This is a genomic window from Streptomyces sp. NPDC048211, assembly GCF_043202315.1.
GTDB lineage: Bacteria > Actinomycetota > Actinomycetes > Streptomycetales > Streptomycetaceae > Streptomyces.
In genome coordinates this window covers 958,209-1,073,551 of record NZ_JBIDAD010000002.1, presented here as the reverse complement: position 1 = coordinate 1,073,551, position 115,343 = coordinate 958,209, and the positions used below count along the sequence as shown (strand labels likewise).

Sequence of the window (115,343 nt, the reverse complement as noted above, 5' to 3'; positions counted from 1 at the left end):
AAGTCGGGGACGCTGGGGCCGGGGGTGTCCTCGTGAATGGGGCACAGGATCGGCGAGACGACCAGCAACGGGGTATCCGGATGCCCCTCCCGAAGGGTGTCGAGGAAGCCGTGCACCGCCGGGCCGAAGGCGCGCACCCGCATCACGTCGGCATTGACGAGGTTGATCCCGATCTTGACGCTGATCAGGTCCGCGGGGATGTCGCGCATCGCGCGGGCCGTGAACGGGTCGAGCAGGGCGCTGCCGCCCAGGCCCATGTTGATGAGCTCCACGCCGCCCAGGGAGGCGGCGCGTGCGGGCCAGGTGGACGTCGGGCCCGCCGCCTCGGAGCCGTGGCTGATCGAACTGCCGTGGTGCAGCCACACCTTGCGACCGCTCGCCGGTGCGGGCTCGACCGGGGCGTCGGTACGCAGGGCGACGAGCTCGGTGGTCTCGTTGTACGGCAGCCAGATCTCGATGTTCTTGACCCCCTCGGGCAGCCCGCCGAATCGCACGGTGCCCACCGGGCCCGGCCGGGTCTCCGCCGACCCCGTGGTCATGTCGACCATGAGGACGTTGCCGCCGTTCGCACGGTCCTGCCCTGCCGGGCGGCCGTCGACGAGCAGGTCGTAGACCCCGTCCGGACGCGGCGGTGCGCCGCGGTAGGCCGTCTTGGTGCGCAGGGCGTCCACCTCGACAACGGTCGCGCGCGTACGGAACACCAGCCGTACGCCTGAGGGCTGGGCCTCCGCCATCGCGAGCTGGCCGTCGGCACACTGGGCGCGGGCCCACGCGGGCAGCCGGTGCGGGCGCAGCCCCTGCTCCGTGCGCTCCAGGTCGAGCGCGCCGCGCAGAAGGTCCGCGGTGATCGGCGTGGTGATCCAACGGGACTCGGTGTGCATGTCTCTACCTGCTACTCGTCATGGCTGAAGTGTTCGGTCTGCCGGGGACGGCGGTCTCAGCCGGGCCGGCACGGGGAAACGCGGTCAGGGTGCGGGCCAGTTCCGCAGCAGCGCGTCCAGGGCGTCGACGACGCGTGTCCAGGACTCCTGCGAGTCGGGGGCACTGTGGCTGAAGCCCCCCTGCATCTCCAGGCTGACGTAGCCGTGGAAGACGCTGCCGAGCAGCCGGACCGCGTGTGTCTGGTCCGGTTCCGTCAGGTCGTAGCCGCGCAGGATCGCCCGTGTCATCCGGGCGTGCCGGCCACCCGCGCTGGCGGCGGCCGCCTCCGGATCGAGCCTGAACTGGGCTGCGGTGTAGCGGCCCGGGTGCTCCCGGGCGTAGTCGCGGTACACATCCGCGAACGCGCTCAGGGCGTCCTTCCCGGCCCGGCCCGCCAGTGCGCTCGCCCCACGGTCGGCGAGCTCCTCCAGGGCGAGCAGGGCGATTCCGGTCTTGAGGTCGTGCGAGTTCTTCAGGTGCGAGTAGAGGCTGGCGACCTTGACGTCGAACCGCCGGGCGAGGGCCGACACGGTCACCTGCTCGAAGCCGACCTCGTCGGCCAGCTCCGCCCCCGCCCGGACCAGCCGCTCCGCGCTCAGCCCCGCACGCACCATTGCCTTCTCCTTGTTCGCCTATATCCATCATGCATTTACCTAATAGTTTTAGGCAAATGCGTGAGAGGCGCAGGCGTGGTCGCGAGCACCGCCGGGACGTCGCCGGGGCACCGCCATGCTCGCTCCCCGCCCCGGCTACTCTCGACAACTCACGTACTCCACAAGGCCGGTGACGATCGAGCGGCCGGCCGGACCGTCAGAGCGGAGACCTTTCATGTCCACGGAGACCGGCCCGGCCGTCGATGCCGAGCCGCGCGGCCACAGGATCGTCCCGGGCCCGAAGGGGCTGCCCTTCCTCGGCAACCTTCCGCAGTTCGGGAAGAACCCCCTCGCCTTCTTCGAGCGGCTGCGCGCCCACGGCGACATGGTCCAGTGGCGGTTCGGCCCCCACTCCTGCGTGTTCGTGGCTGATCCCGAGTGCATAGGCGAGCTGCTCACCGAGACGGAGCGCACCTTCGACCAGCCGGCGCTCGGCATCGCCTTCCGCACCGTGATGGGCAACGGCACCGTGGTGGCGCGCGGCACGGACTGGCGGCGCAAGCGGTCGCTCGTGCAGCCGTCCGTGCGGCCCAAGCAGGTGCGGTCGTACGCCGCGACCATGGCGAGCAGCACGGTGGAGCTCGCCGACACCTGGTCGGGCGGCGAACGCATCGACATCAAGAGGGAGATGGCGGCACTGACGCAGAAGATCGCCGTCCGCACGATCTTCGGCGTCGACACCCCCGCCGACGCCGAGGCGATGGGCCGCGCGATGGACGTGGCACAGGCGGAGATCGGCAAGGAGTTCGCGGGGATCGGCGCACTGCTGCCGGACTGGGTGCCGACCCCGGGGCGGGCCAGGATCAAGAAGGCCGCCGCGGTCATCGACGCCGAGGTGGGCCGGGTCGTCGCGCGACACCGCGACGGCGGGGACGAGCGCCCGGACCTGCTCAGCCGGCTGCTCACCGCCGTCGACGAGACGGGGGCGAAGCTCGACGACCGGGAGATCCGCGACGAGACGGTCACGCTCTACATCGGCGGCCACGAGACGACGAGTTCGACGCTGGTGTGGGCCTGGTACCTCCTGTCCCGCAACCCCGGCGCCCGGGCGGCGCTGGCCGAGGAACTGGACCGGGTGCTCGGTGAGCGCGAACCGGGGTTCGACGACTACGCCGAGCTCACCTACGCCCAGGCGGTGGTCAAGGAGACACTGCGGCTGTACCCGACGATCTGGCTGGTCACCGGTGTCGCGAAGGAAGGGGCCCGGATCGGCGGTCTGGCGATTCCGGAGGGCACCAGGGTGTGGAGCAGCCAGTGGGCCACGCAGCGGGACGAGCGGTGGTTCCCCGAGCCGGAGGAGTTCCGTCCGGAGCGCTGGGACGCGGAGACGGGCGACGAGATCGCGGAGTACGCCTGGTTCCCCTTCGGCGGCGGCCCCCGGGTCTGCCTGGGCACCCGGTTCGCGATGGTCGAGGCGGTGCTGATTCTGGCGGTGCTCGCGCGGCGCTTCGAACTGGACGTCGATCCGGGCACGGTCAACCCGGTGCCGACGCTGACGCTGCAGCCGGACCGCGAGGTGATGGCCACGGTCCGGGCCCGGTAGCCCCGCCCCCGGGCCCTGTCGCCCCGCCCGCCCACACCTACGGACGGACGGGGCGACGGACCGGCGGGACGACGGACCCGCGAGGCGGCGGGACGACGGACCCGCGAGGCGGCAGCATCCCGGCCACCGCATCCTGCGACCGCGCCCCGGCGACAGATACTGAACCGATATGTCCGTTCTATCGCCACGAACCGGGCATTCCGTTCAGAATGTCCCTGTCGGCCGTACCGGCCACCGGGGCCCTCGGGCCACGACCGCAGGCTGTCGATCCAAGGGGAGAAACATCATGCGTCCGAGCACCACTCTCACCGCCGCACTCACCGCGGCGGCCGCCGTGGCCCTGACGGCCACCGGCGCGGCGGCCACGGCCGGCGCGGCCACCAGCGGGGCGTCGGCCCGCCCGGCCCACTGCCAGGAGAAGGCCCTGCGGATCTCCGCCTCGCCCGGCGGGCAGCACAACGTCGCGCGCATCGCCGTCACCAACCGGGGCGGCCGCACCTGTGTCGTGGACCGTATCCCGACGATCACGTTCCGGGGCCTCGACGGCTCGGCGCAGCCCGTCCCGCCCGCCGCCGGCGGGTCCTACGTCCTCTCACCGGGCGAGCGCGGTTACGCCGCCGTGCGCATGGCGGCGCGCGGCACCACCCAGGGGCATGTGGTCCGCAGCCTGTCCGTGGCGGCGGACCCCGCGCACTACGGCGTCACCTTCCGCGCGGCCACCGTGGGCATGGACCGGGGCATCCGCGTCTGGGAGCCGGTGACCACGCTGTGGCACACCTCGCGGGGCGCGGCGGACCGCGCCCTGGCACGTGGGACGCACTGAGCCCGCGCCCTGGACCGTGCGGCGCACCGAGCCGCTCCGGAACATACGCGGGGCGGGGAGCCCGGCCGTGACCGCCGCTCCCCGCCCCGCCCCTCAGGCGCCATGCAGCGTCACCGAGCCCGTTCCCTCCGCCCTGGCCCCCGTCGTCTCCGCGACCACGCGGTACGGACGGTCCGTGCCCTCGGAGGTGACGGTGAGGCCCTCCCCGTCCCGCACCACCCGGAACGAGGCGGCGGTCGCGCCCGTCAGGTCCGGCACCGTGACGGACCTGACGTCGGGGGACGTCGTGGAAGCGCCGCCGAAGACCCGCAGCGTGAGCCCGTCCAGCCAGTCGCCGTCGGGGCGCTGGTCGTCCGCGCCCCAGGGAATCACCGCGCCGGGGCGGACCAGGATCGGCAGGCTGTCGAAGCCGTGGGTCTCGTGGCGCCAGACCGGCCCGGTGACGGTCTCGCCGGTCAGCAGGACGGTCCACGTGCCCTCGGGGACGTAGTACTCGACCCGCCCGTCCTCCGTGAAGACGGGCGCGACCAGCAGATCCGGTCCGAGCATGTACTGGCGGTCCAGCATCCGGGTCGTCGGGTCCCCGGGGAACTCCAGCAGCATGGGGCGCATCATCGGGACGCCCGTGCGGTGGGCGGTGGCGGCCGCCCCGTACAGGTACGGCATCAGCCGGTGCTTGAGCAGGGTGAACTTCCGGGCGACGTCCACCGCCTCCTCGCCGAACGCCCACGGCACCCGGTAGGACACGTTGCCGTGCAGCCGGCTGTGCGAGGACATCAGGCCGAACGCGAGCCAGCGCTTGAAGACGGCCGGGTCGGGCGTGCCCTCGAAGCCGCCGATGTCATGGCTCCAGAAACCGAAGCCGGACAGGGACAGGGAGAGTCCGCCGCGCAGCGACTCGGCCATCGCGGTGAACGAGGCGAAGCAGTCGCCGCCCCAGTGCACCGGGAACTGCTGGCCGCCGGCCGTCGCCGAGCGGGCGAAGAGCACCGCTTCGCCGTGGCCGCGCTCCTTCTCCAGGAGTTCGAAGACCGTGCGGTTGTAGATCTGCGCGTAGTAGTTGTGCATCCGCTCCGGGTCGGAGCCGTCGTGCCAGACGACGTCGGTGGGGATGCGCTCCCCGAAGTCCGTCTTGAAACAGTCGACACCCTGGCCGAGCAGGATGCGGAGCTTGCTGTTGTACCACTCGCACGCGGCGGGGTTGGTGAAGTCGACCAGGGCCATGCCGGGCTGCCAGAGGTCCCACTGCCAGACGTTGCCGTTGGGCCGGCGCACCAGGTAGCCGAGTTCGGCGCCCTCCGCGAACAGGGCGGACTTCTGGGCGATGTAGGGGTTGATCCACATGCTGATCCGCAGGCCGCGTTCCTTGAGCCGGGCCAGCATGCCCTCAGGATCGGGGAAGACCTCGGGGTCCCAGAGGAAGTCCGACCACTGGTACTCGCGCATCCAGAAGCAGTCGAAGTGGAAGACGGAGAGCGGGATGTCGCGCTCGGCCATGCCGTCGACGAAGGAGGTGACGGTCTCCTCGTCGTACGAGGTACAGAAGGACGTGGTGAGCCAGAGGCCGAACGACCAGGCCGGCGGCAGCGCGGGGCGGCCGGTGAGCGCGGTGTAGCGGGCCAGGACCTCCTTGGGTGTCGGTCCGGCGACGATGTAGTACTCCAGCGACTGGTCCTCGACGCTGAACTGCACCTGGCCGACCGACTCCGAGCCGACCTCGAACGAGACCTTGCCCGGGTGATTGACGAAGACGCCGTAGCCGCGCGAGGAGAGGTAGAACGGAATGTTCTTGTAAGCCAGTTCGCTGCTGGTGCCGCCGTCCGCCTGCCAGATGTCCACGGTCTGGCCGTTCTTGACGTACGGCGTGAAGCGCTCACCGAGGCCGTAGACGTTCTCGCCGACGTCCAGGGCGAGTTGCGCCAGCATGTGGTGGGCGCCTTCCGGCGTCGTGGCGAACGCGGTGCCCTTGGCGTCGACGCCGGTGAGGCGCCGGCCGTCGGCGTCGAGGAAGGTCAGGCCCCAGGGGCCGTCGCCGTCCAAGCGCAGGGTCAGCGGACCACTGGTCAGTTCGGTGACCGCGCCGTCCCGCCGGGTACGGGCCCCGGCGGCCGCCGCATCGAGACCGGGGAGGACGAAGTCGGGTCCGCGGTGGACCGTGCCGGCGTGGTGGGTGGTGCGCACGCCGATGATCCCCTCGGCCGGGGAGAAGCATTCGACCGTGATGAGCGGGCTGTTGAGGGTGTCGCCGCGCTCGGCGACGTGCTTGACCGACGCGTAGGCGGTGAACCGGTCGTCGCCGACGTGCAGATCGCGGATCTCGGTCGCGTAGGAGGCGCGTACGCCCTCACGCATGAGCCAGAAGCCGTCGGTGAACTTCATGCGGACTCCTTGCCGGGGGCAACTGGAGGAGGAGGAACAGGGAGAGGGGTGCGCGGAGCGGTCCGGTTCACTCGCCGTCCCCGGTGAAGGTGATCCGGGCGAGGCGTACCGTGCCGTGCAGAGTGACGCGCAGGTCTCCGGTGCCGGAGGCGTTGAGCACGGCCCGCACCGATCGGTAGTCGTAGGGGCCTTCGGTGGCGGCGACCGGGACGGTGACCGTGGCGCCGCCGACGGTGAGCAGTACGGCCCCCTCCCCCGCCGCGGACACCTCGACACCGCTTGTTCCGGACGCGAAGTCGCAGCGGCGGTAGAGGAGTTCGTTGCGCTCGGCGACGGCGGCGACCGCGTCCCCGTCCGTCTTCGCGCGGTCGACGATCTCGGTACCCAACTGCTCGTCGTAGTCGGCCGCGTCCAGACCGCGCGCCAGGACGGGCCGCGGTCCGGCCGGGTCGCCGTCGACGGTGACGACGGTGATGAGCCGGATGTCCGAGCTGGAGGCGCCTGCCTGGATCTCGTACGCGCCCGGGTCGACGGTCCAGCGGCCGTACGCCACGTCCCAGTGGCCGAGCTCGGCCACGGGGACGATGAAGTCGACGCGTTCGGCGGCGCCGGGAGTCAGGTGCAGCCGGCGATGGCCGGCCAGCTGGCGCAGCGGCCGGACGACGGACGGCGCCACCGCGCGGACATACAGCTGGGCGACCTCGTCCGCGGCGACGTCGCCGGTGTTGGTGACGGTCAGCGACACCCGCAGGAGGTCTCCGTCGCGCTCGGCGTTCAGGCCGCCGTAGGTGAACTCGCTGTACGAGAGGCCGTGGCCGAACGGGTAGAGCGGGGTGCCCTCGTAGTAGAGGTAGGTCTGGCGCGATCCGATGATGTCGTAGTCCAGCAGGCCGGGCAGCTCCGCGTCCGAGGTGTACCAGGTCTGCGGCAGCCGGCCGGCCGGGGAGACGTCGCCGGCCAGGACACGGGCGAGTGCCGTTCCGGCGGCCTGTCCGCCGTGCGCGGTCCACAGGAGTGCGGGGAGTACGGCCGCGGCGTCGGTGAGGGCGTACGGGTAGGCGGAGGTGACCGCCAGCACGGTGCGCGGGTTGGCGGCGTGGGCGGCGCGCCAGAGGCGTTCCTGCTGCGCGGGGAGGTCGAGGGTGGTGCGGTCCTCGGTCTCGCGGCCGTTGATGTGCGCGTCGTTCCCTGCGACCACGACGACGAGGTCGGCGGCGGCTGCCGCGCGGGCGACGGCGTCCTCGCCGCGCTCGGTGACCTCCAGCTCGAAGACCGTTCCGGCGGCCCGGCCGGAGCCGGAAACTTCTTCGCCGGGGGCGGCAACCTTTACGCCGTCGGCGGCGACAGAGACATACCTACCCGTTCCCACGTGCAGAAGGCGGTGCCCCCCGTCATGACCCTCCGCCGCCTCCCAGCGGAACGTCTCCTGGACGATCCAGCCACCCGGTTCGTCCGCGGAGGCGCGTACGAAGCCGTCCTCGGCGACCGAGAGGTAGCGTCCGGCAGGTTCCCGCAGGGTGATCACGCCGTTGCCCCAGTCCACGAGCGCCAGCTCCGAGGGGGTGTCGCCGCAGGTCAGCGGGGGCAGGTCGGTGCGGCCTGCGAGCAGTGCCGGGTCGAGGGCGCCTTCCGCGCCGCGCACCGGCTCCTGGCTCCGGTCCGCCGCGGGAATCCGCAGCCAGCCGTCCGCGCACTTCAGCCGGACGAGGTCCGCGCCCTCTTCGAAGACGACGTGGTCGGCGCCGAAGCGTTCCCGCAGTCCGTCGAGCGGGGTGGAGCGGTGGATGAGCGTGCCGCTGTACCAGTCGAGCTTGCAGGCGTCGGCGAGGAGGCCGACGACGGCGACGGTCTTCCCGGCGCCGGGGTCGAGCGGCAGCAGTCCGTCGTTCTTGAGCAGCACGACGGCCTGTTCGGCGGCCTCCAGGGCCAGCGCCCGGTGGCCCTCGGTGTCGAAGTCGGCGGTGTCCGCGTACGGGTCGAGCTCGGGGTCGAACTCACCGAGCGAGAAGCGGAGTTCGAGCAGTCGCCGGACAGCGGTGTCGATGTCGTGCTCGTCGAGGAGTCCGCGCTCCAGGGCGCCGCGGATGCGGCCGGTCATGATGGCGGAGTCCTGGCCGTGGTCGGTGAAGCTGTCGACACCGGCCCGCAGGGAGGCGGCCGTCGCCTCCTCGTGGGTGTCGTAGTAGTGCTCGGAGTCGACGAGGTTGGACGGCGCCCCGGCGTCGGAGCAGACCACCAGCGACCGGTCGGTCCAGGACCGCAGGTGCTGGGACAGGTGCGGCGAGACGTGGTTGGGACGCCCGTTGACCAGGTTGTACGCCGGCATCACACCGGCCACCGCGCCCGCCTGCACGGCGTCGCGGAAGGCCCTGAGGTCGTACTCGTGCAGGACCCGGGGGCGGACCGAGGAGGAGGAGGTGTCGCGGTCGGTCTCGTTGTTGTGGGCGAGCCAGTGCTTGAGGACGGGGGCGGTCCGCCAGTAGAGCGGGTGGTCGCCGCGCAGTCCCCGGGTGTACGCGACCGCGATGGCGGAGGTCAGCCCGGCGTCCTCGGAATACCCCTCCTCACCGCGTCCCCACAGCGGGTTGCGCAGCAGATTGACGGTAGGGGCCCACACGTTGAGGCCGACGCGGTCGTCCTGGGCGCGCTTGGCGCGGACCTCGTTGCCGACGGCTTCGCCGACGCGGCGCACCAGTTCGTCGTTCCAGGTGGCCCCGAGTCCCACGGCCTGCGGGAACACCGTCGCCGGGCCCATCCAGGCAACGCCGTGCAGGGCCTCCTGACCGGTCCGGAAGGCGCCGAGCCCGAGCCGGTCGACCGCCGGTGCGAACTGGTGCAGCATCGCGATCCGCTCGTCGAGCGTGAGCTGCTGAAGCAGATCGTCGACGCGCTTGGCGAAGGTCAGCTGCGGGTCGCGGAAGGGCTGCGGTTGTTCCGTCACGTGCGGGCCCCCTTGGAGAGGTGGGAGGTATTCCGGTGCCAGCGCCTCGCACGAGCATCCGAGGAGCCTCGGAAGATCTTTCGAAGCGCTTCGATGCTCCGTGGCCGACCCCGCCAGTGTCAAGGCCTCATCTCCGACCTCCCTACGCGACGACGTCCCAATGCGCCAGGAAACGGTTCGGAAACAGGTCGGAGGAATCTGGAAACGGACTCTTGTGCGGCTGGGGCCCTTCACTTAACCTCGCTGCAACATCGAAGCGCTTCGACAGAGCTTCGATGGGGCGCCCGGCGCCCGTGATCTCCCCGGGACGGCGACAGGTTCTGCCGCTCCCCTGTTGAACCGCTTCACCTGCGGCCGGTCACGCCGGCTCAGTCAGCAACGCTCCACCTCAGACACAGGAACCGAACGGCGGTCGCCCGCCACGTGTCGTCCTGGTGCGCCTCGAAGGGTTGACGCAATGACGCCGAATTCCACCCCCTCCTCCACGGCTCCGAGCCGGAGAAGCTTCCTCGCCACGGGCGCGGTCGCCGCCGTCGCCGTGGCCGGCGGGGTACCGCTGCTCGCCGCGTGCGGCGGCTCCGGTTCCGGTTCCGCGGGCAAGGAGGGGACGACAACGGGCAAGGCACTCAAGAAGGTCGTGCCGTCGTACGCCCCGCTGAACCTGGTCCAGCCCGACGTCGCGAGCGTCAACGGTTCGAGCCCCGGCTTCACCAAGCTGCCCGACCCGCTGGTCGTCTCCGTGAAGTCGGTCCCGGGCAAGGGCTCGTCGTTCCGGGTCATGACACCGCTGTGGGGCACCGTCCCGAAGAAGAACAACCCGTACTACACGGCCGTGAACAAGGCCGTCGGCGCCAAGCTCAACTTCGACCCGCAGGACGGCAACACCTACCAGGACAAGATCGGCGCGGTTCTCGCCGGCTCGGACATCCCGGACGTCATGACCATCCCCGGCTGGAACATGCAGGGGCAGATCCGCAACGCGATCAGCGCCAAGTTCGCGGACCTGACTCCCTATCTGGCGGGCGACGCCGTCAAGAAGTTCCCGAACCTCGCCAACATCCCGACGGGCGCCTGGCAGTACTCGGTCTTCGGCGGCAAGCTGCGCGGCCTGCCGATGCCGACGCCGATCATCGGCAACGCGATCTTCTACCGCAAGGACCTCATCGGCTCCGGCGCGGTGCCGGCCAGCGCGGACGACCTGCTGGCGTTCGGCAAGGAGCACACCGCTCCCAAGCAGAAGGTCTGGGCGTTCGACGACCTCTGGACCTGCATCCAGAAGATCTTCGGCCTGCTGCCCGACGCGCCGCACTACTGGCAGCTGGAGAACGGCAAGCTGGTCCACAAGATCGAGACCAAGGCGTACCGCGAGGCGCTCGCCTTCGCCCGCAAGCTCCACGACGGCGGGTACGTCCACCCGGACGCCGACGCCGGCAAGGACGCCGACTCCAAGATCCGCTTCACCAGCGGTCACGTGATGATGTACAACGACGGCACCGGCGGCTGGAAGGGCATGGTCACCGAACAGGCGGCCGCCAACCCCAAGTTCGACATGCAGGCGCTGGACTTCTTCAACCACGACGGCGGCAAGCCGGTCCTGTGGCAGGACGACCCGGCGGGCATCTTCACCTTCCTCAGCAAGAAGCTCTCCAAGGCGCAGATCGAGGAGTTCCTCGCGATCGCCGACTACGCGGCCGCGCCGTACGGCACCGAGGAGTTCATGCTCACCAACTACGGAGTGAAGGGCACCCACTACACGATCAAGGACGGCGCCCCGACCTACACCCCGCAGGGTGTCGAGGAGGCGCAGCCCTCCACCTTCCTGTTCCTCGCCTCGCCGCCCACCTCGATCGCCTACCCGGACCAGCCGCAGCTGGCCAAGGACTACGCGGCCTGGATGGCGCGCCAGGCCCCGAACGTCAAGAAGCCCCTCTTCTTCGGCATGCAGGTCGTCGAGCCGCAGCGGTACGCCTCCCTGTACACGCCCTTCGACGACCTCCAGAAGGACATCCGCCGCGGCCGCAAGAAGGTCAGCGACGTCGACGAGGCCGTGAACACCTGGAAGAAGAGCGGCGGCGACAAGCTGCGCGACTGGTACCAGGACATTCTCGACAAGAACGGCTCCGGCGTCTGACGCGTACGACGCACAACGGCCGTATGCGGGACAGCAAGAAGGCCGCCGGGCGCACGAAGCCCGGCGGCCGTGGCGGAGAGCACGACATGGGGAGCACACGGTGAAGCCACGGGCCACGGTCACGACCGACCCGGACCGCACCGCCGACGGGGCCGGAGCCTCGGCCGGCGGCAGCGGTGACGGTGACGGCAAGGACGGAAGCGGCATACGGACGGACAGGTCCCGCGCGAGCGGAACGCGCGGATCCCGTACGCCGAAGAAGGCGAAGAGGGCGAAGAACGGGGCGGCGAAACAGGCGCCGACGGGTACCGGACCGCAGGCGGGGGGCATCACCTGGCGCCAGCGGCTGCGGCGCGACCGCACCCTGGTGCTGATGACCCTGCCGGCCATCGCGCTGCTGCTGCTCTTCAACTACATCCCGCTGCTCGGGAACATCGTGGCCTTCCAGGACTACGACGTGTACGACCTGGGCATCACCGGCAGCCCCTTCGTCGGCTTCGACAACTTCACCCGGATCTTCGAGGACTACCGCTTCTGGGAAGTCCTCATCAACACGCTGGTCATCTTCGTCACCCAGCTCGTCCTGTTCTTCCCCATCCCGATCGCCATCGCGCTGCTCGTCAACACGATCATGAGCGCACGGGTGCGGGCCTGGGTCCAGGCAGTCGTCTATCTGCCGCACTTCTTCTCGTGGGTGCTCGTCGTCACCGTCTTCCAGCAGATGTTCGGCGGAGCCGGGCTGGTCGCCCAGTGGCTGCGTGAGCACGGCCATGAAGGCTTCGACCTGATGACCGACCCGGGCTTCTTCAAGTTCCTGGTCTCCGCCCAGGCGGTCTGGAAGGACGCCGGCTGGGGTGTGATCGTCTTCCTCGCCGCGCTCGCCGCCGTCAACACCGACCTGTACGAGGCCGCGGCCGTGGACGGCGCGGGCCGCTGGCGCCGCATGTGGCACGTCACGCTGCCCGCGCTGCGTCCGGTCATCGCGCTCCTGCTCGTCCTGCGGGTCGGCAGCGCGCTCAACCTCGACTTCGAGCAGATCCTGCTCCAGCGCGACCAGGTCGGCGCCGGCGCTTCGGAAATCCTGGACACCTACATCTGGTGGACGGGCATCAAGACCGGTGACTTCGGCTACGCGGCAGCCGCCGGCATCTTCAAGGGACTGTTCAGCGTCGCCATGGTGCTGGGTGCCAACAAGGTCGCTCACATGCTGGGCGAGCAGGGGGTGTACTCCAAGAAATGACAACTCTCCTGGAACTTGAGAAGGACCCGGCAGAACCCGCGCCCCGCGCGGAGACACCGCTCCAGCGCGCCCTGCGCACGGAGCCCCGCCCCGTGTGGGAGGAGGAGCCCACCAAGGCGGGCCTCGCCTTCAAGGGCTTCGGACTCGTCGCGATCTGCGCGATCGTGATCATCCCGATCTGGGTGGTGCTCATCACCAGCCTCTCCGACACCAAGGCGATCAACGACGCCGGCGGCCTGGTCGTCTGGCCGAAGAGCATCACGTTCGTCGCCTACAAGGAACTCCTCAGCGGTGGCGCCGTGACCCGCGCGGCCGCCGTCAGCGTGGGCCTCACCGTCGTCGGCACGGTGGTCAGCATGGTGGTCTCGGTCCTGTGCGCGTACGGGCTGAGCCGCCGCGACTCGTACGCCCACCGTCCGCTGCTGATGACCCTGATGGCGACGATGTTCTTCGGCGCCGGACTCATCCCCACGTACCTGCTGGTCACCGGCATCGGGCTGAGCGACAGCTACTGGTCGATGATCCTGCCCAGTGCGATCAGTGTCTTCAACGTGCTGGTCCTGCGCGGCTTCTTCATGGACACCGCGCCCGAACTCATCGACGCGGCGCGGATCGACGGCGCCGGCGAGTGGCGGATCCTGCTCCAGATCATCATGCCGCTCTCGCGCGCCGTGATCGCCGTGATCTCGCTCTTCTACGCGGTGGGCTACTGGAGCCAGTGGTTCAACGCGATGCTCTACATCCAGGACAGCGAGAAGTACCCGCTGCAGATGATCCTGCGCCAGCTGGTCCTCCAGCACCAGGTCCCGCCGGGCGCCATGGGCGCGGCGGTCAGCAACGGGTCGATCAACAGCCTCGCCGTGCAGATGGCGGTCATGATCCTCGCGCTGATCCCGGTGGCGATCCTGTCGCCGTTCGTCCAGAAGCACTTCCAGAAGGGCATGCTCACCGGCGCCGTGAAGGGCTGATCCACCGCACGGCCCCGGTGCGGGGCCGGTCCACGAACCGTCCGGGACCGGCCCCGCCGCATCCTGCTCGCCGCCACGCTTCACCCCCTCCTTGTCCTTCTCGCCCTTGTCCGGAAGGTGTTCGCCATGCGCGCTTCGTCAGCGCCCACGCCCAGCCGTAGAACCGTGCTCGCGGGAGCGGCCGTCGCAGCGGCCGCCGCAGCCCTGCCCCTCGCGGGTCCCGCCGCGGCCGCCTCGACGCACCACCGGGACGAGTCCACCGAACCGCATCGCTGGCGGACCGCCGCGATCGGCGGGACGGGTTTCGTCACCGGGGTGCTGTTCCACCCTTCCGTGAAGGGACTCGCCTACGCCCGCACCGACATCGGCGGCGCCTACCGCTGGGACGACGCCAAGGCCCGCTGGACCGCCCTCACCGACCACCTCGGCTGGGACGACTGGAACCTGCTGGGCATCGAGGCCCTGGCCGTCGACCCCGCGCACCCGGACCGCCTCTACCTGGCCTGCGGTACGTACGCCCAGGACTGGGCGAGCCCGGGCGCGGTGCTCCGGTCCGAGGACCGGGGCGCGACCTGGCGGCGGACGGACCTGACCGTGCGGCTGGGCGCCAACGAGGACGGGCGCGGGGCCGGCGAGCGGCTGCTCGTGGACCCCCGCGACAGCGACACGCTCTGGCTCGGCACCCGGCACGACGGATTGCTGCGCTCCACCGACCGGGGAGCGACGTGGGCTCCGGCGGACTTCCCCGCCACTCCGTCGGCGAGCGGCCAGGGCGTGCTGTTCCTCGCCGCCGCCGGCCGGGCGGTGTACGCGGGCTGGGGTGACGGCGGCAGCGCGCTCTACCGTACGAACGGCTCCGGCGGCTGGGAGACCGTGCCCGGGCAGCCGTCCGGCAGCGCGGCGACGAAGGTCCCGGTCCGGGCAGCGTACGACGCCCGGGGCCGCGCCCTGTACGTGACCTACGCGGACGCCCCGGGTCCCAACGGGCAGTCCGCCGGCTCGGTCCACCGCCTCGACACGGTGACGGACACCTGGAGCGAGGTGACCCCGGTGCGGCCGGACGCCGCGGCCGGTGACGGCTTCGGCTACGGCGGTGTCGCGGTCGACGCGCGCCGCGCCGGCACGCTCGTGGTGACCACCAACAACCGCTGGTCGCAGATCGACACGGTGTTCCGCTCCACCGACGCGGGTGCCTCCTGGACCTCGCTCAAGGACGCCGCCGTCCTCGACGTCGCGGAGACCCCCTATCTCCGCTGGGGCGGGGAGTCGGCCAAGTTCGGCTGGTGGATCCAGGCCGTGGCCGTCGACCCGTTCGACTCGCGGCACATCGTGTTCGGGACCGGCGCGACGATCTTCGGAACCCGCGACCTCGTCCACTGGGCCCCGGAGATCCGGGGTCTCGAGGAGTCGTCGGTACGCTTCCTGCTCGCCCCGCCCGCCAAGGGCGCCCGCCTCCTCAGCGGGCTGGGCGACATCGGCGTGATGTACCACGACTCGCTGACCGCCTCCCCGTCGCGCGGCATGGCGTCGAACCCGGTCTTCGGCACGGCCACCGGCCTCGCCCTGGCCGCGCTCAAGCCCTCGTACGTCGTACGGACGGGCTGGCCGTCGGGCTCCACCTCCGCAGGGGCGTCCTCGGACGACGGCGGCAGGACCTGGCAGCCCTTCGCCGCCCAGCCGGAGATCGCCGCCTCGGCCCCCGGTCCCGTCGCGGTCTCCGCGGACGGGTCGGTGCTGCTCTGGTCGTTCGTCCACTGGGACGGCACCAAGTACCCGGCCCACCGCTCCACCGACGGCGGGGCGAGCTGGGCGGAGGTCGCCACGTTCCCCAAGGGCGGCGCGCCGGTCGCCGACCCGCTCGACCCGCGGCGCTTCTACGTCTACGACACCGACACCGGAGCGGTCTTCCACTCCGCGGACGGCGGGGCGACGTTCGAGCGCGGCGCGACCGGACTCCCCTCCGGCGACGTCCAGTTCAAGGTGGCGGCGGCACCCGGGCGCAGCGGTGACCTGTGGCTCTCCGCGAAGGACAACGGACTGTTCCGTTCGACGGACGGCGGGCTGACGTTCACGGCCGTGCCCGGCTGCCAGGCCTCGCACGCCCTGGGCTTCGGCAGGGCCGCGCCGGTCAGGGGACGGGAGCGGCCCGGCGCCGGCTACCCGGCCGTCTTCCAGACCGGCCGGGTCTCCGCGACGCACGACGGCGTGGCGGTGCTGCGCTCGGACGACGCGGGCGGCACCTGGGTCCGGATCAACGACGACTCCCATCAGTGGGGCTGGACCGGCGAAGTGATCACCGGTGACCCCCGTGTCCACGGCCGTGTCTATCTGGGCACGAACGGCCGCGGCATCCAGTACGCAGAACCCGCATAAGCAAGAAGGAACGAGAGACGCCATGCCGTCCCTGCGCGACGCAGCCCGTGGCCGCATCCTCTTCGGAGGCGACTACAACCCCGAACAGTGGCCCGAGGAGGTGTGGGAGGACGACGCCCGGCTCATGAAGGAGGCCGGCGTCAACTCCGTCACCCTCGGCGTCTTCTCCTGGGCGAAGATCGAACCACGCCCAGGAGCGCGGGAGTTCGGCTGGCTGGACCGGCTGATGGACCTGATGCACGCCAACGGCATCGGCGTCGTGCTCGCCACCCCGACCGCGTCCCCGCCGCCCTGGATGGGGGCGCGGCACCCGGAGACCCTGCCGCGCACGGAGGACGGCTCGGTCGTCTGGTACGGATCGCGCCAGCAGTTCTGCGCGAGCTCTCCCGTCTACCGGCGCTACGCCGCGGCCCTCACCGAGGACCTCGCGGCGCGGTACGCGGACCATCCCGCGCTCACCGTCTGGCACATCAACAACGAGTACTGCACCCACTGCTGGTGCGACGAGACGGCCGCCCACTTCCGCCGGTGGCTGCGCAGCCGGTACGGCACGGTCGACACGCTCAACGAGGCGTGGGGCACGGCGTTCTGGAGCCAGCGCTACGACTCCTGGACGGAGATCCTGCCGCCGCGCAAGGCGCAGTACATGAAGAACCCGGCGCAGGTGCTCGACTTCAAGCGGTTCACCTCCGACGCGCTGATGGAGTGCTACGTCGCCGAGCGCGACATCGTCGCCCGGCACACCCCGCACGTTCCGGTGACGACGAACTTCATGCCGCTGTGGTCGGGCCAGGACGCCTGGGCCTGGTCGGCGCAGGAGGACATCGTCTCCGTGGACATCTATCCGGACCCGCGGGACCCGCAGGGCGGTCAGTACAACGCGATGCTCGCCGACATGACGCGTTCGCAGGCCGCCGGGCCGTGGATGCTGATGGAGCAGGCGGCGGGGCCGGTCAACTGGCGGGGCGTCAACCACCCCAAGCCCGAGGGGCTGAACCGGCTGTGGTCGCTGCAGGCCGTGGCGCGGGGGGCCGACGCCGTGTGCTACTTCCAGTGGCGGCAGTCCCGGCAGGGCTCGGAGAAATTCCACTCCGGGATGCTCACCCATGCCGGCGAACAGGGCCGAACCTTCCGCGAGATCAAGCGCCTCGGAGCGGAACTCGCCACGCTCGGACCGGCTGTGGTGGGCGGCGACGTCCCGGCCGACGTGGCGGTCCTGCACGACTGGGACGCGTGGTGGGCGGGTACGCAGGAGGGCCGGCCGTCCTCGCTGCTCGACTACACCGAGGTCGTACAGCGCTGGCACCGGGCCCTGTGGGAGAACGGTGTCGCCACGGAGTTCGCCCGCCCGGACGCCGACCTGAGCCGGTTCAAGGCGGTCGCCGTACCCCATCTGTATCTGCTCACCGACGCCTCGATCGACAATCTCGTCGCGTACGCGCAGGGCGGCGGGACACTGGTCTGCGGCTTCTTCAGCGGGGTCGCCGATATCGACGACCGCATCAGGCCCGGTGGCATGGACGCGCGGCTGCGCGAGCTGTTCGGGATCCGCACGCTGCACGAGTGGTGGCCGCTGGACGCGGATTCGGCCGTGGAGTGCGACGGCTTCCGGGGCACTCTGTGGTCGGAGGAGCTGGAGGCGGCACAGGGCACCGAGGTGGTGTCCGCATACCGCGACGGCGAGCTGACCGGGCTGCCCGCCGTGCTCCGCAGGGGCCGGGCCCACTACCTGTCGACGCTGCCGGAGCCGGAGGCGCTGCGTGCGCTGCTCGGCGGTGTGGTGCGGGAGGCCGGCGTGGAGCCGGTCCTCGCCGGGCTGCCCGAGGGGGTGGAGGCGGTCCGCCGCGGCGGACTCCTCTTCCTGCTCCACCACGGTCGGGACACCGTCACCGTGACCGTGCCGGGCGCGCACGAGGAGCTGCTGACCGGCCGGACGGTCGAGGACCGGGTGGAGCTGGGGCGTTACGGCGTGGCCGTGCTGCGGAGCGCGGCGCCGTGACCGTCCGCACCCACATCGACGGCACGTGGGAGCCGCGTCCCGCATCCCGCTGGGAGGACGCCTTCCTCGGCGGCAACGGCCGGCACGGGGCGATGGTGTACGGCGACCCGGCCGACGACCGGGTCGTCGTCAACCACCACACCCTGGTCCGGCCCAACGGGAGTGAGCACCTGCGGCCGCCCGAACTCGCCGATCGGCTGGACCAGTTGCAGAGCGATCTGCTCGCCGGCGACACCACGGCCGCCGAGCGGTTCGGGGCGGGCCGGCCGCTGGTGTGGGTACAGCCCTTCCATCCGGCCTTCCAGACCAGGATCCGGTCCGGGCCGGACACGCCGTCCGGTTCCGACGGCAGCGATCCGCCGCCGGACTACCGCCGTACGGTCGACTTCACCACGGGTGAGATCACGGCCGTGTGCGAGGGCCGCCGCAGTCAGGTCTTCGTCTCCCGCGCCGACGACGTGATCGTCCAGCACGTCACCGGCCCCGGGCTCGCGGTGGACCTGACCCTGGACCACGCGCTGCCGGGCGCACCGCCGCGCCTGGCCATCGGCCGCAGCACCGTGCTGACGCCGGGCGGTGGCCGGCTGTCCCTGCGGGTGGGCTACCCGGACAGCGAACTCGCCTACACCGGGGTGACCGTGGTCCGGGCGGACGGCGGCCGGGTGTCGGTCGCGGGCGAGGGCCTCCGGGTCGAAGGGGCCCGGAGTCTGCTGCTGCTCACCCGGGTGCGGCGCCACACGGGCGCCCTGGACCTCGCGGCGGAGTGCGCCGCCCTGCCGCAGGACGACTACCCGACGCTGCTGGCCCGGCACCGCGCACTGCACCGCCCGGCCTTCCAACGGGCGTCCCTGACCCTGGACGCCGATCCGGCCGAACGCGCACTGCCCGGCAGCGAGCTGGTACGCCGGCCGGGCAGCCCCGCCCTGCTGGAGAGGTTGTTCGCGGCCGGGCGCTATCACCTGTTCTCGTCCTCCGGCGTGCTGCCGCCCCGGCTGACCGGCCTGTGGACGGGCGACTGGGACACCGCCTGGTCGGGAGCGTTCACGACCAACGCCAACCTCAACCTCCAGATCGCCTCGGCGGCGGCCGCCGCACTGCCCGAGGTCTCCGAGGCCCATGCCTCCCTGGTGTACGGGCAACTGGCCGACTGGCGGGACAACGCGCGAGCGCTCTTCGGGGCCCGCGGCATCGTCGCCCCGTCCCACACCGACGGCGAGTCCGGCCACACCCGCCACTACCAGCGGGCCTATCCGCTGCACCTGTGGACGGCCGGTGCGGACTGGCTCCTGGAACCGCTGGTCGAGCACGCCGAGACGAGCGGGGCGACGGATCCCCGGCTGGTCGACGCGCTCCACGAAGTCGCCCTGTTCTACGAGGACTTCCTGACCCGCACCGCACCCGACGGCACCGTGGCCCTCGTGCCCTCGTACTCACCGGAGAACCGCCCGGCCAACGCGAGCTGGGGGACGGTGAACGCGACGATGGACCTCGCGGCGGCCCGCCACGCGCTCACCACCTCGGCCGACCGCTCCCCCACGGCTCCGGCCTCCGCGCGACGGCGGGAGCTCGCGGCCCGGCTCCCGGGGTACCGGGTCAACGTGGACGGCGCGCTCGCCGAGTGGGCGTGGCCCGGCCTGGAGGAGACGTACGACCATCGTCACCTCAGCCACCTCTACCCCGTGTGGCCGCTGGACGCGGTCAATCCGTACGACACCCCGGAGCTCGCGGCCGCTGCACACCGCGCTCTGGAACTGCGCGGATCGGAGAACGACTCCGCCCACGGGCATCTCCACCACGCGCTGATCGCCGCACGCCTCCGCGACGGCGCCCGGGTCACAGCGGCCCTGGACGCCGTGCTGGCGGGCGACTTCTTCCACGACTCGCTGATGAGCGCCCACTACCCGTCCCGCAACGTCTACAACGCGGACGCCGCCCACGCACTGCCTGCGGCGGTCATCGAGTCGCTCGTCCAGTCGACCTCCGACCGGCTGGTCCTGCTGCCCGCACCACTGGCCGGCTGCCCGAGCGGCGAACTGCGCGGCGTGCGGACCAGGTTCGGCGCCGGACTGGACCTGCGCTGGAACGCCGACGGCACCGCGACCGCGGTGCTGCATCCCACCCGTGACGCCCGGATCGATGTCCGTACGGGCCACGGCAGCATCCTCACCGATTCCTCCGCCGGAAACACCGTGGCTCCGCTGGAGCTGACGGCCGGCGTGGACCGTGTCCTCGATCTGAGGCGGCGGTAGCACTCCCCCCACCCCATCCCCCCACCATGGAAGGACAACCATGGCAACACGCACCCGCACGCTCAGCAGGTTCGTACTGGCCCCGGCAACGGCGGTGGCGGCCCTCATCGGCTTCGCCTCCGCCCCCGCCCAGGCCGCGATCTGGTCCTCCTCGGACCAGTGGGGCAACTACACCACGTCCGACGGCTACACCCTCTACAACAACATCTGGGGCTCCGGCGCGGGTTCGCAGTCCATCTGGGCCAACTCCTCCAGCAACTGGGGCGTCTGGGCCAACCACCCGAACACGGGCGGCATCAAGTCGTACCCCAACGCCAAGAAGGTCGTCAACAAGTCCATCACCTCGCTGTCGTCGCTCACCAGCAACTACAACGTCACCGTCCCGTCGTCCGGTGCCTACAACACCTCGTACGACATCTGGGACAGCGACTACGACTACGAGGTCATGCTCTGGGTGAACTACAACGGCGCGGTGGGGCCGCTCGGCACCTCGCAGGGAAACGTGACGCTCGGCGGCCACACCTGGACCGTCTACAAGGGCGACAACGGAGCCAACCAGGTCTTCTCGTTCCTGCGCACCTCGGACTCCACCTCGGGCACGGTGAACATCCTGCCGATCCTGAAGTGGATCAAGGACACCAAGGGCTGGTGGGGCAACGAGACCATCGGTGACGTCCAGTTCGGCTACGAGATCACCTCGTCGTCGGGTGGACTGGACTTCACGACGAACGGATTCGGCGTCTCCGCCGGCTGAGCCGCACGTACCAGGAGCCGGCCCCCGCGTGGGGGCCGGCTCGTGCGCGCGTGCGCTACCGCGGGGCGGGCCCGGTGCTCTCGCGTACCGTCAGCTCGGGTGCCAGCAGCTCGACCTCGTCCGTGCCGCGGCCGGAGAGCTTGGCGACGACCTGCTCGACCGAGCGGCGCCCCATCTCCTGCGCGGGGATGGCCACGGAGGTGAGCCGCACCGAGGCCTGGGAGGCGACCTGCTCGGGGCAGATCGCGACCACCGACACGTCCTCGGGCACGGCCCGGCCCTGCTGCCGCAGGAGATTGAGCAGCGGTTCCACCGCGGACTCGTTCTGCACGATGAAGCCGGTGGTGCCGGGCCGCTCGTCGAAGATCCGCGACAGGGTCTGCGCCATCGCCGGATAGCCGCCCTCGCAGGGCCGGTGCAGCACCCGCACGCCGGTCTCCTGTGCCTTGGCGCGTATGCCGTCGACCGTCCGCTCGGCGAATCCGGTGTGCCGTTCGTACACCGCGGCCGCCTCGCCGATCACGGCGACCTCGCGGTGTCCGAGGCCCGCGAGGTGTTCCACGCAGAGCGCCCCGGTGGCCTCGAAGTCGAGGTCCACACAGGTCAGCCCGTCGGTGTCGGCGGGCAGTCCGATCAGCACGGCGGCCCGGTCCGTCTCACGCAGCAGCGGCAGCCGTTCGTCGTGGAGCTCGACGTCCATGAGGATCATCGCGTCGGCCAGCGAACTGCCGGCGATGCGCCGCACCGCCGCGGGCCCCTCCTCACCGGTCAGGAGCAGGACGTCGTAGCCGTGGGTGCGGGCCGTGGTGGCGACCGCGATGGCGATCTCCATCATCACGGGGACGTACATGTCGGTGCGCAGCGGCACCATGAGCGCGATGATGTTCGACCGGCTGCTGGCGAGCGCCCGCGCACCGGCGTTGGGGTGGTAGCCGAGCTGCTGGATGCTCGACTCGACCCGCTCCCTGGTGGGCACCGAGATGGACCGCTTCCCGCTGAGGACATAGCTCACCGTGCTCGCGGAGACTCCGGCGTGCTGCGCGACCTCGGCAAGGGTGACCATTCGGCTCTCCATCAAGGGACATCGTCGACACCGGCACGGAAACCGGCCTGCACCGGCAGTTTCGGTCAGATGTGGCGAAGCGCTTCGACTTCGCCCGGTCCGCCTGTGACATGCCCGGATGATGCGAGCCTAGACCTGCCCACACAGGGTGTCCATAGGGCTGTCGAAGCGCTTCGACTCGATGTCCCGGCAGCCCACCGTACGACACCACCGTGGCGGCAGCCGTATCGGCTACCGCCACGATATGCCCCGTCCACCGCGCGGAACATCAGCGGGCGCGCGGCAGTCCACCGTTCAGGAGGCCGACGGGGTCCAGCCGTCCAGCCAGTCGGCGACCTCCTGCCCGCCCGCCCCGCTGTCGCTGAGCTGCGGGCGGTCGCTGCTCGCCGTACCCGCGCCCGGTCCGTCGTTGCGGTACTCCGCGAACCGGTCGTCCTTCCAGGAGAACCCGCTCATGTCGGTCCACGGCTTCGGCCGGATCGCGGCGCTCAGGGTGGTGTCGCGGACGGTGGTCATCGGGTCGAGCGTGGCGTCTCCGCCCGCGTGCCAGGGACGTCCGAGGTAGAAGCTCGCCGCGGAGACGTCTCCGTTGACCGTGGAGTTGTTGATGAGGAAGCCCTTGCGGCCGGCGGCCGTGCTCGGGGCGGTGATGTAGCCCGCGGAGCTGCCGTCCCACCGCTTCTTCAGGGTGATGACCGAGGCGTCGATGACCGCGCTCGCCCGGCCGAAGACGAAGTCGACGTTGCCGACGACGTAGGAGCCGGTCATGTAGACCCGACCGAGCTTGTCCTTGGCGGCGGTGTCGAGCAGCAGCGTGTCCTGGTCGCCCTCGGTGATGATCGAGTCGAGGAACACCTTGTCGGCCGCGGTGCGCAGCGCGACGGCCTGCAGCCCGCTCATGTCCTGGTGGGCGGCCTCGTCGAAGTCGTTGGCGATGGTGAGGTTGCGGGCCTGGAAGCCGTCCCCCTCGGCGGCGACGGTCGCGCTGCCGCCCGTTCCGTACGTCCCCGATCCGTCGGGCTTCTGCGTGCCCGAGGCGTTGTCGTACACGATGACGGTGCTCTTGCGGCTGGAGCCGGTGCCCTGGAGGGTGACGTTCTGCTTGGCCGCGGGGATCTTCACCAGCTCGCGGTAGGTGCCGGGCGCGATCGCGATGACGGTCCGGGCCGTGTTGCCCGCGGGCACGGCGTCCACGGCGGCTTGCACGGTGCGGTACTGACCGCTGCCGTCCTTGGCCACGGTGAGGGTGGTCGCGGCCGCCGCGGTGGTGACCGCCGCACCGATCGTGGAACGCGGACCGGCCCCCGCCTTCACCAGCGCGGGCACATCGGCGGCGCTGTCGAGCGTGTAGGGGTAGGAGGCATGCGGGTCGAAGGACGTACCGCCGCCGCTCTCGTTGCGGCCGCTCGTGCCGCGGAAGATGCTGCCGCGCTGGACCAGGGTGGCGTTGGCGTCCCGGGTGACGGGGTTGTTCAGTCCGTCGAAGTAGCTGTTCTCCAGGACCATGTTCGTGTTCCCGCGGGCGTAGTTGCCGTAGCTGGAGGTGATGTCCGTGCCCGGATCGTCCTGGAGGTAGTTGTTGTACAGGTGGGCGTGGGCGACGTTGTCGGTCGAGGGGTTGCGCTGCTCGGTCTCGTGGAACCAGTTGTGGTGGATGGTGATGTCGGCGGTGGTGTTCTCGGTCCAGCCGATCCCGAAGGCCTTGTTGTCGTGCTGGAGCCGGTTCCAGGACACGGTGAGGTAGGTGGTGTCCTTGCGGCTGTCGATCAGCCCGTCGGCCATGTTCCGCAGGTCGTTGTGGTCGATCCACACGTGGTGGGCGCCGTCCATCTGGATCGCGTCCCAGTCGTGGTCCTTGTCGTTCCAGATCCCCGCGTAGGAGTCCCGGATCGTCAGGTTGCGGATGATGACGTTGTGCACTCCCTGGCCGAGGAAGAAGCCGCCGCCGACGATGTGGCCGGAGGTGCCGGAGCCGATGATCGTCTTGTCGGAGGCGACCTTGATCTCCTTGCCCTTGGGATCCATGGTGATGGCCGCCGCGACGACGATGACGTACGGCTGCGTGGCCGTCGCGTACTTCTCCAGGTCGGCGAGGGTGCGCACGGTCACGGTCTCACCGCCGCGCCCGCCGTACGTCCCGTCCTGCCCCAGGGCGTCGACCGAGGCGTAGCCGTCGGCCGCCTCGTCGGCCCGGACCGGGGAGGCTGCCGACGAGGCGGGGTAGGGGGTACTACGGATGTCCGTCGCACCGTTCGCCGTGGTGGCGGCGAACCCGGTCGCGAGGACGGTGGCGACCGCGGCCGCCAGGACCAGTCGTGTTCTGCGGCTGCGGTGGTTCCAGCCTGCGGGCATGTGGGGGGTGTGCTGCGCCGTCCGGCGTTCCGCTGTCATGACCTGAACCATTCCGTCGAGGAAGGATGACGTTCAGGTACTGGTTGCCACCGGTCGGCCGAATGGTTGCTGCCCGCGTCCGCGACCGCTCAGACCGGCTTCAACTGCCACTGCTGGCAGTAGTTGTCCAGCCAGGACCACTGTCGTACGTCGGCTCCGTCCGCCGCCGAGCAGTCGGCCACGTCGGCGACCTTCCCCGACGCCTGGCCGACGATGCGCACCCAGCCGCCCGCATCCGTGGTGAGGAATCTGAAGCGCTGGCAGGTGTTGTCCAGCCAGGACCACAGCCGCAGATCCGCTCCGTCGGCCGACGAGCAGTCCGCGGTGTCCAGGACCTTCCCGGTGGCCACGTTGACGAGTCGGCTGGTGTCGTCGCCCCGGTCCTCGACGCGCCATCGCTGCCGGGTGCCGCCGTCGCACGTGCGCTGGAGGACGTCGGTCCCGTCGGCGTCCGAACCGGCGTCCAGATCCATGCACTTGCCGCTGGCCCGGTTGACGACGGTGTAGGCGGTGGGGGTGGCCGCCGTCTCCCCGGCCGGCCCCGCCGCGGTGGTGCCGGGCGCGACGGGCGTACCGAGGTCCGGTGTGCCGTCGGCGTTCCAGGTGAACTTCTGCGCCCTCGCCGTACGCCCGTTGTCGCAGCCGTCCGAGGCGGAGTCGTTGGCGTGGTAGACGATCCAGCTCTCCGTTCCGTCCGGTGAGGTGAAGAATCCGTTGTGACCCGGCCCGTACACCCCCGCCGAGTCCTTGCGCTGAAACACCGGATTCGCCTTCTTCGTCCACGAGGACGCGGACAGCGGATCGGAACCGGACAGCGTGAGCAGCCCGAGCTTGTAGTCGGGGGTCCAGCAACCGCTGGCGGAGTAGACGAGGTACGTTCTCCCGCCCCGCTGCAGCACCTCCGGCCCCTCGTTGACGGCCGCCCCGGACTTCTCCCAGTCGTACACGGGTGTGGAGATCGTCGAGAACGACCCGCTGAGCGTGTACGGGTTCGACATCGGCGCGATCACCAGGTTCTGGGTGCCGCCGCCGCTCGCACTGCCGAGGAGGTACAGCTTGCCGTTGACGGTCAGCACGCTGGGATCGAGCATCCAGGCGCTGCCCAGCCCGCTCCTGTACGTGTACGGCCCCATCGGGTCCGCACCGGCGCTCTCCAGGACATGGACCCGCTGGGTCGGGTTGTAGTCCGCGATGTTCTGCCCCGCCACGTAGTACAGGTACCAGCGCCCGCCGGAGTAGTGCAGTTCGGGCGCCCAGATGTTGCAGCAGCGGGAGGCCGCGTCGCCCTGCCAGACCTGCACGCTGGGGGCGGTCGCGAGTCCGGCCAGTGTGGGCGACCTGCGCATGGTGATGACATCGGTCCAACTGGTCGTCACCAGGTAGTAGTTGCCGTCGTGGTACGAGATCCAGGGGTCGGCGCCCTTCTGCGCCTTGACCGGGTTGGTGTACGGACGCCCCTCCGCCGCCGACGCGGGCGCCGGCTGCGCCAGGACCAGCGCGAGGAGGAGGGCGCTCAGCAGGGTCAGTAGGCGACGGGCCATCCGCTGCTCCAGTTCAGGAGGTTGACGCCGAGCTTCGGGGTCCCGTTGTCCTGGCCGTCGTAGTAGTGGTAGACGAGCAGGTCGCCGTCGGAGTCGGCGAGTACCGACTGCCCGCCGGGCCCGATGTAGCGGCCGTGCGACTCCAGCACCGCCGTCCCGCCGTTGCTCAGCATGTTCACGCCGTTGCGGTCGTAGTACGGCCCCGTGACGCTCGTGGCGCGGCCCACCTTGACCTTGTACGTGGAGCTCGTGCCCGCGCAGCAGGTGTCGTACGAGGCGAACAGGTAGTAGTAGCCGTTGCGCTTCACCACGGTCGGCGCCTCCACCGCTTTGGTCCCGGTGGGGCGGGAGGCCAGCGAGCGGCGCGCGGTGTCACCGGCGTACTGCTTCCCGGTCGAGGGATCGATGCGGATCATCTTGATCCCGGTCCACCAGGAGCCGAAGGACAGCCACCACTTGCCGTCGTCGTCCACGAAGAGGTTGGGGTCGATGGCGTTGTAGTCGCTGGACGAGTTCGAGGTGTACACCGTGCCGTAGTCGGTCCAGCTGCCCGGCTGCCCGGTGGTGGAACCGGCCAGCCCGATGGCCGAGGTGTTCGATCCGAAGGACGAGACCGCGTAGTACATCAGGTACTTGCCGCCGTGGAACGAGATGTCCGGCGCCCATGGGTCGGAGGCCGAGGAGTAGTTCTTCCACCAGCTCGGCGGTGCGCCGAACGCGGATCCGGAGCGGCCGAAGGCGGTGCGGTCCGTGGAGGTGCGCAGCTGGAGGTTGTCGCCGGTCGAGTAGAGCAGGTACTGCCCCGAGGACGTCCGGACCATCGAGGGGTCGTGGACGACGACGTCCCCGGTGACCTTGCCGGGGTTGGGGTAGGCAGACGCGCTGCCCGGCACGAGGGCCATGAGAAGGGCTGCGGGAAGGACCGCGAGGGTCCTTCGGAGGGTGGTGCGGCTCATGAGGGGACCTCCTGTTTTCGGTACGGGAGGAGCGTGGGCTCGTACAGCAGTCGCCGCCGAAGGCTTTCCGGTTGCCACGAAGGCGCCACTATTTCGGGAAATCCAATGACTTCGCCGTATCGAAGATGCGCGTTCGATATACCGAATGGCGCACGTAACTTCGAACGGACCGTAGAGTCGAACGGATCGTGCGTCAACGGCTCGCGCACGCACGCACGAAATACACACGGTCAGGGCGGTGACGAAAGCGCACCCTGCCGAACGGTCACATGAGGGGCCGCTCAGTTCTGACGGGGCAGCAGTTCCGCCTCGAACCGGTCCACGAACGCATCGAAGGGCCGGTCCCCGGCGGAGTAGACCACGAACTTGCTGAGGCCTGCCTCGATGTATCCGTCCAGCAGGCGGTGGAGTTCGGGCCATCCATCGGCCACGAGATCCCGTGGGTCGCTCCGCGGAGCGCGCCGGTGAATCGTCTCGGCCAGCTCCCGCGGGATCCCGTTCTCCGCCACGGTGAGGCTGATCCCGAAGTGATCGGGCTCGATCTCGCGTCCGGCTTCCTCGGCCGCGGCCAGAATCGCCTCGCGGGCCTGTCCCGCCGCTTCGGGCGTCAGGAAGGACCCCAGCCAGCCGTCCCCGTACCGCCCGACCCTGCGGAGTCCGGCGGGGGCGCTGCCGCCGAGCCAGATGTCCAGGGGCTTCGGGGGCAGCGGCGCGACCCGCACGCCCTCGGCCTTCAGGAACTCCCCGTCGAAGCGTGCGACTTCCCCGCCGAGGGAGGCCCGCAGCAGCTGCAGGGACTCGTCGAACAGTTCCCCGCGCCGTCCCTCCGGTGCGGGGAACAGCTCCCGTTCGCCGGCCCGGGCGGGCTGCAGCCCGAAGACCGGCAGCACCCGCCGGGGCGAGAGCCCGGCCAGGGACGCCAGCTGTTTGGCGACCAGGACCGGGTGCCGCCCCGGGAGGACCGCGACCGACGTACCGACCTTGAGCCTGCTCGTCCTCGACAGGGCGTGGGCCATGCCGACGAAGGGGTCCACGGCGTCGGAGTAGATGTGCTCGGACAGCCAGAGCGAATCCACACCGTCCATTTCGAGACGGTCGACGATGCGGCTGAAACCCGACAGGGACGCACCTGCGCCGAGCCCGACTCCGAAGCGGATCTTCATGTCGGCCACCCTACGCGCGCCCTCCCGGGCGGGCTCAGGCGTTGAGCAGAACGGGGAACGCCTCCATGTCGTTCTGCGTCATCACGGGAAGCTTGCGGATGTCCGCATCCGGCACCGCGAGCCGCAGCTCGGGGAAGCGCCCGAAGAGCGCCGGCAGAGCGATCCCCGCCTCGACGCGGGAGAGCGCCGCGCCCGGGCAGATGTGGGCACCGTGCCCGAAGGTCATGTGCCGGATGGGGGTGGGGCGGGTGATGTCGAAGGCGTCGGCGTCGGCGCCGTGCTGCTCGAGGTCGCGGCCGATCGCCCGGTAGGAGATGACGACGCCCTCGCCCTTGGCGATGACATCGTCACCGACCTGGATGTCCTCGGTGGCGAACCGCATCAGCAGATGGGTGGTCGGGGTGTCCCACCGCAGGGTCTCCTCGATCACGGTCTCCCAGGAGACCTCTCCGTCGAGGACCATCCGCAACTGCTCGGGGTGGGCCAGCAGGGCGCGTACGGCATTGAGAATGAGCCCGATCGTGGTCTCGTGCCCGGCCGCGACCATGGCCTTGAGGTTGCCGACCACCTCTTCCTCGGTCAGCGGCTCGCCGCCCTCGTCGGCCAGGATGAGGGCGGAGGTCAGGTCGTCGGTGGGCTGCGCGGTCTTCTCGCGTACGAGCCCGGCGTAGAAGACGTCGAGGTCCGCGAGGAGGGCCAGGCGCTCGTCCTGCGGGGTGAGCATCGAGAAGAAGGCCTTGTACTGGCGGGTCAGCATGGCGTTCGCGGCGGGGTCGACCCCCATCAGCATGCCGACCACCCGCATGGGCAGCGGCTGCGCGAACACGGACTTGAGGTCGACGACGGCCCCGTCCCTGCCGCCCTCGGCGAGCGCGTCCAGCAGCTCCTCCGTGAACTTCTCGATGTCGGGCCGTATCGCCTCCAGCCGGCGGGGCGTGAGCGCCTGGGAGGTCTTGGTCCGCAGCCGGCGGTGCTCGTCGCCGTCGACGGTGAACATGGACCGGCCGGCATCGATCATCCCGATGAGCGGCCAGGCGTGCGTCACCTCACCGCTCCGCCACAGGCCCCAGGCATCGAGGTCCTTCACCAGACGCGGATCGAGCAGCAGCTGCCGGGCGTCCGCGTGCCGGGTGACGGCCAGGGCCGGCACACCGAGGAGCTCGATCCTGGCCAGCCGTCCGGCGTCGCGCAGCCGCGCCGTCTCGCCGTCCAGGTCCTGGACCATCGGGTCGATGACGACGGTCCCGCCGTCCTGGGCCGCCGTCCGGGCGGCGGCATGGGGGCAGTTCACGAGAAGTCTCCTGTCGTACGAACGGGGGTGAACCGAACGGGGAGCGAGGTGGAGCCTCGCAGGAACGCAGAGGGCCGTCGTACGAGGTCGGCGGCGGGCACGCCGAGCCGGAGGTCGGGCAGCCGGTCGAGCAGGACCTCGATGCCGGTACGGGCGATGACTTCGGCGATCTCCTGGGCGGGGAAGGGGCACCGGTACTCGCCGTGGCTGAAGGCGAGATGGGCGCCGTTGCCGCCCTGTCCGGATGCGGCGGTGCCGGACAGGGTCTGGCGGACCAGCGGATCGGTGTTGGCGGCGCCGAGCCCGAGCAGCAGCATGTCCCCGGCCTTGATGTTCTGACCGCCGAGCCGAGTGTCCCGGACGGCCCAGCGTCCGGCGAGGATCTGGGTGGGCGTGTCCTCCCAGAGGACCTCGTTCATGGCATCGCCGATGCTGCGCCGGCCACGGGCCATGGAGTCGGCGAACTCGTCCTCCGTGAGCATCAGCCGCACGGAGTTGCTGATCCAGTCGGCGGTGGTGAGGTGCCCGGCGGCCGTGACGGCCATCAGATCCAGCATGTACTCCTCGTCGGTGAACGCCTCGGGGAAGGCGAGCATGCGGGAGGTCACGTCGTCCCCGGGTGCGGCCCGCTTCGCGGCCACCAGCCGGGCCATGTGTTCCCCGAACCGCAGATGGGCGCTCTGCGCGTCCGGTCCGCCGTCGGCGAGGTCCTTCAGCACCCGCGCGATGTCGGCCCCTTCGTCGTCGGGGAAGCCGACCAGCCGGGCGAGGACGAGGACGGGGAGTGGCTCGCAGAAGTCGGCGACGAGGTCGGCCGTGCCGCGGCTGCACACCTCGTCGACGAGCCGGTCCGCCAGTTGCTCGCAGTGCCTGCGGATCGCATGCGGATCGGCGCCTTCGAGGGCCGGTCCGACCATGCGGACGTGCCGCCGGTGCTCCTCGCCCGCGCTGAAGTAGATCGACGGCAGGGGGCGCCCCACCATGGGCAGCAGCGGCCAGTCCTCGGGTATGTGCGGCCACTGGTTCCACAGGCCGACATCGCGCGGGAACAACTGCCCGTCGCTGGTGACCTGATGGAGCTCGCGGTAGCCGATGACCAGCCAGGCGGGGAACCCGCCCGGGAGTTCCACCGGGACGACGGGCCCGTGATCGCTGCGCATGGCCCGGTAGACGGCCTGGGGGTCGGCCTGGAATTCGGGCCCGTCGAGCGGCACGGCCCCGGCGTGAGCCGGACAGCCGGGAGGCGGAGGAGGAGACGTCGGCGCGGGCTCGGCGGAAGATGGGCGCGTCATGAGTCCTGACTCCTGTGGCGACAGCTGCAAGCGTCACGATCATGCGATCAACGCATGGCCACTATAAGGATTTTATGTGACGCCGGAACTGTCAACAGCGGTCAATCCCACACCCTGAGCGTAACAACAGGTCGACATCTCACCGCAATTGCCGACCATCGCGATCTACTGCCCCTGTACGGTGCCGCCTTGGCGCAGGCCCTCGCCCCGTGCCCGGCTCGCCTCGCCTCGCGCAGATCCTCGCCCTCTTACTGACCCTCCTCGCACAGATCCCCGCCCTGGAGGGCGACGTTGACCAGTCCGGCACCCTTGCCGCCGGCGAGTCCGCCACCGACGCCACCTCCGCGTTCGCCCTCCACGAGCGTCAGGGCATGCCAGCGCGCCAGCCAGTACACCCGCCCGCGGTGAGCGGCGAGGGACTCCCGCAGCGCGCGAGGGGCGTGCGTCCACACCGAGGGAAGGTCACCCGCGTAGTCGAAGGCGGGCCGCAGCCCGACCCATCCGTCGTCGCCGACGTCACCGGAGGTGAGCAGGACCTCGACGGCCTGCCCCGGCTCCTGGCGGCACTTCTTGGCGTGGATCCAGTGCACGCGGTGGCCCGCGGCGTAGCGGGAGCAGGCGTCGCTCCGCACGGAGTCGTTCTGAGCGAGATGACGCAGCACGGTGAGGTTCGCCTTCCGGGGTGAGGACCCCGAGTGCCCTGCACCGCGGTCCGCTGTTCCCCGCACCCTGCGCACGGGGCAGGTCGTCACCCGGAGCACCCGCAGCGGAGCGGGGTGCCGTCCAGCAAGCCGGGGCTGTGCGCTGGAACTCATGACCCACCCACGACTCTAACCCACGCAAACGGCACGACCCGACGAGTGGTCAGGGGCACGCGGCACCCCGTACCGGACACCACACGCCGCCGGACCTCCCGCCGGCCCTCCCCCGACCCCCGGGGCCCTCCCCTCCCGATCGTGCCGGGGAGAGGCCCCGGGGCACTCACCCGGTGACGAGACCGGGGTCGCTGGAACCGGCCCGGCCGGTCTCGACGTGCCCGGCGAAGCGCCGCAGGAAGGTGGCGTCCACGTCGGAGATGACGGTGACGTCGTACCAGCTCTTGCTCCCCCGCAGGTCAAGCGCGTGTGTCACGGTCGCGCCGGCGCCGACCGCGAAGGTCTGCACCCCTCCCCCGTACGCGGCGGCGCTGCGTACGGTCAGCCGCACGGTCGCGGCGCCCCCATTGACGAAGGTCAGTTCCAGCCCGCCGGAAACGGCATCATGACGGGCCGTCACCTCCGGACCGGCCACCTTCCCGCCGGCCCGGAAGGTGCGCAGGAAGCCGTTGGGGCCATGGACGGTGAGGTCGGTCACGCCCTTGGAATAGGCGGTGTTCCAGCTGTCCGAGAGCGACTTGCCCGCCTCGGTCGTGTAGGTCCAGGGTCCGTCGGTGCGGTTGGCGGAGGTCACCAGGAACTGTGCCCCGGCGGCGGCGCCGGCGCTGAAGGTGAGGCGGTACTTGCCGGTGGCCGTATCGGCGGCGCCGTCGACGAAGGGCGCGTAGCGCAGCGGCCGGGTGGGCCGGGCCCCCTTTTCCTGCTTGGGCACGGTGCCGGTGGCGGGCGGCGCGGGAACGTAGTCCGGGTGCCGGAGGCGGTCCGGAGGCTCGTAGGCGTCGGTCGAGGGCAACGAGACGTCCGAGGTGTCCGTACGGCCGAAGTCGAAGGCCGAGGTGAGATCACCGCAGATGGCGCGCCGCCAGGGCGAGATGTTGGGCTCGTGCACACCGAAGCGCTGCTCCATGAAGCGGATCACGGAGGTGTGGTCGAAGACCTCGGAACAGGCGAACCCTCCCGTGCTCCACGGGGAGACCACGAGCATGGGCACTCGCTGACCGAGCCCGTACGGCCCGGCGGCGTACCGGATGTCACCGGGGAAGTAGTCGGCGGAGGTGTCCACGGTGGACAGTCCCTGCGCGGCCCCCGACGGTACGAAGGGCGGCACGATGTGATCGAAGAAGCCGTCGTTCTCGTCGTACGTGATGAAGAGGGCGGTCCGGCCCCAGACCTCGGGGTCGGCAGTCAGGGCGTCCAGCACCTGCGAGATGTACCAGGCGCCGTAGTTGGCAGGCCAGTTGGGATGCTCGCTGTACGCCTCCGGGGCGACGATCCAGGAGACCTTGGGCAGCGTACCGGCCCGGACATCGGCCTTCAGGTCGTCGAGGAGCCCGCCGCCGTTCTTGATGTCGGTACCGGTGCGGGCCTTGTCGTGGAGCGGGTCACCGGGCGCTGCACCGCGGTAACTGTTGAAGTACAGGAGCGAGTTGTCGCCGTACGTCCCCCGATAGGCATCATCGATCCATCCCCAGGACCCGGCGGCGTCGAGCCCGTCACCGATGTCCTGATAGACCTTCCACGACACCCCGGCCTGCTCCAGCCGCTCGGGATAGGTGGTCCATCCGTACCCCGCCTCGTCGTTACCGAGCACGGGGCCGCCGCCGGTTTTGTCGTTCCCCGTGTATCCGCTCCACAGGTAGTAGCGGTTCGGGTCGGTCGATCCGATGAACGAGCAGTGGTACGCGTCGCAGACGGTGAACGCGTCGGCGAGAGCGTAGTGGAACGGTATGTCCTCGCGTGTGAGGTGAGCCATCGTCGTCGCGGTCTTGGCCGGCACCCACTGGTCGTACGCACCCTTGTTGAACGCCCGGTGCCCACCCGCCCAGTCGTGGTTCAGGTCGCGGAGGAACTGCATCCCGAGCTTGTCGGCGGGCGGCCGGAAGGGCAGCACCTCCTTGCCGAGCAGATCCTTCTGGTGCCAGACCGGCTTTCCGCTGGGCAGCGTGACCGGCCGCGGATCACCGAAACCCCGGACGCCGTTCATGGTGCCGAAGTAGTGGTCGAAGGAACGGTTCTCCTGCATCAGGACGACGATGTGCTCGACGTCCTGGAGGGAACCCGTACGCCCCCGCGCGGGAAGGGAGGCGGCGCGGGCGATGCTGCTCGACAACGCGGTGTAGGCGGCCGCGCCTCCGGCGAGTTGCAGGAGGCGGCGACGGTTGAGATCTGCCATGGGTGGGGGCCTCTGCGGGTGAGGGGATGTGGGGGTGAAAGCGACTGGAGTGTTCCAGAATCAACCGTCCTGACGGAAGACCCGTGCGGTGTGCACGGGGTGGCGGTCGGCGGAACACTCGGCGACGGAACATCCCACGAGCCGGCCCGCACGGCACGACGAACGCAGGACCGTCCCGGCCCTCTACCCTCTCAGCCACCCTCTACGCCTTCACCTGCACGAAGCCAGGGTCTTCCCTGCGTCGAGCCGGTAGAAGCTGTGAAGGCAGACCGTTGCCGATGTCGGGCAACCGCCCGAGGAATGCACTCAACCTGTCCGGACCTGAGATCCGGCTCTCGTCGCCGGCGCGCGGCTGTGCGGCTCAGGCCGTCCTGGCCGCCGCGTCGACAAGACTGTTCCTGTCCGGCTGCCTCGCCATGCGCACGTACCCCCGAACAATTCGCGCCACCGGCGGCTCACACGAGCGGCAAGTCTTCCTCCGCTTCGCTGCGAAGCCCTCGCCGCGTGGGGAATCATGCAGGTCATGGCTCAACTTGAAGCGCGCGAAGTGCCACTGCACAAAGTCTTCTGCAGTGACTACGACTTCCGGATCCCTGACTACCAGCGCCCCTACGCATGGCAGCCCGAACAGGCCCAGCAGCTCCTGGCCGACCTCGAGGAAGCCCTCCTCAGAGGTGACGGGGAACCCTACTTCCTCGGCTCTCTGGTGCTCGTCAAGGACAGCGGCTCCGCCGAGGCCGACGTCATCGACGGTCAGCAGCGCCTGACAACCCTGACCATCCTTCTGGCCGTGCTGCGCGACCTGGCGCAGCAGCCCGACGTGGTGACCAATCTGGTGGCGATGATCTCCGAGCCCGGGAACACGGTCCTGGGGCTGAAGGCCAAGCCCCGGCTCACCCTGCGTCCTCGGGATGCCGACTTCTTCCAGCAGCACATCCAGACCGCCGGTTCCATCAGCACGCTCCTGGCGCTGAACCCCCACAACCTCCGGACGGACGCGCAGAGGGCCGTCCAGGCGAACGCCCTGGCACTGCACACCGCCCTGGCCTCCTGGAGCGACGAGCAGCGTCTCTCCCTGTGCAAGCTGATGGGGGTCCAGACCTTCCTGGTCGCGGTCAGCACCCCTGACCTGGACAGCGCCCATCGCATCTTCAGCGTCATGAACTCCCGGGGCCTCGACCTGTCGCCTGCCGACATCTTCAAGGCCCAGATCATCGGAGAGATCGACGAGGAGGTCTCGGAGACCTACGCCAGGCGGTGGGAGGACTCGGAAGAGAGCCTCGGACGCGAGGATTTCTCCGACCTCTTCCTCCACATCCGCATGATCTTCTCCGGCGAACGGGCACGCCAGGAACTGCTCAAGGAGTTCCAGAGCCAGGTCCTGGTTCACTACAAGGGCGGACGGGCCCAGGAGTTCGTGGATCAGGTCCTCGTGCCCTACGCCGAGGCCTCCGCGGTGATCCGGGACAAGGCGTACGCCGCCGGAGACGGGTCGGACCAGGTCAACCTGTGGTTCCGCAGACTGCTGCTGCTGGACAACAACGACTGGTGGCCGGCCGCGCTGTGGGCGCTCACGTCGCACGGGGACGATCCGATGTGGCTGGGATCCTTCCTCCGGTCACTGGAACGTCTCGCCGCGAGCATGTTCATCCGACGCGTCTACACCACTCCCCGCGTGTTCCGCTTCGCCGAGTTGCTGACCGAGCTCAAGGAACTGGCCCCGGACAGAGCTCTCGAAGCGCCGGCTTTCCAACTGTCCGTGGCCGAGAGGTCCGAGACACTCCACCGGCTCAACGGCGACGTCTACCACGAGTTGAGGACGCGACGGTACATCCTGCTGCGACTCGACGAGTTGGTGGCCGAGGACGACATCGTGGCGACGTACGACGCTCCGCGCATCACGGTCGAGCACGTGCTCCCCCAGAACCCCGCTCCCCAGTCGCAGTGGCGTGCGGACTTCACCCCGGACGAACGCGCACTGTGGACACACCGACTGGCCAACCTGGTGCTGCTCAGCCGTGCAAAGAACTCTCAGGTACAGAATCTCGACTTCACGGACAAGAAGGAGCGCTACCTCAAGCGAGGTGTCGTCACGTTTCCCCTGACCACACACGTCCTGGGTCAGGACACGTGGACACCGGAGCATCTGGAGAAGCGTCAGACGGAGCTTCTCGGCCTGCTTGCCGAGGAGTGGCGTTTGTAGCGCTCCCGGGCACCCCTTCCGGTTCAGCGGCATGTCCGTGTCCGGGCTGCGGTGTGCCGCATCCGACGGGCCGGCCGGGGCTTCCGGCCGGACTGGATCACAGCGACAGCTCCCATCCGTGAGCAGGATCGGGCCCCACGAGCAGGCGTCCATGACCGACGGCACGATCACACTCTGGACAGCACCGTCCGTCGGCGGGGTGGGCAAGCGTTCGCGGCCGCCCCGCGAGCACGGTCCGTTCGGCCCGCCGACCCTGACCGGAGCCACCGTGCCCCGGCTACCCCCAGCCCCTCCTGGGGGACAACCCCCAGAAAGGTAGGGGAGAAACCGGGTCGTGCGGAGGACGCCCGGTCCGTAGGTTCTGGAGTGGAATAGACACACCGCGCACCGCGCACCGCGCACCGCACACCGCTTCACACAGCCTTCGGAGGCCCACTCGTGACCGCCCCTTCGCTCCCGCCGACGCGCACGCTTCACCCGGCCCTGGCGGCCTTCGTGCGCTTTGTGATCTGCGGTGGCGGGGTCGGGGTTGCCTCCAGTGGCGTTCTGGTCCTCCTCCACGACCGGATGCCGCTGGTCCTCGCCAACGCTCTCGTCACCGTGGTGTCCACCGTGATCGCGACCGAACTGCACAGCCGGGTCTCGTTCCGCAGCGAGCGCCGGGGGTGGGGTGTCCACCTCCAGTCGGGCTTGACCGTGGCGGTGAGTTACGCCTTCACGACCGGGGCCCTGTTCTGCCTGTACGCGGTCCGGTCCGAGCCTTCGGCGCTCGTGCAGCAGAGCGTCTACCTGTCGGCGTCGGCGATCGCCGGCGCCGGGCGGTTCATGCTGCTGCGGGTGGTCGTCTTCGGGGAGCGCAAGGTGGGCGGGAAGCGGGACGTGTCGCTCGGCAAGGCGGCCGTGGCCATGGCCGCCTGATCGGTGCGCAGAAACCCCTGTGCGCCGACTCGCACACCTCTGCGATCATCCACGGATGTCGCACCGTCTCACATCGCTGGTCATCCGGCACACCCACCGGCTTCCCCTGCCCGAGGGGCCCGCCGGCGAAGGAAGCAGCGCCGCCCGCAGGCTGGACGCGGCGCTGACCTTTGTGGGGTTCAAGCTGTCGGCGCAGCTCCTGGAGCACCTGTCGGGGCTGTCCGAGGCCACGGTCCTGCGCACTGCCCGGCAGACGCTGCACACCGTGGGCGAGATGGTGGGCGACCACGTCCGGCACAACCCGTACTTCATCGACTTTCCCGCGCATGTGCCGGACACCGAAGAGTTCTGGATGTCGTGTGTGACGAAGGCGCTCAGCGACGACCGGTCGCGCGAGAGCGTGCTGACGCAGTTGGCGAACGGGGCGCTGAACCTGCTCAGCCTCCCCTCGTACGGCCGCTACCAGCACACCTACGAGGAGATGCTCGCGGCGCAGCCCGAGCTGATCGCGTCCGCGGGCGACCGGGTGACCGTGCTGCACCTCGGGCGGAACCTGCGGGACGAACTCACGGATCTCTACCTGGCCCTGGCGGGCAGCACGACGCCGCTGGGCGAGGAGCACCTGCGCGACCTCAAGACGCTCGCCGGGCAGTGCGCACTCGGCCCCCAGCCGGAGGCGATGCCGGTCCGGGAGAACCGGGCGGTCGTCAACGAGGCACGTCTCGCCGTGGGCGCCGGCCTGCTGCTGGACACCGTCGTCGACGTGCTGCGGCTGGCCTGCGCGCTGGCGGACGGCGACGTGACGCTCAACCCGCCGACCCGGTTCCGCTCCTTCTCGCGGCCGGTCCGCCGGGCGCTGCTCGCGGGCCTCGACGCCGTGATCGCGGCCAACCCGGCGAAGCTGGCCGATGTGCACGCGCACCGCGAACCCTTCAAGCGACTCGGTGAGCGTCTCCACCCGCACGAGTACCCGCGCTGGCCGCACGCCGCCGATGTGTTCGCGGTGGCACGGGGAGAGAAGGAGGCGCGGAGCTTCGACAGCCGTGTCGAGAAGCTTCTGGACGAGTTCGACGTCCTCGGCGCGACCCGGTTGCTGAAGTCGGCTCCCGGCAAGCTGTTCCGCGCCCTGGACCTCCTGTTGCGCATCGCCGCCGACCAGGAGGTTCGGGATGCGGTGGTGGCCGCCGCGGCCGAGGTCGCCCCAGAGGTGTCCGGGCGGGTCGTGCTCGCGGTCCGCGAGCACTTCCAGAACCGGGGACGCGAGAGTGACGCGCCCCGGATCTTCGTCAACCGGCGGGGCGGTGGCTGGGTCAGTCCCGACTTCCGGCCCCCGGTCCCCGACGCCGACCGCGACCGTCTGATCGCCGCGCTCGACGCCGAGATACGCCGCCGGCTGCCGACTCCGGGCCGGCTGCTGGTCGACCCCGCCGTGCTCGACGTGGCGCTGCCTCTCAGCGGCAGGGCGAGCGCGGGCGGGCTCGGTGTGCTGCCGCGCGGGTCGGTCTCGGCGGTCGACGGCGAGCAGTTGCGCTTCTTCACCTACTGGAAGGAGAAGGAGAACCGGACCGACTACGACCTCTCCGCTCTGCTTCTCCACGCCGACTACAGCACCGACGCGTGGCTGTCCTACACCTCGCTGAGAACGGTCGGGGGCGAGCACTCCGGCGATGTCACCGAGGCGCCCGACGGGGCCTCGGAATTCATCAGCCTGTCCTTGGACCTGGTGCGCAGCGCCTGCATCGTTCCGCAGGTCAACATCTTCTCGGGCGAGGGCTTCGAGCAGGTCGAGGAGTCGTTCTTCGGGTTCATGCTGCGCGACGGCGAGCAGCAGGGCAGGCCGTTCGAGCCGCGCACCGTGCGGATGAAGTCGGAGCTTCGCGGTACGGGCCGGGTGGCGTTGCCGCTGGTGTTCCGGCGCGAGGACGACGGCCGCTGGCATGCGAAGTGGCTGCACCTGTATCTGAAGGGCATCTCGTCGGCCAACCGGGTCGAGCAGAACCAGCTGTCGGTGTCCAAGGCGGTGCGCGCCGTCGTGGAGCGCGAGTACCTGACGGTGCGTCATCTGATCGAGCTGATGCCGGGGGGCAGCGATGCCGTGGAACTCTCGGACGGCGGGCCGGCCCCGGACGAGCCCGTGACGTACATCGGTCTCCAACGCCCCGAGGGGCTGCACCCGGACTCCCGGGTCGTCACCCTCGAAAATCTGCGCGACCTGATCCCGGGCTGAGTGCTAGCTTGGGCCCCGGGCCAGGCCATGAAGGGGCTTCCTTCTCATTCCTCTCTGAAATCGAGTTCCTTCGCTTTCCCGGCTCCCGACCCGGTTCCGGGCGGCGCCCGCGCACCGTGCGAGCGCCCGCCCGAACCGTCGTCCCCGCCCCCTCCCGCACCGCGTGACCACGCTTGCGCCACCCCGGGGCACGACACGCGCGTTGTTATCCTGACCGGCGTTCCAGGTCATCACGGTGGGCCCCGTCGGCCGCCGGCGCGGGCTGCGCGCCCGTCGAGGGGAGAGTCACGTGCAGGGTCCAGCCGCGAGCCGGGGTTCGGTCAGGAAGGCCGAACAGGCTTGGAACCAGGCGATGGTGCTGATGCAGCGCGGGGACACCGCGGGCGCAGGGGCGCAGTTCGCGCTCGCCACCACCCACGATCCCGCTGCCGCCGACGCGTGGCTGGGGCTGCACGCGACCGGTCAGCGGCAGCAGGAGGCGCTGGACGCCATGCTCCGGTGCTCCGGGACCTTCGGGGCGCTGCGTACGAAGTTCGGGCTGCCGCTGCGGTCCACGTTCCAGATCGGCCACTACGTCACCTTCCGTCTGGAGAACGCGCGCGACCTGTGGCTGGCGGCCATGTCCTCACTGCTGGACAGGAAGCGGGTCGACGAGGCGTGGGCCGGGCTCGCCACCGCTCAACTCGACTGCGACGAGACCAAGTTCGTCTGCACGCGCTATGCGTTCGTCAAGGAGGACTGGGCCCTCGTGCTGAGGTTCGCGACCGGTATCGGGGACGCCTTCCTTTACGACGAGGCGCAGTTGTACGTCGGTGCGGCGCTCTTCGCCCAGGGCGTCTACCACGAATCGCTCAACGTCCTTTCCCCACTGCCGAAGAGGCTGGAAACCGGAAGCCGGTTCGACGCCGAGACCAAGTACTTCATGGGGCGGTCCCTGGAGGAGCTGGGGCGGCAGGAGGAGGCGTTGAAGCGGTACCAGTACGCCTTCCGGTGCGCCCCCGACCTCTTCGACGTGAGCACCCGGGCCAAGGCGCGGCCCGCTCCCGCACCGGCACCCGTCGCGGCGGACCTGGTTCCGCCGAGGCCGGCGCAGCCCGACACCCCGCCTTCCACGGTGCCGGCTCCGGCCGGGGCGCAGCAGCCTCCCCGGGGAGGCACCGGGGGCGCCGATTCCGGTTCCGGCGGGCTGTCCACGGACGCACGGGCCCAACTGCTCGCCGAGGCACAGAAGTCGCTCGACGGCATGATCGGTCTCGAACCGGTGAAGCGCCAGGTGCTCACCCTCATCGCGCAGCTGCGCATGGCGGCACTGCGCGAGGAGCAGGGGCTGCCCGGCGGGGCCCGCCCCCGGCACTTCGTCTTCGCGGGGCCGCCCGGCACGGGGAAGACGACCGTCGCCCGCATCATCGGCAAGGTCTTCGCCGGGCTCGGGCTGCTGAGTTCGGGGCACGTCATCGAGGCCCAGCGTGTCGACCTCGTCGGCCAGCACCTCGGGTCCACGGCCATCAAGACCAGCAAGGTCATCGACTCGGCGCTGAACGGGGTGCTGTTCATCGACGAGGCGTACGCCCTGTCCAACAGCGGGTACAGCGGTGGCGACGCGTTCGGCGACGAGGCGTTGCAGGTGCTCCTGAAGCGGGCCGAGGACGACCGGGACCGGCTCGTCGTCGTCCTCGCCGGGTACCGCGACGAGATGGTCGGGCTGCTCGCCGCGAACCCGGGGCTCGTGTCGCGGTTCACCACGCGTGTCGACTTCCCGTCCTATTCCGCTCAGGAACTGGTCCTCATCGCCCGCGCCGTCCTTGCCTCCCAGGGCGACGAACCCGACGAAGGGGCGGTCGGGGTCCTCGGGACGTTCTGCTCGGCGATCGTCGACGGCGGTATGGCGGACACGGTGGGCAACGCCCGGTTCGCACGGGAGTTGTGCCAGAAGGCCTCCGCGCAACGGGACCTGCGGCTGTACGCCACGTATGCCGACAGCACACCGACGCGTGCGCAGATGGTGACCGTGCTCGCCGAGGACGTGGTGGCAGCGCACCAGGAGCTCATGGAGTCGCACGCCACCGACTCGTAGGCCGCCCACGGCCGGAGGTCCCCCACGGCGCGATGAGCGCGCTGATGCCGGGCAACGACCGGGCCGGGCCCGCTCCGCGCGGTCCCGGCCGCTCCGCGCGTGCGCTCAGGGCGCCTTGAAGTACGCGGGGAACCTGGGCCCCAGCCACGGCTTGCGGCCCCACGCGAAGACCCGCCCCCTGGCCATGGCGCCCACGCGTGAGCAGCGGCCGAGCGCCATCAGCAGGAACGTGACCGGCTCGATGGAGATCGTGCAGTCCGGGCGGTCCGGCAGCTCGTGGCCCACGGCCGCCGAGCCGTCGGTGAACGTGACACCGAAGCGGCCGCCGCCCCACAGCCGTACCGCGTAGCGGGCGTTCAGCCCCTCCGTGGTGGATGCGTCGGTCACCCGGGGCATCGCCTGGATCATGAACGGAAGCGCGAGGCGGACCCGGGCGGGGTCGACCATGTGCGGGCGCTTCAGTGCGCGCGCCAGGTCGAAGCCGTGGCCCAGCATGTGCGTCAGGAGGTACGAGCCCAGGACCACCTGGTTCATCGGGCCCATCGGCGTCGTCAGCGTCTCGTCCGCGGGGTGTGCGGCCACCGCGTCGAGATAGGCGTCCGCCTGCGTCACGATCATCGCCGCCAGCGGCTCCGCCGCCCGCTCGCCGAACGCGGCGAGTGCCTGCTCGTTGGCCTCGGCGATGCCCTGCGGGGTCCCGTCGCCGTGGTGGTGCGACCGCCCTGCCGCGACCTCGGCCATCAGCGCGTTGGCCTGTGCCAGATGTGCGGCGACCTCCCCCACCGTCCAGGTGAGCCGCGGTACCGGGGTGCCGGTGTCGGGGGCGCCGCGCAGCAGTTCCGCGATCTCCTCGGCCGTGGTGCGTATCGCCTCGGCCAGCCCCTCGGGCAGCACGCCACGCACCTCCTGCCCTGCCGCTCGCTCCACTGCGCCACCGTCCTCGTGAGTGGCCACCCACCCGTCTGCCGTCCCTGCCTGTTACCTGCGGGTACAGAAGAGCAGTTCGCACGGCCTCCCGGCAAGAGGTCGACGCCGGTCATTCGAACCCCTCTACGATCGACCGCGTGTGCGCCAATGTGATCATCGCCGAGGACGACGAGAAACAGGCGGAACTCCTCCGCCGCTACCTGGAACGGGAGGGCCATGCCGTCACCGTCGTCGGCGACGGCCTCGCCGCCCTCGACGCCGTCCGGCACCGGGAGCCGGACCTGCTGGTCCTCGACGTGATGATGCCCCGGGCCGACGGTCTGGACGTGGTCCGTGTGCTGCGCGCCGAGTGCCGGGAGCTGCCGGTGCTGATGCTGACGGCCCGCACCACCGAGGACGATCTGCTGCTGGGCCTCGACCTCGGTGCGGACGACTACGTGACCAAGCCGTACAGCCCGCGCGAACTGATGGCCCGGGTGCGTACGCTGCTGCGCCGCAACCGCCGTGCCGCGAGCGCCGGCGAGGCCGGCCCGGCGGATGAGGCCGTCCTGAAGGTGGGGGCGCTGGTGGTCGATCCCACCCGGCACGTGGTGTCGGTCGACGGCGAGGCGGTGGAGTGCACCCCGGGTGAGTTCAGGATCCTCGCCGCCCTGGCGGCCGAGCCCGACCGGGTCTTCTCCCGGCAGCAACTGCTCGCGGAACTGCACGGCTTCGACCGGTACATCAGCGACCGCACGGTCGACGTGCACGTCATGAACCTGCGCAAGAAGATCGAGCCCGCCCCGCGCCGGCCCGCCCGGCTGCTCACCGTCTTCGGTGTCGGCTACAAGCTGACCGACCCCGCGAAGGCCACGGCACGTGCGTCGTCGTAACGGAGGGCGCCCTCGGGGCCGTACGCGCGGCGCGTCGTCGTCGGAGCCCGCGGCTTCGCGGACACGGCTGCCGCTGCGCAGGAGCCTCTTCGCCCGGCTGCTGACCGTGTCGGCGCTGGTGGCGGCGTGTTCGGTCGCCGCCACGGCCTGGATCGCCGTCCAGACGACGTCCGGCGCGATCCTTCAGGAGCAGGGGCAGAACCTCACGGCCGATGCCCGGATCTACCACAGCCTGCTCGGTTACGCTGCGGCCCATCCCACCTGGGACGGCGTCGGGAAGACGGTACGCGATCTGGCCGACCAGTCCGGCCGCCGGATCGCGCTGACCACCCAACAGCGCGCGCCGCTCGCCGACTCGGCCGCGCCGGAGGCGGCCGCCGCGCTGCCGGACCAGGCGTCGGCGATCGTGGACCCGCTGTCGGTGGACACCGCGCTGGCGGCCGAGGAAGCGGGCCCGTCCGGCACCCCGGCGGACCGGGTCGATCCCCGTGCGGTCGGGCCGTTCCGGCTGCCGGCCGCGGAACGTACGGCGCTGCGGCAGATCGCGGACCGGGGCGTGGCCTGCCTCAGCGAGTCCGGGATCGCCTCGGACGTCGTCCGGACCGAGAGCGGGCGCCCGGTGATCCAGGTGGTGGGCAACGCCCCCGACCGGCTCCAGGGAACCCGGTGCGCCACCGACGCCCTCGACACCCCGACGGCCACGGAGCGGAAGGCTCTGAAGGCCCTCAACCAGCTGGCCGACGCCTGTCTGAAGCGTCAGGGCCGCACCGGTGTGGATCTCAAGCTCGATCTGTCCTGGGGGCAGAGCGCGGAACCCGTGCCCACGGCCGTACCCACCATGCCGCCGACCGAGGCTCCCCGCACCGCGCCCGGCATCCCGCCGCAGGCCGCGGCGCGCGCGCCGGCCGAGACGCCGGGCACCATGCCGAGCGCCGCCCCCGCCCCGGCCGTCAGCACCAGCGAGGACGACCGGGCCATCGCCTCCTGCGTGGGCACGGCCCGCCGTGAACAGCTCAGCTCGTACGTCGCCTCGCCCGCCCTGCTGTTCATCAGCGACACCGGCGGCGCCACCGTCCCCGGTTTTGACCTCTCCCCGGCGAACACCGCCAGGATCGCCGGGGCGGCCGCGCTCGTCCTGGCCCTCACCGTCGGCGCGTCGGTACTCGTCGGCGCCCGGCTCGTCCGCCCGCTGCGCGCCCTGACGGGGGCCGCCCAGCGGATGCGGGACGGGGAGGACACGGCGCCGGTCCTGGTCACGGCGGACAACGAGATCGGGCGGCTCGCCGCCACGTTCAACGACATGTCCGCCCACCGCGCACGGCTGGAGGCCCAGCGCAAGGCCATGGTCAGCGATGTCGCCCATGAACTGCGCACCCCGCTCAGCAACATCCGCGGCTGGCTCGAAGCCGCGCAGGACGGTGTGGCCGATCCGGATCCGGCGTTCATCGCGTCCCTGCACGAGGAGGCCGTGCAGCTGCAGCACATCATCGACGACCTCCAGGACCTGGCCCAGGCCGACGCGGGTGCGCTGCGGCTGCATGCCGGACCGGTACGGATCGAGGAACTGCTGGGCCAGGTCGCCGCCGCCCACCAGGCCCGTGCCGAGACGGCCGGGGTGACGCTGCTGGTGCCGCCCTCGCCACCGGATCGTCCGGTGCCGGGGCTGACGGCCGACCCGGTACGGCTCCGCCAGGCCATCGGCAATCTGGTGTCGAACGCCGTCCGCCACACCCCGTCCGGCGGGACGGTGACCCTGCGCGCGTACGGCTCCGCGGCCGGGGACGCGGTCCTCGTGGACGTCGCGGACACGGGCATCGGTATCCCGGCCGCCGACCTCGTCCACGTCTTCGACCGCTTCTGGCGCGCGGAGAAGTCCCGCAGCCGTCGCACGGGAGGCAGCGGCCTCGGGCTGGCGATCGTACGGAAGCTCGCGGAGGCGCACGACGGCTCGGCCTCGGCGGTGAGCGTGCCGGGCGAGGGCTCGGTGTTCACCCTGCGCCTTCCGGCCGACCGTCCCGGCCCCGACGACGACGCCACGGACGGCGCCACGGACGGCGCCGCGGACGGTCGGCCGGAAGGTTCCGGGCAGCCCTGATGCGATGACCACAGCGCTCTGACAGCTTCTTCATAACTTCGCGCCAGCCTGTCGGCACGCCTCGCGCCGCGGTGCGCCCCCGCACCGCGCGATCCGTCGAGGCCGACCTGGAACGGAGCCATGTCCATGCCCCTGCGTACGTCTCTGCGTACCGCCGTCCTCACCGCTGTCGCGGTCGGCGCGGTCTGCGTACCCGCCACCTCGGCGTTCGCCGACTCCTCGCCCGTACCCACGGCCACGCCCTCGGCCGCTCCCGCTTCGCCGGGTACCGAGCCCTCCTCCGCCGCCACCCGGGCGCCCTCAGTCGCCGCCCCGTCCGAGGCGCCGCGCGGTGGCGTGGCCGCGGGCGACAGCCCGAGGCGCACGGCCTCCCCGTCGGCCGTGCCGACACAGGCCCCGTCGGCCGCACCTCGGGGCGGTGTCGCCGCCGGTGAGGAACCGGCCGGTGCGTCGGGGAACAACATCGCCACCGTCATGGGTTCGGCCGTGGCCGCCCTGCTGGTGGGCGGCGCCGGAACGGTCGTTCTGCGCCGCCGTCGCAACAACTGACCCACCCGCGCCGAACAGCACGCAGTGGCGCCGTCCCGCACCGGGGCGGCGCCACTGCCGTCGTCGCCCGATCGTCTCAGGAGCCCGCCCCCATGTCCCGTACAACCCAGCCCCTCCGGCACCGCCCCACCGCGCTGCTGCCGGTGTACGCCTGCCTCGCCGTGACCGCGTTGACCGCGCTGACCGGCTGTTCCGACGCCTCACCGCCGAAGTCTCCTGCCGCCGTGGCACAGAAGCCCACCACCGTCGTCAGCCCTGATGCCGAAGCCGGGGCCGAGAGCCCGGCGAAGGCCGCCGCCCAGGCGCCCGTCCATGTCTCGATCCCCTCGCTCGGGGTGGACAGCGACATCATGCGCCTCGGTCTCCACACCGACGGAACGGTCGAAGTCCCGCCCGCCGAGAAGGGGATGACGGTCGGTTGGTACACCGGCGGCCCGGTGCCCGGCGAGCCGGGTCCCGCCGTCCTGATCGGCCACAACGACACCCGCTTCGGCCGGGCCGTCTTCCACGACCTCAAGAAGATCACCAAGGGCGCGGACATCACCGTCCGGGACGAGAAGGGGACCGAGGTCCACTTCGAGGTCACCGGGCGCGAGACGGCGAGCAAGACGGCGTTCCCGACCGCGCGCGTCTACGGGCCCACCAAAGACCGCGCGCTGCGGCTCATCACATGTGACGGCGCGTTCGACGCCCAGGGGCATCCCGTGGACAACCTGATCGTGTACGCGATGAGGAAGTGACGGGCATCCGGCAGGCCGTGCGGTCGCTTCCGGCCGGCCCCCCTTCCTGTTCCCGGCTCGCCGCCCGTACCCCCTCGGGCGACCATGGAGGGGGACCGGCCGGGGCGAGGCGCGGGAGGTAGCTGTGGCACGCGACCACACCACTGACGTACTGATCGCCGGCGCCGGTCCGGTCGGGCTGAGTGCCGCCGCCGAGCTCCGCCGCCGCGGGGTGTCGTGCCGCGTCGTCGAGCGGTTGCCGGCCCGGCTCCCGTACGCCAAGGCCGTCGGCATCCAGCCCCGCACCCTGGAGATCTGGGACCGCATGGGCCTGGTGCGCACCGTGCTGGAGGCGGCCGTCCCGATGCGCGGCCAGCTGATCCACGTCAACGGGAGCGAGGTGGCCCGGATCGATCTCGCGCTGCCGCCCGAGGTGCCGTACGGCTTCGCCGCGCTTCCGCAGTACGAGACCGAGCGCATTCTTGAGGAGTACGTGGCGGGCCTGGACGTCCGCGTCGAGCGCGGGACCGAGCTGCTGTCGTTCACGCAGGACTCGGACGGGGTCACGGCGCACCTGCGCACCGGATCCGGGGCCACCGAGGAGGTCCGCGCCCGTTTCCTGATCGGCTGCGACGGCGCGCACAGCACCGTGCGCAAGGGGCTGGGGCTCTCGTACGAGGGTGGGGCCTTCGCCGAGGAGTACATGCTGGCCGACGTCGTGGCCGACTGGGACCTGCCGTACGGGTACGGAGTGCGCGCGAGCCACACCGGCGACGACGGCTCCACCGACGACCTGCTGGTCTGCATCCCGCTCCCGGGCGACGGCCGCTACCGGATGTCGATGCTGGTGCCGCCCGGGCTCTCCGCCGGGGCGGCGGACGGGGCCGAGGTGGCGCACGGGCTGGAAGGGGCGCGTGTGCCGGAGCTCTCGGACATCCAGGCCGTCGTCGACCGTCTGGCCCCCAGGCCGGCCACCTTGTCCGGCATGCGCTGGGCCTCCGTCTTCCGCATCAGTCACCGGATCGTCGACCGCTACGGCGAGGGCCGGGTCTTCGTCGCGGGCGACGCCGCCCACATCCATCCGCCCACCGGGGCACAGGGCATGAACACCGGCATCCAGGACGCCTGCAACCTGGCCTGGAAGCTCGCCCTCGTCGTCCAGGGGGAAGCCGGTCCCGCGCTGCTCACCAGCTATGACGCGGAACGGCGCCCGGTCGGCGAGGAGGTGGTCGGCCGCACCGTCCGGCACGCCACGCGGGGCATCGAGAACGACGCGGACGACGTGGAGACGCTGATGCTCCGCGAGGCCCAGCTGCTCGTCGGATACCGGGACGGGCCCCTTGCCGGCGCCCCGTACGGGCCGGACGACGCACCCCAGCCCGGTGACCGGGCCCCGGACTGCGCGGGGCTGACCGCGCAGGTCGCCGCCTACCCGCTGCGGCTGCTCGACGTGCTGCGCGGTCGCACGGGGCACGTCCTGGTTCTGTACGCGGCCGAGGCAGCCGACCTCGCCGAGGCAGCCGGACCGGCGGCGGAGCACGGTCTGGAGATCGTCCGGGTACTGGCCTGCGACGCCGGGGCACCGGAGGTCACCGCCTGCTACCGCGACTCCGCCGGGGAGTTCTCCAGGCTCTACCGCCCCGACGGCCCGACCGGCTTCCTCGTCCGCCCGGACGGCCAGCTCGGTGCCCGCTTCCCGCTCCCCGGCATCGTGCAGGCCGTGTCGGACCATTTCGCGGCCCTGTCCGCTCCGGCCGGAGGACTGTCCCGCGGCTGACGCGGGGCGTCGTGATCCACCCGGCCGGCGTACGTGCAGGATCTTCCCGCTGTACCCCTTCTGTTGGCCCTGCCCGGCTACTGTCCACTCGCCCGGCACAGGAGAGGTACGTCATGAGCACCCCGGTCCACCGCACCCCGACTCGGCAGTCCGTGGCCGCGCTGCCTCCGGCCCGGCAGGGCCGGGACAGGATCCGGGGCGGGACTCCGTCCTCCGTCCCGCAGGATCGTCCTCTGCTGGAGATCCAGTCCAGCCTCGGCAACCGGGCCGCGGTCGCGGCGGTGCAGCGCGCCAGGGACACCGCGCAGGGGAAGGAGCCGGAGAACGGCAGCCCCTCCACGGGACCGAAGAGTTATCGCGACCGCATCGCCGCGGTCCTCGACAAGGTCAAGAAGAACCTTGAGTTCATCGACACCTTCGTCAAGGGCGTCCACGTCCCGGCCAACGCGGGGTTCTCGCAGCAGGCCTCCGCCACGGCCGACGAGGCACTCAAGCACTCCGCCGGCTCCTCGGGGACCGCCGCCGCGTCGGAGAACCTCGTCACGGAGACCGCCGGCGCCGTACTCAGTGGCATGGAGGCGGCCAAGGCCAGGAAGGACGCCGTGAAGCACAAGAACGGGGCGGCCTTTCACACAGCGGACAAGAAGGCCAACACCAAGACGGCCGACGCGGTCATCAGCGCCGCCGGCGCCGGAAACTACGCCCTCGGCATCGCCAAGGAACTGACCAAGGCCCAGAAGGCGCTGCACGCCGCGTCGGCGGCCGAGGCGAGCGGCATCGGATCCAGTGTGGTCGGCGCGGTGAAAGGCGCCCGCGCCGCAGGCCGGTTCGGACTCACGGCCCGCAAGTACCGGGCCCTCAAGGAGCTCGGCAGGCCCGACCGCACCGACGAGGGGGCACTGGCCCGGCTGAACCAGGCACGGCAGGAAGCCGAAGGGGCCGCGGACGAGGCATACGTGGCGCTGGATGCGCACTGGGACCACGAATCCCCCGACCGGCTGGAGCAGGTTTCCCGGGCCATCGACGCGGCCTGGGCGGCCACGGCTGCCGCGCGTGACGCCGCCGGAGACGTCCGGCGCGCCGAGGAGGCGAACACGCTGAACACGGTGCACACGTACGCGCTCGGCAAACAGCGCAACAAGATGGGCAAGCAGGCACTCACCGCCGTGGGCGAGTCCACCAAGGCCGCGGGCGGCATCGTGACGGCGGTCGCCGCCACGGCGGGCGGAGCCGCGCTGGCGAGCAACCCGGTCGGCTGGGGCCTCGCCGCAGGCGCGGCCGGACTCATCCTCGGCGTCACCGCCTACAAGGCCGGCCGCGCCGGCATGAAGCGTTACGAAGGGGCCCGCCACCCGGAACGCTGGGCGGGGGACGCGGCCCCGGCGGAGCCCGCCACCCGCGAGGACGCGCTGAAGGAGGCCCTGAAGTTCTGGAAGAAGGTGGAGAACGGCGAGCGTCAGGCCATGGCGCGGAAGATCTACGGACTGGCGGCGGGCTCGGACATCGCGGGGAGCGGCGACACGTCGGCCGACATGCGCGACTCGGCCAGGGCCCTGCTCATCGCGCTGAAATCGGGCCCCGCCAAGCACCGGGCGACTGCGGACGAGTGGGCGGACTCCCTCAACGACCCGGCGAAGAGTGCCGCGTGGATCAAGGAAATAGCGGAACAGCTGTCCTCGGCCTGACCGGGAACCCACCGCGGGCGGAGCGTCTCGCGGGCGGCGGACGTCATCGGGGCCGGCCGCACGGCCTGACCCAGGTAACGCAAGAAGACCCCTGGTTAACAGGGGTCTTCTGCTGGTGTCCGAGGGGGGACTTGAACCCCCACGCCCGATAAAGGGCACTAGCACCTCAAGCTAGCGCGTCTGCCATTCCGCCACCCGGACCAGGTGGTCGGCCCCGGTTTCCCGCGGCGACAAAGAAAACAATACCAGGGGTTTGGGGTCGCTCTCACCTGCATATCCGGTGGTCATCGCCCTGGTCGGCGCGGTGCGCGAGCCTCGGCGGGCCGTGGTGGGTCCCGGGTGCCGCCGCGCGCGTACGGTCCGTCGCCGGAGGCGTACGCGCAGTGCGTCCGGAGGGTCGGCGGCAGCCTCCACCGGCCCGTGGACGTTCCGGGCTACGTTCGCGGGCATGAGTGATCGCGGTTACCGGCCACCCCGCGCGCTGTCGCCCCTGCGCGAGCATCTGCGTGAGACCTTCTGGTTCGCACCGACACTTACGCTGATCTGCGCGGTCCTGCTCTGGTTCGTCGCCTCGGCCGTCGACGAACAGATCGTCGCGTACCTCCGGCGCGCGCAGGCCTACGACTCGATCGAGGATCTGGTCTCGATCGCCCAGGACACACAGCAGATCGTCGTCACGATCAGCTCGGCGATGATGACCTTCATCGGTGTGGTCTTCAGCATCTCCCTGGTGGCCGTGCAGATGGCGAGCGGCCAGCTCACGCCCCGGGTGGTGCGGATCTTCGTACGGAGCAGGATCAGCAAGCTCACGCTGTCGGTCTTCCTGGCGACGTTCGTGTTCTCGCTGCTGGTCCTGAGCTCCTACGAGAGCACGGCCGATCCGCGCCAGGTCACGACCGTGCCCTTTCTCCAGAGCGTCCTCACCGCCCTGCTGGTCGGTCTCAGCCTGCTGCTCTTCATCGCGTACGTGAGTTCCACGCTGCGTTTGATGCAGATCGGTCCCGTTGTCGACCGGATCGCCCGCGACTCGTTCCGGGTGCTGAGGCGGATGCCGGCCGGACAGCCTCAGGAGGACAGCCTGCCGGCCGAGACCGGTCAGATCGTGCACCGGGGGCGCCCCGGGGTACTGCGGGACGTGAACGTGGCACGGCTGGTGCGGGTCGCCCGGCAGCAGGGCGTCGTGCTGCGGCTGATCCCCCGGGTCGGGGACTTCGTCGTGCCGGGCACACCGGTGCTGGCGGTGCACGGCGGGTCCGCACCGCCGCGGCAGGCCCTGCGGTACGCGGTGTGGGTCGGTGTCGAGCGGACGCTCCACCAGGATCTGGCGTTCGGGCTGCGGCAGCTGTCCGACATCGCGCTGCGGGCCCTGTCGTCGGCGGTGAACGATCCGACCACCGCGGTGCAGTGTCTGGACCGCATCGTGCAGTTCCTCGCCGCCGTGGCGAGGATCCCCCTCGGTGTCGTCCACCACCGGGACCGCACGGGGGCGGTGCGGCTAGTGCAGGATGTGCCGGGATGGGTGGACCTCGTGGATCTCGGGTTCGAGGAGATCCGGCGGTGCGCGACGGGCAGCCCGCAGGTGACCCGGCGGCTGCTGGCCGGGATCGACGATCTGGTGCTGCTGGCCGGGCCGGAGCGGCAGGGCCCGCTGATCCGGCACCGTGCGCTGCTGGTGCAGGCGGTGGAGCGCACGATGCCGGACGCGGCGGAGCGGGAGTTCGCGCTGCTGCCCGACCGGCAGGGCATCGGGTGAGCGGACGCGCCGCGGTTACGGCATGAGGTGGTGGTCCGGGAAGTTGCCCGGCAGGCGGTCGTCCGCCGGGCCGTCGGTCACCGCCCTGACCAGGAGCTCGCCGCCGACGAACGCCCCGCTCCACGAGGCCCCGAAGCCGCCGAAGAGCTCCTCGCGGTCGCCCCGGGAACGGGGTTTTCCGTGGCCGACCTTGAAGGCGCGGATCTGGGGCGCCAGCCTGGCGTACGTCGCCGGGTCATCGGTCGAGAGGGTGGCGACCAGCGCTCCGTTGGACGCGTTCATCGCGGCCAGCAGTTCCGCCTCCGTGTCCACCAGGACGATCGTGTCGACCGGGCCGAAGGGTTCCGCGTGGTGCAGCGGGGAGGACGGAGGCGGGTTGAGGAGCGTGACCGGGTGGAGGTACGCGGAGGTGTCCTGGCCGGGGAGGAAGTGGCCCTGCCCCGCAGACGCGTCGGCACGGTGCAGCGGGATCGCGCCGCGGTCGACCGCCTCGGCCACCTGGTCGGCCAGTTCCTTGGCCTTGGCCGCGTTGATCAGGGGCCCGAAGTCCAGGGCCGGCAGCGGGTCGGCCTGGTCCGCCACGGCGAGCGGATGGCCCACGCGCAGCGAACGGACCGCCGGCAGATAGGCCCGCAGGAACGCGTCGAACGCGCTCCGCTGCACGACAAAGCGGGGGTAGGCGGTGCAGCGCTGCTTCCCGTAGTCGAAGAGCCTCGGGATCACCTCGGTGAGCGCGTCCCAGTCCGTGTGGTTCCAGATGCCCCAGGTGTTGAGTCCCTCCTGTTCGAGGATGTGGCGCTTGCCGAGGTCGGCCACGGCGGTGGCGATACGGGCGCCGGTGTCGCGGCCGCCGACGAAGGAGACGCAGCCGATCTCCGGTGAGCGGACCAGGGCCTCGGAGAGTTCACCTCCGCTGCCGCTGACGAGGGTGAGGGGCACGCCCTCGCGGGCGGCGAGCGCGCAGGCCAGGGTCAGGCAGGCCACGCCGCCGTCGGTGGGGGTCTTCGCGATCACGGCGTTGCCGGCCAGTGCCTGGACGAGCATCGCGTGGACCAGCACGGACATGGGGTAGTTCCAGCTGGCGATGTTGGAGACGGGACCGGGGAGCGGGGCGCGGTCGACGAGCATCCGGTCGATGTGGTCGAAGTACCAGCGCACTCCGTCGATGGCCCGGTCCACGTCCGCCCGGGCGAGCCGCCAGGGTTTGCCGATCTCCCAGACGAGGAGGAGGGCGAGCAGGTCACGGTGCTCGGTCAGGGCGTCGAGGGTGGCTGCCACGCGGGCGCCGCGCTCGGGGAGCGGGAGGTGGCGCCAGGCGCGGTGCTGGTCGAGGGCGGCGCGGACCGCGCGGACTGCGGTGGGGGCGTCGAGCCGGGGCGGGGCGGCGATGGGGGTGCCGTCCACGGGGGTGGTGGCGGGGAGCACGCGGCCGTCGCACTGCCAGGTGGAGGCCCAGAGGTTCAGGACCCGGTCGTCCTGGAAGGCCTCGGGGGCGGCGGTGAGGCAGCGGGTCCAGGCGTCCTGCCAGGCGGTGCCGCGTTTGAGGGTGAGTCGGGGGGTGCCGGGGTCGGGTGTGCTGCTGGGTGCCATGGGTTCTCCGCTCTCGGTGCACGGTCGGGGCGGGGGGATGGTGAGGGCGGTCCTTCAGGCCCCTCCGGCGGCCGGGGGGCGGGGGTGCGGGGGCGGTGTCCCCGCAAGGAGGCGGGACCGTGTCAGGGCTGCCGTCTCCGTGGGGGTGGCTCCGACCGCCACGCCCGCCGCCTCCAGCGCCTTCTTCTTCGCCTCGGCCGTGCCCGAGGAGCCGGAGACGATCGCACCCGCGTGGCCCATGGTCCTGCCCTCGGGCGCCGTGAAACCGGCGATGTAGCCGATCACGGGTTTGGTGATGTGCCGGGCGATGTGGGCCGCGGCCCGTTCCTCCGCGTCGCCGCCTATCTCGCCGATGAGGACGATCAGTTCGGTATCGGGGTCCTGCTCGAAGGCGGTGAGGCAGTCGATGTGCGAGGTGCCGATGACCGGGTCACCGCCGATGCCTACCGCCGAGGAGAAGCCGATGTCGCGGAGCTCGTGCATCAGCTGGTAGGTGAGCGTGCCCGATTTGGAGACCAGGCCGATGCGGCCGGGGGCCGGGGCGATGTCGGGCGGGATGATGCCCGCGTTGGACTGGCCCGGGCTGATCACGCCGGGGCAGTTGGGGCCGATGACGCGGGTGGAGCCGGCCCTGGCGTGGGCGTGGAAAGCGACCGCGTCGTGGACCGGGATGCCTTCGGTGATGACGACGGCGAGGGTGATGCCCGCGTCGACCGCCTCGATGACGGCCGCCTTGGCGGAGGGCGGCGGCACGAAGACGACCGTGACGTCCGCGCCGGTGGCCGTCATGCCCTCCTCGACCGTACCGAAGACCGGGACCGGGATGCCGTCGAAGTCCACGGTCCGGCCCGCCTTGCGCGGGTTGACGCCACCGACGACGCGGGTGCCGGCGGCGAGCATGCGGCGGGTGTGTCTCATGCCCTCGGCGCCCGTCATGCCCTGGACGAGGACCTTGCTCTCCTTGGTGAGGAAGATGGCCATGTCCGCACTCCTTATGCTGCGTCGGCGAGTCGGGCGGCGCGGCGCGCGGCGCCGTCCATGGTGGGGGCCTGCTGGACCAGCGGGTGGGCACGGGCGTCGAGGATCGCGCGGCCGTGCGCGGCGTTGTTTCCGTCGAGGCGGACGACGAGCGGTTTGGTCAGCCGTACGGTCTCCAGCGCCCGGACGATGCCGTCGGCCACCGCGTCGCAGGCGGTGATGCCTCCGAACACGTTGACCAGGACCGCCTTCACGCCGGGGTCGGCGAGGATGACGGAGAGGCCGTCGGCCATGACCTGGGCGGAGGCACCGCCGCCGATGTCGAGGAAGTTGGCGGGGCGTGCGCCGCAGCCGGCGACGACGTCGAGGGTGGACATGACGAGACCGGCACCGTTGCCGATGATGCCCACCTCGCCGTCGAGCTTGACGTAGTTGAGCCCCTTCGCTGCCGCCTCGGCCTCCAGCGGGTCACTCTGCGGGTCGTCGGCGGACTCCCCCCAACGGGACTGGCGGAAGCGGGCGTTGTCGTCCAGCGTCACCTTGCCGTCCAGAGCCAGGATCTCGCCGGCGGTGGTCCGCACGAGGGGGTTCACCTCGACCAGGAGGGCGTCCTCCCGGGTGAGCACCTGCCACAGCCGGATCAGCACGGGGACTGCTTCCGGTGGCAGACCGGCAGCCTCGGTGATCTCGCGCGCCTTGTCCCGCGTCACACCTTCGGCCGGGTCGACCGGTATGCGGGCCACCGCTTCCGGGCGGGTGGCGGCCACCTCCTCGATCTCCATGCCGCCCTCGGCGGAGGCTATGGCGAGGAAGGTGCCGGACGCCCGGTCCAGTACGTAGCTCACGTAGAACTCGGTCTCGATGTCGACCGGTTCGGCGATCATCACCGTGCGGACCACATGGCCCTTGATGTCCATGCCGAGGATCCGGCGCGCCGTGAGGGCCGCGGCCGACGGGTCCGCCGCCCTCTTCACTCCGCCCGCCTTACCGCGGCCTCCGGTCTTGACCTGTGCCTTGACGACGACGCGTCCGCCGAGCCGCCGGGCCGCCCGCTGCGCCGCCGCCGCGCTGTCGACGACCTCGGCGCGCGGAACCGCTATGCCGTGTTCTGCGAAGAGTTGCCGTGCCTGGTGCTCGTAGAGATCCATAGCCACTCCCGATCGTGCCGATTGTGAAAGTGCCGCACGCCCCCTGGACACCACCCACCGGATGCGGGATAACAAGTTTCATACAGTATTCGTCGACTGTATGCAATGTACTGCGGGAGCACTGGAGCGGCTCCCGTACTCCCCTACGAAGGGACAGGGATCTTCATGCCCGAGGACAGCCAGGACCTCATTTCCGGTGGGCACTTGGTCGCGAAGGCGTTGAAGGCCGAGGGGGTGGAGCGCATCTACACTCTCTGCGGCGGTCACATCATCGACATCTACGACGGCTGCGTCGACGAGGGCATCGAGGTCGTCGACGTACGTCACGAGCAGGTCGCCGCCCACGCCGCCGACGGCTACGCCCGGATCACCGGCAAGCCCGGGTGCGCCGTCGTCACCGCGGGGCCGGGGACGACCGACGCGGTGACCGGCGTCGCGAACGCCTTCCGTGCCGAGTCCCCCATGCTGCTGATCGGTGGTCAGGGAGCCCACAGCCAGCACAAGATGGGCTCGCTCCAGGATCTGCCGCACGTCGAGATGATGGCGCCGATCTCGAAGTTCGCCGCCTGTGTGCCGGACACCGCACGCGCCGCCGACATGGTGTCGATGGCGTTCCGTGAGTGCTACCACGGGGCCCCCGGCCCGTCCTTTCTGGAGATTCCGCGCGATGTCCTGGACGCCAAGGTGCCGGTGTCGAAGGCCCGGGTGCCCGAGGCCGGGCAGTACCGGGCCTCGACCCGCTCGCCCGGTGACCCCGCGGCCGTCGAGCGGCTCGCCGACCTCCTCGTGCACGCCGAGAAGCCGGCGATCCTGCTGGGCAGTCAGGTGTGGACCACCCGGGCGACGGACCCCGCGATCGAGCTCGTACGGACCCTGAACGTCCCGGCGTACATGAACGGCGCGGGCCGCGGCACCCTGCCGCCCGGGGACCCGCACCACTTCCAGCTGTCCCGCCGCTACGCGTTCTCCAACGCCGACCTCATCATCATCGTGGGGACGCCGTTCGACTTCCGGATGGGGTACGGGAAGCGGCTCTCCCCCGATGCCACCGTCGTGCAGATCGATCTCGACTACCGCACGGTCGGCAAGAACCGGGACATCGACCTCGGGATCGTCGGTGACGCGGGCCTGGTCCTCAAGGCGGTCACGGAGGCCGCGAGCGGGCGGCTCAACGGGGGCGCGGTCAAGCGCAAGGCCTGGCTGGAGGAGCTGCGGACCGCCGAACAGACCGCGATCGAGAAGCGGCTGCCGAGTCTGCGGTCGGACGCCTCGCCGATCCACCCGTACCGGCTCGTCAGCGAGATCAACGAGTTCCTCACCGAGGACTCGATCTACATCGGGGACGGCGGCGACATCGTGACCTTCTCCGGTCAGGTCGTGCAGCCGAAGTCCCCCGGGCACTGGATGGACCCGGGCCCGCTCGGCACGCTCGGTGTCGGCGTGCCGTTCGTACTGGCCGCCAAGCAGGCCCGGCCCGACAAGGAGGTCGTGGCGCTCTTCGGTGACGGCGCGTTCTCCCTGACCGGCTGGGACTTCGAGACGCTGGTGCGCTACGACCTCCCGTTCGTCGGCATCGTCGGCAACAACTCCTCGATGAACCAGATCCGTTACGGCCAGAAGGCCAAGTACGGCGACGCGCGCGAGCGGGTCGGCAACACCCTCGGCGACGTCCACTACGACAAGTTCGCCCAGATGCTCGGGGGTTACGGCGAAGAGGTCCGCGACCCCGCCGAGATCGCGCCGGCGCTCCGGCGGGCCCGCGAGTCCGGGCTGCCGTCCCTGATCAACGTCTGGATCGACCCGGACGCGTACGCCCCCGGAACCATGAACCAGACCATGTACAAGTAGCAGAGGAGCCGTTGGCATGACCAAAGCTCTTGAGGGCGTGCGCGTCCTCGACATGACGCACGTACAGTCCGGTCCCTCCGCCACCCAGCTGCTCGGCTGGCTCGGTGCGGACGTGGTGAAGCTGGAGGCGCCGAGCGGTGACATCACCCGCAAGCAGCTGCGCGACCTGCCCGATGTCGACTCCCTCTACTTCACGATGCTCAACTGCAACAAGCGGAGCATCACGCTGAACACCAAGAGCGAGCGCGGCAAGGAGATCCTCACCGAACTCATCCGCCGCAGCGATGTGATGGTGGAGAACTTCGGACCGGGAGCCGTCGACCGGATGGGGTTCACCTGGGAGCGGATCCAGGAGATCAACCCGCGGATCGTGTACGCCTCCATCAAGGGGTTCGGCGAGGGCCCGTACACCAACTTCAAGGCGTACGAGGTGGTCGCCCAGGCCATGGGCGGCTCGATGTCCACCACCGGCTTCGAGGACGGCCCGCCGCTGGCAACAGGCGCGCAGATCGGCGACTCCGGCACCGGTGTCCACGCGGTCGCCGGCATCCTCGCCGCCCTGTTCCAGCGCGAGAACACCGGGCGCGGGCAGCGCGTCAACGTCGCCATGCAGCACGCCGTGCTCAACCTGTGCAGGGTCAAGCTGCGCGACCAACAGCGGCTCGCGCAGGGCCCGTTGACTGAGTACCCGAACGAGGACTTCGGCGACGAGGTGCCACGCAGCGGCAACGCCAGCGGTGGCGGACAGCCGGGCTGGGCGGTGAAATGCGCACCCGGCGGCCCCAACGACTACGTGTACGTGATCGTGCAGCCCGTCGGCTGGCAGCCGCTCGCCTCGCTGATCGGGCGCCCCGAGCTGGTGGACGACCCCGAGTGGGCCACGCCCGAGGCCCGGCTGCCCAAGCTCGGCAAGATGTTCCAGCTCATCGAGGAGTGGTCGTCCACGCTTCCCAAGTGGGAGGTCCTGGAGCAGCTCAACGGGCACAACATCCCGTGCGGCCCGATCCTGTCCACCAAGGAGATCGTGGAGGACGAGTCACTGGCCGCCAACGAGATGGTCGTCCGCGTCGAGCACCCCGAGCGCGGCACCTTCACCACCGTCGGCAGTCCGCTGAAGCTCTCCGACTCCCCCGTGGACGTGGTGACGTCGCCGCTGCTCGGCCAGCACAACGAAGAGGTGTACATCGGCGAACTGGGCCTCGGTGACGAGGAACTGCGGCTGCTGAAGACGAGCGGAGTCATCTGAGCATGGTCGAATCACAGGATCGCGAACAGGTCGGGCGGCTCCTCGAAGCCGTCCGGAGCTCCGGCCGGACGGCACTCACCGCCCCCGAGGGCAAGATCGTGGCGGACGCGTACGGGATCGCGGTGCCCGGCGAGGAGCTGGCGCGGGACATCGACGAGGCGGTGGCCCATGCGGACCGGATCGGCGGACCCGTCGTACTGAAGATCGTCTCCCCGGATGTGCTGCACAAGACGGATGCCGGCGGGGTCGTCGTCGGTGTGGAGGGCGCGGCACAGGTCAGGGAGGCTTTCTGCCGCATCGTCGGGAACGTGCGGGCGTACGCGCCGGAGGCGCGGATCGACGGCGTGCAGGTGCAGCAGCTGGTACCGCCCGGGCAGGAGGTCATCATCGGGGCGGTGACGGACCCGACGTTCGGCAAGGTCGTCGCCTTCGGTCTGGGCGGTGTGCTGGTGGAGGTGCTGAAGGACATCACCTTCCGCCTCGCCCCGGTCACCCCCGACGAGGCGCAGTCGATGCTCGACTCGATCGGTGCGGCGGAGATCCTGCGCGGGGTGCGCGGCGCCCCGCCCGTCGACCGGTGGGCGCTGGCCGAGCAGATCCGGCGGGTATCTCAACTGGTCACGGACTTCCCCGAGATCGCCGAGGTCGACCTCAACCCGGTGATCGCCTCGCCGGACGGGGCCGTCGCCGCCGACATCCGGATCCTGCTGACCACGGAGGCCGTCAGGGAAAGGCGGAAGTACAGCCGCGAGGAGATCCTCGCCTCGATGCGGCGGCTGATGGAGCCGCGCTCGGTCGCGGTGATCGGCGCCTCCAACGAGGCGGGGAAGATCGGCAATTCGGTGATGCGCAATCTCATCGACGGGGGCTTCTCCGGTGAGATCCATCCGGTGAACCCACGGGCCGATGACATTCTGGGCCGCAAGGCGTACAAGAGTGTCACGGACGTTCCCGGCGAGGTGGATGTGGCGGTCTTCGCGATCCCGGCCAAGTTCGTGGCACCGGCGCTGGAGGAGGTGGGCCGCAAGGGCATCGCGAACGCGGTCCTGATCCCGTCCGGCTTCGCCGAGACCGGTGAACAGGCGCTGCAGGACGAGATCGTGGCGATCGGCGAGCGGTACGGGGTTCGGCTGCTGGGTCCGAACATCTACGGCTACTACTCGACGTGGCAGGACCTGTGCGCCACGTTCTGCACCCCGTACGACGTGAAGGGCGGGGTGGCGCTGACGTCCCAGTCCGGTGGCATCGGCATGGCGATCCTCGGCTTCGCCCGGTCGACGAAGACCGGTGTCTCGGCGATCGTCGGGCTGGGCAACAAGTCGGACCTCGACGAGGACGATCTGCTGACCTGGTTCGGCGAGGACCCGCACACCGAGTGCATCGCGATGCACCTGGAGGACCTCAAGGACGGGCGCGCGTTCGTGGAGGCGGCCCGGGCGACCGTACCGAAGAAGCCGATCGTGGTGCTCAAGGCGGGGCGGACGAGCGCGGGCGCGAAGGCCGCGGGTTCGCACACCGGTGCGCTGGCCGGCGACGACGCCGTGTACGACGACATCCTGCGCCAGGCGGGGGTGATCCGGGCACCGGGGCTGAACGACATGCTGGAGTACGCGCGGGCGCTGCCGGTGCTGCCGGCGCCGAAGGGCGACAACGTCGTCATCATCACCGGCGCGGGCGGCTCCGGTGTGCTGCTCTCCGACGCGCTCGTGGACAACGGCCTGTCGCTGATGGAGATCCCGCCGGACCTCGACTCCGCGTTCAAGGCGTTCATCCCGCCGTTCGGGGCGGCCGGCAATCCCATCGACATCACGGGTGGTGAACCGCCCTCGACGTACGAGGCGACGATCCGGCTCGGCATGGAGGACCCGCGCATCCACGCGCTGGTGCTGGGCTACTGGCACACGATCGTCACCCCGCCGATGGTCTTCGCCGAGCTGACCGCCCGGGTGGTCCAGGAGTTCCGGGACCGCGGGATCGAGAAGCCGGTCGTGGCGTCGCTGGCGGGAGACACCGAGGTCGAGGAGGCCTGCGCGTACCTCTTCGAGCGCGGCGTCGTCGCCTACCCCTATACCACCGAGAAGCCGGTCGCGGCGCTCGGTGCGAAGTACCGCTGGGCAAGGGCCGCGGGGCTGCTGACCTGACCCTTCCCAGGCACGAGGAGTTTGGACAGGGGGCGCTGGCCAGGTTCTTTCGAAGCCAAGGGGAGATTCATGAGCACAGACGGACAACCGGGCGCGTCAGCCGTCGCGTACCGGGAAGTGACGGACAGCAAGGGCCGTGTCTACCGGGTCGGCGAGTCGGACCGCAGCATTCTCGGTCACAGCCGGAAGTTCATGGTGTACCTGCCGTGGATCGCGATGATGGCCATCAGTGTGTCGGAGTACGCCTACGGATCGGCGGAGGACACCCTCTCCGAGGCCCATGGCTGGACACAGAGCAACACCTTCTGGATTCTCAGCGTCTGGGTCTTCTTCCAGGCGGGCATCGCGTTCCCCGCCGGGTGGCTGCGCGAGAAGAACATCCTCACCGCGCGCCGGGCCATGTTCATCGGCGCCGCACTCTGTCTGGTCGGCTTCCTCGCGCTCTCGCACGTCGACAACGTCTTCGGCGCCATTTGCGGCTTCGGTGTCGTCGGCGGCCTGGGGTCCGGTCTCATCTACGCCACCTGTATCAACATGGTCGGCAAGTGGTTCCCGGAGCGGCGTGGCGCGAGGACGGGGTTCGTCAACGGCGGTTTCGCCTATGGCGCGTTGCCCTTCATCTTCATCTTCAACTACGCCTTCGACACGAGCAACTACAACGAGGTGCTCGACCTCATCGGTCTCTACGTCCTGATCGTCGTGGCGGTCTGCGCCTGGTTCTTCAAGGACCCGCCGAAGAACTGGTGGCCGTCCGAGATCGACCCGCTGAACTACTCGGGCAACGCCAAGAGTGCGGCGAGCCTGGCGAAGAACCCTCCGGCATCGAAGCAGTACACGCCGAAGGAGGCCATCAGGACGGGCATGCTGCCCCTGATGTGGATCACCATCGTCCTCACGGCCGGTGTGTCCATCTTCGGGATCTCCTTCCAGGTGGACTACGCGAAGGAGGTCGGCTTCGGCCCTCTGGTCGCGGCGTCGTCCATGGGCCTCATGGCCGTCATCAACGGGGTGGGCCGCGCGGTCGTCGGCTGGCTCTCGGACATCTGGGGCCGCAAGCTGACCCTGGTGTTCGTCATCGTCGTGCTGGGCCTGGCCCAGTTCGGTGTGATCTGGGCCGGCAACATGCACAGCGAGTGGCTGTTCCTGTTCTTCGCCTTCCTCTCCGGCTTCGGCGGGGGTGCGTTCTACCCGATGTTCGCGGCCCTGACCCCGGACTACTTCGGGGAGAACTACAACGCCACCAACTACGGTCTCGTCTACAGCGGCAAGCTGATCAGCGGACTGTTCGGCGGTGGTCTCGGCTCGATGGTGGTCGACTCCTGGGGCTACAACGGCGCCTATGCGCTGGCCGGTGGCATCTCCATGGTGGCGGCGTGCATCGCGCTGATGTTGAGGCAGCCGGGCCGGCCGCGGGTGCGGGACATCGTCCCCAATCCACAGCCGGTCAGCCGGGAGGTCGTCTAGGGCGTGTGGTGAAAGTCCGGTCTGGCTCGCGACGCCTGGCACGGCACCTCGCCGCGTTGTCGGGGTCGCCCGAGTACGTCCGGTACGCGGGCGACCCTCCGCCTTGCGATGCACCGCACCGGACGCCGCGAGCCCCGCCCTCCGGGCGGACGACGCTACTTTCACAACACGCCCTAGGGGCGACAGCTCACACCTCTCATACGTCGGGCCTCCCCGCACCTGTGCGGGGAGGCCCGACGTATGAGGCACGACGGGGGCGGGCCCGCCGAGCGTGCTACTTGCGCAGTGCCGCCATGCCCTCGTAACTGATCCGCGCCTGCTTCAGCGACTGCGCGAGGTCCGTCGAGCTCGGTGCGGTGTCCTGCTCGACCATCGGGTTGCGGTAGTGGGCCTCCCCCACGCGGCTGAAGAAGGTCCGGTAGTCGATGACCCCGGTGCCGAAGGGAACCATGTCGTAGCCGTCGCCGCTGGCCGTGTTGATGACACCGTCCTTCGCGTGGAACAGCGGGTAGCGCTTGTTGTAGCGGCGGACCACGGCCGCGGGGTCGAAGACGTTCTCCCGCACCGATCCGTCGAGCGCGGTGTAGGTGTGGAACTTGTACTGGGCGACGTGCGCCCAGTAGACGTCCATCTCCAGCCAGACGGTCTTGGGGTCCGTGATCTTGAGGAAGTACTCCAGCTTGCGGATGCCCGAGCTGCGGGTGGGCCGTCCCTGTGCGTCCAGCGGACCGCCGTCGAGCAGGAAGCCGTAGGCCGCGTCGTGGTTGTGGGTGTACAGCTTGATGCCCTCGCGGTGAGCGATCCTGCCCAGCGCGTTCCACTTGTCGGCGGCCACGTCCCAGTCGGCGCGGTAGGCGCTGCCGGTGGGGTCGCCACCGGTGCCCATGTGGTCCATGCCGAGGATGTTGGCTATTTCGAGGTGCCGCTTGAACTGGTCCAGGTCGCTCTGGCTCAGCGGCCAGGACCCAGGGATGAAGCCGTGGTTGCCCTGGGCGCGCAGCCCGTAGTCGTCCAGCCACGACCGCAGCAGCTTCGCGCCCTCCACCGTCTCCAGGTTGCTGCCGCCGGGGGCGTTGGCGTGCTGGCCGTAGCCGGCGAACTCGACCTGCTTGTAGCCGTAGCGGGCCAGCTCCTTGAAGACGTCGCGGAAGCCGGAGGGAAGGGTGGTGCTGAGCGGGTCGCGTCCCGTGGCGTCGCGCACGGTGTACAGGATGATTCCCCGCTTGTTCGCCGGGACCAGCGCCTGGCCGTGGCCGTGGCCATGGTCGTGACCGTGTCCCTGGTGGGAGGCGGGCCCGGCGAGGGCCGGCGATGCGCCGAAGACGGGTGCGGCGATCGCCGCCGCCCCGACGGCCGTGCAGGTGCTGAGGAAGCGGCGGCGGTCGATGCCGAGGCTGCGGCGCAGCGCGCCGTCCGTTCCGGATGCGTCGTTGAACTCGGTCACGGTCTCTCTCTTTCTGGAAGGTGCGCACAAGGCTGTGCACAGACCGGTCTCATGCGAGGCCGGCCAGCGTGAGGAGCAGGGACTTCACTTCGGTGGCCCGGACGGGTCCGGTGAACGCGCGGGGGGTGGAGCAGAGGATGAGCGGACCTTCGTCTTCGCTCAGGGGGAGGCGGCCGTGGCTGCCTCGAATGGGTGAGGGATCGAGTGGCACGACGGCCATGCGGTAGCGCATGCCGAGCTTCTTGCGGGCGACCGCCGTGACCGCCTTGACCCGCACGTACGGGTCCTGCGGGTCCATGAAGAGCTCGACGGGGTCGTAGCCGGGTTTGCGGTGGATCTCGACGAGCTGGGCGAAGTCGGGCGCGCGGTCGTCGTCGAGCCAGTAGTAGTACGTGAACCAGGCGTCCGGCTCGGCGACGGCCACCAGCTCGCCGGAGCGGGGGTGGTCCAGGCCCTGGGCCTTCTTGCCCTCGTCGTCGAGCAGCTGCTCGATGCCCGGGAGGCCGGCCAGGGCCTCGCGGGCCGCTTCGAGGTCCTCGGGGCGGCGTACGTAGATGTGGGCGATCTGGTGGTCGGCGACGGCGAAGGCCCGGGAGGCCATCGGGTCCAGGTACTCCATGCCGTCCTGGGTGTGGACCTCCAGGAGTCCTGCCCGGCGCAGCGCGCGGTTGATGTCGACGGGCCGGTCGACACGCGTGATGCCGTACTCGGACAGGGCGACGACGGTGCGGCCCTCGCGGCGGGCGTCGTCCAGGAGCGGGGCGACGGCCCGGTCGAGGTCGGCCGCGGCCTCGAAGGCGCGCGGGTCGTCGGGGCCGTAGCGCTGGAGGTCGTAGTCGAGGTGCGGCAGGTAGCAGAGGGCGAGGTCGGGGTGGCGGGTGTCGAGGATGTGGCGGGTCGCGTCGATGATCCATTGCGAGGAGACGAGGTCGGCTCCGGGTCCCCAGAAGTGGAAGAGGGGAAAGGTGCCGAGCTTGTCCGTGAGTTCGTCGTGGAGGGCGGGCGGGCGGGTGTAGCAGTCGGGTTCCTTGCGGCCGTCGGCGTAGTAGACGGGGCGCGGGGTGACGGTGTAGTCGGTGTCGGCGCCCATGGCGTACCACCAGCAGATGTTGGCGACCGTGTAGCCGGGGTGGGCCCGGCGGGCGGCGTCCCACAGCTTGTCGCCCTCGACGAGTCCGTTGTGCTGGCGCCACAGGAGGACGTCGCCGAGTTCGCGGAAGTACCAGCCGTTGGCGACGATGCCGTGCTCGGCGGGGGCGGTGCCGGTGAGGAAGGTGGACTGGGCCGCGCAGGTGACGGCGGGCAGCACGGTGCCGAGCGGGGCGTGGGTACCCGACCGGCCCAGGGCCTTGAGGTGGGGCATGTGGTCGAGGAGGCGCGGAGTGAGCCCGACGACGTCGAGGACGAGGAGAGGGGTGGGGCTGGGCGTCGTCCCGGCGGTGGTCATGGCAGCTCCTTGAGGCCGAGGTCGACCAGGAGGTCGCGGGCGAGGGTGAGTTCGGCGGCGATGCCGTCGGCGAGCTGGGCGCGGGTACGGGGGCGCAGCTCGTCCGGGAGCGCCTGCCAGGTGTACGTCTCGACCTCCAGGTGCCGGGTGAGCGGCCGCGCCCCGCCGACCAGGCGGGTCAGCGTGGACCGGAGCACGGGCAGGGTGGAGGTGAGCGGGGGCGCCGGCGGAGCGTGCAGGGGGACGTGGAAGTGGGCGCGCCAGGGTGCGCTGTCGGGCAGGGCCTCGCCGGTGACGGCCTCGTCGAGGTCGTCGGTGCCCCGGAGTCCCGCGGCGGTGGCGATGCGGGTCTGGTGCAGGAAGCGGGGTTCGGCGAAGGCGGCGAGGGCGGTGCGCACCTCGGGGAGGTGGGGGTGCTCGGCGTGCAGGGCGGCGGAGAGCTGCGCCTTGACGGCGGGGATGCCTGCGGCGGTGAGCGCGTCGAGTGCGGTGTCCGGGTCCTCGAAGGAGGTGGCGAGGTGGCAGGTGTCGATGCAGACGCCGATGCGTGGGTGGCCCACGGCGGTGAGTGGGGCGATGGCGTCGGCGGTGGTCTCGACCGTGCATCCGGGCTCGGGTTCGAGGCCGATCCGGATGGACTTCCCCGTGAGTTCGGCGAGCGCGTCGAGGCGTTCGCCGAGGGTGGTGAGCGCGGCGAGTGCGGTGCGGGCCGCGTCGGGGTCGCCCGTGTACGGGGTGCGCCAGGCCAGCGGGAGGGTGGAGATGGTGCCCTCGGTGACGTCGTCGGGCAGGAGCGTGGCGAGGAGCCGGGCGAGGTCCGTGGTGTGGGCGAGCCGTTCGGGGTCGGTCCAGTCCGGCTTGTACACCCGGTACTTGACCTCCTCGGCGCCGAACCCCTCGTACGGGAAGCCGTTGAGGGTGACGACTTCGAGGCCGCGGAGATCGAGCTCGGCGCGCAGGGAGCGCAGCTGCGCCGGGTCGTTGATCAGGGTGCGGGCGGCGTCCCTGGCGAGCCAGAGGCCGATGCCGAGGCGGTCGCGGCCGAGCCGTCTGCGTACGGGTTCGCAGTGGTCGCGGAGCTGGGCGCGGACGCCTTCGAGGGTTTCGGCGGGGTGGACGTTGGTGCAGTACGCGAGGTGGACGACGGTGCCGTCGGGGTGGCGGAAGCGCATGGCCTCACTCCCCGCCGCGCAGGATGGAGTTGCCCTCGTGGAGGGGTTCCGGGGCGGCGGTGTCGAGGTGGAGGCGGCCGCTCTGCCCGTAGAAGGCGACGGGGTTGCGCCACAGGACCTGGTCGACGTCGTCCTCGGTGAAGCCCGCGGCGAGCATGGCGTCGCCGACCCGCCGGGTCTTCAGCGGGTCGCTCTTCCCCCAGTCCGCGGCCGAGTTGACGAGAACCTTCTCGGTGCCGTGCAGCTTGAGGACGGCGACCATGCGGTCCTCGTCCATCTTGGTGTCGGGGTAGATGGAGAAGCCGGCCCAGCAGCCGCTGTCGAGGGCGTCCTTCACTGTGGTCTCGTTGAGGTGGTCGAGCAGCACCAGTTCCGGGGCGAGAGAGGACTCGCGCACGACGTCGATGGTGCGGCGCAGACCGGCGAGCTTGTCGCGGTGCGGGGTGTGGACGAGTGCGGGCAGTGCGTGGTCGGCGGCGAGCTGGAGCTGGGCGGCCAGTGCGTGGTCCTCGGCCGGGGTCATCGAGTCGTAGCCGATCTCGCCGACGGCGACGACGGAGTCCTTGACGAGGTAGCGGGGCAGGGCGTCGAGGACGGGGGTGCAGCGCGGGTCGTTCGCCTCCTTGGGGTTGAGGGCGAGTGTGCAGTGGTGGGCGATGCCGTACTGGGCGGCGCGGAAGGGCTCCCAGCCGAGCAGGGCGTCGAAGTAGTCGAAGAAGCTGGCGGGCGAGGTGCGGGGCTGGCCCAGCCAGAAAGAGGGTTCGACGAGCGCGCGGACCCCGGCGTCGTACATCGCCTGATAGTCGTCCGTGGTGCGGGAGGTCATGTGGATGTGGGGGTCGAAGATGCGCATCAGGACTCCTCGGGTGGGGCCGTGGGGGCGACTGGAGCGGTGGCGGGTCCGGGGGCGTCCGGGCCGGGGGCCGTGAGGGCGAGCACGCGGTGCAGGCCGGCGGGGACGGGGCGGCCCGCCGCGATGCGTTCGGCCGCGAAGTCGCCGAGCATCCGGGCGAGTTCCGCGTCGCCCCGTGATCTCCGGGCCAGTTGGTCGACGGCCTCGACGGGGACCCCGGTGAACAGGCACTTGAGGACGGCGTGGCGCCAGTTGTGCGGGTCGAGATGGGTGCCGGCGTACGGGCCGACGGCCGCGGCGACCAGCGTGGTGTCGTTGGTGCGCAGGGCGTCCTCGACGAGTGGGAGCGCGGTGGCGCCGAGGTCCAGTGCGGGCAGGGCGAGCAGAACGGCGCGGCGTTCGGCGGCGGTGCCCTGTGCGTAGAGGCGGGTCAGGGCGGGCAGCCCGGCGCGGGACTCGACGATCAGCAGGGTGCGTACGGAGTCGGCGTGTCCGAGTCCGCAGTGGCGGCCGGCGGCGGCGTACCGCAGCTCCCACGGGGGCACGGCGTAGCTGTCCGCGGGTGCGGTGTCCGGGTGGGATGCCGCGTGGGCGGCCTCGGCGAGGGCCTCGTCGAACCAGGCGCGCGCGGCTCCGCCGAGCAGGCTGTCCAGTTCCTTGCGGGTCAGGAGCGGGGCCGTCGGGGTGTTCGTCATGGTGTGCTCCCTTCGGCGGTCTCGGCACTCGACGGGCGGTGCTTGTTCAGGAAGTCGATTGAGGTGCGGGCGAGTTCGGGGCCCGCGTGGGAGTGGCGGGGCAGCTCGACGACGGTGAGCCCGGCGTATCCGGTGTCACCGAGCGCGTCGAGTGCGGCGAGCACGGGCGGGAAGTCGATCTCGCCGTCGCCGAAGGGAAGGTGCTCGTGGACACCGCGGCGCATGTCCTCGATCTGGACGTGGCGCAGCCAGGGGGCGGCGTCGCGTACGCAGTCGACGGGCAGGGCGGGCTCCAGGCACTGGCAGTGGCCGATGTCGAGGGTGAGCCCGAGCGGCTCCGGGTCGCCGCTCAGCACCCTCAGGTGATGGAAGTCGGCGAGGTTGGCGAGGAGGTGTCCGGGCTCCGGCTCGATCGCGAGGGGCACCCCGGCCCGGTCCGCCGCGTCGAGGACCGGGCCCAGGGCCTCGGTGAGCCGCTGCCACGCGGTGTCCGGGGCGGTGTCGGGCGGGGTGACGCCGCTGAAGCAGTGCACGGCGTGGGCGCCGAGCCCGGCGGCGACGTCGACGGCCCGGACGAGCAGCGCGGTGCGGTCGGCGCGGGCCTCGGGGTCCGGGTCGAGCAGCGAGGGCCCGTGTTTGCGGCGCGGGTCCAGCACGTAGCGGGCCCCGGTCTCCACGGTGACGCCGAGCCCCAGATCCTGGAGCCGGGCGGCGACGCGGCGGGTGCGCGCGGCGAGGTCCGGGGCCATCGGGTCGAGGTGCATGTGGTCGAGGGTCAGGCCGACGCCGTCGTAGCCGAGGTCGGCGAGGAGGCCGAGGGCGTCGTCCAGGCGGAGGTCGGTGAGCCCGTTGGTGCCGTAGCCGAGGCGGAGTGTCATGTGGGGCTCACCTTCCGGGAGAGGGCGCGGGCGAGCGGTACGAGGCCCATGAGCGCGAGCCCCGTACCGGCGGCTCCGGCGCGTGCGGCGAGGGCCGCCTGGAGCGGGATCATCGACCGGATGCCACCGCCGACGGCGCGCTGGGTGAGCGGCGGCGACGGGTTGAGCGCGGCGTGCGCGAGGGGGCGGGCGGCGGTGCGGAGGTAGGCGCCGGTGAGCGCGGTGAGGAGGATTCGGGCGGGGGCGCCCCGTGCCGCGCCCCGGGAGGCCGGCCCCTCGCTCACCACCGCGCCGCCGATCGCGGCGGCGGCCGCGAGGGCGGCGAGCGGCGCGGTGGATGATCCGCCCCGGGTCTCGTGGCGCGAGACGGCCGTCACCGCGTAGGTGTGGGTGCTCAGCAGGGCGGCTGCGGTGAGTGCCGTGCGGGTCGCCCGGGGCGCAGGGGCAGCCCCGGTGGCCGTCGCTCCCAGGAGCAGGTCAAGCCCCCGCGCCGCCGCCATCGCGGCGGGGCCCGCGGGGGTGTGCTTCAGGCGGAGGTCGTACGCCCAGACGGTCGCCGCGAGGCCTGCGGCCACGGTGAGGGCCGGGCGCCCCGCGCGGGCGGCGAGCACCAGACCGGCCCCGGTGAGGACTCCGGCCGCCGTGAGGGCGGCCCGGGGGGTGATCCGTCCCGACGGGATCGGGCGGTGCGGCCGGTCGACGGCGTCCTCGTCGCGGTCGGCCCAGTCGTTGAGCGCCATGCCCGCCTCGTACAGGCAGAGAGAGGCACCGGCGGCCAGGGCCGTCGAGCGGCCGGGGCGCCGTCCGACGGCCGCCGCACCCGCGAGTGCGTCGCCCGGGACGGTGAACAGTGCGGAGACCCTGAGCAGTTCCGCCCAGGCGCCTGCCGTCACTTCTCCCCCCGCAGCCGCTCGGCGAAGGCCAGCAGCGCCAGGTACTGCTCGGACAGTGCGGCCGGTCCGCCGTCCGGGTCCTTGAAGTAGAAGCCGAGCTCGGGCCGCGGGCCGGTCAGGCCGATCTCGTGGGCGCGGGCGAGCAGCCGGGCCAGGTCGAGCACCAGAGGTGCGGCGAGGGCGGAGTCGCAGCCCTGCCAGGTGGTCTGGAGCACCATGCGCGCCCCGAGGAATCCGTCGAACGCGATGTGGTCCCAGGCTGTCTTCCAGTCACCGAGCGCCGGGACGTCGTCGATGTGGACCTCGCCCTCGGGAGCGGCGCCGAGGGTGTCGGCGAGGACGCGTTCCTTGCCGGCGTTCTTCGCGGCGGCGGCCGCCGGGTCGGCGAGTGCGGCCCCGTCGCCCCCGCCCAGCAGGTTGGTGCCGGACCAGGCCCGTACGGGCAGGGCGCGTTGCACGAACATCGGGGCGAGCACGGAGCGCAGCAGGGTCTGGCCCGTCTTGCCGTCGCGGCCGGCGTGGGGAAGGCCGCAGGCCGCGACGGATTCCTGGAGGGACGGGGCGCGCAGCCCCGTGGAGGGGGTGAAGTTGACGTACGGACAGCCGGCCCGGAGGGCCGCCGCGGCGTAGAGCGAGCTGGCGGGCAGCCGTTCCGCACCTTCGGCGGGTGCCGGTTCGGTGGAGGAGACGTTGACGACGACGGTCCTGGCGAGGCCGCCCCGGCGGCCGAAGTCGATGAGGTCGGCGGCGAACGCGGTGATGAGTTCCTCGTCGGTGCGGGTGTCGCCGGGAAGGGGGCCTCCGGGGCGTATCTCCGCGTCGGCGTCGGCGAGTTCGGAGCGCACGGCCGACGGGAGCCCGTGCGGCAGCACTCCCCCGGCCGCCAGCGCCTCGGCCCGTTTGGGAAGCGGACAGTCCAGGATGTCGTGGCCGCCGAAGACGAGCGAGGTCACGGGCGGCAGACCGCTGTCGGCGAACGGGGCGGTCTCGGTGACCATGCCCGCCCCGGGGTGGAGGCCCGCCGCGATCGCCGCGCACCCCGCCGTGGCGGTGGTGGCGACGGAGCCGCGTGCTCCGATGAACCAGACTCCGGTACGAATGCCGGTTGTTGACACGGGCTGCCTCCCTGGCTGGGGGTCCTGGATGGGCAGAGCTGGTGGCGCTGTACATGAGGGGGAGGCGGCGGCGGGCGGGGGGTGTGACGCCCCGCCCGCCGCCGGCCGGGTGCCGCCCTACGCCGAGGGCAGTTCCTTCAGCTGGATGTTGCGGAAGGACACCTGGTCGTCGGCCCCGTGGTTCTGGAGGCCGATGTAGCCGTCCTTGAGGCTGCGGACCGGGTCGGTGTTGGTGAAGTCGTTGATCTTCACTCCGTTCAGGAAGATCTGGAGCCGTTCACCCTGGACCTTGATCTCGTAGCTGTTCCACTGGCCCGGCGGCCTCAGCACCTGGTCGCGTGCCTTGGTGTTGGCCGCCTTGAAGGTGTAGACGGAGCCGGTGGTGCGGTCGACGGCGTCGGAGGCGTCGATCTGGACCTCGTAGCCGTTGTTCACCGCGGACCAGGGGTCGTCGGACTCGGGGAAGCCGACGAAGACGCCCGAGTTGTCGTCGCCCGAGAGCTTCCAGTCGAGCTTCAGGGAGTACGACGCCAGCTCCTTGGCCTGGTAGGTCAGCAGGCCCATGCCGCCTTCGGAGCGCAGCTCGCCGTCGACCACGTTGAATGTGCCGGGCCCGGCCTGCTTCCACCCTTCGAGCGTGGAGCCGTTGAAGAGCGGCCGGTAGCCGGTGTCGGGCTTGCAGTCGGCCTTGACCTGGCCGGCCGCGTACCGGACCCCGCCGAGCAGCAGCTTGCGGAAGTCGGCGTCGGCGTAGGACTCCTTGGTGTGACCGAGGCCGGTGTAGAAGGAGCGGCCGCCCTGGTAGGCCTGGCACCAGGTGATCGGGTGATCGCCCTTCATGGTGCCGCCGGTGTAGGTCGTCTCGTCGAGCGTGGCGAGGACCTTGACCTTGTCACGCGGGTTGGTGCGGTAGTTGTACAGCTCGTCGGTGCGCTCCCAGGCGTCGCCGAGGTGGGCGGTGGCCGGGTTCTTGTGGTCCTCGACGCGCACGGTGACGGGCTGGATCGCGGGGTGACCGGAGAAGTAGGCGCCGACGAGGCCGCCGTAGAAGGACCAGTCGTACTCCGTGTCGGCGGCGGCGTGGATGCCCATGTAGCCGCCACCGGACGCGATGTAGTTCTCGAAGGCCTTCTGCTGGTTGGTGTTCAGCACGTCACCGGTCGTCGACATGAAGACGACGGCGTCGTAGCGGGCCAGGTTGGCGGTGGTGAACTGGCCGGCCTCCTCGGTGGCGTCGACCGTGATGTTGCTGTCCTTGCCGAGCTCCTTCAGTGAGGCGATGCCCTCGGGGATCGCGTCGTGGCGGAAGCCCGCGGTCTTGGAGAAGACCAGGACCCGCTTGGCGGTCTTGTCGGGCGGGGTGTTGGAGAGCTCGAAGTCGTCGAGGTCGTAGAGCGCGCCCGCGCCGCCCTTGAACACCAGGAAGAGTTCGGTGGCCTTCTTCGGGACGCCGCGCAGCGGTACGTCGATGTCCTGGAAGGTCTCCCAGCCACCGGTCACCGGCACCGGTGCGGAGCCGAGGATCTTCCCGTCGGCCGAGCCGGACCGCACTTCGAGGAAGCCGCCCGCGCCGCCGGAGGAGATCCGGGCGGTGAGCTTGGTGGAGTCGCCGAGGATGTACGGCTTGAAGGAGATCCAGTCGTCGTTGTCGATGTCGCCGACGGTCTTGCCGCCCTCGGCATTCGCCTTGTCGTACGTCTTGATGCCGGAGGAGTCGCTGAAGTGCTCGGCCTGCCGGTGGCGCGGCTGGAGCTGTGACTGGTCGTGGCCGGTCAGTGCGGCCTGGCCGCCGCCCCCGCCGTCGGTGTACGAGGCGTCGATGACGCCGAAGATGTTGGCGTTGGGGTCGTGCCCGCCGTCCATCTCGGTCTTGATGGTGCCGGTGCAGCCGTGGGCCGAGGTGATCGGGTGGCCGTGGCTGTCGTGTCCGAGGACGAAGCGGACCTCGATCTTGGAACAGTCGATCGTGCCGTCCTCGGGATCGGTGACGCTGACCTTGAACGGGATCTCGTCACCGAAGGTGAACAGCTGTCCGTCACCGGGGAGTTCCAGGTTCACCTGGGGTGCCGTGTTGCCGACGGTCACGTGGACGCTGGCCGAGCCGGTGCGTCCGGAGGGGTCCTTCGCCGTGACGGTCGCGGTGTAGGTGCCGTTCTTCTTGTACGTGTACGCGGGGTTGGCGGCTGTGGAGGTCCCTCCGTCGCCGAAGTCCCAGGCGTACGTGAGAGCGTCGCCGTCGCCGTCGGCGGTGCCGGCCGAGGAGAACTGGACCTTCAGCGGCGCGGTGCCCGATGTCTTGTTGGAGGACGCCTCGGCGATCGGGGAGCGTCCGCCGGTGGCGTTCTCGATGCGGTAGAGCGCGGAGTGCTCGTCGCCTCCGAACCAGGAGAGGCCGTAGTCCAGGACGTACAGCGCCCCGTCGGGCCCGAAGGCCATGTCCATGATCTGGGTGCCGGACCACGGGATGTCGTTGATGGACTGCACCTTGCCGTCGGCGTCCTGCTCGATGCGCTTGATCCACTGCCGGCCGAACTCACCGGCGAAGAAGTCGCCGTCGTAGGCCTCGGGGAACTTCACGGGCGAGTCGAGGTCGGCGTCGTAGTGGTAGACCGGTCCGCCCATCGGGGACTCCGAGCCGGTGCCGAACTCCGGGACGGATGCGCCGTCGTACGGAATCCAGGCGGCCTGGGCCGGGGGAAGGTCGACGAGGCCGGTGTTGTGCGGCGAGGTGTTCTTCGGGGCCGCGCAGTCGAAGGCGGCGCCGGAGGTCTTGGTGGCGAAGTCGTAGTCGATGAACGGGTCGTTATTGCCCGTGCAGTACGGCCAGCCGAAGTTTCCGGCCTTCGTCACCCGGGCGAACTCCACCTGCCCGGCCGGCCCGCGCTTGGGGTCGGCCGCGCCGGCGTCCGGCCCGTAGTCACCGACGTAGACGATGCCGGTGGCCTTGTCGACGGAGAAGCGGAACGGGTTGCGGAAGCCCATCGCGTAGATCTCGGGGCGGGTCTTGTCCGTCCCCGGCGCGAAGAGGTTGCCGTCCGGGACGGTGTACGAGCCGTCGTCGGCGACCTTGATGCGGAGGATCTTGCCGCGCAGGTCGTTGGTGCTGCCGGCCGAGCGGCGGGCGTCGAACGCCGGGTTGCGGTCCGGGCGCTCGTCGATGGGGCTGAAGCCGTCGGAGGCGAAGGGGTTGGAGTCGTCGCCGGTCGACAGGTACAGGTTGCCGTCGGCGTCGAAGTCGATGTCGCCGCCCACGTGGCAGCACATGCCGCGGGACGTCTGGACGTCCAGGACCTTCTTCTCGCTGCCGAGGTCCAGCGTGCCGTCCTCGTTGAGAACGAAGCGGGAGAGCCGGTTGACCCCGTCGAACGGGGCGAAGTCGGCGGCGGTACCGGTCTCGGGGGCGTCGCCGGCGGGCGTGTCCAGCGGGGGTGCGTAGTAGAGGTAGATCGCCCGGTTCTCGCTGAACTTCGGGTCGACCCCGATGCCCTGGAGGCCTTCCTCGTCGTGCGAGTAGACGGGGATGACGCCGGATATCCGGGTGTTGCCCGCGCTGTCGGTGATGCGCAGCTCGCCGCTGCGCGAGGTGTGCAGCACGCTGCGGTCGGGGAGCACGGCCAGCGACATGGGCTCGCCGGTCTCGGCGGCACCCTTGGCGAGGGTGACCTGCTGGAAGTCCTCGGCGGCCGGGGCGGGCGCGGGATGGTCCTCGTGGGCGGCGGCCGTGCCCGCTGTGGCACCCAGGCTGAGGGTGGCGGCGGCGAGGAGGCCGCCGGTGAACAGAGCGAGAGATTTGCGGAGACGGAGCCTTGTTCGGGTCCTGCTGCGGGTTCTGTGCACGAGTGTCCTCCGGAGATGGCCGGTGGTACGGGCGGGTGCTGCCGAGCCGTGACGCGCGGGGACTGCCGCGCAGGTCAGCCGGGGCCTGTGCGGCTCCGGTGACGGGAGTTATGTCATGTACACGCTTTGGACGGTAGACCTGTTCGTCCGGGACGGAAAGCCCTTGTGCGGCGGTCTTGTCGAACTTTTCCCTGGACCAGGACAAAGGGGGGTGTGGGCAGGGGGGAGCGGCCCGGCGGCGTGTGCGGGTGCCGCTGGGCACGTTCGGTCCCCTCCGGCGACCGGGGAGCAGGGGTAAGGGGGCGCGGGGCAAGGGGGCGGAGCCCCGGGAGGGCCCGCGCCCCCGGGGCTCAGTCCTTGCCGCCGAACGCCGCGTCGAACGACGCGCTCGGCGGGTCGAAGTCGAACCGCTTCAGCGACGTCAGCGCCTCCGGCGCACCGGCCAGCCGGTCCATGCCCGCGTCCTCCCACTCCACGGACACCGGTCCCTCGTACCCGATGGACCGCAGCATCCGGAACACGTCCTCCCAGGGCACGTCCCCGTGCCCGGCCGAGACGAAGTCCCAGCCGCGGCGCGGATCGCCCCACGGGAGGTGCGAGCCGAGCCGGCCGTTGCGGCCGTCCAGGCGCTTGCGGGCCTCCTTGCAGTCCACGTGGTAGATCCGGTCCCGGAAGTCGTACAGGAAGCCCACCGGATCGAGGTCCTGCCACACGAAGTGGCTCGGGTCGAAGTTCAGCCCGAACGCCGGCCGGTGGTCCACCGCCTCCAGCGCGCGGTGCGTGGTCCAGTAGTCGTACGCGATCTCGCTGGGATGCACCTCATGGGCGAACCGCACCCCCTCCGCGTCGAAGACGTCGAGGATCGGGTTCCAGCGCTCCGCGAAGTCCTCGTACCCGCGCTCGATCATGTGCGGCGGGACCGGCGGGAACATCGCGACCAGGTGCCAGATCGACGAGCCGGTGAAGCCGATGACCGTGTCCACTCCGAAGGCGGCAGCCGCCCGCGCGGTGTTCCCGATCTCCTCGGCGGCCCTTCGCCGCACCCCCTCGGGCTCCCCGTCGCCCCAGATGCGGGCGGGCAGGATGCCCTGGTGGCGCTCGTCGATCGGGCTGTCGCAGACGGCCTGGCCGACGAGGTGGTTGGAGATCGCCCAGCACTTCAGCCCGTACTTGTCGAGCAGTTGGTGCCGGCTCTCCAGGTAGCCGGGGTCGGCCAGGGCCTTGTCCACTTCGAAGTGGTCGCCCCAGCAGGCCAGTTCGAGGCCGTCGTAGCCGAAGTCGCGCGCGTACCGGCAGACCTCCTCCAGGTGAAGGTCGGCCCACTGGCCGGTGAAGAGGGTGAAGGGACGGGGCATGCGCAGGACCTCCTAGGACGGTACGGGCGTGAGTACGGAGTTCTTCGCGGCGCTCTCCTCCACCGCCGCCAGCACCCGTTGCACCTGCAGCCCGTCGGCGAACGACGGCACGGGCGGGGCCCCTTCGGCGATCGTCCGCACCACGTCACGGGCCTGGTGGATGAACGTGTGCTCGTAGCCGAGCGCGTGGCCCGGCGGCCACCAGGCCTCCAGGTACGGATGCTCGGGCTCGGTGACCAGGATGCGCCGGAAGCCGGCCGTGGTGGCGGGCTCGGTGTGGTCGTGGAAGGACAGTTCGTTGAGGCGTTCCAGATCGAAGGCGAGCGAACCGAGCTCGCCGTTGATCTCCAGCCGCAGCGCGTTCTTGCGTCCGGCCGCCATCCGGGTCGCCTCGAAGGACGCCAGGGCGCCGGAGGCCAGCCGCCCGGTGAACAGCGCCGCGTCGTCCACCGTCACCGTGCCGAGCGCGCCGCCGGCAGCGACCCCGCCGAGCCCCCCCGAGGGGCCGGCGAGCAGGGGCCGTTCGCGGACGAAGGTCTCGCTCACCGCCGACACCCCCACCAGCAGCTCCCCCGCCAGGTACTGGGCCAGGTCCACGATGTGCGCGCCGAGGTCACCGAGCGCCCCGGAGCCCGCGTGCTCCTTCTTCAGCCGCCAGGTGAGCGGGGACGCGGGGTCGACCAGCCAGTCCTGGAGGTAGGTGGCCCGGACGTGCCGCAGGGTGCCCAGCCGGCCCTCGGCGATGAGCTTGCGGGCATAGGTGATCGCGGGCACCTTGCGGTAGTTGAAGCCCACCATGGCGATCTGGCCGCGGGCGGCGGCCCGCGCCGCCGCCTCGGTCATGGCCTCCGCCTCGGCGACCGTGTTGGCGAGCGGCTTCTCGCACAGCACGTGCTTGCCCGCCTCCAGAGCCGCGATGGCGATCTCCGCATGGCTGTCGCCGGGGGTGCAGATGTCGACGAGCTGGACGTCGTCCCTGGCGATCAGGGCGCGCCAGTCGGTCTCCGCCGCCGCCCAGCCGAGCCGGTCGGCGGCCGTGTCGACCGCCGACCGGTCGCGTCCGCAGATCGCGGCGAGAGCCGGCCTCATCGGCAGCTCGAAGACATGGCCCGCGGTGCGCCATCCCTGCGAGTGGGCGGCGCCCATGAACGCGTATCCGACCATGCCGACCCCGAGCGTCGGTACGCTCGCCATCGGCCGGTACGTCGGCGGCGCGGCCGCCTCCTGCTCCGTCTCTTCCCTACGGGCCATCCGGGCTTCCTCCTCATCGGTGGTTCGGTGGGTGCGGCGGGAGGGTCAGCACCCTCCCGCGGGGCGGCTCAGTTGAAGCCCGTCGGCAGGTACTGGTCGACGTTCTCCTTGGTGACCACGGCCGAGTACAGGGTGAGGTTGGTCGGGATCTCCAGCTCGGAGAGTCCGGCCACACCCTTGCCCTGGCCGAGCGCTCGGGCCAGGTCGATGGCGGACGCGGCCATCGTCGGCGGGTAGAGCACGGTGGCCTTGAGCACGCTGTTGCCCGCCTTGATGGCGTCCATCGCGGACTTGGCACCGGCACCGCCGACCATCAGGAACTCGTCCCGGCCCGCCTGCTCGATGGCGCGCAGCGCGCCCACTCCCTGGTCGTCGTCGTGGTTCCACACGGCGTCGATCTTCTTCTGCGCCTGGAGCAGCTGCGACATCTTGCTCTGGCCCGACTCCACGGTGAAGTCGGCGGCCTGACGGGCCACCAGCTCGATGTTGGAGTAGTTCTTCAGCGCGTCGGCGAAGCCCTGGCTGCGCTGTTTGGTCAGCTCCAGGCTGTCGATGCCGGCGAGCTCGACGACCTTGGCGTTGCTCTTGCCCTTGAGCTGTTCGCCGATGTACGTGCCCGCGTTGAGGCCCATGCCGTAGTTGTCACCGCCGACCCAGCAGCGGTAGGCCTGCGGGGAGGCGAAGATGCGGTCCAGGTTGACGACGGGGATGCCGGCCCGCATGGCCTCCAGGCCGACCTGGGTGAGTGCCTTGCCGTCGGCCGGGAGGATGACGAGGACGTCGACCTTCTTGTTGATGAGGGTCTTGACCTGGCCGATCTGGGCGGCGGTGTCGTTGGAGCCCTCGGTGGTCTCCAGGGTCACCTCGGAGTACTTCTTCGCCCGCGATCTGGCGTTCTCGTTGATCGCGTTGAGCCACCCGTGGTCGGCCTGCGGGCCCGCGAAGCCGATGGTGACGGGCTTGCCCGGCTTGTCGTCGGCGGCGGGGGCGTTGCTCTGCGAGGCGGTGTTCTTCTCCTTGGGCTCATTACTGGTGCAGGCGGTCAGCAGAGCGCCCGCGGAGACGGCGGCAGTCCCGAAGAGGAGTCCTCTGCGGCTGGTTTCTGGCATGGCTGTCAAACCCTTCATCCGATGTGCGGAGTGAGGACGGTGGACAAGCGGGGGTCGAACGGGCGGAGACGGAGGGTCAGGTCTCTCCGTGGGTCGACGTCCGGCGCTGGACGAGGACGGCCGCGACGATGATCGCGCCCTTGGCGATCTGCTGGACATCGGTCTGCAGGTTGTTGAGCGCGAAGATGTTGGTGATCGTGGTGAAGACGAGGACACCCAGGACGGAGCCGACGATGGTGCCGCGGCCGCCGGTGAGCAGGGTGCCGCCGATGATCGCGGCGGCGATGGCGTCGAGCTCGTACAGGTTGCCGTTGGTGTTCTGGCCCGATCCGGACAGGATGATCAGCATGAAGGCGGCGATGCCGCAGCAGAGCCCGGACAGCAGGTAGAGGTAGAGCCGCTGCCGGCGTACGTCGATGCCGGCCAGCCGGGCCGCTTCCGCGTTGCCGCCGACTGCGACCGTGCGCCGCCCGAAGGTCGTACGGTTCAGCACCAGCCAGCCCACGACGGTGACCACCGCGAACATCATGACCAGCGGCGGGATGCCGAGGACGTACGCGTCGGGCAGCCCCAGGTCGAGGACCGACTTGACGGTGACGATCTGCGTCTTTCCGTCGGTGATGTTCAGGGCCAGTCCGCGGGCGGAGGCGAGCATCGCCAGCGTCGCGATGAACGGCACCAGCCTGCCGTACGCGATCAGCACGCCGTTGACGAGTCCGGCGCCGAGGCCGACCAGGACGGCGGTGAAGAGGATGCCCGCGAAGCCGAAGTCCTGGGTGGCGAGCGTCGTCGCCCAGACGGAGGCGAGCGCGACCATGGCGCCCACGGACAGGTCGATGCCACCGCCGATGATGACGAAGGTCATGCCGACGGTGACGACACCGATGACGGACGCCTGGGTCAGGATGAGCTGGAGGTTCCCGGTGTCCAGGAAGGCGTCGGGCTCGGTGATGCCACCGACGACGACGAGCGCGGCGAGGACGCCGAGCAGGGAGAGGTTGCGGACGTCCGCGCGGAACCCGAAGGCACGCGGGGACCGGTCCTTCTTCGGGGACGCGGGGGCGGACACGGGCACGGCGCCCTTGTCCGGCCCGCTCTGCTGCGCCGATGAGACGGGCTGCGTCATGACGTCGGGCTCCCTTCCATCACGAGGTCGAGTACACGGTGCTCGTCGAGCTCCCCCGCGTCCGCCGTGTGCACGACGCGGCCTTCACGGAGGACCAGCACCCGGTCGGCGAGGCCCAGGACTTCGGGCACTTCGCTGGAGACGAGCAGAACGGCGAGGCCTTCGTCGGCCAGCCGGCGGATCACGGCGTAGAGCTCGGCGCGGGCGCCGACGTCCACTCCGCGGGTCGGTTCGTCGAGCAGCATCACCCGGCAGCCGCGCAGCAGCCAGCGGGCGAGGACCGCCTTCTGCTGGTTGCCGCCGGACAGGGTGCGGACGGGGGTGTCCGGGTTGTCGGGGCGCAGGGAGAGTTCGCGGGTGGCGGCGCGGGCCGCCTTCCGCTCAGCTCCCCGGTCGACCCAACCACCCCTGGAGAAGCGGGACATGGAGGAAACAGAGACATTGCGGGTGACGGATTCGAGCATCAGCAGGGCCTGCGCCTTGCGTTCCTCGGGGGCGAGACCGATGCCTGCGGCGACGGCGGCGCGTACGCTGCCGGGCCGCAGCGGCCTGCCCGCGACCGTGACCCGGCCCGCGGTGGCCTTGCGGGCCCCGTAGATGGTCTCCAGGATCTCGGAGCGCCCGGAGCCGACGAGGCCGGCGAGGCCGACGATCTCACCGGGCCTGAGCTCCAGGTCGACCGGGTCGAACTCGCCCTTCCTGGCGAGGCCTTGGACCTTGAGGACCGGGGCGGGAGTGGACCGGACGTCCTCGGGGACGGGTTCGGGCCGGGGCGGGAAGACGTACTCGACGTTGCGGCCGGTCATCATGGCAACGATGTCGCGCGTGGGTGTGGACTCGGCGGGGAGTCCCACCGCGACGGCCCGGCCGTCCTTGAGCACGGTCACCCGGTCGCCGATCCGGCGGATCTCCTCCAGGCGGTGCGAGATGTAGACGACGGCGACGCCGTCGGCGGTCAGCGAGGCGACGATCCGGAAGAGGTTGTCGACCTCGTCCGGGTCGAGGGCGGCGGACGGCTCGTCCATCACGATGAGGCGTACGTCGTGGGAGAGCGCCCGGGCCATGGAGACGATCTGCTGCTGGGCCGCGGAGAGTTCACCGACCGCGCGGGCGGGGTCGATCTCCGGGTGGCCGAGGCGTCGCAGCAGCGCGGCGGCCGCGGTGCGGCCCTCGCGGGTACGGACGACGAAGCCGGCGCTGGTCGGTTCATGGCCCAGGAAGACGTTCTCGGCGACCGACAGGTCCTCGACCAGGTCGAGTTCCTGGTAGATGGTGGCGATCCCGAGACGCATCGCGGTGATCGGCGACTTGAGTACGGCAGGAGTCCCGCACCAGGTGATCTCGCCGTCGTCGGGCTGGTGGGCCCCGGCGAGCACCTTGATGAGGGTGGACTTGCCGGCGCCGTTCTGGCCGAGGAGGCAGTGGACTTCGCCGGCCTGGACCTCCAGGTCCACGCCGTCGAGGGCGCGCACACCGGGGAAGGACTTGGTGATGCCGGACATGGTGAGCAGCGGTGGTTCTGGAGCCATGACAAATCCCCTCGGCGGATGGGGTATCCCCGCTCGGGCGGAGGCCGGAGCGTGGGGAAGGGCCGGTGAGCGGGCAGGGCGCAGTGCTGTTCCGGGGTGGTGCCCGGACCCCGGCCTGGAGCGCGGGGGCGGTGCCTTTGGTGCTGGCCGGGTGGCTTCGAGAAGGTCAGGCGGGTGAGAAGAGGTGGTCGCTGATGAGCCTGGCCGCGCCGATGACTCCGGCGGCGGGTCCGAGCTCGCCCAGCACGATCGGGAGATTGCCGGTGGCCAGCGGCAGGGACTGCCGGTAGACCTGGGTCCGGACGCTGGCCAGCAGCGTGTGGCCCAGTCCGGTCACCCCGCCGCCGATCACCACCAGACCGGGGTTGAAGAAGCTGACGAGTCCGGCGATGACCTGTCCGACCCGGTTGCCGCCTTCGCGGATCAGGTCGAGCGAGGTGGGGTCGCCGGCGGCCGCGGCAGCGGCCACGTCGACGGCGGTGAGTTTCCCGGACGCCTCCAGCCGGGCCGCGAGCTCCGGGGACTGACCGGCACGTGCCGCGTCCTCGGCGTCGCGGGCCAGTGCGGCGCCGCTGAAGTGTGCTTCCAGGCAGCCCCGGTTGCCGCAGGCGCAGGGACGCCCGTCGGGTTCGACCTGGATGTGGCCGATGTCGCCGGCGCTGCCCGTCGTACCGCGGTGGACCTCCCCGCCGACGACGATGCCGCAGCCGATGCCGGTGCCGATCTTGACGCAGAGGAAGTCGCCCACGGAGCGGGCGACGCCCGCGTGCTGCTCCCCCATCGCCATCAGGTTCACGTCGTTGTCGACCATGACGGGGCAGCCCAGTTCCTGGCTGAGCGCCTCGCGGACCGGGAATCCGTCCCAGCCGGGCATGATCGGCGGTGCGACCGGGATGCCTTCGGGAAAGCGCACCGGTCCCGGTACGCCGATGCCCGCGCCGTCGAACCCTTCGGCGAGCCCGGAGGCCCGGAGCTTGGCCGCCATGGACAGCACCTGCTCGAAGATGGCGACGGGGCCTTCGCGTACGTCCATGGGGTGGTTGAGGTGGCCCAGGACCTCCAGCTCCGCGTTGGTGACCGCCACATCGACCGAGGTGGCGCCGATGTCGACGCCGAGGAAGCGCAGTGCCGGGGCGAGCCGGATGTTGTGCGAGCGACGCCCGCCGCGGGATGCGGCGAGTCCGTCGGCCACGACAAGGCCGGTCTCCAGCAGTCTGTCCACCTCGACGGCGAGCTTGGAGCGGGAGAGATCGACCTGATCCCCCAGCTGTGCCCGTGAGTTGGGCCCGCCGTCGCGCAACAGCCGAAGCAGTCGCGCCTGATGCGCATTCGCGGGTCGTGCCGTCATTCGTCTCACGCGCCCCTCCCCGCCACATCGGCCTGTCCGTCGGGCTTTGGAGGGGAACGTAGCAGCGGTTGCCGGGAGTGGGAAGAAGTTGCGCAGGAATCCGCCTCAACTTTCTCCACCCTGAGGACAAAGGGGGGTGATGAGGCGTGCGCCGGGGCCGTGCGAACCGGGCGCCCGTCCGGACACCGCCACCGCCGGCCCCTCCTGGGCAGCCGCTCCCCCGGCCCGCTCACGTAGCATGGGACGATGCGGACTTTCACGCACGGCACGGCCGTGTGGGACGTCGCGAGCCCCCTGCGCCCCAGCCGGGTGGCCGGTATCGGCATGGCCGGGTTCCGCGCCCGCGACCTGGACGCGCTGCGGATGGTCCCGCACCCGGCCGTGACGCTTCTCCTGGATTTCGGCGCCGGATCCCCCGTCCTCGACTACGCCGCCGGGCAGCAGCGGGGAAGCCTCGTAGCCGGGCCGGGACTGGGTGCCGGAGGGGCGGTCCGGGCCTGGGGAGAGAACGTCGAGTGCGTACAGGTGCGCCTGTCCCCGGTGATCGCACGCGCGGTCCTGGGTGCCTCCCCCGCCGAACTCGACGGCGCCGTCGTGCCCCTGGACGACCTGTGGGGCCGGGAGGTGTCCCGCATCCGCGAGCGACTGAGCGAGGTCGCGTCGTGGCAGGACCGCTTCGGGATGACGGACGCGCTGCTCTGCCGCCGGTACGCGGCGGGGCCTCCGGTGGACCCGGAGGTGGCCTGGGCCTGGAAGCGGATCATCGGCAGCCGCGGCCTGGTCCGGGTGGACGGACTCGCGGCCGAGGTCGGATGGAGCCGCAAGCGCCTGTGGTCGCGGTTCCGGTCGCAGCTCGGCCTCCCGCCCAAACGCGCGGGGAGGCTGGTGCGCTTCGACCATGCCGCGCACCGCCTGGTCGCGGGGGTGGGAGCGGCCCGAGTCGCGGCCGACGCCGGCTACACCGACCAGTCCCACCTGCATCGTGACGTCATGGCGTTCACCGGGGCGACCCCTTCGGCCGTGGCCGGCGAACGGTTTCTCGCCGTCGACGGCCTCGCGTGGCCCGGCCGCGGAACACCCGCCGAGCCTCGCGTCTCCACGGGCCTCCGGTCCGGCCGCCTCCCGGAGGCGTGAGAGTCACCGCCGGGAGCGGGGGCGCCCCCGGTGGGCCACGGGGTGCGGAATCAGCTCTCTTCGCGCTGGTGGTACGTCTGACGGGTGTGCTCGGTGTGGGCCCGCATGACCGCCGTCGCCCGCTGCTCGTCGCGCGAGGAGATCGCGGCGATCAGGGAGCGGTGCTCGATCCAGGACTGGGTACCGCGCTGCCGTGCGACGGGGGTGTAGTACCAGCGGACCCGGGCGTCCACCTGCCCGGCCAGTTCGGAGAGGACGACGTTGCCGGCCAGCTCCATCACCTTGGCGTGGAAAGCGGCGTTGGTCGCCACCGCCAGGTCCACGTCGTCGTCGGCGACGGCCTGCTCCCCCTTGGCGCAGAGCTCCTCCAGGGCGGCGATGCCCGCCGTGCCGGAGTTGGCGGCGGCCAGCCGGGCGGCCTCCGCCTCCAGGAGCGTACGGACCGAGAGCAGTTGGTCCGCCTCTTCCTCCGTGGGCTCGTGGACGAACGCACCCTGGGCCGGGCGCAGATCGACCCATCCCTCGGTGTTGAGCCGTTGCAACGCCTCACGCACCGGCTGCCGGGACACCCCGAGGTGGCCGGCCAGCTCACTCTCGACCAGATGCTGTCCGGGGCGGAGCGCCCGGGTGGTGATGAGTTCGAGCAGCGCCTCGTAGACGCGCTCGCGCAGCGGACCGGGCCGTTCCAGCTTCGGCACAGCCCCCTGCGGCAGTCCTGTGGACAACATCGCGGTCCCCCTCCGGGCGACGAGCAATTGCTTATCGTCTACAGTCTACCGAGCACAACGCCCCTCAGGGACAGCGGATCACCTGTCCGGCATAACTGAGGTTCCCGCCGAAGCCGAAAAGCAGCGCCGGAGCACCGGTGGCGACCTCGCCCCGCTCCACCAGCTTGGACAGGGCCATCGGAATCGAGGCCGCGGACGTATTGCCGGAATCCACCACATCCCGGGCGATGACCGCGTTGACCGCGCCGATCTTCCTGGCGACGGGTTCGATGATCCTCAGATTGGCCTGATGCAACACCACCGCGGCGAGATCCTCGGGGGTGATTCCGGCCTTTTCACATACCTTGCGCGCGATGGGCGGCAGTTGAGTGGTGGCCCAGCGGTAGACGGACTGCCCTTCCTGGGCGAAGCGCGGCGGCGTGCCCTCGATCCGTACCGCGTCCCCCATCCCCGGCACGGAACCCCACAGCACCGGGCCGATCCCGGGCCGGCCGTCGGCGCCCGGATCGGCGACCACGACCGCCGCACCGGCGCCGTCGCCCATCAGCACACAGCTGGAGCGGTCGGTCCAGTCGACGATGTCGCCCATCTTGTCGGCGCCGATCACGAGGGCGCGCGTGGCGGCACCGGCCCGGACGGCGTGGTCGGCGGTGGCGAGGGCGTGGGTGAAACCTGAACAGACCACGTTGATGTCCATCACCGCGGGCGAGGACATGCCGAGACGCGCGGCGACCCGGGCCGACATGCTCGGCGAGCGGTCGATCGCCGTGGAGGTGGCGACCAGCACCAGGTCGATGTCGGCCGGCTGCAGGCCGGCGGCGGCGAGCGCCTTGGCCGCCGCGTGCGCGGCCAGCTCGTCCACCGGCTCGTCGGGACCGCCGAGGTGCCGGGTCTTGATGCCGACACGGCTGGTGATCCACTCGTCGCTGGTGTCGACCATCGCCGCCAGGTCGTGGTTGGTGAGCACCTTGGCGGGCTGATAGTGGCCGAGCGCCACGACACGTGAGCCGGTCATATTCAGGTTCCCCTCGCTACATATGGCAGGAACCATCCAGTCTTGGTCGCTACCGCCCGGTACAGGGGCACGTGATCCCACAGGAATACCGGCCGGAGGTTGGAGGCTTGACAACAGCCTTGACCCCTTGGACCGCATACTGTAGACAATATTCTGTCGACTTGACAGTGTCTGCCGCTCCTCCTACCCGCACATCCCCGCTGCTTCCCCGCTCCCGCCTCGCTCGGTCAGCTACCGAACGGAGAGCCCCGTGAAAGTCGCAGTTGTCGGTGCCGGCGCGATCGGCGCCTATGTCGGGGCCGCGCTCCACCGCGCCGGCGCCGAGGTCCATCTCATCGCCCGCGGGCCGCATCTGGCCGCCATGCGCCGCGACGGCGTACGCGTCCTCAGCCCCCGCGGCGATTTCACCGCACGCCCTTCGGCCACCGACGATCCGTCGGAGGTCGGGCCCGTCGACTTCGTGTTCCTCGGGCTCAAGGCCAACTCGTACGCGGCGTCGGGCCCCCTGGTCCACCCGCTGCTGCACGACCGTACGGCGGTCGTCGCCGCGCAGAACGGCATACCGTGGTGGTACTTCCACGGTCTCGCGGGCCCGCACGCCGGGCGCCGCATCAACAGCGTCGACCCGGCGGGCACGGTCAGCTCCACCCTTCCGCCCGAGCGGGCCATCGGCTGCGTCGTCTACGCGGCGACGGAGATCGAGGCCCCCGGCGTCGTCCGCCATCTCGAAGGGACCCGGTTCGCCATCGGGGAGCCCGACCTGACCCTGTCGCGGCGCTGCCACGACTTCAGCGAGGCCATGGTCGCGGGCGGGCTCAAGTGCCCCGTCGAGGCGGATCTGCGCAAGGACATCTGGATCAAGCTGATCGGCAACATCTCGTTCAACCCGATCAGCGCGCTGTCCCGGGCCACCATGGGCCAGATCTGCCGGCACCCGGACACCCGCGCGCTCGTGGAGTCGATGATGCGCGAGACCCTCGACGTCGCGGCCGCGGTCGGCTGCCGGCCCGACATCTCCGTGGAACGGCGCATCGCCGGCGCCGAGCGCGTCGGCGACCACAAGACCTCCACCCTCCAGGACCTGGAGAAGGGCAAGCCCCTCGAACTCGACGTGCTGCTCGCGGCCGTCGTCGAACTGGCCGACCTGGCCGGGGCGCCCGTCCCGACGCTGCGCGCCGTTCACGCGCTCGCCGACCTCCTCGCCTCCACCTCCTCGGCCGCCACGGCGCCAGCAGGGAGCGCACCATGAACGACCACCGCAAGCGGCGCGCACGCAAGCAGTACGAGCGGCTGACGCATCCGCTGGTCCGGGACGCGGACGGAATCCTGCGGCAGGCAAGCTGGGACGAGGCGCTGGACCGCGCGGCTGCCGGATTCCGGCAGGCCCGTCGGGCCCACGGCCCCGACGCCTTCGCGATGCTGTCCTGCGCCCGCGCCACGAACGAGATGAACTACGTGGCACAGAAGTTCACCCGCGTGGTGATGGGCACCAACAACGTGGACTCCTGCAACCGCACCTGTCACGCCCCGAGCGTCGCCGGTCTCTCCGCGGCCTTCGGCTCGGGCGGCGGCACCTCCTCCTACGAGGAGGTCGAGCACACGGACCTCATCGTGATGTGGGGTTCCAACGCCCGGTTCGCCCACCCGATCTTCTTCCAGCACGTGCTGAAGGGCCTCCACAACGGGGCGCGCATGCACGCCGTCGATCCGCGCCGCACCTCGACAGCCCAGTGGGCGGAGAGCTGGCTCGGCCTGAACGTCGGTACGGACATCCCCCTCGCCCACGCCATCGGCCGCGAGATCATCCATGCCGGTCTGGTCAACCAGGCGTTCGTGACCCGCGCGACGACGGGTTACGAGGAGTACGCGGCGCTCGTCGAGCCGTGGACGCTCTCGGCGGCCGAGCAGGTCACCGGCGTGCCGGCCGAGGCCATCCGCAAGCTGGCCCACGCCTACGCCACCGCGGAACGGGCCCAGCTGTGCTGGACCCTCGGCATCACCGAGCACCACAACGGCACGGACAACGTCCGCGCGCTGATCAACCTGTCGATGCTCACCGGTCATGTCGGCCGGTACGGCTCCGGTGTCCAGCCCCTGCGCGGCCAGAACAACGTGCAGGGCGGCGGCGACATGGGCGCCATCCCCAACAAGCTGCCCGGCTTCCAGGACATCCTCGACCCGGAATCCCGGCAGAAGTTCGAACGGACCTGGGACACCGTCATCCAGCCCCGTTACGGCAAGACGCTCACCGAGATGTTCGAGTCGATGGAGAGCGGCGACCTGCGCGCGGTCTACTGCATCGGCGAGAACCCGGCCCAGTCGGAGGCCGACAGCGAACAGGCGGTCCGGCGGCTGCGGGCCCTGGACCATCTGGTGGTCCAGGACATCTTCCTGACGAAGACCGCCGAACTCGCGGACGTCGTCCTGCCCGCGACGGCCGCCTGGGCAGAGACCGACGGGACCACGACCAACAGCGAGCGCCGGGTCCAGCGGGTGCGGGCGGCCCTCCTCCCGCCGGGCGAGGCCCGGGAGGACATCGACATCATCTGCGCCCTGGCCGGACGCCTCGGCCACGACTGGAAGTTCACCGACGCCGAGACGGTCTGGAACGAACTGCGTTCGCTCTCGCCCGACCACTTCGGAATGACGTATGACCGGCTGGAGGAGCACCAGGGCCTCCAGTGGCCGTGCCCCGACACCGAGGGGCTCCCGTCGAGCTTCCTGCACGCCCGGCTCTGGGAGACCGATCCGGTACGTCGCGGCCCGGCCGCCCCCTTCGGCCTCGTCCAGCACGATCCGCCGGTCGACCTCACGGACGAGGTGTACCCGCTGCGCCTGACGACCGGACGCCGTCTCGACTCGTACAACACCGGTGTACAGAGCGGCGGTTACGCCTCACCACTGCGTCGCGGCGAGTACATCGAGCTCTGCCCGGAGGACGCGGTGACCTACGGCGTCGCGACCGGCGAGGAGGTGCGGGTCACCTCCAGGCGGGGCAGCGTCACCGCGCCGGTGTGGATCGATCCCGGGCTGCGGCCGGGGCTCGCCTTCATGACGATGCACTTCCCGGACGAGGTCGACACCAACGCGCTGACGATCGAGGCGAACTGCCCGATCGCCGGCACCGCCGAGTTCAAGGCGTCCGCCGTACGGATCGAGAAGCTGGTGCCCGCATGGACCTGAAATTCACCGACACGGCCCCGACGGATGCCGAACGGGACGCGGTCGACCGCCTGTTGGGGCCACCGCCGTCGGGCTGGGAGGGCGCCACGGCGCGCAGTGACGAGGATCTGCGGTGGGCGGTGGGCGGCGTGTCGGCCGCGAAGGACCGGCGCGACCAACTGCTGCCCGCCCTGCACGCGGTGAACGACCGGACCGGCTGGATCAGTGAGGGCGCGCTCGGCTACATCTGCCGCCGGCTGACGGTGGCCCCGGCGGAGGCGTACGGCGTCGCGACGTTCTACGCGATGTTCTCGCTGCGCCCCCGTCCGGCGAAGGTCCTCCACGTCTGCACGGACCTGGCCTGCGCGGCCCGCGGCTCGGCCGCGGTGTGCACGGACCTGACGGAGTCCTTCGCTCCTGCGGGTACGGCCACGGAGGGCGCGGTCTGGCAGGAGAGCCCCTGCCTGGGCCTGTGCGAACGGGCCCCGGCGGCGCTGCTGATCCGGGCGGGCTCCCCGCACACCGCCTCGGTCGTCGCCCCCGCCACCGCCGAGGCCCTCACCACGGCCGCCCGCGCCCCGGAGACCCTCCCCGCCGAGCCTTCGCCCGCGACCGCCGTCCCCCAGGCCGGCGGCGACCGTCTCGTCCTCCTCAAGCGCATCGGCGCCACGGACCCCGCCTCCCTCGACGACTACCGGGCGAACGGCGGCTACACCGCCCTGCGCCGCGCCTTCGCCCTCGGCCCCGCGGGTGTCATCCGTGAGGTACTGGACGCCGGGCTCGTCGGCCGGGGCGGCGCCGCGTTCCCGACCGGTCGCAAGTGGGAGGCCACGGCCCAGCAGCCCGACGGCCCGCACTACCTCGTCTGCAACGCGGACGAGAGCGAGCCGGGCACCTTCAAGGACCGGGTGCTGATGGAGGGCGACCCGTACGCCCTCGTCGAGGCGATGACCGTGGCCGGGTACGCCATCGGCGCCGGCCGCGGGTTCATCTATCTGCGCGGCGAGTACCCGCGGGCCTTCGCACGGCTCGGCCACGCCCTGGAGACCGCCCGCGCGCGGGGCCTGCTCGGTCCCGACATCCTCGGGCAGGGCTACGCCTTCGACATCGAGATCCGGCGGGGCGCGGGCGCGTACATCTGCGGCGAGGAGACCGCGATCTTCAACTCGATCGAGGGCCGGCGCGGCGAACCGAGGTCCAAGCCCCCGTTCCCGGTGGAGAAGGGCCTGTTCGGCAGGCCGACCGCCGTCAACAACGTCGAGACGCTGGTCAACGTCCTGCCGATCCTGGAGCGGGGCGCCGCCGCCTACGCCGCCACCGGGACCGGCACGTCCACCGGCACGAAGCTGTTCTGCGTGTCGGGACGGGTGGCCAGGCCCGGGGTCTACGAGCTGCCGTTCGGCGCGAGCCTGCGCGAACTGCTGGAGCTCGCGGGCCCGCCGGAGGATCTGCGGGCGGTGCTGCTCGGCGGCGCGGCGGGCGGCTTCGTTCGGCCCGACGAGCTGGACATCCCGCTCACCTTCGAGGGGACGCGGGCGGCCGGTACGACGCTCGGATCGGGCGTCGTCCTGGTCCTGGACGGCGCGGTCGAGCTCCCTCGCATCCTCCTGCGGATCGCAGAGTTCTTCCGCGACGAGTCGTGCGGGCAGTGTGTGCCGTGCCGGGTCGGAACGGTGCGGCAGGAGGAGGCCCTGCACCGGATCAAGGACCGTACGGGCGCCTCGGCCGCCGACGACGTCGCCCTGCTGCGCGAAGTGGGGCAGGCCATGCGCGACGCGTCGATCTGCGGTCTGGGCCAGACCGCGTGGAATGCTGTCGAATCCGCCATCGACCGTCTGGGGGTCTACCGGTGACCGCTGTTCCGTTGCGACTGCCGCGCCGGCTGATCGAGTTCACGCTCGACGGCCAGGAGACCCGGGTTCCCGAGGGATCGACGATTCTGGACGCCTGCCGGGCGGCGGGAAAGGACATCCCGACGCTGTGCCAGGGCGACACGCTCACCCCGAAGAACGCCTGCCGGGTCTGTGTCGTCGAAGTGGCGGGAGCCTGTACCCTCGCCCCGGCGTGTTCGCGCCGGGCCGAGGCGGGCATGACCGTGCTCACCGACAGCGAGCGGGCCCGGCACAGCCGCAAGGTCGTGCTGGAGCTGCTCGCGTCGTCCACCGATCTGTCGACGACCCCCCGGGCCGCCGAATGGATCAAGGAGTACGAGGCGAAGCCGGGCCGGTTCGGCGCCGACGCGGCCCGGCTCAACGAGGAGCCGAAGGTCGACAACGACCTCTACGTCCGCGACTACGACAAGTGCATCCAGTGCTACAAGTGCGTCGACGCGTGCGGCGAGCAGTGGCAGAACACGTTCGCGATCGCGGTCGCGGGCCGGGGTTTCGACGCCCGCGTCTCGACCGAGCACGGGGTGCCGCTCACCGACTCGGCGTGCGTCTACTGCGGCAACTGCATCGAGGTGTGCCCGACCGGGGCACTCTCCTTCAAGACCGAGTTCGACATGCGGGCGGCCGGGACCTGGGACGAACCGGCGCAGACGGAGACCACCACGGTCTGCGCCTACTGCGGAGTCGGCTGCAACGTCACGCTCCATGTGCAGGACAATGAGATCGTCAAGGTCACCTCGCCGCACGACAACCCGGTGACCCACGGCAACCTCTGCATCAAGGGCCGTTTCGGCTTCCAACACGTACAGAATCGGGTCTGACTGTCATGGGACGGGTCACCGAGCGCCGCCGCACCATCCGCATCCGGGACGGAGCCGTCTCCGCCCGCCCGGACACCCTCGTCGCCGAGGAGCCGCTGGAGATCCGGCTGAACGGCAAGGCGCTCGCCATCACGATGCGCACGCCGGGCGACGACTTCGCGCTCGCGGCCGGCTTCCTGGTGAGCGAGGGCGTGATCGGTGACGGCTCCGAGGTCCAGTCGATCGTGTACTGCGCCGGGGCGACGGCCGACGGGGTGAACACGTACAACGTGGTGGACGTGAAGCTCGCGCCCGGTGTGGTGGTCCCCGACATCACGCTGGAGCGCAACGTCTACACCACGTCCTCCTGCGGTCTGTGCGGCAAGGCCAGCCTGGACGCGGTGCGCACCACGACCCGGCACCCGGTCGCCGACAATCCCCCGGTCCGGGTCGGGCCCGAGCTGCTGGCCGCGCTCCCCGACCGGCTGCGTGCCTCGCAGCGGGTCTTCGACCGGACCGGGGGGCTGCACGCGGCGGCGCTGTTCTCCGAGACGGGCGAGCTGATCGACGTACGGGAGGACGTCGGCCGGCACAACGCGGTCGACAAGCTGGTCGGCAGGGCCCTGACCGACGACCGGCTCCCGCTGTCCCGGTCGATCCTGCTGGTCTCGGGCCGGGCCTCGTTCGAGCTGGCGCAGAAGGCGGTGATGGCCGGCATCCCGATGCTGGCGGCCGTCTCGGCGCCGTCGTCCCTCGCGGTCGACCTGGCCGCCGAGACCGGCCTGACCCTGGTCGGCTTCCTGCGGGGGCCTTCCATGAACGTGTACGCGGGCGAGCACCGCATCGCCCTGGAGGCGACGGCCGTCCAGGGCTGAGGAGCCTCGCCCGCTGCACGGGTGAGGGGCTGTCGGGTGGCCTCGGGCCGGGAAGCGGACGCTCTCCGGTGCGTGCCGGGGCGCGGCCGCCCGGCCGGAGGTCACCCGGCAGCCCCTGAGGGGTCCGGCCGGCGGGGAGCGCCCCCTGCGCCGGCCGGCCTCAGCCCACCGTGACGGGCTCCCGCGCGGAGGCGTTGTCCGTGAGCGGGTCCTGCGGGTCGCGGGCCCGCCGCTTCGCGATCACCGCGCACACCATGAGCTGCATCTGGTGGAAGAGCATCAGCGGCAGCACGGCGAGGCTCGCCTGCGCGCCGAACAGGACGCTGGCCATCGGCAGCCCTGAGGCGAGGCTCTTCTTGGAGCCGGCGAACTGGATGGCGATGCGGTCCTCGCGGCCGAAGCCGAGCCGCTTCGCCCCGTACCAGCTCACCGCGAGCATCAGCGCGAGCAGCACCGCCTCGGCGGCGAGCAGCGCGCCGAGCCGGGCCGGCGTGACCTGGTGCCAGATGCCCGCGACCATGCCCTCGCTGAACGCGGTGTAGACGACGAGCAGGATCGAGCCCCGGTCCACGTAGCCGAGGACCTTCTTGTGGCGGGCGATGAAGCCCCCGATCCAGCGGCGCAGCAGCTGTCCCGCGACGAACGGCAGCAGCAGCTGCACGCCGATCTTCAGCAGGGCGTCCGCGGAGAAGCCGCCACCGCTGTTGCCGAGGAGCGCCGCCGCGAGCAGCGGGGTGACGAAGATGCCGGCGATCGAGGAGAAGGAGCCCGCGCAGATCGCGGCGGGCACGTTGCCCCGGGCGATCGAGGTGAAGGCGATCGACGACTGGATCGTCGAGGGGACGAGGCAGAGGAAGAGGAAGCCGCTCTGCAGCTGGGGCGTCAGCACGTACGGCACCAGCCCCTTGCTCGCCAGTCCCAGCAGCGGGAAGACGACGAAGGTACAGGCCAGGACGGTGAGGTGGAGCCGCCAGTGCTTGAGCCCGTCGAGGGCCTCGGCGGTGGAGAGCCGTGCGCCGTAGAGGAAGAAGAGGAACGCGACCGCTCCCGTGGAGGCCCCGCCCGCCACGTCGGCGGCGGTGTCGGAGGCCGGCAGCAGAGCCGCGAGTACGACGGTGCCGATCAACGCCAGGATGTACGGGTCGATCGGCAGCCAGGACGGCAACTGCAGGGTGCGGCGGCTCATGTGCTCCACGTGTTCTCTCGTTCATCGTCGTGCCCTCTCCATCCTGCTCCTGATCATCGACATCGGGAATCCGGTATACCGCTCTTACTGTCATCACGGATCGCGATAGCCTCTGCCCATGTACGACCCCGCGCAGCTGCGCACCTTCCTCGCCGTCGCCCAGACCCTCAGCTTCACCGCGGCCGCCCGCCGGCTCGGGGTGCGGCAGTCCACGGTGAGCCAGCACGTGCGGCGGCTGGAGGACGCCACCGGGCGTCAGCTGTTCACCCGGGACACGCACCGGGTCGATCTCACGGTGGACGGCGAGGCGATGCTCGGCTTCGCGCGGACGATCCTGGAGGCGCACGAGCGGGCCTCGGCCTTCTTCACCGGGACCCGGCTGCGCGGGCGGCTGCGCTTCGGGGCGTCGGAGGACTTCGTGCTGACCCGGCTGCCGGAGATCCTGCAGTCGTTCCGCCGCGACCATCCGGAGGTCGAGCTGGAGCTGACCGTGGAACTGTCGGGCACGCTGCACCAGCAGCTGGCGGCGGGCCGTCTCGATCTGGTGCTCGCCAAGCGGCGGACCGGGGACACCCACGGGGAGCTGGTCTGGCAGGACGCGCTGGTCTGGATCGGTGCGCCCCGGCTGCGGATCGATCCGGAGCGCCCGGTGCCGCTCATCCTCTTCCCGCCGCCGGGCATCACCCGGGCCCGCGCGCTGGAGGTCCTGGAGGAGCAGGGGCGCTCGTGGCGGGTCGCGTGCACGAGCGGGAGCCTCAGCGGGCTGATCGCGGCCGCCCATGCGGGGCTCGGAGTGATGGCGCACAGTCGCGGCCTGGTCCCGCCGGGACTGACCCCGGTGGCGGCCAGGGAGGGGCTGCCGGAGCTGGGCGACGTGGACTTCGTCCTGCTGCACGGCAGGCACCGGGGCGGCGCGCAGCAGGCGGCGGACGCCCTGGCGGCGGCGATCCTGGCGGGCGGCGACCGGCTGATCCGGCCCTCGCGCGGAATCGGTGCGATCAGTGCGCGGGACCGCGCATGAGGGGCTGCGGGGCGGGGGAGAATGGACGGTACGCGGCGGCCCCGGGTGGTCCGGCCCGGGCCCGGCAGGTCCTGACAGACGCGGACCGATCCCCCGTTCCCGCACATAACCCGGTGATCACGGCGTACAGATTCGGTGGAGATTCCCGCGCGAGCTACTTACTCCATGGTCAGAAGCGCGCCCGGGCCTTGCCCATCTGGCCGGATTTCAGCACCTGACCAGTGCAGATACCACCTGGTCCCGACCCCTCCGGGCTCTCCCGCGGCGGCGTCCGGTGGGGTAGCGTCACGGCGCTGTGCGGAGCGCCACAAGGAGCAGGTCATTGCGTGAGTTCACTGTCCCACCCATGGCGGCCGCGCCCCACGTAGGCGGGCTCGCGGATGTCGTCTTCGACTACGCCGAGGAGGATCCGCACCGGATCGCCTTCGGCCGGAAAGACGCGGACGGACGCTGGCGGGATGTCACATCGGCGACGTTCCGCGACGAGGTGCTGGCCCTGGCCAAGGGGCTGATTGCGCACGGGGTGCGGTTCGGCGACCGGGTCGCCCTGATGTCGCGTACCCGTTACGAGTGGACCCTGTTCGACTTCGCCCTGTGGACGGTCGGCGCGCAGTCCGTGCCGGTTTATCCCACGTCCTCGGCCGAGCAGGTCCTGTGGATGCTGCACGACGCCGAGGTGTCGGCGGTGATGGTCGAGCACGAGGACCACGCCATGACGGTCGCGTCGGTGATCGACCGGCTGCCGCAGCTGAAGCGGCTGTGGCAGCTGGACGCCGACGCGGTGGCCGAGCTGGTCGGGGCCGGCGCCCATATCGACGACGACGTCGTGCACCGGCACCGGCGCGCGGTGACGCCCGAGTCGGTCGCGACCGTCATCTACACCTCGGGGACGACGGGCCGCCCGAAGGGCTGTGTGATCACCCACGCCAACTTCATGTTCGAGACGGAGACGATGGCCTCCCGCTGGGAGTCGGTCTTCCACTCCAAGCCGGGCGACGAGGCGGCGACCCTGCTCTTCCTGCCGCTTGCTCACGTCTTCGGGCGGATGGTGGAGGTCACGGCGATCCGCGGCCGGGTGAAACTCGGCCACCAGCCTGAACTCTCGGCGAAGGCGCTGATGCCGGACCTCGTGACGTTCCGTCCCACGTTCATCCTGGCGGTGCCGTACATCTTCGAGAAGGTCTTCAACGGGGCCCGGCGCAAGGCCGAGGCGGAGGGCCGGGTCGGGCCGTTCGACAAGGCCGTCGACATCGCGGTGAAGTACGCGGAGGCGATGGAGGCGCGGGCCTTCGGCACCGGTCCGGGGCCGTCCGCAGGGCTGCGGATGCAGCACCAGTTCTTCGACAAGGTCGTGTACAAGAAGGTGCGCGAGGCGATGGGCGGCCGGATCCGGCACGCCATGTCGGGCGGCTCGGGGATGGAACGGCAGCTCGGGCTGTTCTTCGCGGGCGCCGGTGTCACCGTGTACGAGGGGTACGGCCTGACCGAGACGACGGCCGCCGCGACCGCCAACCCGCCGGAGCGCACCCGGTACGGCACGGTGGGCCAGCCGATCCCCGGCACGACGGTGCACATCGCCGACGACGGCGAGATCTGGGTGTACGGGGCCAACGTGTTCGGCGGCTATCTGGGCGACCCGAAGGCCACCGCCGCGGTGCTCAACGAGGGCTGGCTGTCCACCGGCGACCTGGGGGCGCTGGACGAGGACGGCTATCTGACGATCACCGGGCGCAAGAAGGAGATCCTGGTGACGTCCGGCGGCAAGAGTGTCTCGCCGGCCGGTCTGGAGGAGCGGGTGCGGGCGCATCCGCTGGTGGCGCAGTGCATCGTGGTCGGCAACGACCGGCCGTACATCGCGGCGCTGGTCACCGTCGACCAGGAGTCCGTGGAGCACTGGCTCGCGATGCAGGGGCGGCAGGCGATGTCCCCGGGGGAACTGGTGCGGGACCCGGATCTGGAGATGGAGGTCCGGCGCGCGGTGGTGGCCGCGAACACGGCGGTCTCCCAGGCCGAGTCGATCCGTACGTTCCGGATCCTGGCCCACCAGTTCAGCGAGGAGCACGGTCTGCTCACGCCGTCGCTGAAACTGAAGCGCAAGGCGATCGAAACGGCGTACGCGACCGAGGTGGACGCGCTCTACCGCTGAACGAACCCGGACACCGTCCCGCTCCCGCGCGCGGCTCGGCCCGGACCCCGCGCGGGGAGTACGGTTCCGGTGAAAACGGCGCGCGGACGGGAATGTGTGGGCCGTCTTGATCGTTCACACTGGGAGTCCCACCCCCACAACGTTAGGATCGACCGCTCGTGAGCCAGGTCCCCTCCCTCACCCTCAACAACGGCGTCGAGATGCCGCAGCTCGGTTTCGGAGTCTGGCAGGTGCCGGACGACGAGGCGGCGACAGCGGTCGCCACGGCCATCGAGTCCGGGTACCGCAGCATCGACACCGCCGCGATCTACCGGAACGAGGTGGGCACCGGAAAGGCGATCGCGGCCTCCGGTGTCGCCCGCGAAGAGCTCTTCGTGACCACGAAGCTGTGGAACACGGAGCAGGGTTACGATGCGACGCTGCGCGCCTTCGACGCCTCCCTCGACAAGCTGGGCCTCGACTACGTCGACCTGTACCTGATCCACTGGCCGGTGCCGGCCAAGGACGCGTACGTCGACACGTACCGGGCGTTCGAGAAGATCTACGCAGACGGCCGCGCGAAGGCCATCGGCGTCTCGAACTTCCTCCCCGAGCACCTGGAGCGCCTGCTGGGCGAGACCTCCGTGGTGCCGGCGCTCAACCAGATCGAGCTGCACCCGCAGCTCCAGCAGGCCGATTCGCGCGCGCTGCACGCCAAGCACGGCATCGCCACGGAGGCCTGGTCGCCGCTCGGTTCGGGCAAGGGGCTCCTGGAGGTCCCGACGGTCGTCGCGGTCGCGCAGAAGCACGGTCGCACCCCCGCCCAGGCCGTGCTGCGCTGGCACCTCCAGACGGGCAACGTGGTGATCCCCAAGTCCGTGACGCCGTCGCGGATCAAGGAGAACATCGACGTGTTCGGCTTCGAACTGGACGCCGACGACCTGGCCGCGTTCGCCGCGCTGGACGAGGGCAAGCGGCTCGGCCCGAACCCGGGCGAGTTCAACGTCGGCGCCTGACACCGGACCGTACGGGGCCGAAGGCCCGACACCGCACCACCTGTGACCGCCGCCCGGCCCGGAGCCGGGCGGCGGTTTCGCCGTACCGGCCGCACGAGCCGTACGAGCCCATGAAGGGACCGGGACATGACCGGGGACACCGCGCCCGCCGTCGGGGCGGGTCTGTACCGGCTGCGCAATGTGGGCAGCGGGCTGGTGCTGGAGGTGCGGGATGCCGCGAAGGGCGGCGGCGCGCCGGTGCAGCAGAACGACGTCGACGGATCGGCGGCCCAGCACTGGGAGTTCACCCCCGTCCACGAGGGCGCGGCCCTGCACCACGTGGTCAACGCCCACAGCGGCAAGCGGCTGGACGTGCGCGGCGCCTCCACGGAGAACGGGGCCGTGATCCAGCAGTGGCGTGCGAACAACTTCGGTGCGCAGGAGTGGCTGATCGAACGGCATCTGGAGGCGCCGGGCACCGTGACGCTCGTCAGCTTCGTGAGCGGACTGGTCCTGGAGGTCGCCGACGGCAGCACGGCCGAGGGCGCACCCGTCCAGCAGTGGGAGGACACCGACTCCCCCGGCCAGTGGTGGCGGCTGGAACCGGTGTCCGGCACGTCCTGAGGCGCTCTCCGGCTCAGTCGTCGCGTTGCAGGACGTAGAGATCCAAGGTGTCGGCGTCGCCGATGTAGACGAAGAGCTTCGGACGGCCCGAGGTCCCGAGCACCTCCCAGGGGTCCAAGGAACAGCCTGCGACGGACACGTCCACCTGCTGGAACCACGGTCCGGCACCAGGGTCGTACTTCCAGCTCCCGGTGCCGGTGCACAGATGCGCCGCGGGTTCGAGCGAACCGTCGTCGAACGTCTCGATGCCGTTCGCCGTGGCCGTGCCGTCCTCCATGAGGACGAGCGTGCCGCCCTTCCCGTCGGACCACGTCCCGGCGGCCCCTTGATCGATCAGCCACGGAGGCTCGTAGGCGATCCCGGCGTAGAGGCCGATGCCGGCGAGGAGACCGGCAGTGGCGACGGCGAGCGCGCCGTACGAAGCCACCCGCCCGAACATCACGCCGGCGGACAGCCGCGGGCGGTCCGGCAGCAGCAGCCGGCGTGCAACCAGGGCCGAGGCGGCCAGCGCCACCGTCATCGCGAGCCACCCGCCGAGGGCGGCCAGGGGGCCCACTTCTCCGAGTGCCGCCGCGGCCAGGAACGGCAGCGCGGTCGCGGCGGCCGCCGACGCCGGGACCCACCACCACGACTCCCGCCCGGAGAACCGGCGACCGAGCCATCCGGCCAGGACCAGGAGCGGCATCACCACACCGACGGACATCAGGTAGCCGAGGACGGCACCGACCGCCGCCACGAACGGCATCAGCACGATCAGGTAGAAGAGTCCCAAGGCGTTGTAGGGAGGGCCGCTCGGGCTCTCCTCGGCCATGTCCCACACGACGAGCGCGATCACCCCGATCACACCCTCGACGAACAGCACCGACATCGAAGTCATCAGTACCGCGCCGAACCTGTCCCTCACGCGCGACTGACCCTGTCCCGGCTCCCGCATTTCTGAACGCATTCAAATCCCCTCCGCCCCGCATCCTCCTCCCTCGGAACGGATCTGTGCACCCCACCCCCTTCCGGCGAGCGCCGTCCCGCTTCGGAGCCGGGACCGGGAGGGGGCGGAGCACCTGCCGAGGGCTGATCAGCCGGACCGGCGGCAGAGCGGAAGGGGCCCGCTCAGGCGCGCCGACCCAGGTGGAGTGTGCGGGCCAGCAGCAGGTACGTGTCACGGCGGCGGTGCAGTCCGGCCGGGTCCTCGGGGTCGAGCAGCCGGTCCAGCACGGCGATGTCGTCGGTGTCGAGCCGGTCGCGCAAGCCGTCGCGGCGCCGCGTGAGTTCGGCGATGACGTGGTCCCGCGCGACATCGCCGAGGGGTGCGGGCAGGTCGAGCAGGAAGCTGCGGGTGCCCTGCGGGGCGAGACCCACCGCGCTGAACAGGGCGGCCCAGTCCTCGTTCTCCCGCCGGGCGTCGGGCAGCTCCGCACGCATCTCTTCGAACGCCTCGGCCTGGATCGCCTCCATGCGGGCCTCCAGTCCGGGCCGGCCGAAGCCGAGGTCGCGCGGCAGCTGACGCGGCTGCAGCCCGCCCTCCACGAGCGCGACGGTGCCGCCCGGGTTCAGCAACGCGGCGAAGCCCGCCAGCACGGCGCGCTGGTCGCCCATGTGGTGCAGGGTGTTGCCCGCCCAGATCAGATCCGCCCGCCCCAGCCCCGCGAGCTCGCCGGGGAGCTCGGCGTGCAGAGTGCTGACCCGGTCGCCGAGCCCGAGCCGTTCGGCGCGGTCGCGGGTGCGCGCCAGCAGGGCCGGGGTGCCGTCGACGGCGACGACCTCCGCCTCGGGAAACGCCTCAGCGAGCAGGCAGGAGATCACGCCCGGCCCGCTGCCGATGTCCAGGACCCTGCGCACCTTCGGGGCGTCGGGCAGGCCGGCGATCCAGCGGGCCGCCTCCGTGTACTGCTCGCTGCTGAGTTCGGCGTTCTGCTCCAGCAGCGGACCCATGACGTCCCAGTCGGGGTCGGCGGGGCCGTGGTGGTGCCCGTGCGCGCCGCTCTGCCGGTGATCGTGTGTGTGGTTGCCGTCGTGGTGGTGACCGTGCCCGGTGTGGTTGCTCATGGGAACAGCGTCACCACACCGAACCGATGGAGCAAACTTTGTTGCCGTTACGGCAAGCCGCTGTCGTTCCGGCTCCGGGAGAGGAGGACCGGTGTCCCCGGCAGCACGATCTATGGGCTGTCCGGCAAATCCTGGCGGGACGGCCCTCAGCGACGGCGGAAAGCGAGCAGCCGGTACTCCGGATCCGCGCGCCGTCGCTCGGGCCCGGGCAGCGCGGTCAGGACCTCGGCGAGCCGTTCGGCCGCTGTCCCGGGCAGGGCCAGGCGCGAGACGAAGTAGCCGCGCCGCACGCCCTGTGCGGCATCCAGAGGCGTCCGTCCCTGTCCATGGCCGCGGAAGACGGCGCTGCCCACCACATCGAGGCCGTGTGCGGCGCCGTACTCGATGATCCGCTCCGCCGCGTCGGACGGGTTCGGCGCCAGGTACGGTGCGAACGCCTCGTCGATGTCGCTGCCGACGTCATGCGCCGCGTCCTTGTCGACGGTGGTCACGAACACACCGCCGGTCCTCAGCACCCGCGCGGCCTGGGCCACCACCGCTCGCGCGGCTCCTTCCCCACGGAGCAGGTGGAGCAGCCAGACCGCCGTCACCGCGTCGACCGCCGCATCGGGCAGGGGCAGTCGGCGGGCGTCGGCGAGCACCACGCCCCCGACGCGCTGCCGGGCGGCGCGGGCCATGCCGTGGGCGGCGTCGGAGCCGAACACCCGCAGACCGGGCCGGCCGGCCGCGATCCGCTCGGTGACCAGTCCCGTACCGCAGCCGATGTCCAGCAGCGTGCGCGCGGCCGGCGGGACGAGGCCGAGTACCGCGGCGGCGGCCGCCTCCGCCCGGGGCACCCCGCCGCGGGTGGCGTCATACGTCGCGGCCTCGTTGTCGTAGTCCAGCATGTGCACGACTTTAGATCCAGATCAGCAACTCCTCGTACAGACCGCCGAAGTCGCCACTTCCCCACGCGCGGCGGCCCGCGGAACGCGGGGCACTTCCTCGCACGCGGGCCGCCGGAACCTGGCCTGCCGGGCGGCAGGCCCGCACCGCACCAGCACCAGCACCAGCACCAGCACCAGCACCGAACTCGCTGAACCGAGCTCCCGGCCCGGTCAGTCCCGGGAGGACTGCTGCCCGGTGGCCTTCGGGGTCGGTGACGGGCGTTCCGCCGACCGCGACGCGGTCATGTCGAGCAGGAGCAGGGCGTCGTAGTCGGGGGTTCCGGGTTCGGCGGTGTAGACGCCGATGCGCTGGCCGGGGGTCCCCTCCACGTGCAGGGACTGCGAGGTGAGGGTGACCGTTCCGACCTGCGGGTGCTGGAAGGTCTTACGGGCGGGCTTGCGCCCGGTCACCTCGTACCGCTCCCACAGACCTGCGAAGTCGGGGCTCTTCAGAAGCAGTTCGCCGACGAGATGGGTGAGGTCGGGTGCGTCGGGGGCGGTGCCAGCGAGGGCGCGCAGACGGGCGACGCACGCGGTGATCTGCCGGTCCCAGTCACCGAACAGAGCACGGGCGGCGGGATGCAGGAACAGGTAGCGGGCGAGGTTGCGCTGCTTGACGGGCCAGTCGTCCAGGCCCACGTACAGGGCGAGGCCCCCGGGGTTCCAGGCGAGCACGTCCATGCTGCGGCTGATCACGTACGCGGGGTTCGGACGCAGCGATTCCAGCAGCAGCTCGAGGTGCGGGCGCACGGTGCGGCTGGGCGCGGGCGGCGGCTCGGGAGCGTAGCGGGCGGCACGGGCGGCGAGCTCGCGCAGGTGCTGGTGCTCCTGGTCGTCCATGTGCAGGGCACGGGCGAGGGAGTCGAGGACGGCGGGGCTGGGGCGGGTCTCCTTGCCGCGCTCCATGCGCACGTAGTAGTCGATGCTGATGCCGGCCAGGGTGGCCACCTCCTCGCGGCGCAGGCCGGGGGTGCGGCGGATGCCGGCGCCGACGGTGAGGCCGACGTGTGCGGGGCTGGTCTGGGTGCGCCGGGCGCGCAGGTAGCGCCCCAGCTCGGCGCCTTCACCGTGCGTGCTCTCGAATGCCATGGCTCCAGTCTGACTCCCCCGCGGCCCGGTCCGCAGGTGCGAGGGGGGCCCTGTCATGACCCCCGAAGAGCTCGCCCTGCCACACCCGCGCCGTTCGAGCGAAGCTGAAGGGACAGGACGCCGTCACAGGGTTCCCGCCGCCGGGCCGACCGAGCGGGCCCGGCCCGCCGGGCCGGGCGCGAGTGAGGTGCCAACGGGCGACGCCACGATACGGAGAGGACAATATGCGGTACATCAAGCTACGTGACCTGGAGGTTTCCCGGATCGGTCTGGGAGCGATGGGGATGTCCCACGGCTATACGGGCTCCGGCACGGACGACGCGGAGTCGGTCAGGACCGTGCACCGGGCGCTGGACCTCGGCGTCACGCTCATCGACACGGCCGAGATCTACGGCCCCTACACCAACGAGGAACTCCTCGGGAAAGCCCTGAAGGGGCGCCGCGACCAAGTGGTGCTGGCCACCAAGTTCGGTCTGGTCTCCCACGGTGGAGAGGGCGCCTGGAACCTGGATTCCGGCCCGGCCAACATCCGTACCGCCGTGGAGGGCTCTCTGAGGCGGCTGGGTACCGACCACATCGACCTGTACTACCAGCACCGGGTGGACCCGCGTACCCCGATAGAGGAGACCGCCGGGGCCGTGGCCGAGCTGATCGCCGCGGGCAAGGTACGCGCCTTCGGCCTCTCCGAAGCCGGGCCGGACACCATCCGGCGCGCGCACGCCGTCCAGCCGGTCACCGCGGTGCAGTCCGAGTACTCCCTGTTCACCCGCGGCATCGAGGAGCGCGTGCTGCCCGTCCTGCGGGAGCTGGGCATCGGCCTGGTGCCGTTCTCCCCGCTCGGACGCGGCGTCCTGACGGGCACGGTCCGCACCACCGACCAGTTCGACGAGAACGACTTCCGCCGCGACAACCCGCGCTTCACAGGGGAGAACTTCCGGCGCAACCTCGCCCTCGCCGACGAGGTGCAGGCCCTGGCCGCCCGGGTCGGCGCCACGCCCGCGCAGGTGGCGCTGGCCTGGCTCCTCGCCCAGGGCGACGACATCGCCCCGATCCCCGGCACCAAACGCGTCGCCCGGGTCGAGGAGAACACCGCCGCCGACGCCGTCACCCTGACCACCGAGCAGCTCGACCAGCTCTCCAGCCTGCCGCCCGCCGCCGGTGACACCCACACCGAGGCCCAGGCACGGATGCTCGAACGCTGAACACCCCCCCATTCGGAGTAATACCCCTCATGCGTGCAACCCTGATGTACGGAGCCGGCGACGTCCGCGTCGAGAACCGGCCCGACCCCGGGATCGTCAAGCCCACCGACGCCGTCGTCCGCGTCGTCGCCGCCTGCGTGTGCGGCAGCGATCTGTGGCCCTACCGGTCGATGCCCGCCACCGGGACCGGCCGTCCCATGGGACACGAATTCCTGGGCATCGTCGAGGCGACCGGGCCGGAGGTGTCCCGCCTGCGGGCGGGCGACCTGGTCGTCGCTCCCTTCACGTACAGCGACAACACCTGCGACTACTGCGCCAAGGGCCTGCACATCTCGTGCCGCAACGGCGGCCGGTACGGCTTCGACGGCGTGGACGGCGGCCAGGGCGAGGCGGTCCGTGTCCCGCAGGCCGACGGCACCCTGGTGAAGCTGCCGGTGGCCGCCGATTCCGCACTGCTGCCGTCGCTGCTGGCCCTGTCGGACGTGATGACCACCGGCCACCACGGCGCCGTCACCGCCGGCGTCGGCCGCGGCGACGTGGTGCTGGTCGTCGGCGACGGCGCGGTCGGACTGTGCGCGGTGATCGCCGCCGGGCGGCTCGGCGCCGAGCGGATCGTGCTCGCGGGCCGCCACGGAGCCCGCACCGGCCTGGGCCGCGCGTTCGGTGCCACCGACGTCGTCGCCGAACGCGGCGAGGAAGGCATCGCCCGCATCCGCGAGCTCACCGACGGCGTCGGCAAGGTGATCGAGGCCGTCGGCACCCGCCAGGCCCTCGACACCGCGCTCGGCGCGGTCCTGGACGGCGGAACCATCAGCCGCCTGGGAGTGCCGCAGTACGAGGAAGGCCCGATCGGACCGGCCGTGTTCATGCGGAACATCACCCTGACCGGCGGCGCCGGCCCGGCCCGGGCCTACATCGAGCAACTGCTGCCCGACGTCCTGGACGGCACCATCAACCCCGGCCGCGTCTTCGACCGGACGTTCCCCCTCGACCGGACGCCTGACGCCTACCGGGCCATGGCCGACCGCCGGGTCCTCAAGGCGCTCGTCACCCCCTGACCCCGCCCCCTCCGAAAGGAAGGCCCCCATGCAGTACGTCACCCTGAACAACGGCGTGGAGATGCCGCTTCTCGGCTTCGGCGTCTACCAGATCCCCGCCGAGGACACCGAGCGCGCCGTCTCCGAGGCCCTCGCGGCCGGCTACCGGCTCCTGGACACCGCCGCCGCGTACGCCAACGAAGAGGCCGTGGGACGCGCCGTCAAGTCCAGCGGCATCCCCCGCGACGACCTGTTCCTCACCACCAAGCTGTGGGTGCAGGACGCCCCCGCCCAGGACAACACCCGGCGCGCGTTCGAGACGTCACTTCACAGGCTGGGTCTGGACCACCTCGACCTGTACCTGATGCACCAGCCGTTCGGCGACGTCTACGGCCAGTGGCGCGCCATGGAGGCGTTGCACCGTGAGGGGGCGGCCAGGGCGATCGGCGTGGCCAACTTCTACCCCGACCGTCTGATCGACCTGATCGTCAACAACGAGATCACCCCGGCCGTCAACCAGATCGAGACCCATCCGTTCTTCCAACGCGCCGACTACCAGGACCTCATGCGCGAGCACGGGGTGCAGATCCAGTCCTGGGGCGGCTTCGCCGAGGGCAGGAACGACCTGTTCACCGATCCGCTCCTGGCCGGGATCGGCGAGGAACACGGCAAGTCGGTCGCCCAGGTCGTGCTGCGCTGGCTCACCCAGCGCGGCGTCGTCGCCATCCCCAAGTCCGTGCGCGCCGAGCGCATGGCCGAGAACGTCGACGTCTTCGACTTCCGGCTCACGGACGAGCAGATGGCCAGGATCGCCACGCTCGACACCGGCGGCTCGCTCTTCTTCGACCACCGCGACCCCGAGATCGTCAGCTGGCTCGCCAAGCGCCGCCTGGACGCCTGACCGAATCTGCCGCCCAGGGCGAAGGGCCGCCCGCCGGCCGCTTGCCTCTCCCGTTGCCGGAGCGCGCGCGAAGGAGGCCGATGCGCGATGCCTCGGACTTCGACGCCCGGTCGGCAGGTCTGTCCACCCGGTTCAGGGTCACGCTCTCCTTCAGGTCCGCGGCGGCCGGCGCGGGACGGGCTTCGCAGCCGGTCGGGCGTCTGCCGGCGGGAAGGGGCGGCTGGAGCGGGAGGGGTCCGAGGACCAGTCGCCATAGAGCTTCCGGACCGGAGCCGGACAGGGGGATGGCGGCGGTGGCGGAGCGCGGGGGCGCCTGCGGCCGACGCATGCGGAATGACGCACACCCCCGTGGGTCGGCCCGGTCGGCCGACCTCCGCTCGAAGCGCTGAGCAGCGGTCGGGAACCGCACGCCCCTTTCGACGGCTCCCGGGCCACGCTCCGCGCGCCTCTTCCGGGACCCTCGTGGCGGTCCCCGGTCCGTACCAATTGCCAGCAGGCCAACGGGGCCATAACTTGCCCGTATGGAGCTGGAGTTGCGCCATCTGCGAACCGTACGGGCCATCGCCGACACCGGAAGCCTCACCAAGGCGGCCGCCTCTCTCGGACTTGCCCAGCCGGCCCTGAGCGCACAGCTGCGGCGCATCGAGAAGGCGCTGGGCGGCCCCCTGTTCGACCGGGACCACACGGGAGCGCGGCCGACGCTCCTGGGCGAACTGGTGCTGGAGCGGGCACGGGTGGTGCTGCCTGCCGTCAGCGAGCTCCAGGAAGAGGCCGTACGGTTCGCCAACGCGTGGGGGGCCATGGAGCGGTTCCGACTGGGCGGCACGCACGGGCCGCTGCTCGGCGGGCTCGTCGACCGGCTGGTGACGGCGCATCCCACGGCGCCGGTGTCCACGTACACCTCATGGTCGGTGGCGGAACTGGCGTCCCAACTGGTGGACGGAAGGCTCGACTTCGCCCTCATCGGCGCCTGCGGGGAGAGCCCGCCCCCGGTGGCCGACCGGCTGGAATGGCAGGTGATCGGGATCGATCCGGTCTTCGTGATGCTGCCCGAGACCCATCCGCTGGCCGGGGAGGCGGAGCTGGAGCTCTCCACGCTGGCGGACGAGTGCTGGGCGGATGTGCCGGGCGACGGCTGTTTCGCGGACTGTTTCGTGGCCGCCTGCGCGCGGGCGGGCTTCAGCCCGGTGTCGGTGTACGAGACGGACACCTCGTCGGTCGTCCATCTGGTGCAGGTGGGGCGGGCGGTCGGGCTGTGCCGGGCGACGTTCCCGCCGACGCCCGGCGTGGTCACCCGCCCGGTGGCCGGCTCGCCGCTCAGCTGGCGCCATCTGCTGGGCTGGCACCCCCGCTCGGCGGCCGCCTCGGCGGCGGCCGGAGCGGTGAGCGGACACACCCGGGCGGCGTACGCCCAGGCGGTGGAGCGCAGCGACAGCTACACACGCTGGCTCGCCGCGCATCCTCGCTTCGGCGCCGCGTCCTGACCGTCCGCCGGTGACCGTGCTCGGCTACCGCGCGCCGTGGCCCGGGGCGACGGCCTCCACCCTGGTGGCCAGGGCCAGGTCCTTCTCCGTGACCTTTCCTCCCGCGTCGTGGGAGTTCACGGACAGGGCGACGGTGTTGTATCCGAGCGTCAGATCGGAGTGGTGGTTCAGCTCGTCCTGGATCTGGGCGACGTGCATGGCGAGGCCGGCGGCGGCGAAATGCGACGGGAGCTTGTAGGTGCGGGAGATCCGGTCCCCTTCCAGCGTCCAGCCGGGCAGTTCGCGCAGCCGGTTCTCGATCTCGTCCTGGGGCAGCGGTGCGGCGGGCATGCGGTGGCTCCTTTCGCCGGCAGGGTGCTGAAGATCCGATCCCGGCCGAGATCTTCAGCACCCTCCCGAGGTCTTGCTGGTCGACGATGCCGGTGACGTTACGGTCTGGGTATGACAACTGTCGCGCTTGACACGGGGGTAGGGCCGCTGCTGCGGAGCTGGCGGGAGCGTCGCAGGATCAGCCAGCTGGAGCTGGCGCTGCGGGCGGACTCCTCGGCCCGGCACATCTCGTTCATCGAGACGGGCCGGTCCCGCCCCAGTGAGGAGATGGTCCTGCGGCTGGCCGGTCACCTGGACGTGCCCGTACGGGAACGCAACGCCCTCCTGGTGGTCGCCGGTTACGCCCCGCGCTACACGGAGACCGCACTCGACGACCCGGCGATGAACGCGTTGCGCGAGGGCATGGACCGGCTACTGAAGGGGTACGACCCGTATCCGGCGTTCGTCGTCGACGGTCTGTACACCGTGGTGGCGGCCAACCAGGGCATGACCCGGATGCTGGACGGGGTGGCGGAGCATCTGCTCGTCCCGCCCCTGAACGCGATGCGGCTGACCCTCCACCCTGAGGGGCTGGCCCCTCGGATCCGCAATCTGCGGGAGTGGCGGGCCGATCTGCTGGCCCAGATGGAGCGTCAGATCGCGCTGGTCCGTTCGGCGGAGCTGCGTGCGCTGTACGAAGAGGTGGCGGGCTACTCCGTACCGGCGGAGGCGGAAAGCGATGCGGACCGGGCCGCGCCCTCGTCCTCGGTTCCCTTCGCCCTGCCCCTGGTGATCGAGCACGGCGGGCAGCTGCTCTCCTTCGTGGCGTCCATCGCGACGTTCAACACCCCGATGGACGTGACGGTCGCGGAGCTGGCCATCGAGACGCTGCTGCCGGCCGACGCGGCCACCGCCGCGTATCTGCGGTCGCTCACTTGTTGACGACGGGCAGGGCCCACGGGGCGTCCGCCCGGGCCAGGACCTGCGCGGCCAGGCACACCAAGGCGAGGATCACCACGGCCAGCAGGAGCGGCAGGATCGGATGACCGTGCAGGACGGCCACGGCCCCGACGAGGGCTCCGGCCAGCATGGCGGCGGCGGAGAGGACCCGGCGGCCGGCCTTGCTGCCGGGTCCTCCGGCGAGCCGGCCGTCGGAGGCGATGCCGGTGATGGTCAGGGTCAGCACGGTCGTCTTGAGATCGGGGACGGCGAGCGCCCGCGCGACGGCGTTCTGCAGGCCGAGGCCCAGGGCGAGCAGCACGATGAGAGCGAAGCGCACGCCGCCGGAGTACGGGCTGCCCGAGAAGAGCGTGACGATCAGGGCGGCCAGGACGCACAGCGTCTGCGCGCAGACCGCGTGCAGCAGCATGCGGCCGCGGTGGGCGTGGGACCGGTGGATGATCCGCCCTCCGGTCACCGCCCCGGCCACGAACCCACCGAGGGCGATGAACGAGGCGGCCAGGGAGAACCCCGGGGATCCGGCGAACGCGAAGCCGGCGAAGACCACGTTGCCGGTCATGTTCGCGACGAAGACCCGGCCCAGTTCCAGATAGCTGACGGCGTCGACCAGTCCGGTGACGACGGTCAGGGCGAGCATCAGCGGCGGCAGCGGACCGTGCCGGTCGTTCATGTCCGGTACGAGGGTGGTCCATGCCTCACGCAGCACCACGGGTACGGGCATGGGCAGGGGCACGGGCACACTCCGCATCACGACGAGGGTCGGGATCAGGATTGTGCCGTCGCCGCTGCCGCCGGATGCCGTGGCCGGAACGCGTCGCCCCTGTGCCGCTCGAACGGCGCAGGGGCGACGCGCGCCGGCGCAGGGGCATGCCGACGCCGACGTGCTGGACGTGCTGGATGTGCCGGGCGTTCCGGATGTGCTGGACGTTCCGGTGAGGGATGTGCGCTAGACGCGCGCCCCGTTGTCGAGCGGGTCCCGCCGTCCGGCCGCCCCGGGCTTCCTGCGCGGGGCACGGGCGGGCGGCGGGGCCTTGCTGCTGCGCTCCAGGAGAAGTGCGGCCGGTACGGCGGTCATGACCGAGGAGTACGTACCCACGACGATGCCGATCAGCAAGGCTAGGGCGAAGTCCGCGAGTGAGTCGCCGCCCAGCACCGCCAGGGCTACGAGGATGAACAGCGCGCCCATACCGGTGTTGACGGTCCGGGGCACGGTCTGCAGGACGGCCCGGTTCGCCACGTCGGACAGGGGCTCCTTACGGGCCTTCGCCCACAGTTCCCGGACCCGGTCGAAGACCACCACCGAGTCGTTGACGGAGTACCCGATGACGGTGAGGAGTGCCGCCAGGAAGATGCCGTCGACGGTGCGTCCCAGCCAGGCGAAGGCCCCGACCAGGATGATCACGTCGTGGACGAGGGCCCCGACGGAAGCCACGGCGAACGTCCAGCGGAACCGGATCGCCAGATATCCCAGTTGGACGAACACGGCGATGGCCAGGGCGATCAGGGCGTTGCGCCGCAGTTCGTCGCCCAGGCTGGGGCCGATGAGTTCGTCGCGGACCTTGGTGGTCTCGCCGCCCTCCACGGCCAGGGCGGCGCGCAGTGCGTGTTCGCCGTCGTTGTCGAGGTTCCCGGTGCGCACCGAGATGTCGCCCGCACCGGCCGTGGTGACCTCGGCATCGCCGAAGCCCGCCCCGGCCAGCGCGGTGCGCGCACGCTCCACGTCGACGGGCGGGCTGGTGGCGTACTCGACGAGCCGGCCGCCGGTGAACTCGACGCCCAGGTTGACGCCGCGCACCAGGATGCCTGCCACCGCGACCGCGACCAGGACGGTGGAGATCAGCAGCCAGCGCCGGGGTGAGCGCATCAGCTGCGGATCGCGGCGGGCGATCCAGGTCCGTACGCGACCGGGGCTCGCGATGCCGTTGACGCCCCGGTAGTCACTGACGAACCGGGAACGGGCGGCCGTCTCGGTGAGGGCGCGGGCGATGACGAGGGCGGAGAACATCGACGCGAGGACGCCGATGCCGAGCGTGACACCGAAGCCCTTGACCGGTCCCGAGCCGAGGAAGAAGAGCAGGCCGGCCGCGATGAGCGTCGTCACGTTGGAGTCGGCGACGGCGCTCCAGGCGTGCCGGAACCCGGCGGTGAGCGACGTCCGCAGCGACGTGCCCCGACGGAGTGCGTATTCCTCCCTGGCCCGTTCGAAGACCAGCACGTTCGCGTCGACCGCCATCCCGATGGCCAGGACGAACCCGGCGAGTCCGGGCAGCGTGAGCGTGACGCCGAGCGCGACCAGTGCGGCGTACGAGATGACTCCGTAGGCGCCGAGGGCCACGGCGGCGAGCGCGCCGAAGAGCCGGTAGACGACGGTGATGAACAGCGCCGTGGCCGCGGCGCCGATGAGGGCGGCGCGGGCGCTGGCGTCGATGGCGGCGGCGCCGAGCGTCGGGCCGACCGTCCGCTGTTCGACGATCTCGACGGGCACGGGCAATGCCCCGCCCTGGATCAACAGAGCGAGCTCACGGGCCTCGTCGGCGCTGAAGGAGCCGGTGATGCGGGTGGACCCGGAAGGCAGGCCGGTGTCGCAGGCGACGGTCGGAGAGACCTGCGGCGAGGAGATCACCTGTTCGTCGAGGACGATGGCGACGCGGCGCCGCTCGTCCTGGACAGGATGGCAGGCCGCCTCACCGGTCAGCCGGGTCCATTCCCGGCCGGCGTCCTTGTGGAAGTCGAGGGAGACGCTCCAGCCTGCGCCCTGCTGGGCATCGAACGCGGCGGACGCCTCCTTGACGCCCGAGCCCGAGAGCGCGGCGGGGCCGAGAGCGAGGCTGCGGTCCTGTTCGTCGGGGAGCGTCAGCCCTTCGCCGCCCGGTGTGCCGGGGCCCTGTACGGCGTGGAAGGTGAGCTGGGCTGTCTTGCCGATGACGTCGGAGGCCTTGCGCGGGTCCTGGACGTCCGGGAGTTCGACGATGATCCGGTCCTCGCCGGAACGGGTCAGGGTCGGCTCCGTGACGCCGAGCGAGTCGATGCGTTTGCGCAGTACCTCCAGCGTGCGGTCGGTGCTCTCGCGGTCGGCCTCGGCGGTTTCGGAGTCCTTGGCCTGCAGCACCATGCGGGTGCCGCCCTGGAGATCGAGGCCGAGTCTGGGGGACATGGTCAGCGTGATGAGCACGGAGACGAGCAGTACGGCCGCAGCCAGAACCGCCCGCACCGTGGTGGCGCGGGTCATGCGTGATTCCTCCGAGGGGCGGCCGGACACGGTCCAGCTCCCTGAAGGGGGCTAGGACGACGGGAGCGGCACGCCGGTGATGGGGTTCGGGACCTGTGACGGGTCCCCGGGCCGGTGAACGGCGGCCCTCGGAGGTCCGCGCACGCCGGGGAGCGCGGCGCGGAAACGGTCGGCGGCCCGGGCGGGCGCGGCGGATGCGGACCCGGGGACGGGGTGCGACGGCGGGATCCCGGGCGGGAGCGGCGGCAGGGAACCCGGACCGGGCGGTGGCAGGTACTGCGGGGTACGGGGGTGCTCCGCGGCGGCCCACGGCTGGGGCGCCGTCGCCGGCCCGGAGCCGTGGACACCGGCAGCGGTGACCACGCCGGTTGGGCGAGGGGCGGTACGGGAGGTACTGGCGGTACTGGCGGGACGGATGTCGCGGCAGAACGGCAGTGTCCGGTCGGCCGGACGGGCCCGCACGGGCCGGTCGGTGCGCAGGGAGCGGTCGGTGCGCACGGGCCGTTCGATGCGCAGGGAGCGGTCGATGCGCACGGGCCGTTCGATGCGCAGGGAACTGTCCGTGGGCACGGTGCGGCCAGCCCGTGGGGAGCGGCCGGTGTGGAAGGTGCGGTCGGTGTACTCCGCGGGTGGCCGGGTTCCCGCCGGACCGCCGGCGGAGGGCACCGGCCCGGCGAGGACGGCGGTGAGGTGCCCGTCCCCGGCTGCCGCGGGCACTCCGCCCACCACGGTGAGGACCGCCAGAAGGAGGGCGGCGAGGAACTGCCGTGCCACCGTTGCGCGCCCGCGGTGCTCCGGGTCGTCCGGCCGGCCGCCGGGAGGCACGTTCCCCCGGGGCGGCCCCGGGAGGGGGGTCACCCGGATCGGCCGGGAAGGGCCGGTGCGACGGTGGCGTGGCGGAGTACGGAGCTGAGGATCAGCCCGGCGCCGCGCACGACCGCGGTCGCCGGATCGTCCGTCAGCCGGACGGGGACGCCGAGGCGGGCCGCGATCCGGTGGGTGATGTCCGGCCGCAGCGCACCGCCCCCGGCAAGCAACGGACCCCTGCGCAGGGCTCCGAGGAGTGCTCCGTTCCGGTCCTGGTGCCACATCGCCATGACCATGTCCAGGACGGCCCCGACGACGGCGGTGGGTGCCTCACCGGGCTCCAGGTCGCTGGTCCCCGTTTCGGCCAGGCGCGCGTCGCGGACCCGGCCGTCGACGAGGAGAGTCGTCTCGGTCAGCTCGGCACCGATGTCGACGACGAGGAGGGGGCCGCCGTCCTGCGGGCCTGCGCAGGCAGCGGCGGCCCTGGCACTGTCCAGGACGATGGCGCGCGACGGGCCGAGCGCGGTGAGGATGTCGCGGGCGGCGGCACGGTGTCCCGGTCCGGCGAGGACGGGGTGGCTGAGGACGATCACCGCGTCGCTGCGGTCGGCGCCCAGGGCGGTGTCGGCGATCCGGCCGAGCATCATGCCGCACGACTCCGTGTCGACGATGCGTCCGCGGCGGACCGGCCGGACGCCGCGTCCGTAGGCGCCGGACGGGTCGGTTCCGGTGTCCGCGACGACTCCCTGCCCGGGGATCCAGGCCCGCGTGCGCGAACTGCCGAGGTCGATCGCCAGTCCGCGGGTGATCCCGCGATGCTGCGGATGCGGCCGGGTCTGCGCGTGCTGCCGGTGAACGGAGCGAACCTGTCGCTGTCCGTCGCGCAAAGAACGCATCGCCCCTCACCCCCGGCCGCTACTACGGCCGTTCACACACCCATTGACCCACCGATAGCGAGGCATGGCCGAACCCTCACTATGCAATAGGAAGGCAAAGAAAGCCACTCCCTCATCACATCGAAGGATGCGACGCAGCCGGGCCCGCGGCACCGGGCGCGAGCGGCTCCTGCGACCGCCCGACGTCGTCGGGCGGTCGCACGCACGGACATCCCCGGGCGCCCGGGCGCCCGGACACCCGCAGTCGACGGCGCACACGGCAGCCGCACACACCCAGGGCGACGAGTACACGCCCATCGCACACACCTGGAACGACGGGCGTACCGCCGGACACGCCTCGACCCACCCGCCAAACACCCGCCCGCCCGCACACACCTCGCCCGACGGACGTGCGGCCGCCGGACGCTCCCCCGCGTCCGGCGGCCGCACGGTCACACCTCGGAGGGCAGGAAGTCCGCGATCAGCTCCGCGAACTCCTGCGGGCCTGCGATCCGCACACCCAGGTCCTCCGCCTTGGTCCGCTTGGAGCCGGCCTTCTCGCCGGCCACCAGGAGGGTGGTGCGCTTGGAGACGCTGGAGGACGCCTTCCCGCCGGCCCGCTCGATCAGCTCGTTCATCTGATTGCGCGACAGCTTCTCCAGAGCGCCCGTCATCGCTCCGGTGACCACCACGGTCATCCCGTCCAGCGGCCGCCCGTCCACCCCCTCGCCGGGTGCCGCGGCGTCGCCCTCCTCGCCCGGCTCCGGCGGCGGCGTCGCGCCCGGCTCGGTCATGGTGAGCCCGGCGGCCACGAGCTTCTCGATCAGCGGGGCAAGCTCCACCAGCTCCGCGACGACTCCGGCGGCCTTCTCCTTTCCGATACCGTCGACCCGCTGGAGCGTCTCGACGTCGGCGGCTCTGATCCGGTCCATGTCGGCGAAGTAGCGCGCGATCCGCCGGGACATGGAGCGCCCGGTGCCTCGCACCCCCAGGGCGCAGAAGACCCGGGAGAGCGGCTGCGCGCGCGCCGCGTCGATCGCGGCCAGCAGATTGTCGGTACTGGTCTCGCCCATCCGCTCCAGCGCGAGCAACTGCTCGCGCTCCAGGGTGAACAGATCGGCGAAGTCGGCGACCAGACCGGCATCGACGAGCTGGACCACCCGCGTCGCGCCGAGGCCCTCGATGTCGAGCTGGTCGCGCCCCGCCGCGTACGAGACGGAAGCCACCAGGCGGCAGTTGCGGCCCCGGACGCAGCGCCAGCGCTGCTCACTGGAGTCGATCTCCGAACCGCACTGCGGGCACACCTCGGGGAAGACGACCGGCTGCTCGTCACCGGTCCGCAGATGGGCGACCGGGGCCTCGATGCGAGGGATGATGTCGCCCGCCTTGTAGACCATCACGTGGTCGCCGATCCGCAGATCGCGCCGGGTGATGTCGGCCGGGTTGTGCAGCGTGGCGAAGCTGACGGTCGATCCGTCGATCTCGACCGGCTCCAGCACGGCACGCGGCGCGATGATGCCGGTACGGCCCACGTTCCACTCGACGCCGAGCAGACGGGTGACCTTCTCGACGGCCGGCAGCTTGTACGCGATGGCCCAGCGCGGGGCCCGGGTGCCGGAACCGGCGTCGCGCTGGTCGGCCGCGAGATCCGCCTTGATGACGACGCCGTCGATCCCGAAGGGCAACGAGGCGCGCAGCGAAGCGACTTCCTCGATCCGCGCCTGGGCTTCCTCGACGGACGTGACGGTGCGTGGCGCCACTGCCGTGTCCGCCGCCGTGTGGACCCCGAGCCCCGCCGCATGGGCGAGGGTCTCGCTGTGCGGCAGCTCGGCCGGCATGGCGGCGGGCTCCCCCGGGGCGGGCAGCGCCACGACGCCGTACGCGAAGAACGTCATCTCCACCGTGTAGGGACGGTCCTTGGCGCGCAGGGTGCCGGCCGCGCCGTTGCGCGCGTTGGCGAAGGGGGCCCCGCCGTGTTCGGTGCGGAGTGTGTTGGCCTGCTCGAACTGCTCCGTCGTCATCAGGATCTCGCCGCGCATCTCGATCGTGACCGGTTCGGCGAGCTGCCGGGGCAGTCCGACGACGGTGCCGATCGCATGCGACACGTCCTCGCCCGCGGTGCCGTCGCCACGGGTGATCAGCTGCTCCAGCCGGCCGGCGCGGTAACGGGCCGCGACCGCGAGGCCGTCGAGCTTCGGCTCGACGCTCCAGGCGGTGACCGGCCGGCCGATCCGGCGCTCCAGCGAGGCCGCCCAGGCCGCGAACTGCTCGGCCGAGAAGACGTTGTCCAGGGAGAGCATCGGGACCGTGTGCGGCACGTCGCCGACCGCCACGCCGCCGGCCACCTTGCCGGTCGGCGACTCGGCCAGCACGTCCTGCGGATGCTCCTTCTCGTACGCGGCGATCCCGCGCGCCAGCCGGTCGTACGCATCGTCGTCGAGCACGCTCTCGCCCGTGGCGTAGTACGCGGCGGCGGCCTGCGACGCCTCTTCGACCGCGGCGGCGTAGGCGGCGGTATCGGCGAGCACAACAGCTGAGTTCGTCATGCCCCTATCCTGCCGTCCCCCACTGACAACGCCCTGGTCATGAGCTCCGCGCGACGCTCCGGAGCCGGCGCGGAGCCCTGTCCGTCCCCCTATGCGACACCTTCCGTGGAAACCTCACAAGAGAGAGCGCTCTCCCGTTCCTCGCCGCTCCAACTAGGTTCAATCAGAAGGAACTTGCAGCTCAGCTTCGTCTATTGACATGCACGTGACGCACTCTTACGTTCCAACGAGAGAGCGCTCTCTCGCATGGTCCAGGAATCCCCCACTTCCCCCGAACAGGAGTGCCGTGCTCTTCTTCCGTCATCGACCTACCGGCGTGGACAGCCGCCGCAGAACCCTTCCGTCCCGGCGCCGAGGCATGGCGGCGCTCGCCGCCGCCGCGCTCGCCCTGTCCTT

At 71.1% G+C, this 115,343-nt stretch carries 85 protein-coding genes, 1 tRNA gene and 1 riboswitch (2 of these 87 cut by a window edge); of the genes, 40 read left to right on the top strand and 46 right to left on the bottom strand.

Annotated elements, in window-relative coordinates:
- Together ACGFZA_RS11530 and ACGFZA_RS11525 are read right to left on the bottom strand one after the other, a co-directional pair.
- A protein-coding gene (locus tag ACGFZA_RS11530) for a GDSL-type esterase/lipase family protein (RefSeq protein WP_393678749.1) crosses the window boundary here: on the bottom strand, window positions 1–881 show its 5' portion. 304 nt of this gene lie to the left of the window's left edge; the window shows 881 of its 1,185 coding nt (coding positions 1–881); it begins with the start codon at window positions 879–881; its stop codon lies off the left edge, out of view.
- An 84-nt stretch (window positions 882–965) separates the two neighbouring features.
- Window positions 966–1,535 (bottom strand): TetR/AcrR family transcriptional regulator, encoded by a 570-nt coding sequence (locus tag ACGFZA_RS11525; RefSeq protein ID WP_385280146.1) that lies wholly within the window; start codon window positions 1,533–1,535, stop codon window positions 966–968.
- Window positions 1,536–1,749: 214 nt separating this feature from the next.
- Here ACGFZA_RS11525 and ACGFZA_RS11520 point away from each other — a divergent pair, with 214 nt between their 5' ends.
- On the top strand, window positions 1,750–3,117 hold the full coding sequence (locus tag ACGFZA_RS11520) for a cytochrome P450 (RefSeq protein ID WP_393678748.1): 1,368 nt from the start codon (window positions 1,750–1,752) through the stop codon (window positions 3,115–3,117).
- 286 nt (window positions 3,118–3,403) lie between these two features.
- On the top strand, window positions 3,404–3,940 hold the full coding sequence (locus ACGFZA_RS11515) for a DUF4232 domain-containing protein (protein ID WP_393678747.1): 537 nt from the start codon (window positions 3,404–3,406) through the stop codon (window positions 3,938–3,940).
- 93 nt (window positions 3,941–4,033) lie between these two features.
- Here ACGFZA_RS11515 and yicI read toward each other — a convergent pair whose 3' ends face one another.
- The gene (yicI, locus tag ACGFZA_RS11510; RefSeq protein WP_393678746.1) at window positions 4,034–6,319 is read right to left on the bottom strand and encodes an alpha-xylosidase; all 2,286 of its coding nucleotides are present in this window, start codon (window positions 6,317–6,319) and stop codon (window positions 4,034–4,036) included.
- A gap of 67 nt (window positions 6,320–6,386) precedes the next feature.
- Window positions 6,387–9,260: a glycoside hydrolase family 3 C-terminal domain-containing protein gene (locus tag ACGFZA_RS11505; protein ID WP_393678745.1), complete on the bottom strand. Its 2,874-nt coding sequence runs from the start codon at window positions 9,258–9,260 to the stop codon at window positions 6,387–6,389.
- A 457-nt stretch (window positions 9,261–9,717) separates the two neighbouring features.
- Between ACGFZA_RS11505 and ACGFZA_RS11500 the strand changes: the two genes are divergently transcribed.
- The 7 genes from ACGFZA_RS11500 to ACGFZA_RS11470 all read left to right on the top strand — a co-directional run bounded on the left by ACGFZA_RS11500 (window position 9,718) and on the right by ACGFZA_RS11470 (window position 20,974).
- Window positions 9,718–11,391 (top strand): extracellular solute-binding protein, encoded by a 1,674-nt coding sequence (locus ACGFZA_RS11500; RefSeq protein WP_385280133.1) that lies wholly within the window; start codon window positions 9,718–9,720, stop codon window positions 11,389–11,391.
- A 100-nt stretch (window positions 11,392–11,491) separates the two neighbouring features.
- Window positions 11,492–12,631, top strand: a complete 1,140-nt coding sequence (locus ACGFZA_RS11495; protein WP_393678744.1) for an ABC transporter permease — start codon at window positions 11,492–11,494, stop codon at window positions 12,629–12,631.
- Window positions 12,628–13,599: a carbohydrate ABC transporter permease gene (locus ACGFZA_RS11490; protein ID WP_393678743.1), complete on the top strand. Its 972-nt coding sequence runs from the start codon at window positions 12,628–12,630 to the stop codon at window positions 13,597–13,599. Before ACGFZA_RS11495 ends, ACGFZA_RS11490 begins: the two co-directional genes overlap by 4 nt.
- Window positions 13,600–13,725: 126 nt before the next feature.
- Window positions 13,726–15,972 carry a WD40/YVTN/BNR-like repeat-containing protein gene (locus ACGFZA_RS11485; RefSeq protein ID WP_393678742.1) on the top strand — a complete coding sequence of 749 codons (2,247 nt, stop codon included), beginning with the start codon at window positions 13,726–13,728 and terminating at the stop codon, window positions 15,970–15,972.
- A 22-nt stretch (window positions 15,973–15,994) separates the two neighbouring features.
- Window positions 15,995–17,971 (top strand): beta-galactosidase, encoded by a 1,977-nt coding sequence (locus tag ACGFZA_RS11480; protein WP_393678741.1) that lies wholly within the window; start codon window positions 15,995–15,997, stop codon window positions 17,969–17,971.
- On the top strand, window positions 17,968–20,220 hold the full coding sequence (locus ACGFZA_RS11475) for a glycoside hydrolase N-terminal domain-containing protein (RefSeq protein WP_393678740.1): 2,253 nt from the start codon (window positions 17,968–17,970) through the stop codon (window positions 20,218–20,220). The genes ACGFZA_RS11480 and ACGFZA_RS11475 overlap by 4 nt, the downstream gene beginning before the upstream one ends.
- 40 nt (window positions 20,221–20,260) lie before the next feature.
- The gene (locus ACGFZA_RS11470; protein WP_385280119.1) at window positions 20,261–20,974 is read left to right on the top strand and encodes a hypothetical protein; all 714 of its coding nucleotides are present in this window, start codon (window positions 20,261–20,263) and stop codon (window positions 20,972–20,974) included.
- Window positions 20,975–21,029: 55 nt separating this feature from the next.
- On the opposite strand, the gene ACGFZA_RS11465 is transcribed toward ACGFZA_RS11470, so the two are convergent.
- The 9 genes from ACGFZA_RS11465 to ACGFZA_RS11425 all read right to left on the bottom strand — a co-directional run bounded on the left by ACGFZA_RS11465 (window position 21,030) and on the right by ACGFZA_RS11425 (window position 33,719).
- Entirely contained in the window at window positions 21,030–22,037 is a 1,008-nt protein-coding gene (locus ACGFZA_RS11465; RefSeq protein ID WP_385280323.1) for a LacI family DNA-binding transcriptional regulator, read from the bottom strand.
- Between the two features lie 294 nt (window positions 22,038–22,331).
- Complete coding sequence (locus ACGFZA_RS11460) at window positions 22,332–24,428, bottom strand: pectinesterase family protein (protein ID WP_385280116.1); 2,097 nt, start codon at window positions 24,426–24,428, stop codon at window positions 22,332–22,334.
- Window positions 24,429–24,517: 89 nt separating this feature from the next.
- Window positions 24,518–25,969 (bottom strand): family 43 glycosylhydrolase, encoded by a 1,452-nt coding sequence (locus tag ACGFZA_RS11455; RefSeq protein ID WP_393678739.1) that lies wholly within the window; start codon window positions 25,967–25,969, stop codon window positions 24,518–24,520.
- On the bottom strand, window positions 25,951–26,925 hold the full coding sequence (locus ACGFZA_RS11450; RefSeq protein ID WP_385280110.1) for an arabinan endo-1,5-alpha-L-arabinosidase: 975 nt from the start codon (window positions 26,923–26,925) through the stop codon (window positions 25,951–25,953). The genes ACGFZA_RS11455 and ACGFZA_RS11450 overlap by 19 nt, the downstream gene beginning before the upstream one ends.
- 281 nt (window positions 26,926–27,206) lie before the next feature.
- Complete coding sequence (locus tag ACGFZA_RS11445) at window positions 27,207–28,088, bottom strand: TIGR03854 family LLM class F420-dependent oxidoreductase (RefSeq protein ID WP_393678738.1); 882 nt, start codon at window positions 28,086–28,088, stop codon at window positions 27,207–27,209.
- Between the two features lie 34 nt (window positions 28,089–28,122).
- Entirely contained in the window at window positions 28,123–29,379 is a 1,257-nt protein-coding gene (locus ACGFZA_RS11440; protein WP_385280104.1) for a cytochrome P450, read from the bottom strand.
- Window positions 29,376–30,671 carry a cytochrome P450 gene (locus ACGFZA_RS11435; protein ID WP_385280101.1) on the bottom strand — a complete coding sequence of 432 codons (1,296 nt, stop codon included), beginning with the start codon at window positions 30,669–30,671 and terminating at the stop codon, window positions 29,376–29,378. Before ACGFZA_RS11435 ends, ACGFZA_RS11440 begins: the two co-directional genes overlap by 4 nt.
- A gap of 248 nt (window positions 30,672–30,919) precedes the next feature.
- Window positions 30,920–31,333, bottom strand: coding sequence for a hypothetical protein (locus ACGFZA_RS11430; protein ID WP_393678737.1), 414 nt, complete (start codon window positions 31,331–31,333; stop codon window positions 30,920–30,922).
- A gap of 47 nt (window positions 31,334–31,380) precedes the next feature.
- Window positions 31,381–31,490: riboswitch (SAM riboswitch) on the bottom strand.
- 162 nt (window positions 31,491–31,652) lie between these two features.
- Entirely contained in the window at window positions 31,653–33,719 is a 2,067-nt protein-coding gene (locus ACGFZA_RS11425; protein WP_393678736.1) for a phosphocholine-specific phospholipase C, read from the bottom strand.
- A 523-nt stretch (window positions 33,720–34,242) separates the two neighbouring features.
- Between ACGFZA_RS11425 and ACGFZA_RS11420 the strand changes: the two genes are divergently transcribed.
- From ACGFZA_RS11420 to ACGFZA_RS11405, 4 genes are all read left to right on the top strand, one after another.
- Window positions 34,243–35,922: a DUF262 domain-containing protein gene (locus ACGFZA_RS11420; RefSeq protein ID WP_393678735.1), complete on the top strand. Its 1,680-nt coding sequence runs from the start codon at window positions 34,243–34,245 to the stop codon at window positions 35,920–35,922.
- A gap of 438 nt (window positions 35,923–36,360) precedes the next feature.
- Window positions 36,361–36,840, top strand: coding sequence for a hypothetical protein (locus ACGFZA_RS11415; RefSeq protein WP_385280088.1), 480 nt, complete (start codon window positions 36,361–36,363; stop codon window positions 36,838–36,840).
- Window positions 36,841–36,895: 55 nt separating this feature from the next.
- Window positions 36,896–39,067, top strand: a complete 2,172-nt coding sequence (locus ACGFZA_RS11410; protein WP_393678734.1) for a hypothetical protein — start codon at window positions 36,896–36,898, stop codon at window positions 39,065–39,067.
- Window positions 39,068–39,356: 289 nt separating this feature from the next.
- On the top strand, window positions 39,357–41,141 hold the full coding sequence (locus ACGFZA_RS11405) for an AAA family ATPase (protein ID WP_393678733.1): 1,785 nt from the start codon (window positions 39,357–39,359) through the stop codon (window positions 41,139–41,141).
- Window positions 41,142–41,246: 105 nt separating this feature from the next.
- On the opposite strand, the gene ACGFZA_RS11400 is transcribed toward ACGFZA_RS11405, so the two are convergent.
- Window positions 41,247–42,068, bottom strand: a complete 822-nt coding sequence (locus ACGFZA_RS11400) for a maleylpyruvate isomerase family mycothiol-dependent enzyme (protein ID WP_393678732.1) — start codon at window positions 42,066–42,068, stop codon at window positions 41,247–41,249.
- Between the two features lie 137 nt (window positions 42,069–42,205).
- On the opposite strand from ACGFZA_RS11400, the gene ACGFZA_RS11395 reads away from it, so the two are divergent.
- The 6 genes from ACGFZA_RS11395 (at window position 42,206) to ACGFZA_RS11370 (ending at window position 49,765) form a co-directional block, all read left to right on the top strand.
- On the top strand, window positions 42,206–42,940 hold the full coding sequence (locus tag ACGFZA_RS11395) for a response regulator transcription factor (RefSeq protein ID WP_393678731.1): 735 nt from the start codon (window positions 42,206–42,208) through the stop codon (window positions 42,938–42,940).
- A 67-nt stretch (window positions 42,941–43,007) separates the two neighbouring features.
- Window positions 43,008–45,035 (top strand): sensor histidine kinase, encoded by a 2,028-nt coding sequence (locus ACGFZA_RS11390; protein WP_393678901.1) that lies wholly within the window; start codon window positions 43,008–43,010, stop codon window positions 45,033–45,035.
- A 126-nt stretch (window positions 45,036–45,161) separates the two neighbouring features.
- A complete protein-coding gene (locus tag ACGFZA_RS11385; protein WP_393678900.1) occupies window positions 45,162–45,584 on the top strand; it encodes an LPXTG cell wall anchor domain-containing protein in 423 nt (140 codons plus the stop codon).
- A gap of 92 nt (window positions 45,585–45,676) precedes the next feature.
- Window positions 45,677–46,324, top strand: coding sequence for a class F sortase (locus ACGFZA_RS11380; RefSeq protein ID WP_393678730.1), 648 nt, complete (start codon window positions 45,677–45,679; stop codon window positions 46,322–46,324).
- Window positions 46,325–46,448: 124 nt separating this feature from the next.
- The gene (locus ACGFZA_RS11375; RefSeq protein ID WP_393678729.1) at window positions 46,449–48,080 is read left to right on the top strand and encodes an FAD-dependent monooxygenase; all 1,632 of its coding nucleotides are present in this window, start codon (window positions 46,449–46,451) and stop codon (window positions 48,078–48,080) included.
- Window positions 48,081–48,193: 113 nt separating this feature from the next.
- Window positions 48,194–49,765: a hypothetical protein gene (locus tag ACGFZA_RS11370; RefSeq protein WP_393678728.1), complete on the top strand. Its 1,572-nt coding sequence runs from the start codon at window positions 48,194–48,196 to the stop codon at window positions 49,763–49,765.
- 113 nt (window positions 49,766–49,878) lie between these two features.
- Here ACGFZA_RS11370 and ACGFZA_RS11365 read toward each other — a convergent pair.
- Window positions 49,879–49,966 (bottom strand) — tRNA-Leu (locus tag ACGFZA_RS11365).
- A 247-nt stretch (window positions 49,967–50,213) separates the two neighbouring features.
- Between ACGFZA_RS11365 and ACGFZA_RS11360 the strand changes: the two genes are divergently transcribed.
- Window positions 50,214–51,518, top strand: coding sequence for a DUF2254 domain-containing protein (locus ACGFZA_RS11360; protein ID WP_393678727.1), 1,305 nt, complete (start codon window positions 50,214–50,216; stop codon window positions 51,516–51,518).
- A 15-nt stretch (window positions 51,519–51,533) separates the two neighbouring features.
- Here ACGFZA_RS11360 and ACGFZA_RS11355 read toward each other — a convergent pair whose 3' ends face one another.
- Genes ACGFZA_RS11355 through sucC form a run of 3 tightly spaced genes read right to left on the bottom strand, consistent with a single transcriptional unit; the run spans window position 51,534 to window position 55,234 of the window.
- Window positions 51,534–53,108 (bottom strand): aldehyde dehydrogenase family protein, encoded by a 1,575-nt coding sequence (locus ACGFZA_RS11355; protein WP_393678726.1) that lies wholly within the window; start codon window positions 53,106–53,108, stop codon window positions 51,534–51,536.
- Window positions 53,109–53,162: 54 nt separating this feature from the next.
- Complete coding sequence (sucD, locus tag ACGFZA_RS11350) at window positions 53,163–54,089, bottom strand: succinate--CoA ligase subunit alpha (RefSeq protein WP_393678725.1); 927 nt, start codon at window positions 54,087–54,089, stop codon at window positions 53,163–53,165.
- Window positions 54,090–54,100: 11 nt separating this feature from the next.
- The gene (gene sucC / locus ACGFZA_RS11345) at window positions 54,101–55,234 is read right to left on the bottom strand and encodes an ADP-forming succinate--CoA ligase subunit beta (RefSeq protein ID WP_385280038.1); all 1,134 of its coding nucleotides are present in this window, start codon (window positions 55,232–55,234) and stop codon (window positions 54,101–54,103) included.
- A gap of 165 nt (window positions 55,235–55,399) precedes the next feature.
- Between sucC and ACGFZA_RS11340 the strand changes: the two genes are divergently transcribed.
- From ACGFZA_RS11340 to ACGFZA_RS11325, 4 genes are all read left to right on the top strand, one after another.
- A complete protein-coding gene (locus tag ACGFZA_RS11340) occupies window positions 55,400–57,082 on the top strand; it encodes a thiamine pyrophosphate-binding protein (RefSeq protein WP_385280035.1) in 1,683 nt (560 codons plus the stop codon).
- Window positions 57,083–57,098: 16 nt separating this feature from the next.
- Window positions 57,099–58,328: a formyl-CoA transferase gene (gene frc / locus ACGFZA_RS11335; protein ID WP_385280033.1), complete on the top strand. Its 1,230-nt coding sequence runs from the start codon at window positions 57,099–57,101 to the stop codon at window positions 58,326–58,328.
- 2 nt (window positions 58,329–58,330) lie between these two features.
- Entirely contained in the window at window positions 58,331–60,469 is a 2,139-nt protein-coding gene (locus tag ACGFZA_RS11330) for an acetate--CoA ligase family protein (RefSeq protein WP_393678724.1), read from the top strand.
- A gap of 69 nt (window positions 60,470–60,538) precedes the next feature.
- Window positions 60,539–61,933 carry an OFA family MFS transporter gene (locus tag ACGFZA_RS11325; protein ID WP_385280027.1) on the top strand — a complete coding sequence of 465 codons (1,395 nt, stop codon included), beginning with the start codon at window positions 60,539–60,541 and terminating at the stop codon, window positions 61,931–61,933.
- A gap of 274 nt (window positions 61,934–62,207) precedes the next feature.
- Here ACGFZA_RS11325 and ACGFZA_RS11320 read toward each other — a convergent pair whose 3' ends face one another.
- The 15 genes from ACGFZA_RS11320 to ACGFZA_RS11250 form a co-directional block, all read right to left on the bottom strand.
- The gene (locus tag ACGFZA_RS11320; RefSeq protein WP_393678723.1) at window positions 62,208–63,377 is read right to left on the bottom strand and encodes a sugar phosphate isomerase/epimerase family protein; all 1,170 of its coding nucleotides are present in this window, start codon (window positions 63,375–63,377) and stop codon (window positions 62,208–62,210) included.
- Window positions 63,378–63,426: 49 nt separating this feature from the next.
- Window positions 63,427–64,824 (bottom strand): alkaline phosphatase family protein, encoded by a 1,398-nt coding sequence (locus ACGFZA_RS11315; RefSeq protein ID WP_385288997.1) that lies wholly within the window; start codon window positions 64,822–64,824, stop codon window positions 63,427–63,429.
- A complete protein-coding gene (eboE, locus tag ACGFZA_RS11310; protein ID WP_393678722.1) occupies window positions 64,821–65,996 on the bottom strand; it encodes a metabolite traffic protein EboE in 1,176 nt (391 codons plus the stop codon). Before eboE ends, ACGFZA_RS11315 begins: the two co-directional genes overlap by 4 nt.
- Window positions 65,997–66,000: 4 nt before the next feature.
- Window positions 66,001–66,849, bottom strand: a complete 849-nt coding sequence (locus ACGFZA_RS11305) for a TatD family hydrolase (RefSeq protein ID WP_385288990.1) — start codon at window positions 66,847–66,849, stop codon at window positions 66,001–66,003.
- A complete protein-coding gene (locus ACGFZA_RS11300) occupies window positions 66,849–67,544 on the bottom strand; it encodes an EboA domain-containing protein (RefSeq protein ID WP_393678721.1) in 696 nt (231 codons plus the stop codon). Before ACGFZA_RS11300 ends, ACGFZA_RS11305 begins: the two co-directional genes overlap by 1 nt.
- On the bottom strand, window positions 67,541–68,422 hold the full coding sequence (locus ACGFZA_RS11295; protein WP_385288984.1) for a sugar phosphate isomerase/epimerase family protein: 882 nt from the start codon (window positions 68,420–68,422) through the stop codon (window positions 67,541–67,543). Before ACGFZA_RS11295 ends, ACGFZA_RS11300 begins: the two co-directional genes overlap by 4 nt.
- Window positions 68,419–69,315: an SCO3242 family prenyltransferase gene (locus tag ACGFZA_RS11290; RefSeq protein WP_393678720.1), complete on the bottom strand. Its 897-nt coding sequence runs from the start codon at window positions 69,313–69,315 to the stop codon at window positions 68,419–68,421. The genes ACGFZA_RS11295 and ACGFZA_RS11290 overlap by 4 nt, the downstream gene beginning before the upstream one ends.
- Window positions 69,312–70,430: an inositol-3-phosphate synthase gene (locus ACGFZA_RS11285; protein WP_393678719.1), complete on the bottom strand. Its 1,119-nt coding sequence runs from the start codon at window positions 70,428–70,430 to the stop codon at window positions 69,312–69,314. Before ACGFZA_RS11285 ends, ACGFZA_RS11290 begins: the two co-directional genes overlap by 4 nt.
- 117 nt (window positions 70,431–70,547) lie before the next feature.
- Window positions 70,548–74,267, bottom strand: coding sequence for a ThuA domain-containing protein (locus tag ACGFZA_RS11280; RefSeq protein ID WP_393678718.1), 3,720 nt, complete (start codon window positions 74,265–74,267; stop codon window positions 70,548–70,550).
- A gap of 350 nt (window positions 74,268–74,617) precedes the next feature.
- A complete protein-coding gene (locus tag ACGFZA_RS11275; protein ID WP_393678717.1) occupies window positions 74,618–75,622 on the bottom strand; it encodes a sugar phosphate isomerase/epimerase family protein in 1,005 nt (334 codons plus the stop codon).
- A gap of 12 nt (window positions 75,623–75,634) precedes the next feature.
- Window positions 75,635–76,873 carry a Gfo/Idh/MocA family protein gene (locus ACGFZA_RS11270; protein WP_393678716.1) on the bottom strand — a complete coding sequence of 413 codons (1,239 nt, stop codon included), beginning with the start codon at window positions 76,871–76,873 and terminating at the stop codon, window positions 75,635–75,637.
- Between the two features lie 68 nt (window positions 76,874–76,941).
- Window positions 76,942–77,982, bottom strand: coding sequence for a substrate-binding domain-containing protein (locus ACGFZA_RS11265; RefSeq protein WP_385283395.1), 1,041 nt, complete (start codon window positions 77,980–77,982; stop codon window positions 76,942–76,944).
- Between the two features lie 76 nt (window positions 77,983–78,058).
- On the bottom strand, window positions 78,059–79,108 hold the full coding sequence (locus ACGFZA_RS11260) for an ABC transporter permease (RefSeq protein ID WP_385283392.1): 1,050 nt from the start codon (window positions 79,106–79,108) through the stop codon (window positions 78,059–78,061).
- Window positions 79,105–80,637, bottom strand: coding sequence for a sugar ABC transporter ATP-binding protein (locus tag ACGFZA_RS11255; protein WP_393678715.1), 1,533 nt, complete (start codon window positions 80,635–80,637; stop codon window positions 79,105–79,107). The genes ACGFZA_RS11260 and ACGFZA_RS11255 overlap by 4 nt, the downstream gene beginning before the upstream one ends.
- Window positions 80,638–80,803: 166 nt before the next feature.
- Window positions 80,804–81,985, bottom strand: coding sequence for an ROK family protein (locus ACGFZA_RS11250; RefSeq protein WP_385283422.1), 1,182 nt, complete (start codon window positions 81,983–81,985; stop codon window positions 80,804–80,806).
- A 246-nt stretch (window positions 81,986–82,231) separates the two neighbouring features.
- Between ACGFZA_RS11250 and ACGFZA_RS11245 the strand changes: the two genes are divergently transcribed.
- Window positions 82,232–83,119 (top strand): helix-turn-helix domain-containing protein, encoded by an 888-nt coding sequence (locus tag ACGFZA_RS11245; protein ID WP_393678714.1) that lies wholly within the window; start codon window positions 82,232–82,234, stop codon window positions 83,117–83,119.
- A gap of 50 nt (window positions 83,120–83,169) precedes the next feature.
- Here ACGFZA_RS11245 and ACGFZA_RS11240 read toward each other — a convergent pair whose 3' ends face one another.
- Complete coding sequence (locus ACGFZA_RS11240; protein WP_385283385.1) at window positions 83,170–83,847, bottom strand: GntR family transcriptional regulator; 678 nt, start codon at window positions 83,845–83,847, stop codon at window positions 83,170–83,172.
- Window positions 83,848–83,911: 64 nt separating this feature from the next.
- Window positions 83,912–84,862 (bottom strand): beta-ketoacyl-ACP synthase III, encoded by a 951-nt coding sequence (locus tag ACGFZA_RS11235; protein WP_393678713.1) that lies wholly within the window; start codon window positions 84,860–84,862, stop codon window positions 83,912–83,914.
- A 250-nt stretch (window positions 84,863–85,112) separates the two neighbouring features.
- Between ACGFZA_RS11235 and ACGFZA_RS11230 the strand changes: the two genes are divergently transcribed.
- From ACGFZA_RS11230 to fdhD, 5 genes are read left to right on the top strand one after another with little or no spacing between them, the layout of a single operon-like run.
- Complete coding sequence (locus ACGFZA_RS11230; RefSeq protein ID WP_393678712.1) at window positions 85,113–86,111, top strand: 2-dehydropantoate 2-reductase; 999 nt, start codon at window positions 85,113–85,115, stop codon at window positions 86,109–86,111.
- A complete protein-coding gene (locus ACGFZA_RS11225) occupies window positions 86,108–88,045 on the top strand; it encodes a molybdopterin oxidoreductase family protein (RefSeq protein ID WP_393678711.1) in 1,938 nt (645 codons plus the stop codon). Before ACGFZA_RS11230 ends, ACGFZA_RS11225 begins: the two co-directional genes overlap by 4 nt.
- The gene (locus ACGFZA_RS11220; protein ID WP_393678710.1) at window positions 88,036–89,877 is read left to right on the top strand and encodes an NAD(P)H-dependent oxidoreductase subunit E; all 1,842 of its coding nucleotides are present in this window, start codon (window positions 88,036–88,038) and stop codon (window positions 89,875–89,877) included. The genes ACGFZA_RS11225 and ACGFZA_RS11220 overlap by 10 nt, the downstream gene beginning before the upstream one ends.
- The gene (locus tag ACGFZA_RS11215) at window positions 89,874–90,734 is read left to right on the top strand and encodes a 2Fe-2S iron-sulfur cluster-binding protein (protein ID WP_393678709.1); all 861 of its coding nucleotides are present in this window, start codon (window positions 89,874–89,876) and stop codon (window positions 90,732–90,734) included. Before ACGFZA_RS11220 ends, ACGFZA_RS11215 begins: the two co-directional genes overlap by 4 nt.
- Window positions 90,735–90,739: 5 nt before the next feature.
- Window positions 90,740–91,588: a formate dehydrogenase accessory sulfurtransferase FdhD gene (gene fdhD, locus ACGFZA_RS11210; protein WP_393678708.1), complete on the top strand. Its 849-nt coding sequence runs from the start codon at window positions 90,740–90,742 to the stop codon at window positions 91,586–91,588.
- A gap of 160 nt (window positions 91,589–91,748) precedes the next feature.
- On the opposite strand, the gene ACGFZA_RS11205 is transcribed toward fdhD, so the two are convergent.
- Complete coding sequence (locus ACGFZA_RS11205; RefSeq protein ID WP_393678707.1) at window positions 91,749–92,774, bottom strand: bile acid:sodium symporter family protein; 1,026 nt, start codon at window positions 92,772–92,774, stop codon at window positions 91,749–91,751.
- 118 nt (window positions 92,775–92,892) lie between these two features.
- On the opposite strand from ACGFZA_RS11205, the gene ACGFZA_RS11200 reads away from it, so the two are divergent.
- The 4 genes from ACGFZA_RS11200 to ACGFZA_RS11185 all read left to right on the top strand — a co-directional run bounded on the left by ACGFZA_RS11200 (window position 92,893) and on the right by ACGFZA_RS11185 (window position 97,539).
- Window positions 92,893–93,795, top strand: a complete 903-nt coding sequence (locus tag ACGFZA_RS11200; protein ID WP_385283360.1) for a LysR substrate-binding domain-containing protein — start codon at window positions 92,893–92,895, stop codon at window positions 93,793–93,795.
- A gap of 346 nt (window positions 93,796–94,141) precedes the next feature.
- Window positions 94,142–95,941, top strand: coding sequence for an AMP-dependent synthetase/ligase (locus tag ACGFZA_RS11195; RefSeq protein ID WP_385283419.1), 1,800 nt, complete (start codon window positions 94,142–94,144; stop codon window positions 95,939–95,941).
- 158 nt (window positions 95,942–96,099) lie between these two features.
- Window positions 96,100–96,936: an aldo/keto reductase gene (locus tag ACGFZA_RS11190; RefSeq protein ID WP_385283357.1), complete on the top strand. Its 837-nt coding sequence runs from the start codon at window positions 96,100–96,102 to the stop codon at window positions 96,934–96,936.
- 126 nt (window positions 96,937–97,062) lie between these two features.
- Window positions 97,063–97,539 carry an RICIN domain-containing protein gene (locus tag ACGFZA_RS11185; RefSeq protein WP_385283354.1) on the top strand — a complete coding sequence of 159 codons (477 nt, stop codon included), beginning with the start codon at window positions 97,063–97,065 and terminating at the stop codon, window positions 97,537–97,539.
- 13 nt (window positions 97,540–97,552) lie between these two features.
- Here ACGFZA_RS11185 and ACGFZA_RS11180 read toward each other — a convergent pair whose 3' ends face one another.
- The 4 genes from ACGFZA_RS11180 to ACGFZA_RS11165 all read right to left on the bottom strand — a co-directional run bounded on the left by ACGFZA_RS11180 (window position 97,553) and on the right by ACGFZA_RS11165 (window position 101,597).
- Window positions 97,553–98,416 (bottom strand): hypothetical protein, encoded by an 864-nt coding sequence (locus ACGFZA_RS11180; RefSeq protein ID WP_393678706.1) that lies wholly within the window; start codon window positions 98,414–98,416, stop codon window positions 97,553–97,555.
- A 230-nt stretch (window positions 98,417–98,646) separates the two neighbouring features.
- A complete protein-coding gene (locus tag ACGFZA_RS11175) occupies window positions 98,647–99,582 on the bottom strand; it encodes a class I SAM-dependent methyltransferase (protein WP_393678705.1) in 936 nt (311 codons plus the stop codon).
- Between the two features lie 146 nt (window positions 99,583–99,728).
- Window positions 99,729–100,469, bottom strand: coding sequence for a class I SAM-dependent methyltransferase (locus ACGFZA_RS11170; RefSeq protein WP_385283346.1), 741 nt, complete (start codon window positions 100,467–100,469; stop codon window positions 99,729–99,731).
- A gap of 210 nt (window positions 100,470–100,679) precedes the next feature.
- On the bottom strand, window positions 100,680–101,597 hold the full coding sequence (locus ACGFZA_RS11165; RefSeq protein WP_393678704.1) for a helix-turn-helix transcriptional regulator: 918 nt from the start codon (window positions 101,595–101,597) through the stop codon (window positions 100,680–100,682).
- A gap of 224 nt (window positions 101,598–101,821) precedes the next feature.
- On the opposite strand from ACGFZA_RS11165, the gene ACGFZA_RS11160 reads away from it, so the two are divergent.
- The 4 genes from ACGFZA_RS11160 to ACGFZA_RS11145 all read left to right on the top strand — a co-directional run bounded on the left by ACGFZA_RS11160 (window position 101,822) and on the right by ACGFZA_RS11145 (window position 106,221).
- The gene (locus ACGFZA_RS11160) at window positions 101,822–102,799 is read left to right on the top strand and encodes an aldo/keto reductase (protein WP_393678703.1); all 978 of its coding nucleotides are present in this window, start codon (window positions 101,822–101,824) and stop codon (window positions 102,797–102,799) included.
- A gap of 29 nt (window positions 102,800–102,828) precedes the next feature.
- Entirely contained in the window at window positions 102,829–103,857 is a 1,029-nt protein-coding gene (locus ACGFZA_RS11155; protein ID WP_393678702.1) for an alcohol dehydrogenase catalytic domain-containing protein, read from the top strand.
- A 28-nt stretch (window positions 103,858–103,885) separates the two neighbouring features.
- Window positions 103,886–104,737, top strand: coding sequence for an aldo/keto reductase (locus tag ACGFZA_RS11150; protein WP_385283336.1), 852 nt, complete (start codon window positions 103,886–103,888; stop codon window positions 104,735–104,737).
- A 521-nt stretch (window positions 104,738–105,258) separates the two neighbouring features.
- Window positions 105,259–106,221 (top strand): LysR family transcriptional regulator, encoded by a 963-nt coding sequence (locus ACGFZA_RS11145; RefSeq protein WP_385283333.1) that lies wholly within the window; start codon window positions 105,259–105,261, stop codon window positions 106,219–106,221.
- Between the two features lie 24 nt (window positions 106,222–106,245).
- On the opposite strand, the gene ACGFZA_RS11140 is transcribed toward ACGFZA_RS11145, so the two are convergent.
- Window positions 106,246–106,551, bottom strand: coding sequence for a 4a-hydroxytetrahydrobiopterin dehydratase (locus ACGFZA_RS11140; protein WP_385283330.1), 306 nt, complete (start codon window positions 106,549–106,551; stop codon window positions 106,246–106,248).
- Between the two features lie 111 nt (window positions 106,552–106,662).
- Here ACGFZA_RS11140 and ACGFZA_RS11135 point away from each other — a divergent pair, with 111 nt between their 5' ends.
- Entirely contained in the window at window positions 106,663–107,472 is an 810-nt protein-coding gene (locus ACGFZA_RS11135; protein WP_393678701.1) for a helix-turn-helix domain-containing protein, read from the top strand.
- Here the strand turns inward: ACGFZA_RS11135 and ACGFZA_RS11130 are convergent.
- The 5 genes from ACGFZA_RS11130 to ligA form a co-directional block, all read right to left on the bottom strand.
- The gene (locus tag ACGFZA_RS11130; RefSeq protein WP_393678899.1) at window positions 107,462–108,211 is read right to left on the bottom strand and encodes a YoaK family protein; all 750 of its coding nucleotides are present in this window, start codon (window positions 108,209–108,211) and stop codon (window positions 107,462–107,464) included. The genes ACGFZA_RS11135 and ACGFZA_RS11130 overlap by 11 nt on opposite strands.
- A 225-nt stretch (window positions 108,212–108,436) precedes the next feature.
- Complete coding sequence (secD, locus tag ACGFZA_RS11125; protein WP_393678700.1) at window positions 108,437–110,719, bottom strand: protein translocase subunit SecD; 2,283 nt, start codon at window positions 110,717–110,719, stop codon at window positions 108,437–108,439.
- A 51-nt stretch (window positions 110,720–110,770) separates the two neighbouring features.
- Window positions 110,771–111,493 carry a hypothetical protein gene (locus tag ACGFZA_RS11120; protein ID WP_393678699.1) on the bottom strand — a complete coding sequence of 241 codons (723 nt, stop codon included), beginning with the start codon at window positions 111,491–111,493 and terminating at the stop codon, window positions 110,771–110,773.
- A gap of 80 nt (window positions 111,494–111,573) precedes the next feature.
- On the bottom strand, window positions 111,574–112,422 hold the full coding sequence (locus tag ACGFZA_RS11115; protein WP_393678698.1) for a rod shape-determining protein: 849 nt from the start codon (window positions 112,420–112,422) through the stop codon (window positions 111,574–111,576).
- A 431-nt stretch (window positions 112,423–112,853) separates the two neighbouring features.
- Entirely contained in the window at window positions 112,854–114,947 is a 2,094-nt protein-coding gene (gene ligA / locus ACGFZA_RS11110) for an NAD-dependent DNA ligase LigA (protein WP_393678697.1), read from the bottom strand.
- Window positions 114,948–115,233: 286 nt separating this feature from the next.
- On the opposite strand from ligA, the gene ACGFZA_RS11105 reads away from it, so the two are divergent.
- Window positions 115,234–115,343, top strand: partial view of a DUF1996 domain-containing protein gene (locus ACGFZA_RS11105; RefSeq protein ID WP_393678696.1) — the 5' portion only. 841 nt of this gene lie beyond the right edge of the window; only the first 110 of its 951 coding nucleotides appear in the window; the start codon lies at window positions 115,234–115,236; its stop codon lies off the right edge, out of view.

Coding starts and splice junctions, on each gene's coding strand:
- ACGFZA_RS11170 (WP_385283346.1), bottom strand. CDS start 100,469: ATGCTGGACTACGACAACGAGGCCGCGACGTATGACGCCACCCGCGGC.
- ACGFZA_RS11340 (WP_385280035.1), top strand. CDS start 55,400: ATGCCCGAGGACAGCCAGGACCTCATTTCCGGTGGGCACTTGGTCGCG.
- frc (WP_385280033.1), top strand. CDS start 57,099: ATGACCAAAGCTCTTGAGGGCGTGCGCGTCCTCGACATGACGCACGTA.
- ACGFZA_RS11435 (WP_385280101.1), bottom strand. CDS start 30,671: ATGACGCGCCCATCTTCCGCCGAGCCCGCGCCGACGTCTCCTCCTCCG.
- ACGFZA_RS11330 (WP_393678724.1), top strand. CDS start 58,331: ATGGTCGAATCACAGGATCGCGAACAGGTCGGGCGGCTCCTCGAAGCC.
- ACGFZA_RS11305 (WP_385288990.1), bottom strand. CDS start 66,849: ATGCGCATCTTCGACCCCCACATCCACATGACCTCCCGCACCACGGAC.
- ACGFZA_RS11145 (WP_385283333.1), top strand. CDS start 105,259: ATGGAGCTGGAGTTGCGCCATCTGCGAACCGTACGGGCCATCGCCGAC.
- ACGFZA_RS11175 (WP_393678705.1), bottom strand. CDS start 99,582: ATGAGCAACCACACCGGGCACGGTCACCACCACGACGGCAACCACACA.
- ACGFZA_RS11205 (WP_393678707.1), bottom strand. CDS start 92,774: ATGAGCCGCCGCACCCTGCAGTTGCCGTCCTGGCTGCCGATCGACCCG.
- ACGFZA_RS11525 (WP_385280146.1), bottom strand. CDS start 1,535: ATGGTGCGTGCGGGGCTGAGCGCGGAGCGGCTGGTCCGGGCGGGGGCG.
- ACGFZA_RS11160 (WP_393678703.1), top strand. CDS start 101,822: ATGCGGTACATCAAGCTACGTGACCTGGAGGTTTCCCGGATCGGTCTG.
- ACGFZA_RS11450 (WP_385280110.1), bottom strand. CDS start 26,925: ATGAGCCGCACCACCCTCCGAAGGACCCTCGCGGTCCTTCCCGCAGCC.
- sucD (WP_393678725.1), bottom strand. CDS start 54,089: ATGGCCATCTTCCTCACCAAGGAGAGCAAGGTCCTCGTCCAGGGCATG.
- ACGFZA_RS11500 (WP_385280133.1), top strand. CDS start 9,718: ATGACGCCGAATTCCACCCCCTCCTCCACGGCTCCGAGCCGGAGAAGC.
- ACGFZA_RS11240 (WP_385283385.1), bottom strand. CDS start 83,847: ATGTTGTCCACAGGACTGCCGCAGGGGGCTGTGCCGAAGCTGGAACGG.
- ACGFZA_RS11485 (WP_393678742.1), top strand. CDS start 13,726: ATGCGCGCTTCGTCAGCGCCCACGCCCAGCCGTAGAACCGTGCTCGCG.
- ACGFZA_RS11420 (WP_393678735.1), top strand. CDS start 34,243: ATGGCTCAACTTGAAGCGCGCGAAGTGCCACTGCACAAAGTCTTCTGC.
- ACGFZA_RS11260 (WP_385283392.1), bottom strand. CDS start 79,108: ATGACGCAGCCCGTCTCATCGGCGCAGCAGAGCGGGCCGGACAAGGGC.
- ACGFZA_RS11300 (WP_393678721.1), bottom strand. CDS start 67,544: ATGACGAACACCCCGACGGCCCCGCTCCTGACCCGCAAGGAACTGGAC.
- ACGFZA_RS11265 (WP_385283395.1), bottom strand. CDS start 77,982: ATGCCAGAAACCAGCCGCAGAGGACTCCTCTTCGGGACTGCCGCCGTC.
- ACGFZA_RS11135 (WP_393678701.1), top strand. CDS start 106,663: ATGACAACTGTCGCGCTTGACACGGGGGTAGGGCCGCTGCTGCGGAGC.
- ACGFZA_RS11325 (WP_385280027.1), top strand. CDS start 60,539: ATGAGCACAGACGGACAACCGGGCGCGTCAGCCGTCGCGTACCGGGAA.
- ACGFZA_RS11270 (WP_393678716.1), bottom strand. CDS start 76,873: ATGGCCCGTAGGGAAGAGACGGAGCAGGAGGCGGCCGCGCCGCCGACG.
- ACGFZA_RS11490 (WP_393678743.1), top strand. CDS start 12,628: ATGACAACTCTCCTGGAACTTGAGAAGGACCCGGCAGAACCCGCGCCC.
- ACGFZA_RS11315 (WP_385288997.1), bottom strand. CDS start 64,824: ATGACCACCGCCGGGACGACGCCCAGCCCCACCCCTCTCCTCGTCCTC.
- ACGFZA_RS11225 (WP_393678711.1), top strand. CDS start 86,108: ATGAACGACCACCGCAAGCGGCGCGCACGCAAGCAGTACGAGCGGCTG.
- ACGFZA_RS11455 (WP_393678739.1), bottom strand. CDS start 25,969: ATGGCCCGTCGCCTACTGACCCTGCTGAGCGCCCTCCTCCTCGCGCTG.
- ACGFZA_RS11185 (WP_385283354.1), top strand. CDS start 97,063: ATGACCGGGGACACCGCGCCCGCCGTCGGGGCGGGTCTGTACCGGCTG.
- ACGFZA_RS11360 (WP_393678727.1), top strand. CDS start 50,214: ATGAGTGATCGCGGTTACCGGCCACCCCGCGCGCTGTCGCCCCTGCGC.
- ACGFZA_RS11515 (WP_393678747.1), top strand. CDS start 3,404: ATGCGTCCGAGCACCACTCTCACCGCCGCACTCACCGCGGCGGCCGCC.
- ACGFZA_RS11275 (WP_393678717.1), bottom strand. CDS start 75,622: ATGCCCCGTCCCTTCACCCTCTTCACCGGCCAGTGGGCCGACCTTCAC.
- ligA (WP_393678697.1), bottom strand. CDS start 114,947: ATGACGAACTCAGCTGTTGTGCTCGCCGATACCGCCGCCTACGCCGCC.
- fdhD (WP_393678708.1), top strand. CDS start 90,740: ATGGGACGGGTCACCGAGCGCCGCCGCACCATCCGCATCCGGGACGGA.
- ACGFZA_RS11250 (WP_385283422.1), bottom strand. CDS start 81,985: ATGACGGCACGACCCGCGAATGCGCATCAGGCGCGACTGCTTCGGCTG.
- eboE (WP_393678722.1), bottom strand. CDS start 65,996: ATGCGCTTCCGCCACCCCGACGGCACCGTCGTCCACCTCGCGTACTGC.
- ACGFZA_RS11200 (WP_385283360.1), top strand. CDS start 92,893: ATGTACGACCCCGCGCAGCTGCGCACCTTCCTCGCCGTCGCCCAGACC.
- ACGFZA_RS11380 (WP_393678730.1), top strand. CDS start 45,677: ATGTCCCGTACAACCCAGCCCCTCCGGCACCGCCCCACCGCGCTGCTG.
- yicI (WP_393678746.1), bottom strand. CDS start 6,319: ATGAAGTTCACCGACGGCTTCTGGCTCATGCGTGAGGGCGTACGCGCC.
- ACGFZA_RS11465 (WP_385280323.1), bottom strand. CDS start 22,037: ATGGTCACCCTTGCCGAGGTCGCGCAGCACGCCGGAGTCTCCGCGAGC.
- ACGFZA_RS11165 (WP_393678704.1), bottom strand. CDS start 101,597: ATGGCATTCGAGAGCACGCACGGTGAAGGCGCCGAGCTGGGGCGCTAC.
- ACGFZA_RS11195 (WP_385283419.1), top strand. CDS start 94,142: ATGGCGGCCGCGCCCCACGTAGGCGGGCTCGCGGATGTCGTCTTCGAC.
- ACGFZA_RS11140 (WP_385283330.1), bottom strand. CDS start 106,551: ATGCCCGCCGCACCGCTGCCCCAGGACGAGATCGAGAACCGGCTGCGC.
- ACGFZA_RS11155 (WP_393678702.1), top strand. CDS start 102,829: ATGCGTGCAACCCTGATGTACGGAGCCGGCGACGTCCGCGTCGAGAAC.
- ACGFZA_RS11470 (WP_385280119.1), top strand. CDS start 20,261: ATGGCAACACGCACCCGCACGCTCAGCAGGTTCGTACTGGCCCCGGCA.
- ACGFZA_RS11355 (WP_393678726.1), bottom strand. CDS start 53,108: ATGGCACCCAGCAGCACACCCGACCCCGGCACCCCCCGACTCACCCTC.
- ACGFZA_RS11410 (WP_393678734.1), top strand. CDS start 36,896: ATGTCGCACCGTCTCACATCGCTGGTCATCCGGCACACCCACCGGCTT.
- ACGFZA_RS11150 (WP_385283336.1), top strand. CDS start 103,886: ATGCAGTACGTCACCCTGAACAACGGCGTGGAGATGCCGCTTCTCGGC.
- ACGFZA_RS11235 (WP_393678713.1), bottom strand. CDS start 84,862: ATGACCGGCTCACGTGTCGTGGCGCTCGGCCACTATCAGCCCGCCAAG.
- ACGFZA_RS11245 (WP_393678714.1), top strand. CDS start 82,232: ATGCGGACTTTCACGCACGGCACGGCCGTGTGGGACGTCGCGAGCCCC.
- ACGFZA_RS11220 (WP_393678710.1), top strand. CDS start 88,036: ATGGACCTGAAATTCACCGACACGGCCCCGACGGATGCCGAACGGGAC.
- ACGFZA_RS11180 (WP_393678706.1), bottom strand. CDS start 98,416: ATGACTTCGATGTCGGTGCTGTTCGTCGAGGGTGTGATCGGGGTGATC.
- ACGFZA_RS11370 (WP_393678728.1), top strand. CDS start 48,194: ATGAGCACCCCGGTCCACCGCACCCCGACTCGGCAGTCCGTGGCCGCG.
- ACGFZA_RS11480 (WP_393678741.1), top strand. CDS start 15,995: ATGCCGTCCCTGCGCGACGCAGCCCGTGGCCGCATCCTCTTCGGAGGC.
- sucC (WP_385280038.1), bottom strand. CDS start 55,234: ATGGATCTCTACGAGCACCAGGCACGGCAACTCTTCGCAGAACACGGC.
- ACGFZA_RS11520 (WP_393678748.1), top strand. CDS start 1,750: ATGTCCACGGAGACCGGCCCGGCCGTCGATGCCGAGCCGCGCGGCCAC.
- ACGFZA_RS11255 (WP_393678715.1), bottom strand. CDS start 80,637: ATGGCTCCAGAACCACCGCTGCTCACCATGTCCGGCATCACCAAGTCC.
- ACGFZA_RS11295 (WP_385288984.1), bottom strand. CDS start 68,422: ATGACACTCCGCCTCGGCTACGGCACCAACGGGCTCACCGACCTCCGC.
- ACGFZA_RS11130 (WP_393678899.1), bottom strand. CDS start 108,211: ATGCCCGTACCCGTGGTGCTGCGTGAGGCATGGACCACCCTCGTACCG.
- ACGFZA_RS11385 (WP_393678900.1), top strand. CDS start 45,162: ATGCCCCTGCGTACGTCTCTGCGTACCGCCGTCCTCACCGCTGTCGCG.
- ACGFZA_RS11425 (WP_393678736.1), bottom strand. CDS start 33,719: ATGGCAGATCTCAACCGTCGCCGCCTCCTGCAACTCGCCGGAGGCGCG.
- ACGFZA_RS11445 (WP_393678738.1), bottom strand. CDS start 28,088: ATGAAGATCCGCTTCGGAGTCGGGCTCGGCGCAGGTGCGTCCCTGTCG.
- secD (WP_393678700.1), bottom strand. CDS start 110,719: ATGACCCGCGCCACCACGGTGCGGGCGGTTCTGGCTGCGGCCGTACTG.
- ACGFZA_RS11460 (WP_385280116.1), bottom strand. CDS start 24,428: ATGACAGCGGAACGCCGGACGGCGCAGCACACCCCCCACATGCCCGCA.
- ACGFZA_RS11115 (WP_393678698.1), bottom strand. CDS start 112,422: ATGCGTTCTTTGCGCGACGGACAGCGACAGGTTCGCTCCGTTCACCGG.